The organism is Pseudoalteromonas luteoviolacea DSM 6061, assembly GCF_001625655.1.
Taxonomy (GTDB): Bacteria; Pseudomonadota; Gammaproteobacteria; order Enterobacterales; family Alteromonadaceae; genus Pseudoalteromonas; species Pseudoalteromonas luteoviolacea.
This window is the reverse complement of sequence record NZ_AUYB01000093.1, coordinates 1-115,343: the sequence shown is the minus strand read 5'-3', so window position 1 is coordinate 115,343 and position 115,343 is coordinate 1. Positions and strand designations below refer to the sequence as shown.

Here is a 115,343-nt window from a genome sequence, read left to right as displayed (position 1 = left end):
CTCCAGATCGTAAAAGCCTGTTAACGCTCAATTTGCAAGCTGGGCGCAGGCAACTCACACTGCATGACTTAGCGACTAAACAACAAACTTTATTAATTGACAATGCGCCACTGCTCAAGAAAGCAGTATGGCGCAATAACAATGAATTGTTGTTATTGAGTGATAGTTCTATCCGTTTACTAAATTTGCGCACAAGAGGGGAACATATTGTTTATGAGAACCAAGGCGCACTCATCAAAACTATAGAAAGTGATCACCAAGGTGGGCTTGCTGTCATTAAGAAGTCACAAGAGCGAGCAGAGCGTTTGTATATCGAGCGGTCTTTTTCTGGAGACGGTGCGGTGAGTAAAGTTATTGATACGCGTCCGGAAATTGCATCCATGATGTATGATCAACAGGAAGACGATTTGAAGTGGGTACGCATCTTAAAAGATGGGCACAACTCTATAGGCAGCTTCAATATCAAGACCAAGCACATCAATGTGTATTACCAAAGCGAGAATAGATTGGAGCTATTTGATGTGTCTAAGGATCATAAGTGGCTTTTATTCAAAGAAAACTCTCGTCTAGCGGTTTATTCGGTTGAATCGCACAAAGTCCATTATTTAACTGCCAGTTTCAATTCAAGTAGCGATGGAATTTTCTACGATAACCGTTATGTCCTATATGGTGTTCAAGTGAGTGGTGAGTGGGAAATACAGCGCTATGATTTAACAACAGGCAAGAGTGATATCTTCTTAAGTGGGTATCGTTCAATTCGCCCGGCCTCAAGTGGCTTTGTTGTAGCGCGAGAAGGCGGAGAATTATTTTTCTTGGAATCTCATTCTGGAATACCTGAAGCCTTAAGTCATCGCATAGGTTTGGAGCCCATCACGCGTTGGCACGTAAAAGACAATCGAATTGTATGGTCAACCTATGATCACTTAAAAAGTTACATACATCACTTTGACTTAAATACACGGCACTATCACGTGACGGAAGATTTTTTCCTTAGTTTGTACCCTAGAATATCGATAGACAGAAATGCACAGCGCGTAATATATCTGTCTGTACAGATAAATGATGCTGCATTGCAGCAAATTCACTTTAAATAATGATAGAACGTATATAGCTCTACATTCGAATCATTTCATACAATAAAGAATAAGATTATGAATATTTTAAAATTACTCGTATTTATAGCTTTTAGTGTTTTTCTCATTGGCCCTGAAATTAGTTCAGGTGAATCATTTCCTAAGCCGGGTCCTGAAAGTTGTCCTCTTTTGGGGAGTTGTGAAGATCCATCATCCGGTGGAATGTAACAATACTAACTCAAGATTCGCGGTTTAGTGGTCACATTAAGCCGCAACCTACCAAATAGGGTCCTAACCCATTTTAAGCCCAGTTATACACCCCTTTGAAAATACTATATAACGACATAGCTCTCTGTTTTACTTGTTTTTACTCTTCTTAACTTTCTGATTTTTATGCTTATTTAATTAGTTATACAAAAGCAATGCATTGGTTGTTGGAGATTTTGCATTATTTTTATAGTTTAGACAGCGCAACGAGGTCAGGGCATTAGGTAAGTTTATTTTGCACTTGAAAACGTGTGTATGAGAGAGCTAGTTAGAATTTGATTCAGCCAGGATGCAGAATCAGCCAGGAAGCAGAATCAGCCAGGAAGCAGAATCAGCCAGGAAGCAGAATCAGCCAGGAAGCAGAATCAGCCAGGAAGCTAAATCAGCCAGGATGCTGGAGCAGCTAGGATGCAATGTCAGTCAAAGTAGTAAAAGAATAAGCCAGAGAGCGTATAAACAGTGGTAAGTTAATTTGTTCAAAAAGGTATCGTAGTTCCTTTTTACTAAAAACATTTAACTGCGCGTCAAGTTTTGAGATGTTAGTTGTTTAACTAGCATGGATATAAAAACCATAACAAATGGTTAGAAGTATCTTTCAAGGAGGGCCGCCACGTATCGTCAACATTCCAGAGTGTGTTGCGAATACGACCGCAAGGAGTGCGGTACTGGCTTCCTTCTTTCTTTTTGTAACGTTTATTCGGACGTTTCATTGTTCTGAGTTTCCTTTCATTGATCGCAATACAGCGTTTGATTCGCCAAAAAATTCTCAAAATACTGTTATATCAGTATGATTTAAATATAGAATCCTGTTTTGTATCTGACGTGATACAAAACCACCACATTTGGTTACCCTTGACCAGTGTATTCTCAGTTATTGTCATTTACGCACTTACAATCAATGACAACAGGATCCTATTATGAAAAAACACCTACTAGCGGTTTTAGTCAGCCATATTGTGGCAACAGCAGCTTGCGCTCAGTCTAGTTATTGGGAAAGCTCTGATAAAAGCCGCAGCCTTGAAGGAAATCATAAACTTTATACTTTAAGTGAGTCAGCATTTAGGCATGCACTCAATGTTGAGGGGCAGCGAGTTTTAGAGGTTATGTTGCCACTGCCGTCGGGAGAGATGGTGACATTCTTATTATCACCTTCTCAAGTAATGGCGCCTGAGCTTGCGACTAGGTATCCCAATATTAGGACTTTCACAGGTGTTGAAAAAGGTAACCCGTCCCATCGTGGTCATTTTAACGTAGATGAACAGGGCTTTTATGGCATGTTTAGCTACCAAGGCGAGCACATATACATTGATCCCAAAAAGCATACGGATAACACATACTCTGTATACACGCGCCAGGGGCAAAAGAAGCCTGTGGGTGAGATGCGCCAACATTCTCCTCGTAGACATGGGGCGAAAAGCTCATTGCATTACCAAGAGCGTGATTTATTAAAGGCTGATTTGCCAAATTCAGAGATAGTATATCGATTGGCGGTGGCCACAACTGGGGAGTATGCAAAATACCATGGAGGCACGAAACAAAGTGTGATGTCAGCACTGGTCACTATGGTAAATCGACTTAATGACGTTTATAGCCGTGATATGGCCATTCGCTTTGAGTTAGTTGCGGGCAGTGACAAACTCATTTTTCTCGACGCCAGCAGCGATCCATTTGATAACACCGATGCGGATATTGACAAAATCAGTGCGGTTATCAATGAGCATATAGGCCTTGAAAATTACGATGTCGGTCATCTTGTTGGCACTGGCGGGGGCGGCCTAGCTGGTTTTGAGGTGGTATGTACAGAGCTAAAAGCTGAAGGTGTTACAGGCAGCGAGCAGCCTGACAACGATGCATTTCATGTCGATTATGTTGCCCATGAAATCGGGCATCAACTAGGTGCCGAACACACTTTTAATGGTACAGCTGGGGCTTGTACAGGTAATAGGGTAGGTACCAGTGCTTATGAGCCGGGCAGCGGGTCCACCATCATGGGTTATGCAGGCATTTGTGATGAACAGGATCTTCAAGCGAATTCTGACCCCTATTTTCACGCCCACTCTCTGGAGCAAATGATGGCCTTCACACGAGAAAAGGCAGGCAAAAGTTGTGGAACTCATACGGCAAGAACAAATCAACGCCCACAGTCTGATGCAGGACAAGACTATACGATTCCGGCCAGAACACCTTTTAAATTAATTGGTAGTGCGAGCGATGCTGATGGCGATTCACTCAGTTATAGTTGGCAACAGTACAATGTTGGCAGTGCATCGGACAGCAAACAAAGCGACAGTGTTGACGAGGGTGGACGTCCACTATTCCGCGCGTTTAACCCCACTGAGTCTGCTGAGCGAACGCTGCCAAAAATGGCTGATGTTTTAAGTGGATCACTGAGTTACGGCGAGGCGTATGCAACAAGTAATCGTTCGCTTGATTTCCGTTTATTGGTTAGAGATGGTAAGGGCGGTGTCTCTGAAGATGATATGCGTATTTCGGTTGTCGCAAATGATGCAGGGTTTGCAGTTAAATTACCCGACGCCAGCTCTCAGTGGCGCACAAGCCAGCAGATTGTGAGCTGGCACACTGCGGACAGTGAAAAGGCGCCTATAAATTGTGCTCAAGTGGACATTTTATTGTCAGATGATGGCGGTACAAAATTTGCCACGACTCTAGCCAATAAAGTGGCAAATAACGGACAGTTTGAAGTGGCTTTACCTAAAATCTCTACAGATAAAGCAAGGGTGATGGTACGTTGCAGTGACAACATTTTCTTTGCCGTTAACAGTGGTAATTTTTCGATAGCCAATGAGTCTGGCGCTGTCGTAAAGCCAAAAGTAACTGGACAAAAACCATTGTCAATTGCAGAAGATAAATCACTCACAGTGCAAGTAAGCGACTTAACCATGGCAACAGCCCAAAGTGTTGACGCGATTCAAATTGCTGGTGGTAGTAACTACACTGTACAAGGGACTACGATTACACCTAAGGCAAATTATCATGGTGTATTAGAGGCACAGGTCATTGCAAAACGTGGTGAGATGCAAAGCGATCCATTTATGTTGAGTATTACAGTGACGCCTGTAAATGATACGCCTGTGGCAGAAAATGATTCTTTGAGTGTTGAATATGGTGCGCAGCAAGCCCAAATTAAAGTACTTGATAACGACAGTGATCCAGACGGTGATGCGTTAAAAATTAAAGCAGTGGATTATACCGGTAAAGGCACTGTAACGTTTGAAGATCAGGTTATCAAATACTCAGCTCCGACAGCGTTTTCTGGACAAGAACAGATAACCTATACGGTGTCTGATGCACAGGGGGCGACTGCGACTGCCCAAGTTAGTGTGACGGTAAAAGCGAAGACTAAAACCCCAGATCCAGCACCTACGCCAACACCAGATAACAATACAGATAACTCTTCTGACAGTGGTTCGCTTTGGTCTTTATTAGGCGTATTGCTGCTGGGCCTAAGGCGTCAACGGAGCAAGTGAGTATGAAGGCGCAAAAGCTAAAATATACAACCATTGCTGCCGGATTAGTTTGGCTAGGTGGGTGTGCAGAGTTGTCAAACAACAGGGCAAGTGATCAAGCAGAAGAAGTTGAGTTGCAGGCTCTGCTTGCGCAAGCCAAATCTGAGAAAGACTATCGGTTTTTGGTATTTGCGAGTAGACGCTTGGTTATTCCTGGGTTTGAAGAGCAAAAAGCCGAACAACTTAAAGCCCAATGTGGTGTTCGGTATTGGAGGAGTGAGGGGGATGTGTTGTATCCCTCGCAAGCTCGAAGTAGTCGCGTTGCAAAATACCAATTTGCCAGTGACTACAATCAAGTGATTTATACACTGTGTAGACAAGTAAACTAAACAGGGGGCCTTAGTCCCCCATTTCCTTTGCAGACAACTTTGGATGGAATAGAATATTTGTTGTATCTTAGTGAGTGTTATGCAAAAAATTTTATTAATTGACGATGATCGAGAATTAACGGCCTTAATAAGCCAATTCCTAGAGCAAAATGGCTTTATGGTAGATGTGCTAAACGATGGCCGTCGCGCTGCAGAGTATGTATTTAAGGTGCAGCCTGATCTGATTATTCTTGATTTAATGCTGCCGGGCACTGACGGCCTGACTATTTGTCGTGAAATTCGTCCTCACTTTAGCGGTGCGATTATCATGCTGACAGCGCTGGTGGATGATATTGACGAAGTAACAGGGCTTGAAGTGGGCGCTGATGACTATCTTTGCAAGCCGCTAAAACCCAGAGTTTTGTTGGCCCATATACGTGCGCAATTGCGCCGTCAGTCAAGTTTACAAGAGCAACATAAAGACATTCGAACAGTGTGTGATGGCAGCCTTCAGTTAGACTGGCGTAATCGCACTGTCAGTTACCTTAATACAGAAGTCACACTCTCAAGTGCAGAGTTTGAGTTACTTTGGGTGCTCGCTCAATCAGCGGGAAGTATCATTTCCCGCGATAGTTTACATCGTAAGATTTTCAATCTTGAGTATGACGCAATGGATCGGTCAATCGATCTAAGAATTTCGCGACTGCGCAAAAAATTGGGTGATGATCCTAAGCAGCCTCAGGTCATAAAAACCATACGGAACAAAGGGTATCTCATTGCAGATTAACGGTAAATTGATTACAACCTGGGTAGGAGTGATGGTGCTAATCAACATGCTATCTGCAAAATGGTTGATGGAAGATGTGTACTTTGAAGTCCAAGAAGCGTCGTTGGCTCAATACGAACGTTTTCTTAACCAGCTTGCTGATGACATAGATGAGCACATACAAAATACCGATGTTCGACCCGTGGACGAGGCTTTGCAAAGCTTCGTCGGACTATCGGATAGCCCTGTGCTTTCTTTACCTATAAATCAATTTGAAGACGATCCATTTTTGCTAGAACAGCTATCCTCTTTGCTGCCAGACCAAACTTTTGTGGATGCACAAACCGCCAGCATCTATTTGATGCAAGCCAATGGGCAGATCTTGATGATTGGTCCGGTTATACATAATAGTTTGCTAAGTTGGTTCGCGGATTGGTTTTTGTGGCTGATGGCTTGTTTTATTAATGGTGTTGGGATCACTGTATTGCTGATCACGATGTATCGAGCGCACCTCTCTTTGAGAGCTCAGCTTGCAGCCGTATTACCTGTCGATATTGAAAAAGCGCAAAGTACAGAAGCACAGCTAAGCGAGTTATATGGTTATTTAGCCACAAATGAACAGCAGAGTATGGAGCAATTAAATCTCCAGCGTGATCTTTTGCATGGTGTAGCCCATGAGTTTAGAAGCCCTATGGCGCGTATTCAGTTTGCTCTAGATATGCTTGAAGATGCCGACCTTAACGCCCAAGCTGAACTTAAAAATACCATACAAAGCGCGCTGGTGGGGTTGGATGAATTGGTCAAAGAGCTGCTGTACTACGCCAAACTAAAAGACGGTAGCACCGCTATGCAGTGGCAGTCGATTTCATGCAAAGAGTTACTGCAAGATGCCATTGCGCAAGTCTCTGGATTTTATCCAGGTATCACATATCGCGCTGTATGCGATGACGTGAGTATTGTTGCCGATTACAACCTGCTGCGTCGTGCGTTGATCAATATTATTCGCAATGCAGGGCGATTTGCCCAGCAAAAGTGTATTGTGACAATACAAGTTGATGAACAACATACGCTTTTCTATATCGAAGATGATGGTATAGGTATTCCTCCCGGTAAGCGGGAGCGTATTTTTGAACCTTTTACACGTTTGGATCCAAGTCGTTCTAGAGATTCTGGCGGGTGTGGATTAGGTCTGGCCATTGCGCATTCTATCGCACAGTTGCATGAAGGTAATATCAAGGTTATTGACGGGCTTGCTGACCTCGGAGGCGCTTGTTTTTGTTTGAAAATTAAATCTCGTGAAAATTAGCCCAACCTTTAGATTGGGCTCGAATGACGCTAGTTGGGCTTTCGTCGCGTATTAGGCTTACGCGGCTGGTTGGTGCGCGGGCTATCACTGGCTTTTGTTCTTGAGTTGGGTTTACCCGAATTTTGCGAGTTTGGGCTACGCTTAGGTTTATTCCCATGCTTAGTGCGTTGTCCTGAGCGGCTTTTATTACTACTACTTGCTTTATCTGCTTGCTTTGTAGCGGCATTCTCAGTTTGTTCAGGGGATGTTTTTGGCTTCTTTTTCTTTGGCTTTTTCGGTTTGATTGGTCGAGTATCCAGTGGCTTTTCTGGAACGGGGTTTTGCGGCACGAATCCAGGCTCTTCAGCGCGAGGAATAAGTGCACCAATAAAGCGCTCAATACCATAAAGATCATCCGCATCTGCTGCTGTAACAAAAGACACTGCAACCCCTTCGCTTCCTGCTCTGCCCGTACGGCCAATTCTGTGCACGTAATCTTCATAGGTATTAGGTAGGTCGTAATTCACGACATAGGGCAGCTCATTGATATCTAGGCCTCTGGCGACAATGTCTGTTGCCACTAGGACGTTGACTTCCCCTGATTTAAAGCCGTTGAGTGCTTTAACTCTGGCGCCTTGTGATTTATTACCATGAATAGCGGCTGCGCTAATGTGATTTTTTTCTAGTAAAGTAACGAGGCGATTTGCGCCATGTTTAGTGCGACAAAAAACTAATACCTGCTGCCATTTCTTTGCGAGTAAAAAGTGGCATAGCAATTTGCTTTTTTGCGCTTTGTCCAATGCGTAAGCGCTCTGAATGACTGTTTTGGCCGTAGTATTTTCGGCAGCAACCGAGATTTCCACTGGTGAGGAAAATAACCCTTGCGCCAACTCTCTGATTGGCTCAGAAAAAGTTGCAGAAAACAGTAAGTTCTGACGTTTTTTAGGCAGTAATCTAATAATTTTCTTTAAATCATGGATAAAGCCCATATCTAGCATGCGATCTGCTTCATCGAGCACCAATGCAGACAACTCAGTAAACTTGACCGCATTTTGCTGATATAGATCCAGCAGCCTACCAGGCGTTGCTATGAGAATATCGACCCCTTTGCGCAACTGCATCATTTGTGGGTTGATCTTCACGCCTCCATAGACAACCGTGCTGCGGATGCGAGTCCCAGCACTATATGTTTCGACACTTTCAGCAATTTGAATTGCAAGTTCTCGTGTTGGGGCAAGTACTAACACGCGCGCTTGATTAGCATGGGGCTGTTGTGAGCTGAGTAGCTTTTCTATCAGTGGCAGAGTAAACGCCGCCGTTTTTCCAGTTCCTGTCTGTGCCGCAGCCATGACATCTTGGCCGTTCAATACGGCTGGGATTGCCTGCTGTTGAATTGGTGTAGGTGTACTGTACCCTTTAGTCTCAAGCGTGTTCAGAAGTACTTGGGATAACCCAAGTTGAGAAAAGTTCATGCATACTCTCTTTGTACTGAGGTGATAAGGGATGACCTTTACCTCGTCTATGATTGGCGATATTGCCTTGGATACGCGATCATAGCAGAGTTCATCGGGTCTGCCGAATTTAATCCATCAGCATATTAATTATGGTAAGACACCAATCGGACAGACCGAAAGCCATTTTTGACCCAGTCGCAGGTTTTATATGGTGGTCTATACTTGCCCAATAGCGTGCTTATGAAGGGATTGATCATGGACATCACACAGCGGAGAGTGGCGCTTGGTATGCAGCTCAGTGTATTAATTGCGGGCAGCCTTTTTACAGGGTCACTGGTGTATATGCTGCATCAAGAGCAGCAATCCTCAATCATGCAAGAGTTCAATAAAGAATATTTCCTACGCGTTGACTCTTTCAAAGAAACAGTGATGAATAACCTCTCTGCTTTGCAGAGTTTGGCGGTGCTTTTTAAGGTACGGCCGAATGCGAGCAAGGCGCAGTTTCAACACATTGCATCCAGTATTTTAGCAACCAAAGTTGGCGTTCAAGCTTTGCAATGGGTTCCTCAGGTTGCGCACACACATCGAGCTGGTTTTGAACAAGAAAACCGCCAAAATTATGTGCATTTCGCTATTACCGAGCGCATTGCAGGGCAAATGCAAGCCGCACACAATCGTGCACAGTACTATCCTATTCAGTATATTGAACCCCTATTTGGGAATGAAGCGGCACTGGGGTTTGATTTATTTTCAGATCAAGTTCGGCGAGAGATAATCACGACCTCTCGAGATCTGGCATTGCCACTTGTGACTGCGAGCATTACTTTGGTGCAAGATCCTCAAAAACAAAAGGCGTTTATTGCACTGAGACCAATCTACGATAATTTGTCACTCACCGTTGCAGATAAACGGGCGAATATTCGTGGGTTTGTGATGGGGGTGTTTAAATTGAACGATTTAGTTGCACATTCAAAGTTAGGTAAAAATGAAGGTGATATTGAGTTTGTTATTGAAGACGTCACCGACAGTATGCAAAAACAAATTTTGTATCACAATCAACTCAATTCACAGGGCCAACAGCAGTCTTGGTTAGATGTTTGGGGAAGGAATTGGGTGATCAGCGCGTCGCCCTCATATAACTTTGTACAAAGCCGAACGTCAGCGACTCCAATGGTTGTTTTGTTCATCGGGATGCTGATGACATTACTGATGTTTTTCTATGTTCGCCTGTTGTATCGTCGCCAAATCGCGATTCAGCAAGCGGTTAGGATTAAAACGAGAGAGTTAGATAAAGCGAATGCGAAGCTTCTAACAATGACCCAAGTAGATGGCCTGACAGACGTATCGAACCGTCGCCATTTTGATATGCAATTGCAGAAAGAGTGGCGCCGTGCGGTGCGTGTAGGTAGCCCCATTAGTTTAGTAGTAATTGATATCGATTTTTTTAAAGAATATAACGATTTTTATGGACATGTAGCGGGAGATCGTTGTTTGTGTTTAGTGGCAAAAGCACTCAGTCAATTGGCACAGCGAGCCTGTGACGTCTTTGCGCGTATTGGCGGTGAAGAGTTTATATTTATTTTGCCAGACACTGAGCAAGTAGATGCGTTTTGTGAAAAGTGCCTGACTACGGTGGTCGCGTTGGAGATTCTTCATGAGAAGTCCAGTGTGGGCCCATTTGTTACGGTTAGCGTTGGGGCAAGTTCAATGAGACCGGATAGTGAGAGTGACAGCGCTCAATTGCTCGAGACAGCCGATCAAGCGATGTACCGTGCGAAAGAAGTTGGCAGAAATACATTTACAGTGAAAACGTTAGTTCGAAAAACCGATGATACCGCATGTACAAATCAGGCAGGCTGACGTTAGGCAGCACTGCTTGATTTGATATTTAACTAAGCCATGGAAGACTGTTGTTCAGATTTTATCTCAGTACTAGTTGAGTCTGTTGTTTGATTGATTAGATGATGAAGTATCAATAAATTACATATAAACCAAATGTCCTTAATGACAAATTGACCAGTTCCTGTAAGCAGTGTTGAAACGCTGAGTGCTCCAGGAGTTGTGATTAGAAAAGTTTGTGTCATCACAAACACTGCGCCACATGCAAGTGCAGATATAACAAATAGCGGTTTATGGCGTAAAAATATTGCTGCGCCGAGCAAAGCGGTGAAGAATATATCGTAAATGCCGATTAGATTTGAAGCCATTTGCACCGAGAATAAATCGTATAGCCAAGACATAAACGGTGAGTTACTAACCAATGGTTCTATGCCCTTAGCTTCTAACTCCAAAAACTTCATGCCGCCAATCCAAAGTAATACGACGGCCACTGGAAAAAAGTTAAACCAAAGGTGAGCCCTAGTGCTGAATTTTTCTCTTGCAAACAAATAAACAGCGATCGGTAACAAGGCGAAGTATTTGATAATCCCTTGCCCAGACCCAATTACAGGAAAGCCGCCATGAGACTGTATCCATCGAGACTCTGAAAACAGAGTGACTAAAAACAATAAAGCAATTGCTGTAAGGCCCCACATTGAGGCGTTTTTAAAAGCGGGTTGCCTAGAGACAAGTAAAGCACTGATAATCACAATGAACCCGCCTAGCAACTGCGCCGCTAGCACGTCTGAAATAGCCGAATCTAGGTAATAAAACTTTAATGCGGTTTGCACATATCGATCATTCCCACCTAGCATCATGGACAACGCAAAGATAAACAGGCTAAATGCTGTCAACCCGGTCACCAAATTAATTAGTGTTTTATGTTGCATGTGAACTCCTAGAAAATTGATTATCGTTAAAGACCGATGGTCCTAGATATATATTTCAATTTTTTCTCAAATATTAGGTGGTGAGTTTAATAATGACCGTTACTTCATTTTTATTTATCGATTGATAATTGTTCTAAATCAGCCGCTTTTGCAGATTTTTTTGGTTCTTTTGGGTTGGCTTTTTTGCTGCTCACACCACTTAGTATTACTTGCTGTGATAACCTACCGCCTTTAGGAATATTCCATTCTAGATAGTTCGTTTTTGGGTATTGCTTATTTCTATTGTTCGAGTCACGTCTTCGTGATTCCGATTTAAAGTCAAAGAAAGGGTTTATTAATAATGTTGAAACACTGTATTGAGCGGATCACTCAATATGCGCTTGTTATTTTGTTTAGCGTGTTTTCGCAAACGATTGCAGCACAAGAGTATAGAGTACTAGAGCGCGACGTAGCATCGTCTATAGTTTTCGATGGACAAGATGATTATGCGGAATTAGTGAGCGAGAAAAATATTGACGTCTCTGGAAGCTTTACAATTGAAGCTTGGGTTAAAGTTGACCAAGTGACGCATTTTGCACGCTTGCTAGATTTTTTCAACCAAACAGGTCAAGACAATATTATTTTTGCCACATCAATTGCTAAGACAGGCAAACCACGATTCAGCGTATACCGCGACGGTCACGAGACCGTGGTTGACTCTCCCAAAGCGATACCTATTGGCTATTGGACTCATTTGGCTGCAACCTTTGAACACGATACAAGCACGGCCAAACTTTATATTAATGGTGAATTGGTTGCGACTAACAACAACATGAACTTGCCTAGTACGAAACCGCGCCGCCATCGTTACATTGGTCGAAGTGCTTGGAGTGGAGATGCGTTACTTCAAGGTGCTATTCATGATTTTAGAATATGGAATACCGCGCGTACTCAAAAACAGCTCAGAGCAAATAATCGAGCAGTCTTAAGTGCGATCACGCCACACTTAATTGCCAATTACCCATTAAATGAGAAAGATATTATGGGTGGTAGCGTGATAGACCATGCGACCGGTGGCGATTATATGCATTTGCATGGTGCACGAGCTGGCACAACTCGTACCACATCTGCGGATTACCCATTTACTGTGCCTCAGTTAAGTGTACCGCAAGATTACCGTGCAGTGACGGTCTCGGGCTTGCCAAAAGGTGTAAGTATAAAGGGTAATGCATTGCTGCCTAAGAAAAATAAAAATGGCACATATATGCAAGTGGTTGATTTGAAAGCATTACAAAATGATGCGCTGCTACTTAATATTCCACAGGGTTTTTTTGGTAAATTCGCGCTACAAGTAGAAGTCCATGCTGGCAGTGTTCAGCCTTACTCTGTAAAACCTGTACAACGCTATGATTTTGTATATGTGGTGCCGCCAAAAGCCGATGATTTGCTATTTGCGAAAAGCGGCAGTATTGATTTTGGCGAACCTATTGAGCAAGTGACTCATCACAGTGATATTTATTGGGGCATCAATAAACGGGGCGTTGTATTCAGTCGTTCTAAAAATACAGACTGGAAGGTGGATACCGATGTCGATCAAGGGATGCACTTTGTCAGTATTGGCAGCGACAAAGAGGGTGGCATTTGGGCCGGCACAGAAGATGGTAGAGTGTATTTTCGCGATCGCTTCGATTCTCCTTGGCAGCAAGTGGATGGTTTCTTTCCGCAATTGGCGGTTCAGCCAAATGGTTATGTTTGGGCAGCAGCGACCGGCCAAAATGGTGAAGTGTATGTGAGAAATGGTCTCAAAGGTGAAATCAAACTGCATGGTAAAAAATCATCCGGAGATTGGCTAACTCAAGATGGCTTTATGAAAAAGCTCGCTGTTGGCGCGGATGGTCAGGTATGGGGCATCGATAACGCTGGGTATGTGAAAAATCGTTTTGGTATTTCTGCACCTTGGTACTTTACGCCTTCCGATGCATTTGATCCGAAACAAGCAAAAGGGTATGACAGCAACGCGCCATTTGATCCAACCACAGATGTCTTTGGCGACACCAGTAAAGCTGTGCCAGTTAACGATCCAAATTATATTCCGAGTTATGGCGGTGAGGGGGAGTTGAGTGCAAAAGCTAAAGAGATCGCGGTTGATAACGATGGGCGTATTTGGGTCGTTACCGAGAAAAATGACCGCTATGTAAGAGGCAGTGCTGATCAACCGTGGTATTTGGTAAAAGGTAAGTATCGTGATATCAAAAGTAGTTTTGGTGTTGGTAAAGCGGTACCTTTGAATGTGATCGTTAATCCAAAAGTCGCTCAAGATGCGACGGTTACTATCTCAGGTTTACCTCATGATGTCGTGTTATTGGACAAAAACAATAAGTACTTGATTCAAGGTGGTAGTATTGATCTTAATGCCAGTGACGCAATAGGGTTGAAACTGGATGTCAGCAATGCCCACCATGATTTTTACGTCAATGTTGAATTAACAGCGAGTTATGATGGCAACTTTGTTTCATCTCAGCAAAAGATCTTTATTAATGATGCTGAGTTGGAGCGTAGCGTCAGCGGCGGTACCGTTTTTCAAGTAGCGGATAGCCGAAAAAATTATACGGTTGAGCGAGTAGGTAATTCGCTGGTCCTTACTTATCGCTATGATCAAACTCGTGTAACGCGTTTATTGATGACCGATGTTGACTATATTCGCTTTACAGACAATGTTGTAGCGATTGCGGATTACTATAAAACATATCAATTGCCAGCAGCTGTCAATACTAGCCCAGGCAATGTGGTATTGATTGCAGGAGTGCCAGCCGGAGCGGTCGTGAATAATTCAGTGGCCATGGGCAACGGTGTATTTGCACTGATTGCAGATGAAATCCAGTCAGGCGTCTTTTCGATTGACTTTCCTACAGTAGAAGTGGACAAAGCCGTTGAACTCAAAGTTGGTGTTACCGCGGAGACGTCGATTAGTAAAGAGTTGATTGGTGGCGCACGTATTAACGGTTATGCAAACGCCAAAGCCTATGCTGAGGCGGATGCTGAACTGTCTTTTTCAGTTGGTCCAGACGGTGTAAACGCCGAAGCGCGAAGCTATATCGGCGCGGGTGCTGTGGCAACCGCTGGTGGCTCTGTGGAAGTCGATGGTGTTGGTTCTGCCTCGCAGGAGTATGGTGTAGAGGTGACGGTAGACGCTGAAATTGAAGCACAATTAACCATAGATAAGACGCAGATTTCTCAGCATGTTAAGTTAGGTACGCAAGCAACTGTTTCAGCGACGAGTACGTTAGAAGTTGAAGTGGACTTTGTACCTGGCACAAGTGCGACTACCGAAGGCACTGCGGCATTGTCAGCCTATGCTAATGTCGAAGGTGACAGCAAATTATGCTACGGCGATGGGTGTTATGGTCTTTCTGGTTCAGCAGGTGCTGAAGCGGGGATCATGGCCACCGCTTCAGGTTATGCCAGCGGCTCGTTAGCAGGTGTAGGCGGCAATGCCGAAGGCGGAGTTGAAGCAGGTCTGGGTGTTGGTATCAATGCTGGGGCCACTGCGGGCTACGAAGATGGAGAGCTTACCGTTGGGGTTTCTGGAGAATTGGCTGTATTGATTGGCTTAGATGTGGACGTGAATGTGGTTATTGATACTAACTCAGTGGCTGATACCGCAGATCTGGTTGGCAATGGCGTAATTGGTGGGCTAGAAGCCGTTAACTCAAATATGCTAACTGTCAATCAAGCTGTAACCCAGTACTACGTGCCAGCAATCCGCTTTGTACAGACCAATATGTTACCGCTTGATCAGGCTATGAATCTGTATGGGGTTTCTGCTCAAGATGCGGTGTTTAGTGGCATTATCAGTGTAGATGATGCGGTAAATAATTATGGAGCAAAGGCGGGTGACTTTGCGGGCACTGCATTTGATACGGCCAAAGATAAAGCAGAAGATACGGCAAAAGATGCCTACAATGGCGCCAAGCACTTCATTTGTCATATATTTTGCTAATCACTCGTACACCAGATGAAAAACGCGGCTCTAAAGCCGCGTTTTTCATAAGTGCGTGTTTTTTGGCAAATCTAAACTGGGTGGATACTTGTTGAGTAGTTTGGTGAGTGCAGTTAATGTCGTGCTATTGGTTTTAATGCGCATACGTTCTAGGTACTTTTCAATCGTGTTGGGCACCAAAAATAAGCGCTCAGCTATTTCATTGACTGTTTTCCCGTTGACGAGCTGTTGCGCGATATCAAGCTCTCTGAGTGTAAACTTATCATAGTAAATCGCGCTTATTTCAATGCATTGCTGTTGTTCTATGGCTCTTTCAAATGCACTTTTTATGAGCTGTGAAAGTAGCTCAATTTCGACGGGTAAATCGACAAAGTTTAATGACTCACACACATGCCTGCCTTTTTGGGGAAGCAGTGTTTCGCGAGATTCAATGATAACAGGTATGATGGGGCTGTTTTGGTTTGAGAGCTGTTGGATTAGCTTAGCGTAGCGCAATATAGAATCATTTAGTTGCAGTATAACGCAAGCGGGTAAAGTCAGGTCCGCTTGCTCAAAAAATGTTTGGCTATTTTTAAAGTGTTGTATTGACCAATCTTGGCTATCAAGCCACTGTCTAACATCAAAATCGAGTGCATCTGAGATAGTAAAAATGGTTTTATGGGGCATTGTTTGGCTGCTTAGTATGTTTGTCTTCATGAAACTTGGCCAATATCGCCTGATACTCCCCAGATTGCTTTATTTTGGCGAGCCCATCATTAAAAATACTCTGCAATCGCATAGATGTTGGCTGGTTTTTCAAAAAGAGTAGGTGTAGTGTGCCTGTTAAAAGTGGTTTGGGCAGATAATTGAGCGCGCCTTTTTCATTGCGGTAATTTTGCTCTAGTAAGTACATTCCCGGTAATAAGCCAATGGGAAATAGGTCAATTCTGCCTTTTAAAAGCATGGAAAAGTTTTGTTCATCCCGGGTCATGATATTTACATCAAGCTCACCTGACTTAGCCAGTCGCCAAAACTCATCGGTGTAACTGTAGCCGCGAGTCGCCCCTATACGATAATTTTCTAGTTCTTCTAAAGTATTCCAAACCGGTATGGGATTGCTTTTGTTAAAAAAGAAAACTGCAGACTCTTCATACAGCGCAGTGCTACATGAGAAATACTCCTGCCTTGATTCAGTGCAATACCAGTAAGCAGATGCATCATAGAGGCCTTTTTTAGCTTCCATAAAGCTGCGAGCCCAAGGCATAAATTGAAAATCGACTCGAATATTATGTTGGGCGAAGGCTGCGCGAATGACCTGGGGGATCAGTCCTTGCCCTTTTAATTTTTCACCTGAATAAGGTGGGTAATTACCAATGGCGATGGTGAGCGTTTGAGCATAGGCTTGTCCGGCAAAAAGCAGAGTGCAGACAAGAAATATAAGTATAGGGAGGGGGTGTTTTGGAGTCATAAAAATCATTACTGCTCAGTGCTCTATTTCGAAACAGGCATAGTACTCAATGCCTCGGTTAATTCTTGCTGTGTGAATGGTTTGGTGAGATAGCCGTCTGCCCCGAGCTCCAAACACTTTTGTTGAGTTGCCTCAAATGCATCGGCAGACAACATAATAATGTAGGGTTGTGTATCGAGTGACATAGTATTAATGAGTGCAAGAACTTCATAACCGTTCATTTTAGGCATATTGATATCGAGTAAGATCAAATCAAATGGCGGGCTTTTGCTAATGACTTGCAATGCTTCATAGCCATCGGAAGCTTTTTCAATGTCTGGACATATTGAAGAGAGCATCTTAGTAGTGATTACTTGATTAAGAGCATTGTCGTCCACAATCAACGTGCGTGAAATCGACAGCTCAGGCAAAGGTTCACTGACTTTTTCTTGCTCGGCGCTTGGGGTTTGTGCTTGAACTGCGGCCATCGAAATAGTGACCTGAGTACCCACATCTACTTCTGAATTAAAGCTTAAATCATAATTGAGTAACTCGCAGAGCTGACTGACAACTTCGAGTCCTAAACCACTGCCACTGACCATGCTTTCATAAGATGTGTCTTCTTGTGTGTAAGCGTTGAAAATAGCATCGACATCTTTGATGCCTACGCCTGTATCTATAACCGAAATAGTGCACTCTTCACGCTCAAATTTTGCTTGCACCTTGACTGAACCAGTCTTAGTGTACTTGATTGCATTACTAACCAAGTTGCTGAGTACTTGGGTTAGGCGCACTTTGTCTGTCTTAACAAACATACCTGTAACGTTGTCTGTTTCCACTTCAAGCGCTAACTGTTTATCGTCAGCTGCCGCGCTGTACAATTCGTGGATATGACTAAATACACTTGCTAAGTCAACGACCTCAATGCTGGTGGATAACTTTTCAGCATCTAGCTTTGCCAGTGTCAAAATATCATTTAGCAAGGACTGTAATTGTTCACCGCAACTTAAAATTGTGCTGATATCTTGCGCTATTTTGTCATTTACAACTGCGCTTTTGAGCGTGCCGGCTATCCCCAAAATACCAAACAATGGGGTTCTAATTTCATGGGACATACGAGCAAAAAATTGTTCTCGTGCCTCGAGCGCTTCAATTGCGCGTCGCTCGCTTTCTTTTATTTCGGTGATATCGGTGTGAGATCCAACCATACGAACAGGTTTGTCATTTTCATCACGTATTATCAGGCCACGGCATCTTATCCAAATAGTCTTACCTGTGGCATGTGTGTAGCGTACGATTTGGTCATAGGGGTAGGTTGGATCGGCTTTGTGTTTTTCAAAGTTTTCCATTGCAAGTTTCAAGTCATCTTGATTGATAATATCTTGCCATTCACTGACCAAATGTTGCTTGGTATTTGGGTCGTACCCTAAGGTTTGCCAAAGCTTGGGACTCATCCACTCTTGTGCTGGGTTTTCTAAGTCCCAGTACCAAAAGCCATCCAGAGAGCATTCAACCAAAAAGTTAAAAATCTCAGGGCTTTTTTGTATATGAGCGTACAGTTCCTTTTCAAGTCTGTGCACTAGACTCCTCCAATGGCAATTCAATTTAATAGCACGGTGCACGTTAAGTATAGTCATAACATACTTTTACTGCGTCAATATTGCACGATTTATATCCAATTTAGTAACAAGTAAACTGAGAGAAATACATCCACTGGGAAATAAACGTGACGTATATGTGGGCGCTTCGTGAGATGAAAAACGACATTAGCAAGAAAAAAAGTATAAATGCCATATTAATATCATTTTTCTCTTGTATATTTTTCACTGTTAACGTATGCTGGCCAACTTGCTTATTTTACTCACATAAATAGGCAGTGTTTATGTCTTACCTTGATCCAGTCAGTCATAGTTTTAAAGTTAGCGCCTTAATGCGTCTGTCTTGAAATTATCTAATTTTCAATCATGCTTTGGCATGATCCCGTAGAGTACTAAACAACGGTACATCTATTGTGCAGACCTTAATAAGGCATCATGTAAAAAATCAATATCGATATGCGTTGTTCGCAATAAGATATTAAAGTTAATTTATGAGCGTTTTATTATGTCTTACTTATACCAAGGACAGCAGGTGGCAATCACTTTGCCAGTCCAATCAATTTCTATGAATAAGTGCCGCATGGCGGTGAAACACCAAGATGGCCTAAGCTACATTGCATTTGCAAATACAGCAGACGCAAAAGGGTTTTTAAACTGGTTAGGTAAAGCTAACTAATCTTGGTTGCGCTGATGCGGCAACCAGCATCAGCCGTTAATGTCTGTAAGTGAGCTAGTAGCGCCGCTTCAGGCATAAATCCTATATGGTATGTGGCCAAATTGCCGTTGCTATCCAGCAGGAAAACTTGCGGCGTACTTTTGCTTTCGAGCGAATTAGCCAACGAGTTAGGCAGTGTGACCGTCGCGAATTTTGTTTGATAGCGAGCCATTGCCCTTTCGAGCTGGCGTTTTTCAGCGCCAGTTGCCATCATCATAACCGAAAACCGTCGACACTCAATTGGCTGAGCATTAAACAAACTCTCTAATAGTTTGTGTTGCTTTTTGCACCAGCCACAATTTGGCTGCACCAGCATCAATGCCAGCACCTGACCTTGATAGTATGCCATCGTCTTTGGTGCGTACTTATTAAGGGCCGTGAGTTCTAATTGATAAAAAGGACTAGCGGCATGCGTAAAAAATGATGCCACTAGCAAAGGGAGCCAAAGCAACGGCTGTTTAAAAGTCATAGTCGAAGCCCAAGAAGGCTTGCCTGCCTCTCAGTGGCGCGTAAATATAGGTAACATCATATCCGCCCTCGTTGTCGAACATGATGGGGGTGTCTTCATCTTCTGCTTGGTTGTAGTCTAGGGCGTTAGTGATACCAAAATATAATTCAAATTGCTTATTGATAGCGTAAGCAACCTTAAAGTCGAGCAACCCATAACTGCCAACATTGGTTTGTTTGGCCTGAGTTGCTTGTTGGTCGTTGTATCCTTCATACCCATAGTCAGTCAGATCTCGGCTGGGTACATGTAGGTAGTTTGCACTGAGGTCCCATGCATCGAGCTCGTAGCTTAGGTTGACGCTTGCTCTTTGTTCGGTTGGCGCGATACCAAATGAGGATTTAAATACATCGTTATATTGGTAGGATTCAATGCTGCCGCCAAGCTGCAGTGAAGACGTCAATTGATAGCTCACGGCCAGGTCCCATGCCAATACATCGGCTCGTTCAGTTAACTGCCCAAGTACAGGGGTGCCAGATTGGTTGTGTGTCAAAGATGCTAAATTGTCCACTTGAGTATAAGCAATAGATAACGTGGCATTGATCTTATCTGCTGTGTGATTCAGCGAGTAATTGTAGCCAAGTGAACGTTCTACATCATGTACATCAACAAGGTAACCTTTCTCAGCGTCTAATATCCCATGATCACTTTCAAAAAAGGACAATGGCGCACGATAGCCTTGTCCCACCGAAAAGCGAGATGTCCAGTTATCATGGTGAAACCAGCGTATATCTAGGCGCGGTGAGATTAATGTCTCATCAATTTCGTCGTCAACCGCCTGATTCGCGATAAAATCAGCATTGATCTGATCAAAGCGTATTGCAAAAGCTAACTCAAAATCGATAGAGGGGGTGTATGTATCTTGAATAAATAACCCAGAAACAGAGTAGTCGAAGCTATCGGACATATATAGCGGATTATTAGCAAGTGCCTCTGTATGGCTGCGCATTTTTTCATCGCGATGATCGAAGCCCATTGTTATCAAATGTTGATTGTTGAGGGTGTAGTAGAGCTTGGCTGATGCAAATTGCATATCATCCTTTGCGTAGTAATCAATGCTCTCGTAAAATGAATCCTGTATATGCTCTACATTGGCATAACTGACATCCAGTGCAAGGTTACTATCTAGGCTATGTAAAACTGTGAAGAGCCACTCCTCACGTTGTGTGTCAACCCACTCGGCGGTTTCCCAAGGGTGACCTATGTAACGATTGCGCACATCATTGTCGACAAAGAGACTATCAGCTTCACCTTTGTTGACGCTTGCCAATGTTTCTGCGATGGAGCTGGTCGTATCGCCAATTACCGGTCCACCAAACACTTCAGACTGACTGCGGCCATATCGCGCTTTTAGCGTTGTGTCTAAAGACAGGTCATGAGTAAGTGTCACAGCTAACGAATCATTATCAAGAAGTGGTGACTCACTTACCCCGTTTTTATCTCCGTCGAATTGCGCACGACTATCATGTTGAGCGATTACACTGACAGTACTTTTGTCATCCTCACTGATCCCCATCGCGACCATAGAAATCTTGCGGTAGTCCAAGTTACCAAAAGCCACATCTAGTTCCGCTCCGCTTTTAGTGGGCTTTTGTGAAACCAAATTAACGGTGCCACCGATGGCCTCTGGTGCAGTGAGTGATGCCCCAGCGCCACGCGCAATTTCAATGGTGCCTATGCCAGCGGTTGCAACACTGTCCATGCCATAAAACCCAGACAGCATTGTATGTAATGGCACACCATCAACGAGTATGTTGGTGTGCTCGCCTTTCATACCATTGATCATGATACGTTTAGCACCGCACATTGAACATTCGTTTGAGACTCTAATGCCCAACGCTTTATCAATGGCTTCACTTAGATTGGCAGCCTGCATGTTTTTAAGTTGCTCTGAGTCAATCAATTCGGTTTTAGCAATGCTGTCTTTAAGAATGCCACGCGCTTGCAGGCGCGACTGTACACCTTGAACTTCAATGTGTTCTAAATTTTGTTTTTCATTTTTGCTGGCGTAGATTTGGGGCGCTGCAAATATTGCTGTCGCGATTAAGGCTTTGGATACATATTGGCTAGAATGATTCACGTCAATCTTTATTAGTGATAATGATTATTATTAATATTATCGCGTTATGCTTCTGAACTTCAAGTAATAAATTATTTAAATATTTGGATTAAATATTGCGTGAGTAATTGGTGTTGAATAGGGTCTATTAATAAAGGACCATTAAAATAAACGTAATTTGCTGCCCTGATAATTGGCGCCATGACTTGATTGGACCTAAATTTACAGAGTGGATGTGACAAAAAGGTGAATAAATGAACTTTCTAGCTGGGCTCACAATACGACAGAGGCTATCTGTTGGGTACGGCGCGATTTTGTGCCTAATGATCTTGCTGACTAGCATTGGGATTAAAGACGTCAATTTTATCGATGATACCCTTGCACAGATGACCGATGTCAACTCAGTTAAACAGCGCTATGCCATTAATTTTAGAGGCAGTGTGCATGATACAGCCATTGCTATAAGGGATGTGGCGATTACCAATTCCACTGCTGAGCTAAGAGAGTTTGAACAAGAGATTGCGCAACTACAACGTTTTTATGTCGAAGCAGAAAACAGCATGGCGCAAATGAAATCACAAGGCGTGCCATTTAATGACAAAGAAAGGCGCATTTTAAAAAGCATTGAAGATATTAAAGTCACAACCCGACCGTTAGTTGACAACATCATTGCACTTAAACGGGACGGGCAAGAGGTTGATGACATCGTATTACAACAAGCTCGCCCTGCTTTTATTACTTGGCTTGCACGTATCAATGAGTTTATTGATTATCAAGAGGAAGCCAACCAATTAGCTACGCCAGAGGCGCGTGATGTGGCGGGTGGTTTTGCTCAGTTTATGATAGCGGCCACTTTGTTGGCAATTGCAGTCAGTGTGTTTATAGGACTCATGATTGCAAAGAGTATCAGAGAGGCATTAGGTGGCGAGGTACGTCAAGCTGAGCGCGCTTTATCCGCCATATCTCAGGGCGATCTAACTCAGCACATGGCCACCGACTACCCCAATAGCATGTTGGCAAAACTCTTTGAAATGAAGCTGCAATTAACTGAAATCGTGTCCAATGTGGTTGGTGGCGCATCCGATTTAGCTGAACAGGCCAAAGTAGTGTCTTCTGGTTCTGATGATATTTATGCCGCAGCGCAACAACAAGCGACGCTGACGCAACAAACTGTAGCGCGGTTGGAGCACTTGCGAAGCAGTATTGATCATGTGAGTGAGCTTACAACAAAAACAGAAGAAAACTCAGAGTCCACAGTACAATTTGCAGATAAAGGACGGGATGCAATCGCAGCCAGTGCAGCTGAAATCGTACGCATTGCTGATACAGTTAACGCAACGGTGGCGCAAATTAAAAAGCTTGAAGCGAACACTGAACAAATCGGTGGTATTGCCAATGTGATAAGTGGCATTTCAGAGCAGACCAACCTGTTAGCGTTAAACGCGGCAATTGAAGCGGCACGAGCCGGTGAATCTGGCCGAGGGTTTGCCGTAGTTGCCGACGAAGTAAGGCAGCTTGCCAAGCGAACTGGCGAAGCAACGGCACAAATTGAAGCTATGATTGGCGAAATTCAAAAAGAAACGTCTGCTTCTGTAGAGGCCATGGAGCAAACACAGCCGCAAGTAGAGAATGGTAAAGCATTGATCCAAGAAGCCACTGAGCTATTGCAGAGCATTGACGCACAAGCCAGTGATTCACTGCACCGCGTGCGTGAAGTGGTGCAAGCGAGTGCAGAACAGGTCAGCGCCATTTCAGAAGTATCTGATGCAATGGGTTCTATCTCAGCGATGTCAGACAATGCCATTGAAGTGACTGAAACCAACCGGAATGCAACCCAAAAACTAGATGCACTCTCTGCGGGTATGCATAGCGCGATCAGCTTTTTTAAGGTTCGATAATTATATGTCACTGATTTTGAAACGCATTTGGTAAATTAAAAGGCTGTGTGCTAGATCTTAAGGAGCGTAAAAGAAATAAAGTTCTGAATAAAGCCATCAAAAGCAAGATTGCGAGGGGTGTAAAATTCATGTTTCAGCTAGTGTATATCAGTAAAGCAAAAAAGCGCCATACAGAATTAGAACTAGCCAAAATGATGAGTAAATTTCGCCAGCGTAATGTTGCAAATGGTATCACGGGCCTTTTACTTTATGATGGTAAAGGGACTTTTATTCAGCTGCTGGAAGGTAAAAAAGAGGAAGTTCGAGCTCTATTTGAGGTGATCTCAAAAGACCCACGTCATGAGCGTATTAATAAGTTGCATGAACAGGCAGTTCCTGAGCGGGTGTTTTCGCACTGGAAAATGGGCTTTAGGTGTTTTGATAGTTCAAAGCTCTGTAATGAAGAAGGGTTTTCGGAGTTTTTAAGTCAGGAAGATAACTACGCATTTTTGCAAAGTCACCCCGATTTTTCGGTGCAGTTACTTTGCTACTTTAAAACCTGTTGAGTTAGAAGCGGCTTTTAGCATTTACACTCAATAAAATAAGGCGTCGTGTGTATGAATCATCTCAGTATTGCCAAGCGCATCTACTTGATGGCGACTGTGCAACTTGCAATGTTATTGCTTGTGAGCGCAATCGCTTTAGTGCAAATGGCCAAGATCGGATATGAACTGATAGATATTGCCGAGGAAGATATTCCACTGAATAATTTTCTGACGCAAATAACCGAACACCAGTTAGAGCAAGCAATCCTATTTGAGCGGTTGCTGTTATATAAATCATTGGCTGATAGCGGTACACAAGGTTATGACACTAAAGTGGTGCAGTTATCCCAAAAGTTAATGACCTCAATGGCCAAAGTTGAAAAAGAAATCGACGATACTACCGCTTTTGCAGCGCAGGCTATCACTATGGCGCACTCTGAAGAAGCTGCCAGTAAGTTTCGCGAAGTTGAAGGTGAGCTCCAAGTCATCACCAAGCATTATGCTCAGGCCAGTATGGATCTAAAGCAACTATTGAATCAGCTCCCCAGTCAGTCTATTTTAGAGCTGATGCCGTTGGCAAAGAAAATCGAAGCAGAGGAAGATCAGCTTAAAGACGAACTGATTGCAGTCCTTGCTGAAGTGCAGGAGTTCACTCAAAAAGCCACTTTAAAGGCTGAAAAAGACGAAATCCTAGCCATTAAATTGATATCGATTTCAGCCATTGCTGCTTTATTGGTGGCCCTTGGTGCTGCGTTTATGATAAGTCGCTCCATTACCACACCCATTGATGAACTTATCGTTCGTTTGAAATCCGTAGCCAGCGGTGATGGTGATTTAACCGTGATGTTGGATGAGTCTGCGAAGGATGAAACCGGTATAATGGCACGAGAATTTAATAAGTTTATTAGTGGCTTACGTTCTACGATTGTGAGTACCAACGATGTGGTGCGCAGTTTGGGTGACTCTTCAGAGCTGGCTATGAATGTAATGCGCCAAACAGAAAAAAGTGTCACGGAGCAAAAAAACCAAACCGAAATGGTGGCTGCTGCGGTGTATGAAATGACTACCACCACCCAAGACATGTCAAAAAGTACGGCTCATGCAGCCGAGGCGACAGCCAAGGTGCGTGAAAAGGTCCAAACGGGTAAACAAATTGCAACCCAGACCAATAAAATTATTGAGAATTTAGTTTCTGAGTTAAATCTGGCATCAGATGATATTGCTGAGCTGGTGGAAGAAACTAACAATATCAGCTCAGTACTAGAGGCCATTCAAAGTATTTCTGAACAGACCAACTTGTTGGCACTTAATGCTGCAATAGAGGCCGCGCGCGCTGGTGAAAGTGGTCGAGGTTTCGCGGTGGTTGCAGACGAAGTTAGAACGCTAGCAACACGCACTCAATCATCAACCGCAGATATTCAAGACTTACTTGATCGCTTAAAAACAGAAGCCAATAAAGTCGTCAACAGCATGGAAAAAGGGAAGGTGAGTGCGCACAATTGTTTTGAGAAGAGCGAGAAGACCCAGACCATGCTTGATGAAGCATCGGGCGCAATCGAGCAAATTAATGACCTAAACACGCAAATTGCGACCGCGACCGAGCAACAATCTATGGTGGCCGTAGATATTGATAAAAACATCAATAATATTAATGAATTGGCGAAGGAGACGGCACAGGGAGCAAGTGAAACAGCCGATGCCAATCAGAACATTGCAAAAAGGATAATTGATTTACATACCAACTTTAATCGCTTTGTGACCTGATATTTATATCGAGAATGCGGGCTGAGGTGTCAAACTTGTAAACCCGGCCTGTAACTTATTCATTGATAATATTAATAAAATTAAAATTATTGAGGTGTTTATCGGTTTGTCATTTTATGTTCACCAATGGCTTTTTATAGTGAAGTACTGAGCAACGGGAGCATAACAATGACAGAGAACAAGGGTGTACACATTGCACTGGTATGTGCAATTTGCTTGATATTAGATCAAGGTACGAAATGGTGGGCCAGTGATTATCTGGTCCCATGGCAGATGACCAGCTACTGGGGTGATATTGTCAGAATCGGCTATACCGAGAACTTAGGGGTATTCCTGAGTTTTGGAGCAGATTTTACCCCCCTACAAAGAACGTTGTTTTTTGTTATTGCGATAGGCGTTTTTCTCTCAGCGTTAATGGGTTATATGCTGAAGTCACATGATTTGACCAAGTTACAAGTGACTTCTTTATCTCTAATTTTTGCTGGTGGGTTGGGGAACCTGATTGATCGGGTCTTAAATCAAGGTGCCGTTATCGATTTTATTAATGTCGGTGTAGGGTCGTTACGTACGGGGATTTTCAATATTGCTGATGTGGCGATTATGATAGGTGCTGTTATCATTATTTTGGCAACGCCAATGAATGCTCAAAAATCTGCCACCTAGGTTGTTTTGATATTTCTACTCAAGCATGTCGGAAATATCCAATTTTTTAGTCAATGCCTGTTTTAAGCTCTTTAACAGTTTTAAATAAGGAGCTTTTTTATGATTTCTCAATCACAGCTATTAACCCAATATCCATATATTCATACCGCACTGGGCGGATTGAGTGCGCAAGCTGAGCAATGCCTGCCTGCGTCGACAGTGCATTTAATCCGGTTGTATGTTTCGCAAATCAACGGCTGTCAGTACTGTAAAATTATGCACGAAGAAGCGTTGAAAGATACCACCAGTCAGGAGCAGTTTACGCATTTTCATAAGGCGATATTCGAGCCTAATTTAGCATCACTTTCTGAATTTGAACGGAGCGTATTGCAGCTAGCTCGGCAAGTAACTGAAGTGAAACTTCTGACACCTCTTAGCAATGAAATACTCGATGAAAAGCAGCGCCTAGCGGTTGTGGCTGTAGCTTTGCAAATAAACAGTTGGAATCGTCTCGCTGTGGGATTGGGTTTTTAGTGTCGGTGGGCATTTTTTACTTGAATTGCGAGCTGTGACAAGTCAGCAATATTACTGTGATCCACTTGTCTAACTGGTAATTGTTCGATTGTTTGCCAGTTTTGAGAGGTTGGATCAATATAACTAAGGCTTGCTTCACCGATCTGCCAGTTATCATCAAGGAGTAAATTTAATTTGGTGTTATGTGTGGTTTTGCAGGTTGGTGGAATACCAATACTAGGTTGATGGCCAAATAAGTCCAACACGATATAGCAATTATCGGCTGCGCGCTGATAGTGAAACTCGCCATAGAGATTGGAGATGATATCTCGCTCGGAGGCTGACGGTATAAATACCTTACCTCGGCCTGAAATGGTTTTATCTCGAGCATAAACTAATAAAGATATATTAAAGTGCACGTGATTTAGCGATTTATCTCCCAACAGAAAGTTGGCAAGAAATAGGCCTGGAATCCCTGGTTGCGTGTGCAGCATAAGCGTGCCTATATTACCGATTTACTTAAATTGCTCAAAGCTGCGCACTGCATGCAATGCCAGCCCCTAGGATTCAATCTAGTATCTGATTTGCATGCGCGCTATTACACGTTATTACAGGAGAAGTGCGGTGATAGGGCGATTTGCTAACTTGAATAATAAACCACAAACCCAATCGGCGCTGCAAACCCCGCGAGTACTAAAATTCCTCTTGGACCCCAGACACCCTTTTTGCCTTTCACCATAAAAAGTGCAGAAAGCGCCAAGTAAATTAAAAGCACAGCGTAAAAATCCGAAAACCACATCCAAGCTGCACGCGCTTCATTCAGGTGTAAAAAATTTAGTTGGCGTAGTAAAAGTCGAGGTTTGACTTGCTCTACCAATACCGTATTGGCCTGTGGGTTTAAATATAGGGTAGTGTCTTTCAAAAATAGTTTGTAAGTGTTTTTGTCTTGCCAAAAACGCGCTTTGACAGGCGTCGTCAAGGCCAGTTTTTGCAGCAGTTGAGATTCAAACTCCGGCGTTTCAATACGCTCTACATCAAGTGTAATTTGATGGGAGACTCTTGAAACTTGGTAGTTCGAGTTAAACTGATGAATGTGATTAAGCGCGATACCAGAAATGGCAAAAACCAAAGTCATGCCAATACAAAAATAGCCGATATCGCGATGTAAATTGCGATTGAGTTTAAACCAAGACATACTCAATTTTAGTCCTCGATAGTCACAGCAACAGGGGTAAATAAGTGCAATGTTTCTGGGCTATCTACGGGTTCTAATTGCTGGGCTTTGCGCCGTGCATTGGTTTGTTCCAGTGACAGTGGAATGAGTTTGACAGTGCCTGTGGCATAGGCGGTTTTACCTTGCGCAGTCATTGGAAACACCATGTCGCCATCGCGTACTTTGACCATCAGGGTTTGAAACTTTTTGTCACTGGCTATTTGCATCCAGCAGCCGCGCTTTTGGCAAACTCGAGTGACGGTACCTGCTATAGTCGCTGACTCTGTTGTATATCTTTGTGCATCACTCAGCAGCGTGGAAATGGGCACTAATTTAGATTTATCTGCGCCTCCATTGAAAGTTTTACTGTATGCGTTTGAACTTAATGTCATTATTGTTAGTAAAGTAACTGATATTAATGCTGCTTTCATAATTTTACCCCTTCCTATGAATCAAATCTCAAGGCGTTTTACGTTACGCTAGAATGCGTGTGGTTGTAAATTACTCACACTATTTTCTTGGTTAGTATGTCCCGATTTATTTATAACTATAAGTTATTTGCTTATTGCGTTGGGCGCTTAGTTTAATTATTCTAATCGCGCATTTCAAATGCGATTCATAATTATTATCATTTAAATTAGGTGAATAAGGACATGAAACTCACTCTTTGTGCGCTATCTGTTGGCGTCTTTGGGGCACTTAACGCTACCACTACTCATGCGCAAACAACAAAACCAAATCAAATCGACGATGTAATTGAAGTTCACGGTCACAAATTATCTGTGATCAATAAAGATGCTGCGGGCTCTATAACCGCTATGGACAGTGAGGCTATGGCACGTCGCCAACAAGCCGAGCTGACGCAGATATTACGTGAGATCCCTAGTGTGGAACTTTCTGGTAGTGTGACACCATTGGCCGCTCAGCCCAGTATTCGAGGTCTGTATGGTGAACGCATTCACGTCTCGGTAGACAATGTAAAGCGTAAAATAGAGTCTGATGGAAATGAGAATTTATCTGCTATCAATAGCTTAGGCATAGACCCCAGTCAATTAAAGCAGGTGCAAGTACTGCGGGGTGCAGATTCTCTGACAGTAGGATCGGGGGCTATTGGCGGAAGTATCCGCTTAGTCACCAAAGATGCCAGTGATTATTTGAATGGTGAATCTGGGGTGGGCTCTCAAGTGATGGTAACGCATCAAAGTAACTCAAACAGCACGTTAATTTCAGGCTCTTTGTTTACGCTCAGTGATGATATGGACACAGTTTTACATGTGAGCCGCGTTACTTTTTCGGACATCGACGTTGTTGGATCGAATTTACAAGACACTGAAGAGCAAGAAATTAATGAAGTAGCAAAACTCGATAAGATCAAAAATGATTCTGAGCGCAAAAATGTCGCGTTAAAAAATACTTGGTTTATCAGCAAAGCCCACAGTGTACAGAGCAAAGTTGATTGGTCTGAGTCACGCTCAGACGACCAGCCTTACAACTTAAATGCCAGTTATGGACTGGCATATCCGGCATTGAGTCAAGATTTTAGTAATGACTACCTTGAGGTCACTACCACTTATGTATATCAACCTGATAATCGCTATATCGACTTCGATGCACAATTAGTGTATTCCGACAAAGACTATGCAAAGCAGACGTTTGGTTACATTATGCGCGGTGAACGAAAAATCGACTTTTCAGGAACAAAACAAGGCAGTACAAAGCGTTACGGGGCCAGACTTGCAAACCTGTTTGAATTAAGCGATGAATTTGATCATCAAATTGCTGTAGAACTCAATTATGACTACGAAGAGTTTAGCCAGTCAGAATTTTCGCCAGATGAGGGGATGAGTACAAAATACGGTGACAGCGATGCGCAAAATCTATCGTTTTCTGTTATCGATCAAGTTTCACTGTTTGACGATAAGTTGCTTGTGACGGCGGGCCTGCGACTAGATAGTTATAAGCGTAGCAGTGATATATACACCCAGTTTGACGATCATGATGATAGCGAGTTATCTAATGAATTGGGCCTGACATTCAAGATCAGCGACAATATCAATCTTTATGCCAAGTACAGTGAGGCTTTTCGCGCTCCGTCGGTACAAGAATTGTACAAAAAAGATGAATGGCGTTGTCACATTGGCGGTAAATTTTGCTATTACGAACCTCAACCAAACTTAAAGCCTGAGGAGTCCGAAAACTTAGAAGGTGGGTTTGGAGTATTTTGGGATGAAATGAGTTGGGGTGACAAATTTGAGCTAAAAGTCATTCATTTCGACAATGAAATCGTGAATTTTATCGACAATGTCCCGTTTATGTATTACTACGACGACAATGGCGATAAGCAGCAGGGTTCGCCTGGTCCTGAGCCCACAAATGGGGTACCTGTCGCAACGCATCGAGACTACAGCGCGAAGAACATAGGTAAGCTAGTAAGCCGAGGTTGGGAACTGGAAATGCATTATGAACTCGGTAAATTTGCCAGCTATGTGGGGTACTCAACCATAAACATGGATGCTTACGGCGTTCCAAACTTTTTCTTGGGGAGTGTTGAGACAAACAAGCAAGCATATTCAGAAGCCCCTGCCGATAAACTCAATGTGAGTTTGCAATATCACGTGTTTGATAACTTTGATTTTGGATTGCAAATGCTGGCTTATCGTTCGCAGAAGCGTTTGACCGACGTCTATTTAAGCAGGGGCTATGGTACCGACTCTTACCAGCTGTTTAATCTCACCACTAAGTATCAAGGAATTGGTAGCTTGTCTGGATTATTGGTTAGAGCGGGCATTGATAATCTGACCGATGAGCGATATGTGCGAGCACCTGCAGGAGAGGCCATAGACCCGAGTGAACTCGGTCGAAATTATAAACTGACTCTAAGTTATACATTCTGATAATAAATTTACCCGCATGCGTAATTCATTATGTGGGTAAATTACCTCCCAATTAAACATTAATGCAACAAATGACCACAAAAAATAAAATAATGCAAAGATAAATACATTTGAAAATGATAATTGTTTCTATTAGGATCTGCGCGTATTTTTTATTCAGGACCTAACAATGAAGTTGAAATTTTTATCAGTGACAATTGCCGCGTTGTTGGCAACCGGGTGCGGATCAAGTGGCTCAGACAGCAATTCGGCGCCAACATTTTCAAGTCAAAGCTACGAAGTTTCTTTACAAGAAGACAGCACGCAAAGCTTGACCGTATCAGCGACTGATAAAGAGCAGCAGTCATTGACCTATGCCTTGTCGAATGCACCAGCTCATGGGATTGTTGAAGTAAATGCACAGAGCGGTGCCATTAAATATACACCTGAAGCAAACTATCATGGCGTTGACAGCTTTAAAGTATCGGTGAGTGATGGTCAAAGTACCGCTCAAACAACTATCAATGTGACGGTCAGCCCAGTAAATGATCTGCCTGTAATAGAACAGGATAAGCTGCAAGTACTTGGCGGAGAGACCAAAGTAGGTCAGTTAAATGCAACTGATATCGACGGCGACAGCCTTACATATAGTGTTAAAACCGCACCGCAAAATGGTGCGTTGTTCGTTGATGCACAAACTGGTGCAGTGACCTATACACCAGAAAAACTATCAGTTGCAACCGACAGCGTCGTGGTTGTGGTAACAGATGCACAGGGTGGCAGTGTCGAGAAAAATTTAGAAATTACGCTGGGCCTAACCAGTAATACAGATCGTGCATATTATTATTTTGCTAGTGACGACTCTCATTTAAGCAAAGCTGAAGTGCAGGCAAAAAACCTGAGTAGTGATTTGAACAAGGGCAATGTCTATTCAAATATTGCCCAAGGGTATGCGACTGCCGGCTTAGAAAATGAGGTGACAAAATTACTGTCAGAAGACATCATTACGCAGCCTCAAGACTTGGCGTGGGCGAAGCTGTATGTGGCAAATGCCTATATTGAACAAGGCAAGCTAGATCATGCCAATACTTTGAGGCAGTCTGCCAATCAGCTATATACCGAGTACATGGCATCAAAAGGCATTACTAACTTTTACAGTGAGGATCAAAGCTTTTACTCAGAGCTGGCTAACTCTTACCTGCGCTCCGAGCAACAAGAATTAGCTGACCAAGCTTATAATATCTTAGACATTGCTTTTTCTTCTGTTATTGCGGGTAACTCAACGGCTGCCATGCGTACCTACTTTTCATTTTCAGATCATGCCGGTGAACTCGTTAAAACATGGCAAAGTAGTTTAAGCAATACTGACAAACAAGCTGCAAATGCGCAGCTTGAAAGGCTTTACCGCTACGCATTGCAAATGCCAATCAGCCATGCAAGAAACGACTTAAATGGCAATGAAGGCAAACCTTACCATTCGATATTACAAGTGGCTTTAGGTTATGTCATTGATCATTACACCAATCTCAACGAGTTTGATAAAGCAAAGCCAATTTTGGCAAAAATGTTGTCGTTGTATGGCATTGTTGGGTATGACGAGCACCACGTATTAGACATTGATCAGTATGCTGATGTCACAATGGACGAATATCCATTCGGTTTGATTGATGCAATTCCGCGCTTTGTTTTACTTTATCCAGAAAAAGACGTGAACCTGTTGTTGGGCAAGTTTGAAACCACAGACTGGAAGTATGGATGGGCCAAAGATCAAGCAGACGGTGCAGTGTTGTTAGCTAAAGTAAGAAACGGCGAAGACAAATTGGCAGTGTTAGCTGAGTTGCTAAAAAACGAAGAAGGGCGTGATAAGCGAGCCTTATTTGTTGATTTAATCTCTTACAACATTAATACCCCTGGGGCAGCAATTTATATTAAAGAGCAAGGCTTGTACCCTGAGGCGGCTGCTTACTTAAAAGCGGGATTAGACATCTTGAGCAGTGATGAGTATCTGCAGGCAAACAAACATATTGTCTCGTTTACAACAGGTGCCACAGGCTGTGAAACAATCATCGATCAATACCTAAGCATTGCTGAATTGACCGCGGATCAACAGTACAAAACTGCTGCACAGTCAGCTTTTATAGCCTGCCATAAAATCGCTTCTGGTTTATATGCGACAGATACTAGCATTGAACTGGATGAGCGCATTGCCGCAAAAATTAACCTGCTGCCATATTATGGTGAATTTGAGCTAGCAGAGGAACAAGCTGAGATACTTAAGTTACTAGATGCAGAAATTGCCCAAACTCAAGATGATGAAGCAAGCAAGTACATGCTGCGTGTTGCAAGAGCGCTTGCAGCCGGTAAACAGCTGACGACAAGCTTATCTTACTTTGAGCAAGCTGTTGCACTAATTAAAAAGTTTGATACCACCTTAGATGCGAGTGTGCGCTTTACCTTAACCTATGACGCATTTGATTATCTTCAAGCGAATGGTTCTGAAATTGGTTATTTAGGGGAGCTTGAGCGGTTGGCGGGCAAGCATGCAGATTATCCAGCGGCTATCCAAAAAGCGCGCAGTGTGTGGACAGACTTAATCAATTCACATATTGATGATCTTGAGGAGGTTCTAGAGCAACAGCGCATAATTGCACTGACAAACCTCTCTTCGCAGCTACTGCGTTTAGCTCAACCTGAACGTGCAATTGAGCTAGCTGGGCACACATTGCTTGGAGAGGTAGAGCGCGACAGTATTCTCACTGCAGTTGCACTTTACTATGCAAGTGAAGATGCATTTACTCATTCTTCTATTGCACATGTTGATACCGACGGTGATGGGCTAGTGAATTTCTTCGCAGAACATGCGACTGAAGCAATGATTGTTGCATCTGGTCTTGTGCTTGACACTGACAGTGATAACGATGGCGTCGAAGATTCGCAAGATACCTACCCATTAGACAGTAAGCGCCAATAATGAAGGTATTGACACCAGCAAGGGTTAGCAATGTATTGCTGCCCTTTATCTCATGCATGGCATTTGCCCAGAATGAGCCACTGCAAAGTTCAGATCTGTCTGAGCAAGTGGGTACGGATACAGAAACACTGATAGAAGAAAGCCGCTATATTGATTGCGATAACGAGTCAAAGCGATGCCGACGCGACTATATTGAGCAAATTGAAGTACGCGGTGACCGGCCTAACCCTATCTCAATCTCGAGTGAAGGCGCTTATACCCTAGACAGTCAGTTACTGAGAGACTATCGAACGGGTAATGGTAACCTCACCGACATACTTGGGATATTACCTGGTGTCCAGTACTCAGAGGCGATGCTTGGTGCAGAACAACTGAGCAATATTCGTCCGGCTGAAGTTTCATTATCAGGTGCCAGTGGTCGTGAATCCGGTTATTTTATTGATGGAATAAACAATAACTCATTACTTGGCAATGAACAGAATAACGCCAATCGTAACTATCTTCAGGATGTCATAGGGCACAGTCAAGAAACGTTTGTGAACCTAGATCTGGTAGACACTATTGAAGTGTTTGATAGCAATATCCCCGCACGTTATGGCCAGTTTAGTGGTGGTGTAGTGGACGCTGATACGGTCAAAGCAGGAGACGAGTTGCAATTTGGTCTTTCCTACAGAGGTACCAATAAGTCTGCGGTTGAGTACGAACGATTTTACTCGCCTTGGTTTAGCGGTAAGGATGTGCTGAGCGAACCTGACTTCAAAAAGCAAAATATCGGTGCTTATGTCAAAGCGCCGATAAACGCTGATACTGGTTTGGTTGCCCAATTTAATTTGCTGGAGTCACAAGAGTCTCTATTCCAATTAGGGCGACTACGATTGCAAAAGCAGACTAATTACAATGGCTTTATCAAACTCGACCATGCACTAACCGCCAATGATGACCTTACAGTTAGCGCCAGTTATGCTCCGTTTAAAGGTCAGTATTTTAGTGAGAATGCGTTAAATAGTGATTATACGGTTGATGGGGGCGGCTATAACTTTAATGTTAAGTGGTCAGCACTGCGCAGTTGGGGGGCAATGGACTCACAATTGAGTTGGCGAGCAAGCGAAAACAATAAGGATACGGCGCCATATTGGTTTGCATGGGCGAGCTTACCCGGTAAATCCTGGGGAGGTGAACTTGGTTATGAGTCAAGTATTGAGGGGGGTTATGGTGACATTGAAAAGTCACAGCGCACGCTGTCTTTTAGCCAAGACTTTGAATTTGATTATGGCGCTTTACTAGGTAGTACACTGAGTTGGCAAGCTGGCTTTGAACTTAAGCAACAATACGCGCGATTCAACCGATTGGAAGAGGCCATCATTTATAATGGCTCAGTTATTCGCCCCAGTGTCAATTGCTCAGGTTACACAATTGACTGTGTTGAAACACAGTACAAGGTGCCCGTGTCTGCGCTTGAAGCACAGCTCGGTCGTGCACTCGATTTAACCAAGCCTGAGGATATCCTGCTTTTAAATAATAATGTTTTACAGAGCGGGCAGTTTTTTGCGCAGCGGGAAGTCAATCCCAAAGGAGATGCCAGTGCACGTATCAATAACTTGAGTGCCTATCTAGAAAGCCAGTGGCAGTGGCAAGACCTAACTATCACGCTAGGCGGGCGCTATGACTACAATAACTTTGTTAAAAATCATAATTTTGCACCACGTTTTCGCGGCAATTGGTCGGTATTTTCTGAGCGAGGGCAATGGGTTTTCGGTGCAAATAGATACTACAGTCAAGACCAGCTTGATTACAAACTCAACGAAGCCAAACAGCCTAGCCATTTCGAGCTGAGGCACTTGCAGCAAGGTCGCTTATCACAGTGGGTTTCGTCTAAGGTATCACGTGGTTTTGTTTATCAATATAGCAATATCCGAACGCCTTATACCGATGAGTTAATATTGGCTTATCGCCATCAATTATTGGGTGGAACACTGGAACTCAAATGGTTGAATCGCTTTGGGCGAGATGGGATTAACCGAGTAAAAGGTTACAACGAAATTGGTCAAGCGACCCTATTTGCAGGTAATGAAGGCGCGTATCGATATGAAAGGCTGAGCGCATCCTGGATGGCAAGGTTTGACAATCAACATGTTGAAATTAATTTATCAAAAGTCAGCAATGAGGTAGCTCCTGCTTCGTTTGATGGGGACCCTGCCGTGAAGTTGGGTGGCAATAAAATTGTGGCGAATGACGCTTTTGAGAGCGATGAACTGGCGTTTCTTGCAATAGATGAGATGAACTTGAACGGAGATCTCGACACAAAATACTACCTAATGAGCCTCAAAGATATCGAGTTTCAAAAACAGGACTTTAATCGCCCTCTTATCGCAAATATCAGTTGGGGCGGTCATTTTGGTAGTTGGCAATTGTCCATGACAGCGCGTTATAGCGGTGCTCAGGATGTATTGTACAAAGCGCCTTACACGCGAAGTATTAGCAGTGCAGCGGGTATTTGTGAGACTTGCAGTCCCGCACAAAAAGCATATTCAGTGTATTTCGAGCGACGTCGCGCAAGTGTTACAACGGTCAATAGCAACATCAAATATAAACTGTTAAATACTCAGCAGTATCAACTCAATCTCAGTTTAGAGATTGAAAACTTATTTAATCAACGTACCTATACCATTGCGCCTTTGTCTACTGGATTAGAAGTAGGTAGACGCTTTTGGTTAGGGGTAAAACTAGATCTTTAGAGGAAAAGAATATGTCAATTTCAATTGTAGGCGTCGCGGTGATCGCTCAGCTTTGCTACCAACCAAGCGAAGATCTTCATAGGATAAAGTTTGAACGTTTTGGCGAGCTTGGTACTGCGTTTAGTGAGGCAAGAAAAGAAAAAAAGCCTGTATGTATTGAGGTTAGTAAGCATGAAGTGGCTCAACTCGAGGCCAAGCAATTGCTACTCGCAGAGCCTAAAGCACTTAACTCAAAATAACCCCCTTATTAAATTATAAGCGATGCGCTTAGAGCGCATCGCGGTCACTTTTAAGTCACCTATGTTTCAAGTTGTTCTATTTTTTATTTTATTTTCATTTTCATACACAGCCTTGGCTGAGGTTGACCTCAAGGCATTACGCAGTACATATAGTCAAGCACCAACGTGGCCTAAACCCGAGCTCAGTGCAGGGGTAGCGCATCGTGAAATTGGGCTGTTATCTGATCCTGTGCACCCACCATCTAACCCATTTAGTAAAACAAAAGCAGAGTTAGGACGAAGACTTTTTTTTGACCCAAAGCTGTCTCGTTCTGGGCAGATTGCGTGTGCTAGTTGCCATGACCGCGACCTAGGCTGGGCAGATGGCAGGACAGTGTCATTTGGCCACAATCGACGAGCAGGTAAACGCAATGCTCCTAGCGTTGAAAATGCCGCTTTTTGGCACACATTATTTTGGGATGGTCGTGCGCAAAGCCTAGAGCAACAAGCTTTAATGCCTATTCAAGACCCGCTCGAAATGAATATGACACTGCCAGAGTTAGTTGCACGATTGAACGCGGATCCCAGTTATCAAACTGCATTCAAACAAGTGTTTGGAATGAAAACTATCAGTGCAAAACAAGTAGCAAAGGCCTTAGCGACTTATCAGCGTACCATCGTATCGAGGCGTTCAGATTTTGATTACTTCTTACTGGCTAGAACACAGTCAAACCCACGGATTCAGCAAGCATATAACCAAAAGCTCAGTGATCAGGCGCTGTGGGGCTTACACTTATTTAGGACTAAGGCACGGTGTATGAACTGTCATAATGGCTCACTTTTTAGTGATAACGGCTTTCATAATATTGGATTAACCTACTATAAACGCGAGTATGAAGACTTGGGGCGCTATTTAGTGACAGGAAAGGCGAGCGATGTGGGTAAGTTTAAAACGCCTAGTTTACGAGGCGTAATGAACAGTAAACCATGGATGCACAATGGGTTACTGGCTGATATGGAAGGTGTCATGGCGGTATATAATGCTGGTGGCTTTCGCTTTCAAGGTGACTCAGCCGACCCACTTGCACCAGTTACTTCACCGTTGCTACAACCTCTCTCGTTAAGCCAAGCGGAGCAGCAGGCGTTAGTGGCCTTCATGGAAGCGCTCACGCCATATCCGAGTGGTGGCGTAATCCGCTAGTTTTAGCTATTGGTGATCGGTGGCTGTGATGGTCGAGTTAGTAAATAAGCTAATACTGACACTTCGATGATGGCCACTATGACAAGAACATACCAGGGAGCTTGGCTGAAGCACAGCAAGATATAACCAATTAACATCCCAATACCCGCACCCCATTTACCTTTTGGTGGCACCACTTGATGTTCTCGCCACGCGACTAGAGATGGCCCAAATTTGGGATGGGTTAGTAACCAGTTTTCAAATTTTGGTGATGAGCGAGAAAAGCAGGCTAGCGCAAGAATAAAGAAAATCGTGGTTGGCATCACTGGCAGAGCCATACCGACAAAACCAAGGCCGACAAAAATGATCCCCGCGGCATGTAGCCAGAAACAGCGATTAAATAGCTTTTTCATGTTGTGCTGTTTCTCCTGATTAAAGTGTGCTTAGCGCCTGCGGTGTATAATAAATTGGATAAAAAAAACGACTTACTACAGCATAAAACGCTGAGTCATTTTAACAGCTGTTGCTTTTCCATTATAGACGAAATGTGCAGTAATTTATTCTCAGAGAGTGGCTTGAGAAGAGTTTGCCATGCAAATATGGAGAATTTGCATGGCAATATGAAGAACTAGAAGTAGTAACCGATGTTAATATTGAAGCGACGTTCTACATTATCACTTTGACCCGCAATGGTGCCGCCAACAAATGGCTGATTTTTAGCGTGAACTAAGTCGATATATGAGAAAATAGGACCTGCTGTGACGGCCACGCCAGTGACATTCATCCAAGTGTTTGCAGAGTCATCTGATTTATTATAAATAGTGCCAAAATCGTTATATATCTGCAAATGAGTAACCGGGCCATAATTGATGGACCAATTGTAAGCGATATTGGCGCTCGACATAGTTGCCTCTGTTGGCATCGTGTCATAAGTGGCATTGGCTGCCACAGCAATTCTATCTACATCAGTGAGCTGGTAATCATATTGGCCATGCTGGAATTGTAAGTTCCAATTGCCAATATTACTGTTTACGTGCACTGCCCATGCTTGGTAATCACCTCTGCTATATTGGCCATCGTGTAAGCCGCCGGTGAGCGCTGAAACTCCCAACGCAGTTGAACCTGCAAAGTGCTCAAGGTGGTAATGGTAACGTGCTACAAAGGTGTTTTGTTCGCCAAGTTCTGCTTTTGGAGCATCGTAAATGCCTTCACTTTCATCTCGGATACCAACGATATCAATTGAGTAGCGGTCTTTGCGGTCTTCCACATAGCCATCGACGCCACCCAGCTCATCATTTTTAAAAAAGCCTAGGTCCAGCTGCCAGTTGTTTGCAACTTGGCGTTTCATGACAATACCCATGTCATAATCATCTTCGAGACCGACAAAATAATTTGGGCTCATAAAGAAGCTATGTGAATTATATGGGTCATTACCAAATGGTACTTGTGTTAAACCAAGCTGTGCCTGCCAATTTGATGTGATATCGTAATCAAGGTAGGCATATTTCACGACACTCATATAGTCAAAAAAGCGGATTTCAGCGTTTAAACCAATGTCCGCAACCTCACCTGAGAAGTTAAAGCGAAAGACGTCGAAATCAAAGTCACCACCTCGGTTTTTAGTGTCTTCATCGTACGAATTAGTTGAGTAATTAACTCGAATAGCACCACCCACTGTAATACCTGATTCTGGCTTTTGCTTTTCTGCTTCCCCTGCATGCTGTAATTCAATCTGTTCGATTTTTTGTTGTAATTGAGCTAGCTGCTGTTTTAGTGCTGATAGTTCATCAGTAGTAGAAAGTGCGTTGGTTGACGTAAATATAAATGGAGTGCACAGTGCGAAAGCATGCCTAGTACTTCTTGACATTAGTTTGATTATCCGAGGGGTGAGGTTTAACAAAGGCGCAAGCCTAACGCACAAAATTTATGTCTGCAAATTGACTGAGTTTGCAACTTTTGGATGTTTGTAAGTGGCTTGTATCTATGTGGTAACAAGCATCAATATTTGTCAGATTGTTGCTTAGAATTTGTTATTTTTGGAACCGTCCAAACGTGCTTTTATTAAACTATTTTTACAAATATAGCTAATAAAAACAATGAGTTAACTTTTAGCCTGTAAAAAAACATAACTTCAGAGAAAAAGTTTGCTCTCAGGTAAAAAAATCTGCATTTTCAGCAATCTTTTTTGGTTTGATAAGGCCGTAGGCACCTTTTTAGAAGTAATAACCAAAGTTAAGGTTAAATCTGCGCTCAGTATCATCACTGTCTCCGGCGATGGACCCGCCTACAAAGGGTTGATTTTTTGCATTTACAAAGTCCAAGTAAGAGAAAAAGGCACCAGCAGACATGGATACCCCGGTCACGTTCATCCAAGTGTCGTTGGTGTTATCTGATTTATCGTAAATAATGCCAAAGTCGTTGTAGAATTGGAGTGAGTTTATTGGGCCCAGTTTAACTTTCATGCTGTATGCGATGTTGATGTTCGACATGGTCGCTTGTGCTGCAATCGAGTCATAAAATGCATAAGCTCCCACCGCAATACGGTCAACGTTTGCAATATTATAATCATACTCGCCATGTTGCAGTTGGAAATTCCAAGGCCCAATATTAGAGTTTAGATGTACAGCCCACGCATGATAATCTCCTGCTTTTGAAACCCCATTGTGCAGATCGCCCATAAGAGCAGAGACGCCAAGTTCAGTGGTACCGCTCTTATGTTTAAAATGATAACCATAGCGGCCAGAAAAGGTATTGTATTCGCCAAGAGCTTGGTTGGGGTCGTCGTAGATACCATCACCAGCGTTTCTGAAACCTACAATATCGTAGGAGTAACGATCACTGCGGTCTTCTACATATCCGTCAACACCGCCGAGTTCATCGTTTTTAAAAAAACCTAGGTCCAGTTGCCAGTTGTCAGCTAGCTTGCGCTTAAATAACACACCCATGTCATGATCATCTTCTAGCCCGACATAGTAAGTAGTGCCAAAAAACCAGCTATGAGAATTATACGGCCAATTCCCAAAAGGTACTTTGGTGAGCCCCACTTGCGCCTGCCAATCTTTGGCAAAATCATAATATAAGTAGGCGTATTTGACTGCGGTCATATAGTCAAAGTAACGCCACTCTGCATTTAAACCAAAACCGCCGATGTTGCCAGAAAAGTTGATTCGAAACACATCTAGTTCAAAGTCACCACCACGGTTTTTGTTGTCATCATCATAAGACGTATGACTAAAAGTTGTCCGTACAGCACCACCTACTTTAACACTTGGTTTTAGTGCGTTTTCCTTTGCTTGAGCTCGTTGCTTAGCTTCTTTCTGTTTGGTCTGTTCAAGCTGAGTGATGCGCTTTTGTAATTTGAGAAGTTGTTGCTTTAACTCAGCTATCTCTTCATCAGATGCCAAAGCGGGTGACGTGCCAGCTTGTATCAATAGTGCCATGGCTAAACATGCTTTGCTGTTGCGTGACATTAGGGGTGTCCGTATGGGTCGCTACTTTGGCTAAGCGTAGTTGAGAATTTATGAGTTTGCACACTGCGCCAATTTTTCATTGAAGTGGAATTTTTTAATCTTTTTGTATAGTTGAAGATCTACAACTATATTTTTTGAATGCTCACAGGAAGTTTCGCTATGAATATTTCGCAAAAGTTACGTTTCGCATTCATTACCGCCATTGTTGTTCCTCTCGTCATTATTGCCGCCATTGTGATCAGTCAAACTCGACAGTTAGCCATCGAGAAGTTTGTCGAAATGAGCAGTCGCGAAGCGCAGCAAATCGACAATGGGATCAGTATGTTTTTTGATGAAGTAGCGAAAAACGTGTCCTATCTATCTGGCCATCCTGATGTGCAAAATGGTGGCTCTGGAGTGTCGGTGTACATTGATAACCCCAGTGCAAAGCAAATGGCGCCAGACTCAGGAACAACGGTAGAGCAACGATTGTTTGAGTTATACAGCCAATTTGGCGATTCTCACCCTGGCATTTCTTATATTTATTTTGGCAATCCTGAAGGGGGCTATATTCAATGGCCAAAAGGGCAGGTGAGTGCGCAGTACGACCCAAGAGTAAGACCTTGGTATACGACAGGAAAAAATGCAAATGGACAAACATCTCTGACCGATGCCTACTATTGGGAACCGGATGATACAGCCATCATTTCAACGGTAAAAGCGGTACAGTCTCGCAATGGCCAATTTATTGGTGTACAGGGGATGGACGTTTCTTTGAAAGGACTTACTGACATTATCAAGAGCATCAAATTAGGAGAAACTGGCTATTTAATGTTGGAGGAAGATACTGGCACCATTTTGGTTAACGCAAAACACCCAGACTATACCTTTAAGCACATAGATGAAGTGGAAAACGGATTGTATCGCGAGCTAAATCGCAGCCCAGATGGACTATTTGAAATCACCATCGACGGAATCGATTACTTCTCCAACATTTATACTTCCAAAACATTGGGCTGGAAGTTTATTGCTTTTGTTGAGCAGCAAGAAGTCATGAGTACGGCTAATAATATGATGTGGACTTTAATAGTGATAAGCCTCATTTTGGTCGCCATTTTCATTGTATTAGCAACGTATATTGCAAGTTTACTTTCTGGTCCAATCGTTAATGTGAGCGATGGGTTAACTGCTATTTCTCAGGGCGGTGGTGATTTGACCAAGCGCCTCGACATCAATACGCAAGACGAAACTGGTAAACTTGCTGAGAGTTTTAACCAGTTTTTAAATTTAATAGCCCAGCTAGTACAGCAAATTAATCACTGTGCGCAACAAGTTAATCAAACTGCATTGACGACGGCTGGACAAGCCGATGAATTAACTGGCTCTACAAGCGCACAGCAACAAGCCTTGGAAATGGCGGCTACAGCCATAAACGAAATGGCTGCCACGGCCAATGAAGTAGCCTCTAGTTGTGCCAATGCCGCTGAGTTAGCGACACAAACACAGCATGCGTCGGAGCTGGGGCAAACCGTGATCACCGAAACAGTACATAGCGTTGCCGATTTATCCGATGTGATTAATCGTGCGACTACTGACATCACAAAGCTAGACAGTGAAAGTGAAAACATCATGTCTATTTTGAGCGTCATTCGAGGTATTGCGGAGCAAACCAATTTGTTAGCTTTGAATGCGGCAATTGAAGCGGCGCGCGCAGGCGAGCATGGACGTGGGTTTGCGGTCGTAGCAGATGAAGTAAGAGCCTTGTCACAGCGCACTTCTGAGTCAACTGAAGAGATAGCTTCACAGCTCGATAAGCTGCGTAAAATGACCGAGGGTGTATCTACAGACATGAAGAATAGTCTGACTAGGACAGAAAAAACCGTTGAATTGACCCACTCTGCGCAAAATCAGTTTATTGAAATCACGCAGTCTATTCAAAATATCAGCGATTTAAATACGCAAATTGCCACAGCTGCAGAAGAGCAGCAGCATGTGGCTGAAGATATAAATCGTAATGTCGTTGAAATTAAAAATGCGGCGGACAGTGTCAGTATGATAGCCAGTGATACCTGCGACAATGGTGAAAAGATGACAGGGCTATCACATCAGCTCACCGAGCTGGTGGGTAAATTTAAAGTTTAGTCATACAAATTGTAAATACTTGCCGCTATTTTGAACAAAATTGTTGAAGATCATTCATACTGCGTAATTGTGGTTTACTCGGTGAAAGTGGGTCGGTAATGTAAGGATAGTTAAAGACAATTTATAGGTGGATCATGGAATTTTCCGAATCGGTAAAATTAGCGAGAACCGAGTCTGGGCTAGAATATTTTGAAGTGAATAGCCCATTATGCCAAGCCAAGATCTTTCTTCAAGGCGCGCAGCTTACAGAGTTTATTCCCACCGGTAAAACGGATTTAATGTGGGTGTCTGCAGATGAAGATTATCAAGAGGGTAAATCAGTAAGAGGTGGCGTCCCAATCTGTTGGCCATGGTTTGGTACGCACGAAAATCCCGACTGGCCAGCTCATGGGGTGGCTAGAAAAGTGGTATGGCGTGCTGAGAAAGTGATAGAAACAGCAGAAGCAATCCGTATTTCACTCTCATTGCCTATGATGATGATTGATGAGGCTTATTGGTCTCATGAATCGAAATTAGAGGTCGAATTTGTATTGAGTGATGCCGTGGAAATAAGGTTGACTAATACCAATTTAGGTAAGGAACCTTTTTCATTGACTCAGGCGCTCCATACTTATTTACCGACGCCAGATATCAAATCGACGAAAGTAGATGGCTTGCAAGGAGCTAAATTCATCGAGTTTGGTGAAGGGCCATTCAATCAAGATAGTATTGTAGAGTTTGCACGTGAAACCGACATGGTTTACACACAAGCTGGGCCTGTTCAAACCATTCATACACCAGATGGCATCATTGAAGTGTCTAGAGAAAACTCGGCATCCTGTGTGTTATGGAACCCATGGATTGAAAAATCGAAACGTTTGAGCAACTTCCAAAATGAAGAGTATTTGACCATGCTGTGTTTGGAAGCGGCTAATGTGCTAGAGGATATTGCGACAGTAGAGCCAGGTCAAAGTCATACCTTAATGACCAAGATCCGCTGGGTGTAGCCTTTCGAATTAACCGCGTTTGGCGTATCCTAACGCAACTTTAAAGTTGGGATATGCGCGCGGTATTAATCATGACCGTATTGATCATTGATGACAATCTAGAAGTGCGACTCAGTATCGCATATTTTCTTGAAGATCAGGGCTTTGATGTTATTGAAGCCGACTCTCCTGATATTGCTAAACAACTCTTAAGCGTCAAAGCAGTATCGCTTATCTTACTCGACATGAACTTTTCAAGAGACACTACTTCGGGTGCAGAGGGCTTGTGCTTTTTACGTTGGTTAAAAATGCGAAAAGATGCGCCTGCGGTTATTTGCCTTACTGGGTGGGGAAGCGTTGCGCTTGCTGTGCAAGCATTGCAGCTAGGTGCCAGTGACTTTATTGAAAAACCATGGCAAAACGATGCACTTCTGGCATCTATCCAACAGCAGTTAAAATTAAGCCAGCGTCAACAGTTGCACATTGAGCTGGCGGCTAAGCAAGCGCAACCAAAATCACAAGACCAAGGGGCTCAAAAATACACTTGGCAATCTCATGTCATGAACGAGCTTGAAGCAAGATTACAACGTATTGCACAAACAGATGCTTCGATACTCTTGTGTGGCGAAAGTGGAGTGGGGAAAAGCCATGTGGTTAAGTGGCTGCATGAAAAGTCTCGCAGAGTTGATGGTCCCTTGGTAAGCGTTAACGTGGGCGCATTGTCTGAGAGCTTGTTTGAAAGTGAGCTTTTTGGTCACAAAAAAGGCGCATTCACGGATGCGAAGGCCGATCGGGTGGGTCGATTTGAAATGGCAGGTGGTGGGACATTATTTTTAGATGAAATTGCGACGTTGTCATTACCATTACAAGCCAAGCTTCTGCGTGTACTTGAATCAGGGGAATATGAGGTATTGGGTAGTAGTAAGACACAACGTAGTGATGCGCGGTTGATCTGCGCAACCAATGCGGATCTTACTCAATTGGTTGAGCAAGGAGAGTTTCGCAATGATTTGCTGTATCGCATCAATACCTTTGTTTTTGAGCTCCCAGCGCTTCGTCAACGCAAAGACGATATTGTGCCATTTGCCAAATACCTGCTAGCAAGTCATGCCAGACGCTATCAGATGGCAAGTAAACCTCTCAGTGATGATGTTTGCGCGGCATTACTTCACTATCCGTGGCCTGGAAATATTCGTGAACTGAGTCATGTGATGGAAAGGGCATTATTGATGAGTGACGAAGCACATATTACTTTGAATGATTGTCAGCTTCGCTTGGCAAGACCCAATGCAGCGCAAACAGTAGCGGCAAGTGCACCTTACCCAACAGATCAGACGTTAGCGGATTTAGAAAAATCTGCGATCGAACAGGTTTTGTCCGAAGAAAAAGGGGTGGTTAGTAATGCTGCTAAGAGGCTTGGTGTTAGTAAGTCTTCACTATATAGGCGTATTGAAAAGTATGGGCTAAAAAGTGAGGGCTAATTTAGAGCACCAATTCAGCCTATATTTGCTGCTTTTAAATCTGGTGATTACTGGGTTGGTTTTTATTGTAGCGTCGCTGGTATTACACGCTTCATACCTGTCTATTGTTTTGAGCCTTGTTACTTTTATCTCGTTTCACAGTATTGCAAAATGGCAAGTTAACCGAGTTATGGGTCTATTTAGACGTGTGAATATTCAACTTGAAGCCATGCAGCAGGGCGATTTTAATCATCAACTAAAGCCCCATTTTAAATTTGGTGACGCGGCTGAATTGGAAGCTCGCTTAGTGTCGTTGAGTGAACGTTTGCATCGGGATAAGACACAGTATAATCGCCAATCATTTGTACTCTACCAACTTATTGATAAGCTACCTAGCCCGATTTGGATCTTTGATGAAGTGGGTAAACTCAGCTATGCGAACGCTGCTTTTGAACTGATTTATCAACAACCTTGGCAAAGTATTAAAGGCCATACAGCAGCTGAATTAGATTTGGAAGAATACCAAGGAGAGTGGCGTTTTGGGACTGAGCAAAGACGCATTCATTGGGCATTACACAGCAGTGAGTTTTACGAGCAGGGGCGTCGCCATCGCTTAATTATCGCGACGGATATTCGCAAAGTGTTAAGACATCGAGAGTTGGCGGCTTGGCAACGATTAATACGTGTCATTGGCCATGAAATACATAACTCCCTTGCACCTGTGAGTTCGCTTGCACAAAGCTTACAGTCAAAAGTGACTCAACCGCGAGATAGCAATGCATTAGCGGTTATTGAGCAACGTTGTACACATATTCAAAAGTTTGTGAGCCGTTATAGCCAATTATCTAAACCGCTAGAGTTACATAGAGAAAAGTTGGTGTTGTCCGATCTCTTGATGTCTATCAAAAAGTTATTTAGCGAAATGTACGAAGATCAGCACATCGACTTAGAGTGTTCAGTGCGATATTGCAAGTGTGATCCTCAGTTGCTAGAGCAGGTGCTGATAAACTTACTTAAAAACGCATTTGAGGCTAATAAAGCGCATCAACCAGTTGGGAATCATGTTGGGATCAATGCATTTTATCAGGCGTCTCATGTGGTTATTGTTGTGACTGATCAAGGCGGAGGATTCGCTAACTTAGATAATGCGATGACCCCTTTTTACTCTACTAAGTCGGATGGTCAGGGAATTGGTATCACATTAAGCCGGCATATTATTGAACAGCATGGCGGTTATCTATCAGTAAGCAATGGTTTACAGGGGGCAGAAATAAAAATCACCCTACCCAATTGATAATAATTCTCATTACTATATAATTCAATTCCTATCTAAGTGTGGTAATGCACCTATGTGCATGCCGTGATATGGCTTGGCTAACACAGCGAGGAGTGCATTATGTTAGTTTTATATCCATTTGTGGCTTTTTTGTTCATGACTTTTGTATTAAAACATATGCAATTGCCCAGCAACACAAAGCGATGGCTGAGCCGTGCAAGCGTTTGGGGGGTTGCTGCTGCAATGGCATTAGCCAAGTTTACACTCGGCCTTAGCGCGTTATTTTCTATGGTTGCATTTATTGTTGTGGGTGCGATTTTGACGTTATTTACCTCTCTAGGCGCGATGGCCCGCCACGATTAGCGCTTCCTTGAACACGAATTTTGGCTTAAGGTTTATATCCAAGGTAATCGTGCAAAGGATAACCAATGCAAAAAGGCATGCTACTGCTTTTCGTCGCTGGGCTGTGGCTCGGCTCGTCTAGTGCTTTCGCTGCAGAGTGGCTTACAGTTTCAAGTCCGAACTTTAGAGTTCATTTTCAATCACAACACCAAACATGGGCCACGAAAACTGCCACTGAACTAGAGCGAGTTAGAGCGCAAGTGTTTGATCAGCAAGGTCGAGCCCTAGACGTGGTTATTGATGCCGTTATTCTAGACCCATTTAATTTGCCCAATGGTTACGCGCTACCTAGCTCAGATAATCCGTTAATGGCATTGTATGTGACCCCGCCCCAATCAGATATGGAAATTGCCCACCATCAAAGTTGGCTACAGTTACTGGTCCTTCATGAATATATCCATTTAGTCCATTTATCTCAGCCCAGTCGGCACGGTAAAAAGCAGTGGCTAAGAGGTTTAAGCGACAGCTATGATCTTGCTGTCGCTGCGCTACCTCGCTGGGTTGCAGAAGGGTATGCCACGCTACAAGAGTCTAAGCTGACTGGGAAAGGCCGGTTATTTGATAACTACAGTGAAGCTTTATTGCGCGCTTATGCGCGCCAAGGCGCTTTATTACCCTATGCCGCATTGAATTTTGGCGATGGCAGTTATCGTGCCAATGCAATGGCATACTTGCTGGGCGCAAGGTTCATGGCGTGGCTAGAAAAAGAGTTTGGTGAGCACACGTTAGATGCAGTATGGACACGTATTATGGCGGTTGAATCACGAGATTTCGAATTGGCGTTCAGTGGTATATTTGGTCAAACTGCTAGGCAATTGTATCGTCGCTTTATCGCTCAATACACCTATCATGCCATGCAACAAGCATTGACATATAAGCCATCAAACAGTCGTGAGTTTATGCGGTTTCATTTTGCTGCACGTGATATCGAGTTCTCACCAAGTTTACGTCAATTTGCGGCAGTTGAAACCAATCAGCAGCGCGAAACAGTTCTAAATATCTATAGCAGTGCCGAAAATAGTGCGGCACTGAGCAAGTTTAAGGCACGGCAAAAAGCGTTGTTAGAGCGAGACCCGAAGGATATTGCAGATAGGCAACCGGACTCCTTCATCCGTGAGGTGATAGCAACCTTTATACCTACAAACTTTTCAGGCATTTATTATCCGCAGTGGGCCGATGAAGAGACACTTTACTTCGTGGCGCGAAACAAAGGCCAATTGGGTAACCATGTCACTGATCTATATCGCTGGCATATTCCAAGCGATCGTTTAACACGCATATCGAAAGGTTTAGGCATACGTCGATTTACTTTATTAAATCAAAATGAAATCATTGCCGAGCGTGTGCACAATGGCTTTTCTCAAATGATACGTTTTGATATGCAAAGACACGCATTGACGAGTGTATTTGACGATGACCTCAATACTGTTTTCGATTATCCCACAGTGGACAGTAGTAAGCGTTTTTTCGCTTATCTAAAACAAACACCAGCGCTGGGGTGGCAGCTTTATATTAATGATCTGACTGCCGGATTCGGCACTGGAAGTGTGATTGTACCTCTACCAGAACAGGCTCAGTATGTTACTGCGCCGAGGTGGCAAGCTGGCGAGCAAAAATTATATTTCGTTGCTGGAACACAAGGTGAGTTAGGATTGTATCAATATGATCTATCTGACCAAACTACAAGGCAACTTAGCTTAGGGCAGCATGTATTTGAGGAAGTTGCAGGCAATTTAGACGGGCAGTTACTGTTTTTGGAAAGTACTCCTTACGGGGCCAAGCTCTCATCATTCACACTACCAATTGAGATGCATTCAGCAGTCTTAGCTACAGACACTGGTTTCCAAGTTTAGATGACTATGTTGAGAAACATACCAATGAGCAATGGCAAATTGCACCATATCAAGCTCGCAAGCAAAACTGGGCCTTCACTGTTGCTACTCACCTAGCGACAGCCAGTGAGCATAGCATGGGAGTTGGCATTGCTGGGTCTGATATATTGAAAAGCTTTAGCTGGCAGGTAGGTGCTAATATTAGTCCCGACAATGACTTTTTTCGTGGCGGATATGCCGATATTCAATACATGGGCAGCACTTTTGAGGTGAGAAATGCATTGCGAATATTTGATATCAATATGGCTCGCCAATCTAGCGGGCGGATTGCAAACCTAGCCAGTTTTAAAGGTTGGTCAAATACCTTGGAAGTGGCCACAACACATGAAAGTGATCGGTGGACTTTGCGGCCCTATGCTGGATGGTTTGTTGAGGAGCTGCAAGCTCATTCTGGCAATCAAAGTTATTGGTTGGGAAATAAATTAGCCTTTCACCATGACCAGCAAGCATTTGCGTTTGGTTTTAGTGTCGATGCTGCCCGTATTTGGGGTGACAATCATGGCCATGATTTTAATATAGGGGGTTATACTAAGCTTTGGCATTGGCCTATATTTTTGCAGTCCAGCAACCGTTACCGTAACACAACTAAAATGCAATTGGGTGGATATCACGTCAATAGTCTTTACGGCGAGACTGGTGCGAGCACGCTCCAAAGTGCTGAACTTCCTTTTGCTTATGCCACAGGTAGGCATTACCTAAGTTTTGAATTTGCCACCAGTTGGAAATTGGGGATGCCGCGTTTTTATATAAAAAACCACCAGTTAGACGGCGATAATATCGCCCAAAGTTGGGGGGCAAAGTGGCAGCTTGATTTGACCCGAAAAGTGTTAGGTAGCGCCGCACAGTTTGCCCCTGCCGGGGTCTCTAATTTACGTTTGGATGTAGGTTTGAGTAAAGTGCTCAATGATGACTTTGAAGATGAATGGCGTGCTTGGTTGGGACTCTGGCATGCATTGTAAATAATAAGAGTCTATAAAAAGGCGGGTGACCCCGCCTTACAATTGGTTGGTTTGTTTATACTAAATTAGTTACTCAGTGTAGTTGGCTATGAGTTTTACATTAGAGTATGCGCTATAACCGCGCAGCATTACCCAGTATTTACCAGCTCCACCAGTGATGGTGCAAGACTCATCATTACCCCAGCGATATGGGCGGCAGTCATATGTTGACGTAGTTGGTTTACTGCCTTTTCTGACATAAAGATCAGCATCACCAGAACCACCAGATATACTCACAGTTACATTAGATGCACCTGCTGGTAAGTCTAAGTAATAAAAAGCCGTAGCCAAACGATCGCCACTTAAGCCATCCTTCGCCACACCATTGATGAGTTTAGCTGGGTCAAGGTTCGGATCAACTAACTGTACTTGTTTTGTTGATGTTGAAGAAGCACCACTTGTGTCTGTTACAGTCAATGAAACATTGTAAGAGCCATAAGCAGAATAGTTATGGCTCACATTAGCACCAAAGCCATTGGTTGATCCGTCACCGTAGCTCCACTCATATTGGCTAATGGCACCGTTTGGTGAGCTTGATGCGCTGCCATCAAAGCTACAACTTAACGCGTTACAATCGAGAGAGAATTGTGCAACAGGCATTGGATCGCTGTTATTGTCCCCATCTGGGATTTGATTGTTGAAGTGAGATGACACCTTTGGCCAGATCAGGCTAACCTTTGCACCTTTGTTATGACATCCACCTAAATGATGCAATGCGATAACTTTATTACTTGCAGCTGCAAGTACCGGTGAACCAGAAGAGCCACCAATAGTGTCACAGTAGTAACCTAAATCAGTACCAGTTCCTCTGCCGTTGGCATTGGCGTTATTGACTGAGCACAATCCACTGCTGTCGCGATCAGATTCAATTGAGAGCTCTTTGGGGTTGCCAGATCCATGCTGAGGGATATAAATGCGTTCACCTTGTGTTGCATCGCGTACATCTAGGCCAAAGTATCCAAATGGCTGTGCTTTTGCAAAGTCATTGATGGTGAAAAGCGTGTAATCAAGGGTGTAGTCCGTTGAAAGGAAATCTTTACCAGTCACTTTGACAACTGTCTCAAGGGTTGAGCCGTTGCAGGACGTATGTTGATAGTTAAACCATACTTCGGTATTTGCTAATTCTGAAGCGCTTTCCACACAGTGATTATTGGTAAACATACGGTTATCTGGGCCAACACGCCAGCCAGTACAAAGGCCGCTACCGTTCATTAATAGACGAGCAACAGGGCGGCTGCGTTCAAACTCTGTAGAGTGTGTACTTGCCCAACACTGCACATCTTTTCTTTCCATTGCGCCACAGGTTGAACTGATCCCGATATCTGTCGCTTCAGCCATTTGTGGCTCATTCTCAGTACCGTGGTCATAGTAATCGATAATCGCGTTTTGCATAATAGTGTTGTCACTGCCAGGTGTGTACTCTACAACTGCTGTATCAGCAGAAATAGACATGGCAGAGAAACTAGTAACACCATCGTCACCTTGACTCAGTGTTGCTGCGCGCATGTTTTGCTCAGTGTATTCATAGCGCTCGTTGCCGTCTTCTGAGCGTACAACTAATTTCCCGCCGCCAGCTAAATTGATGTTTTTAAAATGCAGTTTTAAGTAACTTGCGTTGGGGTGGGTGACTTTTTGTGTGATGACATTGGTCGCATTGTCACCGGAAAAGGCCGCAACAGCATGTGGCTGAATTTCAAGATTTAACTCAGCACGCTTACCAATCGTGGCCATGCTTGCTTTACTGGTGTATTGCATCATTTGGGTTTCTGTTAGCGCAGTCGTTTGCGCCACGCTACTTGCTGATGCGAGTGCAAGTGCAGATAGTAAAAAACGAGTTTTCATTTATGTTCCTTGTTAGTGTGGTTGTTGAATAAAAATTAAACATCCACGAAACAAAATAATCCTATAAATCCCAATTGTAAAGAAATTGATAATCAAATATTTTTATTTTGTGTTTTTTGAAAGCTGCTCAGGGATCGCATTTCGCTTTGCTTGAAAAAGAGAGCGCTTTTCTGGGTCGGAAGATCTCTCTATGGCGAGCGTAAGTAAGCGCTCAGTTTTTTCTATGTCCCCTTTTGTGTAATAAATACGTGCCAGTTCAAAATAGGGTTCAGGAATATAGGGTGTTTCCAATATAACTTCTTTTAATTCCCTTATTGCCTTGTTGTAATTGCCTTTTTTGATTGATCTTTGGGCTAGTTGAATCTTGTCAAATGGGGTCTCAGCGCTATTTTCTAAACTTGCTTCAAGTAGCTCGACCAACTGGGGGTTGGTTTGTGTTTTAGCCAGAGACAAATAGTTTACGAGTAAATTTTGGCTTGTAAGAGCATGTGTATTGGCATATTCAAATATCGTGAGTGCAACTGCTGGCAGACCGCTTCTGCGATGTAAAACAGCTGAAATATTGATTAGCTCTGGATCATATGGGGCATAATGTAATGCTTTTGTTAACATGCTGAAGCTTTGGTTATAATCTTCCGCGAGCAGAGCATCGACGGACTTATTTGCATAATATTTGGCAACTAGGTCTTGGTATGTGGCTGTATCAATATAAAAACTATCTTGAGCGGGAAAGTAGTCGACTACAGTGCCAGCACGGATTATTTCAAATTTATCTGAGCTGTTGGGAGATTTCGGCGCTAATAGTTTGGTGCGAAAATGGTTAGACACTAAAATTGTATTGTTGTTTTTACGAAAAACAGGAATGGTACCGACCTCTCTGAATGTCGTTTCAACCTGAGCTAAATTCGCATAAGCTTGAGTCAATATTGCCAAAGAGATGCAATTACCTTCGTTTCGTTGCAAAGACTCTTGGGCCGTCAGTGTGTCGCCATCGTAAGTAAAACTATCCAAGCGGTGCTCAAGGTACTTAAATACTGCTTTATCTGGTCGAATTCCCCGTTTTAACTCATTGTCATAATAAGCTAAAAAGTTATCTTGTTCATGTTTAGGTAAAGCGAATATGTCAGCTTCAGCAATGGTTGCTTGAGGTTCAAATGTAGCATGGCTAAAAAGATGAGTAACTTTCAAAATGACTTTTTCAGCCGGTGTCTGCGTGCTTGCGCAAGCGCCTAATAGTGCAAAAAGAGGTACTAAAACCAGATTTTTCATCATGTAACAAGTTCCTTCAAGATCACAGCTCTAGCCCTAGTTATGTCATTAATTCAATGGACTATCAATAAAATAACAATAAATGACCTGGGGTTTGAAAGTTTTAAGAAACCATTCTAGCTTTAGCTAACTTTGTATTTTTAAGGGCGTTATCCACATTGTTTCAATTCCGGAATCGACACATTATTTTTGCAAAATAGGGTCATGCACTGTTAGTTTTTGTTTGTATCTTATTGAAAATATTGTTTTTAATTTTTGGTACGCTTTTCGCTAAGTGTTTTGAATATCGTATTTGATATCAGAGTTTTATGAAGAGTGAAAATTGTATGGATATTACTGTGTCACCATCTCACAAATCACGGTGGGCTAAGTATCGTTGGTTTTTAATTGGCAGTATATGTTTGATTGCTAGTAGTGTGTTGTTTGTTATGACTTCTAAGGCTTCCACGGTGGTTGAGCAGCACTCGCTTAGCCTTGATAAGGTCATGATTGGGCCTCTGACCGTGTCTATTGAGGCGTTTGGTAAATTACAAAGCGCCCGCCAGCAGACGCTTACGACCTTGAGTTCGGGGGTTGTGACTCATGTAGCCGCCAGAGCGGGTCAAGCTGTTACTCGTGGAGATGTGATTGTCACTCTAAAAAATGACGATTTAATCCTTGAGCGAGCAAAGTTGCAGCAGCAACTTGGAGAAATAAAGGTTCATCTCGAGCAACAAAAAATATTGCAGCGTCGTGAGCTACTGGCTGAGCAAGCAGCATTAAGAGAGGTTGAAGGCGATTTAGCGTCTTTGCAATTTCGCTATCAGGCACAATCTGATCTTGCTCAGCAAGGTGTGATCTCAAAATATGCATTTTTTCAGACTCAAGCAAGTCGAGACAGTGCCACTGAGCAGCTCGCCCATGCGAAAAAGCGCATAGCACAACTGCACCAGTTGCATCGTAACGAATTGGCAATGACAGGCAACAAAATAGCTCTCAAAGAGCAAGAGTTAACAGCATTGCGGAACAAAATAGCGGCACTCACTGTGCGTGCTCCCAATGATGGTGTCGTTGAACACATGCCTTTAGGGCTTGGGGAAAGTGTGCAAAGTGGTGGATATATTGCGACCATAGGAGATCAGAGAGATTTAACTGCAGCGCTGCAAGTAGCGCAAGGAGATGTGCAAAAAGTTCAACTTGGCCAAAGTGTCAAAGTTAAAATTGGCGATGACATGGTTGCTGCCAAAGTAACTCGTATCGATCCTGTCGTTAACAATCACAGTGTTTTAGTTGAAGCGAAATTGCCATCAGAGCTGCCAAGCGCTGCAAGACCAAAATTAAACATTGAAGCGTCCATTATCATCGAACACCTGCACAATGTGGTATATATTCGTCGCCCTGCAAATCGACTAACGATAGAAAGTGGGCTGATTTATAAAGTGTTAGATCAGGGAAAAACAGAGTTGGTAGCAGCCACATTTGGAATTGAAGCTGGTCGCCATATGGTTGTTGAAGAGGGCCTCAGCGTTGGTCAGACAGTGATTATTTCTGATCTCCATAACCTTGCTCAGCAAGGCTCGAGCGTTGTAATTGAATAGGAGGGGACATGAAGCCAATCATTGAAATGAAAAACATCGGAAAGGTATTTGAAACATCTGACTTGCAAACTCATGCATTGAGAAACATTAATATGTCCATTGAGCAAGGAGAGTTTATCTCTATTTCCGGGCCTTCTGGATGTGGTAAGTCCACTTTATTGTCAATTATGGGGTTAATAGACACAGCCACTTCAGGTAACTACTTTTTGGCGGGGCAACAAGTTGACTCACTCTCATTTGACCAAAGCGCTGAACTTAGAAATAAGCACATAGGGTTTATTTTTCAATCTTTTAACTTGGTCGAATCAATGAGTGTTTTCGAAAATACGGCATTACCCTTGCGCTACAGGGAGCCTAAACCTAGTGCTGATAGTGTGAAAGAAGGGGTCCTAAGTTGCTTAGAGCAAGTGGGGTTGTCTCACCGTTTGACACATCGACCCAGTCAGCTTTCTGGTGGTCAGCAGCAGCGTGTCGCGATTGCCCGTGCGCTTGTAACACAGCCCAGCATCCTATTGATTGATGAAGCAACTGGCAATCTAGATTCCAAAAGCGGTGATGCGGTCATGTCGATTATTGGTGAGTTGCACCAACAAGGGACGACGATTTGTATGGTTACTCATGATCCTAGATACGCAAATATGGCCTCAAGACAGATAAAGCTGTTCGATGGTGAATTATTAGGTACTGCGCAAAAGTCATCTATGCCTTTACCAGTACATCCATTGACGTTTTAACTGCTCATATCTCGGCATTCGAGTGTTGTGTGCTGTCTATCTCGACAACATCAGTGCTCGAAGTGCACAGCACTCAAGGAATTTATGATGTTGAAAGAACATATCAGCGCGGTTAAGGCACTGTTATCTAGAACTCGATTTTCGATTATTTTTGTTATTTTACTGACCATGGCTCTGGCTGGTGGACTCGTCGTAAGTCTAATTCACTGGCATGCAATCGCCCCCTTACCATACAAGCATGCAGATAGACTCGTTTGGTTGCATGGTGAAATGCTTGATAGACGAGGTGAGGTGATCATGGATAAGGCACTTTCTAATATTGCAGCCCAGTATATTGCCAGCCATGACTCACAACTCGGTCTCGTGGCGCCGATATTTTATGGTGAGGGTCTGTTCACTTCACATCAAGAGCAGCCCAAGATTAATGTGACTTATACCCACCCAAATTTTTTTACGCTATTTGGCTTAAATTTGCTTGCTGGACAGTATTTCAACGCACAGCCAACTGAGAATAAAGGGCTGCGGGAAGTCGTGGTTAGTGCGTGTTTTGCAAATCGCTATATGCACAATCGATCACAGGGGGCATTTGCTGCCTCTAACATCCTTTTTCAATCGATCGAATTGGATACTGAAAATTATCGTGTTGTTGGTGTTGTCGAATGCAGCAACGCAGAACCTCAGCTAAGTGCTGCCAATCATCAGACCGACATTTTTATGGACTTCGGTGCAACGATTAATTATGACCAACCACTTCTAGAACACCTATCAGTCAGGTATGAAACGTTTGTCGTTGGCCGACTCGAGGAAGGTAAAAATATCAAACCGGTAGCCCCTGAGTTGGTAGCCCATCTTAACCAGAAGTTTTCACAAGGGCTGGTTAGTTTTAACCATGGGAAAGATAAGCTGCTGACCTTTACATATTCCCCTTTGCACAATCGGCTTAAAGGGCTACTAAAAAGTACCAGTAACTGGCTATTGTTAGGGGGCGTGGCATTTTTACTGATCACATTAGTCAATTTGTTTGTCTTTTACTTGCTGGACTTTAAAAAACAACAGAGCGAATTAGCGTTAAAGGTGACATTGGGTGCCAAACTCAAGACTTTGCGTGGCGCACACTTTATTCAATTGGGTGTGTTGTTCTTGATATCTGCATTGGGAGCAACTCTGGTCGCAGAGCTCTCTGTTCATATGATAAAGCAGGTTGCCGCTAAGTCATTTGCACATATGGGGTGGTTAGATATCAGCTGGTGGCAGCATAGCTTAATGGTTGTCAGCGCACTTACATTGTCATTTGTGTTTGCCCAGTTAGGATTTTCGCAATTGTCGTTCCGACACTTACACTCTCAGATGCACGGGGGCAGTAAAGGACAAACGAAGCAATTACCACAATGGCTGACAGTCAATGTGTTGATCATTCAGCTCTGTTTAGGAACCGTTGTTTTGTGCTTAGCTATATGGTCATCTATCTTTTTTATCGAGCGGCTATTAACCCCGACGGGTATAGATCACGCTGACGTCATGTTCATTGAACGTCAACAGCGTTCTTGGAGTCGAGAGGCGGAGCAGATTGATTCACGCAAGCAGGTATATTTAGCCAATGAACGCGCACTAATATCGCATCCGAAAGTCGCATCGGTTGCACTGAGTGCCATCACCCCTTTTAATACTAGCTACGTGGCCAGCATTGGAAAGTCACCGCAAAGTGTCGACCAAATTACAATTAACTCTCAGTTAGTTGGGGCGGGTTACTTTGAATTGCTTACTCAGCGTGTGGTCGCGGGGCGCGTATTCACTGAACAGGACAGCGAACTTCGCAATGTGTTGATTATTAATCGCAAAGCTGCGTTATTAATGGGGATAGATGAGCATGATATCGGTATAACTTTATATCCAGGGAAACAGTCGCCTATCACTTTAATTGGCATTGTGGAAAATACGTTTACGCACACCACGGGCTCTTTGCCAATACTGTATTTTCCTCACGATTATTATGAAACCAATATCTTAGTGAAGTTTAAGTCAGGCCAATCGATGAGTAAATCAGAGGTGGTTAAAATACTAAAGCAGCAAGAGACTACGCAAAACGTACAAGAATTAACGACCTTATCTGCATTGATTAATGAGTTAAACAAAACAGCCATCCTGAGTTTGGTTGGTGGCATAGGTCTGTCTATTTTAATTGTTGCGCAAGTGGTCGTGGGGTTATTTGGCTTATTGGGAAATCTTGCATATAGCCAGCGAGCCATATTATTGATTAAGCAGCAAGTGGGTGCCAAACATCGCCAATTAATGCGGGAGCAAGTACTGCTCAGACTTGGGCATTTTGCGGTGGCCTTGGTGATTGCAACAAGTGTAATTCTGGTCATTGCAAATGTTGTGTCTGTGTCGTTGTCTATTTTGCTGTTTAGTTACACATTGTCGGTGATTTTAGTCTTTAGTCTGCTGTTTTTTATAGATTTATACCATGTCTATAAGCAGTTGAAAAAAGATTGAAGAGTTGTAACAGATTCTTACAAATGTCACACCCAGCATGGCCTAAATCTTGTTAAGATAGCAGTAGGAAATTATCAATAGGTGCGGTCATGCAAGCAAAGACACTAAAATGGATAGTACCCTTCGTTGCGTTGGGTATCGGTATCGCAGGATTTATGGGTATAAATGCTGTTGCAAAAAGTGATGATGAATCAGACGTTGTAGACACAAGGCCTATCGTCGAAGTGGAAGCATTAAGAGCTCAAGATCATCAAGTTGTGATCAATAGTTATGGTGAAGTTCAACCTCTTGAGCAAACGATGTTGTCAGTACAAGTTTCTGGTGAAATTGAGTATTGGCATCCAAATTTCGTTGCAGGTGGTGTTATCAATAAAGGAGATATCCTCCTTAAGATTGAAAAAGATAATTATCAAGCGGCAGTGTTACAAGCAGAGGCCGCGCTTTCCAGTGCTCAAGCGCAACTAATCGAAGAGCAAGCGTTGGCTGACGTTGCTGCGGATGAAGCAAAGCGCTTTCCAAGCAAAAAGCACACAGATTTATTCCTTCGTAAACCACAATTGCTCAGCGCGAAAGCCGCGGTTAAATCTGCCAAAGCAGCACTTAGCAGAGCACAGCGAGATTTAGACAATTGTGAGGTGGTGGCACCATTTAATGCGTTGGTCGTATCCAGAGACGTGGGATTGGGTCAATTCGTGAATACAGGTGCCTCTGTGGCGAGGTTAAATAACATTGAGCAGGCCGAAATAATCATTCCAATTGCGGGGTTCGATTCTATTTTTCTACCAGAAAATGTGTCGGGTATTGAAGCGACCTTGTCGCAAAAAGGCATCAATGGGTTTACTCGCCAAGCATACATTCATCGAGATCTGGGCGTGGTAGATCAGCAAACGCGCATGAACAACTTGGTAGTTCGCATTGACGACCCTTATGGTTTGACTAGCAATGCACCAGCCATAAAGTTTGGTACCTACGTACAGGTACAATTTGCTGGTACAACACTTAAACAGATTTATCGCCTGCCACAAGAATTAGTTAACAACCAAACGGTGTGGTTAATCAATTCGGATGCGGAGCTGGAACCCCGAGAAGTGCAAGTCATTCGCGAAGAAGGTGCGTACTATTTAGTAGGTGAGGGTCTCTCGAATAGTGACACTGTCGTTGTTACATTGCCTGAATATCCACAGCGAGGCATGGCGGTTAAAGTCGCAGGTAGCGAGCAAGGTCAGGGAGATACTGACAACGTGGGAAAGCTGTAACAGCAGGGAATGACTATGACTGAACAAATCAAAACTTCCCAAAAAGGGTTAATTGCGTACTTCGCACACAACCCGGTCGCCGCTAACCTCATGATGGTCTTTATCTTGATCATGGGCATTGTGAGTTACATGACAATCCAACGGCAGATGTTTCCGAGTATTGAACTCAACTTTGTCAGTATTAATGCTAATTATCCAGGTGCTTCCCCTCAAGAAATTGAAGAAAGTATCCTGATCAAAATTGAAGAAGCGCTTAAGGACGTCACTGAGGTTGACAAAGGTGTTTATCGAGCTCGTCGCGGCAGCGGCAGTGTGCAGCTAGAGATAGACACAGATGCGGATTTAAGTGATGTGGTTGATAAAGTACGTACCCGGGTTGATGGTATCGCGACTTTCCCAGCAGCAATGGAGCCTGTCAGGGTTCAGCAGGTTGAATTTCGTCAAGACGTGATTCAGATGGCATTGGCTGCGGATATCCCTTTGGCACAGCTCAAGCCGCTCGCGAAAGAAGTAGAAGATGAATTATTGCAACTTAGCAACGTTTCTCTTGTTGAGCGCAGTACGCCAGCATATGAAATTGGGATAGAAATTGATCCGGACACATTACGCCGTTATGGATTAACGATTGAAGATGTCAGCAACTCTATTCGTCGTTACTCTGCGAACATGTCCGCAGGTCAAATCAGAACGGATGCAGGCATTATCTCGGTACGAGTTGAAAATCAAAAGTATCGAGGCGATGAGTTCAAGCGTATTCCTGTGAAAGTGGGAGATAATGGCGCGAAAGTATATCTGCAAGACGTTGCAACCATTAAAGATGAGTTTGTTGAGGGAGAGTTCTACTTCAAACAAAACGGCGTTAATGCCGCGTTTATTTCGGTTAAAGCGACCAAAGAACAAAACATGGTGCCCATTGCCAAAACGGTTCATGCATACATCGAAGAAAAAAATAAAACCTTGCCAGCGGGTGTGTCTTTATCACCCATTGTTGATATGACTTACTATCTTGATGCACGTCTAGAAATGATGAAAAAGAATATGCTTCAAGGGGCGTTATTAGTCGCCATTATGTTGTCAATATTCTTGCGTTTTAAGCTTGCGCTGTGGGTTATGATTGGTTTACCTGTGTGCTTCCTTGGCGCCATAATGTTGATGCCGGTATTTGGTATCAGCATTAATATCGTATCTCTCTTTGCATTTATTATGGTACTGGGGATTGTTGTTGATGACGCCATTGTTATTGGGGAAGCCTCCTACACGGAAATTGAACGCAGTGGTCCGAGCGTTGATAGTGTGGTTCGCGGCGCTAAGCGTGTAGCGACTCCAGCAACCTTTGGGGTATTGACCACGATGGCCGTTTTCGCGCCTATGGTAATGTCGAGTGGCCCACAAGGCGCTTTCTTTAAGTCGATTTCTATTGTGGTGATTCTGTGCCTGATATTCAGTTTGATCGAGTCAAAATGGATCTTGCCGGCACACTTGGCGCACACAAAGTTTAAGCCAATGCGTGAAGGCAGCTGGCGCGCTAAGTTTAACAAGCGCTTCTTTGCATTCGTGAATGGTCCTTACCGCAGCACTGTGGAAAAGTGTGTGGAATGGCGCTGGGCAGTATTTTCTGGCTTTATTGCCTTATTCCTTATCAGCATGTCATTGATCACGTCTAGCCAAGTGCGTTTTATCCCACTTCCTAAAGTGCCTCATGACTATCCAATGGTCAAAATATTACTCAATGATAATGTTTCTGATGAGCAGACTTTGGCTGCGGTTACGCAAGTTGAAAAGATGATGCTAGAAGTGGATCGCGAGATCGAGCAAGAATATGGGCAAAAAATGCTAAAAGATATTCTTGTTTGGAATGAAGGTCGCAGTGAAGGTTCAGTGCTTGCGGTATTAGTTGATGAAGATCTTCGTCCATTTGATGCATTTGAGTTATCACGCAGATGGCGTGAAAATATGCCGACTATTGCAGGTGTTAAGTCATTACTTGTTATTGATGATGTGAATGATCAGGGTAATGGTGATGGTGAATTTGGTTACCTACTTTACGGTCCAGATATTGATACCTTGAATGCCGCGGGGAGACAATTTATCTCTATGCTGCAACAGGAAAAAGGCTTATTTGATATCAGCTCAACCATCGATCCACCGAGCAAAGAAGTACAGTTATCATTAAAACCTGTGGCGTACGAACTTGGCCTGACATTATCAGGTATTGCAAGCCAAATTGGAGATAGCTTTTATGGCGGTGAAGCGCAACGAGTGATCCGAGATGGTGAAGAAATTCGTGTGATGGTGAGGTATCCAGAGCTGGATAGGGAAGCCGTTGCTTCTTTGAAGTATGCTTTGGTGAAAACGCCTGTAGGACGAGAAGTGGTATTGGGCGACGTCGTTGAGTTTACTGAAAAGCCAGGTGTAAGTTACATCCGTCGAGAAGGTGGATATCGCACAGTGTACGTATACGGTAGCATCGACGAGCAAGCAATTGAGCCTTCTGCCGTGGTTAAAAATATTAAAGAGAATCTATTACCTAAACTGTATGAGCAATACCCAGGGGTTAAGTCTGAGTTAGGTGGCTCGGTAGAAGAAACTCAAGCTCAAGCAGATGAGCAAGTCATGTTCTTTATTGCCGGTATGATGATTGTTTATATCCTTTTGGCCGTACCACTGAAGAGTTATTCTCAGCCATTAATTATTATGTCGGTTATTCCATTTAGCTTGATTGGCGCTGTTTGGGGTCACTGGTTGAATGGTTTAGACATGAGCATGATGTCGACCTTTGGCCTAATTGCTGCTGCCGGGGTTGTAATTAATGACTCGCTGGTCATGACTGACTATGTTAACCAAGTTCGTAAAGAAGGTGTTAGGCTGAAAGATGCCGTGATTGAAGCAGGGTGTGCACGATTTAGAGCGATTACCTTAACGTCAATCACGACATTTGCAGGGGTCACACCGATTATCTTCGAAACCAGCTTGCAAGCTAAATTTGTGATACCTATGGCAATATCCCTAGGTTTCGCGGTGTTGTTTGCAACTATGATCACGTTGATTTTAGTGCCTTGCTTGTACATTATCTTGGTTGATGTAAAGAGTACATTTGGCAAGTTTGGACGCAGGCTGATGCGCCGAGATAGAAATATGGACGAGGACGGTTCAGCGAGTAACGCATAAATACCGCAGCATATGTTTAAAAAACCCAGCACAGTAGCTGGGTTTTTTGTTTTAAACGACAAAATTAGGGTAAGAGGGTAAGCTCTCTTGTTTTAAAGTGTGATGTTATAAAGTATTGTCTTGCCAAAGCGTCTGATTAAGACAGTAACGAACTATGGATCCTATTTATTGCAGGCGCAAAGCTGTGCATGAAACCTGCGCTGTACGTAATGCAAGGCTGTGATAGACTGGTACCATAATAATAATTCAGGAACAGATACATGACCAAAGCGCTTACCCCACCGGTGGCAAAAAAAGTACCCCATCAAATGGAGATACACGGGCATCAAAGGACAGATAACTATTACTGGATGCGCGATGATAAACGTCAAAACGAAGAAGTTCTGGCCCACTTAAAAGCAGAGAATGAGTACTGCGAAGCAGTAATGAAACCTCATACTGCACTACAAAGTAAGCTATTCGAAGAAATGAAAGGGCGTATCGTTAAAGATGATTCCTCCGTTCCCGTTAAAGATGGGCACTATTGGTATACCAATGAGGTGAGTGGTGAGGAAGAATATGGTCGCCACTATCGCGCGCTCAATGAAAAAATGGAAAACAAAGAGTTGCTACTCGATGTGAATGAGCTCGCAAAAGGTCATGAGTTTTATGAATTGGCGGAGTTGATTGTCAGTCCGGATGACGCGCTATTGGCGTATTGCGAAGACATTGATGGTCGTCGCATTTACACCGCACGCTTTAAAGATATTGCAACCGGCAAGTTATTAGATGATATGCTGCTCGAAACTGAAGGTCAAATCGTTTGGGGCAATGACAATAAATCGGTTTTTTACGTCAAAAAAGATTTACAAACATTACTGGGGTTTCAGGTTTATCGACATATATTGGGCACACCTCAAAGTGAAGATGTGTTGGTATATGAAGAGCAAGATCGCCAATTTTATATGGGGTTGGGTAAAAGCCGAGATGAGAGTGAAATTTTTATTTATCTCTCAGCAACTGAAACAAGTGACGTTTTATATTTAGATGCTAACCAGCCTCTTGGCGAGTTTAAGCGCTTACTTGCGCGTCAAGAAGGGCATGAATACGGTCTTGAAAAGTTTGGTGATTACTATTATTTGCTCTCAAATAGCGACGCGAAAAACTTCCGTTTAGTTCGTGCAAGTGCTGATGCGATAAATGATCCAAGCAAATGGGAAGAAGTGATAGCCCATCGGGAGCACGTATTACTAGAAGGGTTGGAATTGTTTGATAGTCACTTTGTGATTACAGAGAGGGAAAAAGGTCAGATCCGCTTTGTCATTCACGACTATCACGGAGCGAGCTATCAGTTGGGCTTTGAAGATGAGTGTTACTATGCAGGTGTTGCATACAACCCTGAATCGAGTGCCACATCGGTGCGAATTTCTTACTCTAGCCTTACGACGCCAAGCAGTATTTTTGAGTGTGATTTAGCGACAGGGAAAAAGACGCTAAAGAAACAAATGAAGGTACTTGGTGACTTTAACCCGTCTGATTACGCTTCTGAGCGAGTTCATATTAGGGCGCGTGACGGAGAGGAAATCCCAGCATCAATCGTATATCGCAAATCGCTTTTCAATAAAGATGGTACCAACCCATTACTGCAATATGGCTATGGTGCATATGGCTACACAATAGACCCTATTTTTTCTAGTTCCACATTAAGTTTGTTGGATAGAGGCTTTGTATATGTGATCGCACATATTCGAGGGTCCGAAATGTTAGGCCGTCGATGGTATGAACACGGAAAGAAAGCACACAAAGAAAATAGCTTTAATGACTTTGTTGATGTGACTCGTGCATTGGTCGATATGCAATATGGGGCCGCAGACAAGATATTTGCATCAGGTGGCAGTGCAGGAGGTCTTCTAATGGGGGCTGTAATAAATCAAGCTCCTGAGCTTTATCTTGGTATTGGCTGTCACGTCCCATTTTTAGACGTGTTGACGACTATGTTGGACGAAACGATACCACTGACAACGAACGAGTATGATGAGTGGGGCAATCCGAATGAAAAAGAGTATTACGATGTCATATTATCGTATTCTCCCTATGACAACCTAGAAGCGAAGGACTATCCTAATATTCTAGTGACAACTGGGCTACATGATTCCCAAGTCCAGTATTGGGAACCAATGAAATGGGTCGCTAAGCTGAGAGAATTTAAAACAGATGAAAATCTCTTGGTATTAAAAACTGATATGGACTCGGGTCATGGTGGCGCGTCGGGCAGGTTCAAAAGTTTGCACGAGAAAGCACTAGAGATGGCATTTTTTATTTCTTTGCTTCCTGAAGCGACAAGCTGACTCATTAATTACCGCGGTGCGAGAGCACCGCATTGACGGTATTAGAGAGGGTGGCATGTTTACGGTACATGGGCAATGGCAAATCGATATCACTCCCCCCAATGTTTTTGTGAATTTAGTCGGGGCGTTTAATTGTGAAGGAATGACAGCGTTAGAACAAGAAGCGCGTCAAAAATGGCTCAATTACAACCCTGGTCAATTGTATGGTGCAGTGATTAACTTGAGTCAATTTGAAATGACAACCAGCGACAGCATTGAGGCGCTAAAGGACTATTTTTCTGATATGGAAAAGAGAGGTTATCGTCGTATTGACTACATAGGCATTGATGCCCTATCTAGAAAAATCATCAATGAATTGTGGTCACAAAGCGACATCCAAGTGCAACTTTACCTTGATGTCGCCGCTTACCTTAGTCAGCACCCTAGCCATCGTGGGGCGGCTGAGTGGTTAACCGAATAAAGCTGTTAGCCTAAATATGCCTTCAGCATCCACACGAGCTTTTCTTGCTCAGTGATATAATCACTCATCAACGATGCGGTGCCTTCATCTTCGGCATCAGAAGCTTGCGCTAAAATACTGCGCTGAGCTTTGATGAGTAAAGTGAAACCATCTAGTAAAATAGCCACCGCTTCAGGTCCATTTTGCACCCCTTTTGCTTCGTTGATTTCACTGATAGCAAGGTAGTCACTAAATGCATGAAGGGGAGTCCCTTCAATCGTTAGAATACGCTCTGCTAACTCATCCACTTTGAGTAGCAACTGATTGTAAATCTCTTCAAACTTTACATGTAGTTCAAAAAACTCTCTACCTTTAATATTCCAGTGAAAACTACGGGCATTCATATATTGAATTTGATAGCTGCTCAATAAAGTATTTAATGACTCTACCAATTGCTGACTTTTTTGTGCGTCTAATCCAATGCTATTACTCATGTCTTTTTCCACCCTAGGTTCAGTTGACGGCTTAAGCCGCAGAAATTTGTGTCGTTAATGGGCTATTGAAGTTGCAGCCCGTATTAACTCTATGACACCTAGTTTGGCCCAAGTTCAGTAACTTGGCTATCAATGAAAAGCGATTAGTATCATCGAAAAAGGTGTTTGCACTAGCTTAAAGTTTGCCAATTTGTCTGATTACTCGACCTATGCTTGATCCATCGCAAGGGGTTAAAAGAGGGGATTATTTGTACATAACGAACTTGATTTAGGTCAATTTTTATACGCTTTATGGCGCCATAATGAATGGGCAAAACGTTCTATTCATTCCCAACCTTTATCTTTTAGGACGTTAGTTTAATCAAGGAGAGCACTATGAAAGGTAAAACAGAGTCACAGCATAGAGGCGAACTTACCGTAGTTGTCATTGCGTTAGTTGCTTTTGTCGTCGGTTTAGTTGGTCACCTCGCAGGAGCAAGCTATGCTAATTCAGACGCGTTTGGTTACTTAGCTGCACCCGTGCCACTAATTATGGGTATCATCGCTTTAGTTGCATATAAATTAGCACAAAGAGCTGACAAGTGAGCTATTCATCACGATGTAGGATCTCAATGATATAGTCCATCACCGTGCGTGAGTAAATTAAAGTGGTGTGGCTGAGGTGAAATATCTTGTGCTCAGCCATACCTTTGAGCTTGGTTTCATCAAGTAGTACGGTACCATCAGAGCGGCTGCCTTTTTGCAACAATGGCATCAAACCAATGGGCAGATCACCCGCAATACTATATAAACGCGCATGAAAAGGCCACGTATTGGTTTCACTCAATAGGTATTCAACGCTGTTTTTTAAAAGCCTATCAAACCCTTTGTCATGCATATGCTTGGCAATTGCACTCCCTTTATGAGGCGTACCAAGCGTGATGACCTTTTTAACATGTTGACTTTGCGGTGATGCATAAGTGAGGTAGTCTCTAGCGACCAACCCTCCCATAGAGTGACACACCAATGCCGTGGGTTGGCCGTCAACAAATGCATCTATTTTTTGAAAGATGGTATGTTTGTCTGGGTCAAGTGTATTGTAGGTTAGGTTGAGAATATCGCAGCCTGTCTTCTCTAAGCGCTTACAAAGCGGTTGCATCACAAAACCCGACATATATAACCCGTGCAATACGACGATCCGCTTTATTCTCATTGGCTTCCCTACTTTAGTTGTTGTGGTGTGATCTGCACACTATGTTCAGAATTACTTAGCCATATTTCGCCATCTTGAATGGTGGCTGTCAAATCCATTGAGCGAGCAAATAACTCTGTCATTTGGGAAGTTGCACTATACGGTAAGCTAAATACAGACAAATTGCCGTATTGATTCGCTGCAGACTGATTTTTTTTCCACCAGATTTCTTGCGTATTTTCACCGTAGGTATACAAAACAACCTGCTTGGCGCGAACAGCGGCTTTTTTGAGTCGCTTTTCGTCTGGCAAGCCAATATCAACCCATAATTCAACGTCGTCAGTTAGGTTTTTTTGCCATGCTGCTGGCTCATCATCTACACATAAGCCCTTGGTAAACGTGAGCTCTTCGTTATATTGCAGTATATAAGCAAGTAAACGCACCATTAAGCGCTGTTCATTTTCCGATGGGTGCTGTGCAATAGTTAGAGACTTGTCAGTATAAACATGTCTATCCATGTCGCTGATATTTAAATGTGCTTTTAAGATTGTCGATTTTAGTGCCATGATAGTGCGCAGAGAGTTTTTAAAGCATCAGTATATCAAGATTTATCTATCTGGTGCGTTTTACGTTAAAATAGCCACAGATTTTAGTTTTGGAGAGATTTTTTATGGCCATCCAATGGTTTCCTGGGCATATGAACAAAGCGCGTAATGAGATCAAAGAGATCATGCCGCAGATGGATGTCATTATCGAAGTGCTTGATGCACGTATCCCATATAGCAGTGAAAACCCGATGGTAACGCAGCTGCGAGGTGACAAGCCGGTCATCAAAATCTTGAATAAAGCAGATCTTGCAGACCCCGAGATGACTAAAGCTTGGATGGAGTATTTTGAGCAAGAAGATGGAGTTAAAACACTGTCGTTTGGTCATGATAAGGCGGCTGAGGTGCATCGCATAAATACGCTGTGTAAAAAGCTAGCGCCACATAAAGTGGGTCAAGACAAACAATTGAAAGCCATGATTATGGGGATCCCAAATGTTGGCAAGTCGACACTGATCAACATTTTAGCGGGCCGTATTGTGGCTAAAACGGGTAATGAACCTGCGGTAACTAAAGCGCAGCAACGTATTCGCTTAGAAGATGGCATCATGCTGTATGACACGCCGGGCATGTTGTGGCCAAAAGTGGAAAATGAAAACTCCGGCTATCGACTGGCAGCAACAGGCGCGATACGTGATACAGCGATTAATTATGAAGAAGTTGCCAGTTATACTGCTGAGTATTTATTGAAAGCATACCCAGAGTTGCTAAAAAGCCGCTACAAGATAGATGAATTACCAGAGTGCGATTGGACCTTTATTGAAATGGCAGGCCGTAAACGCGGCTGTATCCGTGGAGGGAATCAGGTTGATACGCATAAAATGTCGGAAATTCTCATTAACGAATTGCGTGATGCAATCCTTGGCAGGGTGACAATGGAAACCCCGCAAATGCGCGAAGATGAAGAGCAAATGGTGGCAGAATTGCGTGCTGCCGCTGAAGCAAAAAAAGCAGCTCGAGAAGAAGAAAAGCGCCAGCGACGTGCCCGCGCAAGGAAAAACCGCCGCTAATTAAGCGGCTTCTGCAAGCACCGTGCGATTTCTGCCGGTGCTTTTCGCACGATACAAAGCAGCATCGGCTCGTTTTAGTAAGCCATCCTCCGACTCATCAACATGGTATTGTGCAATGCCAATACTTGCGGTGACCTTTACCTCGCACGGGCTTTTATTCAGTTCATCGTGGATCTGCTGTGCTAACTCATAGCCATTGTCTAGTGTGGTTTTGGGTAGTAGGATGACAAACTCTTCTCCGCCCCATCTACAAGTAACACCACGGGATTTCACTACACTTTTGCAAACCTGAGCGACCTGCGCCAATACTTTGTCTCCGGCCAAGTGCCCATGCTCATCATTAACTTGTTTAAAGTGATCTACATCCAGAATCAGCATGGTTAAAGGCGTAAATTGCGTACGCGCTTTATGCAAAGCTTTTTGCAGCAAGGGTTCAAATGCTTGACGGTTATGGGTATTGGTCAGTTTGTCGAAAGTGGCCATTTTTTCAAGACGTTTTTGGTAGTGATTGAATGTCAGCTGCGCGCTTGCAAGTATTACTGCGGTGATCACTACACCCATGAACAAATTGATGTACAAAGTATCTGAAAAAGACTTATCTTGAGTAAGTGTTTGCTCTACGACTAAATACCAACCAAACTGTTCTAAATACCGTGAGTTGATAAAGATTGTTTTTTTATCCTGTTCTAATCTTAACTTGTAGTTGTTTTGATTGAGCAGTTTAGTGCTGTGTATGCCAAATTTATCGGTTAGTGTGGCGTCGGTAAACGTCGAGTCATTGTAAAACAATAAACGTCCTTTATGGTCAATAAAATAGACCTTACGATCGTAAGTATGTTGGTATTTATCGATTAATCGCTTTAGGTGATCTAGCTTTACACCGACACCCGTTACCCCTAGCACCTGACCTTTGTGCTGAATCTTATGGTTCACAAAGACCACGGCTTGATGGTCATCGCGGGGGTCTAAATCGACATTCAAAGTATATGGGTTGGGGCTCTCTAAAGTTTCTTGATACCACTGGTCTTGTGTACTCTGTGTATCGAGATCAGAAGTTTCGCCATCGTACCGGTAATATTTCTGATCGTCGCTGGTAACTAAAAAACCAGTGACGGCACCAAACTCTCGGCGAGTTTGTCGTAAATACTCAAACAACAATTGTTTGTTTTCTTTGTTATCAATCAGCCATGCATGTAAAAAAGTGTTGTGCGCCATTTGAGCAGAAATAATAATCGGTGCTTGCAGCTGTTTTTGCAGATCAGTGTGAATGAGGTGACTGGTTAGGGGCAGTGCATCGTTTTCGATCCCATTGAACAAGGATTGCTTAGCAATGATTAGACTAAACCAACTGGTAAAAATAAAACCAGTTAGCAGCAGTATCGTTAAAATTAAATTATAGCGATAGCGAGTTTTGGTCATAGCAAGGTGCAAGTAATAAAAGGCACGAAACTCTAACAAGGGTACAAATAGGAAGCTATTACACTAGATTACAATTGGGTACAAAGAGGCAATAAAAAAGGCCCTAATAGGGCCTTTTAGGTTCATATCTACCGTCACCGATATGAGCAATGTAGCAAGTAAAATAGTAAGTCGGTTGCTAGTGAATCACCTTAAGGGGCGTTAAAGTTCATCACTGACAACCTAAAGCTGTTTGCGTGCGCAACACGTGTTTCGGGGTCGAGAAACAAATTTGAGTACGTCAACAAAGTGAGTGCTTATCTGCTTTGTTGCGATTGATTATCAGTTAGATTTGAGTGGGTGTCAATACTTATTTGAAAATAATTCTCATTTGTATCATTGGGGGGTTTATTGCCCTAAGCAATATTGAAGTTTAACTGGGTTGCCGATTAAAACTGGAATTTTACCAATAAAAAAGCCCGCTTAAGCGGGCTTTTAATGATCATATCTACCGTCACCGATATGAGCAATGTAGCAAGTAAAAATTAGTAAGTGGGTTGAGTATGCTTTACTTTAAGGGGCGTTAGAGCAAAGCATCTGCAACCTATGCATTTTACGTGTGCATCACGTGTTTCAGGGTCTTGAAACAATTTAGCGTACTTAACAAAATAAGCCGTCAACTCACTTTGTTGAGATTGATTATCAATTGTATTTTGATCTAAGTCAATATCTTTTTGGAAATAATTCTCATTTGTATTTTTGTGTTGTGCACAGTTGGGTTGTAATTGTTAATTAACAGCTTGGATTGGACGTTTTATGAAATCTCAGTGCTTATCAAAAGTCAAAAAAGTATGGATGCAGAAATAGAAAAGCCCGCGGGTCGAGCGGGCTTTTAGTGTCATATCTACCGTCACTGATATGAGCAATGTAGCAAGTAAAATAGTCGGTTGTTTGCTTGATAATTTAGGGGCGTAAAATACCTAGCTTTAACCTAGCGTATAACGTTCGCTCAACGTGTTTCAGGGTCGAGAAACAAAATAGAGTACTTCAACAAAATAAACCGTCACTTACTTTGTTGAGATTGATTATCAATAACATTAAGCTTGGTGTCAATATCTTTTTGAAAATAATTCTCATTTAATTTTTATTCGTCATAAAGTGGACCGAAGTGCTACTTAAAATTTTGTCGAGCATGGTCGCTTCCTAAACTTTATTTCATGTGTATTTCGGCGTATAACAGTTACATAAAAATAACAAAAGAGGTGGTTTAATGCTCAGTACATTGGGGCTTATTGTGGCATTGTCAGGGCTGATTTGGCTGACTCTGCGCGGTATGAATTTGTTTATTTCAGCGCCTTTGTGCGCGCTTGTTGTGGCATTAAGTAGCCATTTGTCTCTGTTTAACGATACGTCTGGACAAGATTTTGTGTCCTTGTATATGTCGGGTTTTAGTGGATTTATACAAGCTTGGTTTTTTATGTTTTTGCTCGGTTCTTTATTTGGCAAATTTATGGAGGATACGGGGGCCGCAGATGCAATTGCGCGATACATTACTGATAAAATAGGCATGAAACATGCGGTTTTTGCTATCGTATTGGCGTGTGCATTGCTGACTTATGGAGGGGTCAGTGTATTTATTGTCGCATTCTCTGTATACCCAATGGCACTTAGTTTATTTAAGGACGCCAATTTACCAAGACGCTTTATTCCCGCGGTGTTGGCGTTTGGTTCGGTGACATTTACCATGACTTCGGCTGGATCACCGGAAATTCAAAACTGGATCCCTATCAAGTATTTGGGGACATCACCTTATGCAGCATGGCAAGAAAGTTTAGTCGTGGCGCTATTTATGGCGGTATTAGGCTATTTTCTCTTGGTTAAAATGATAAAAAAAGCAGTCAATAATGGTGAGCAATTTGTTGCTAGAGACGGTGATCCAATTGAAGATAAGCGTCATTTACCTCATCCGATTACAGGTTTAATCCCCTTACTTGTGGTTTTACTTTTGTCGTTCTTTCTTCATGAACAATTGCAACAAAGCGCACTTATCGTAGCGCTATTAGGCGGGGTACTTGCTATCTGTGCCATTAACTTTAAGTATTTTAAAAATTTAACCCAGGCGATTAATTTAGGAACAACAGGTGCGCTCGTAGCTATTGGCAATACGGCTGCAGTGGTTGGGTTTGGTGCTGTTGCCAAAGGAACGCCAGCATTCCAAGAAGCAGTTGCACTAATGACTTCAATTCCGGGTAATGAACTAGTAGGTGCAGCCATCGCAATTAGCGTGATTGCCGCTTTGACAGGCTCAGCGTCTGGAGGCCAAGCAATCGCATTGCCTTTGGTTGCGCCTCATTATTTAGATTTGGGTGTAGATGCTAATCAATTGCATCGAGTTGTTGCCATAAGCTCGGGGGCACTCGACACACTGCCACATAATGGGTATGTGGTGACAACTGTTAGAGCCATTTGCGGTGAAAAGCATCAAGATGCTTATTGGCCTCTTGCTGTGTTGACGGTTTGTGTGCCGTTGTTGGGGGTCGCGTTGGTTTTAGGGCTATTTATTTGGTTTTAGGCGCAAGTGCACTTTGAACTTGTATCGAAGATTGACGAATTAGACTAAGTTAGAAGCGGTAAGCGGTACCAGAAGCAACTAAACAAATATAAAGGAGAGTGTTATGCGTTGCCATGAAATTGATTACGAAATCATTGGTGAGTCTATGCAGATGGTTGAAGTTGAGCTTGATCCCAATGAAACGGTGATAGCAGAGGCGGGTGCAATGAATTACATGCAAGACGGCATTAGTTTTGAGGCCAAAATGGGCGATGGCGCGGACGTCGATCAAGGGTTTATGAGTAAGCTATTCAGTGCTGGTAAGCGCTTGATCAGTGGTGAGTCCTTATTTATGACGCACTTTACTAATGAGGGCAGTGGTAAAAAGCGAGTTGCGTTTGCAGCACCATTTCCTGGCTCCATTTTGGCACTTGATATGTCTACGTTAGGTGAATCCGTGTATCTACAAAAAGACTCCTTTTTGTGTGCAGCGCTTGGTACCAAAGTCGACATCGCATTTCAGCGTAAACTGGGAGCAGGGTTCTTTGGTGGAGAGGGGTTTATCTTGGAGCATCTACAAGGTGATGGCATGGCATTTGCGCATGCTGGCGGTACGATTGTAGAAAAACAACTCAATGGTGAGACACTCAAAGTTGACACTGGTTGTGTTGTGGGCTTTAGCGAAGGCATTGAGTTTGATATTGAGCGTGTTAAAGGTCTCAAGAGTATGTTCTTTGGTGGTGAGGGGTTGTTTTTGGCGACTTTAAGTGGCCATGGCACTGTTTGGATCCAGAGCTTACCATTCTCTAGATTGGCAGATAGAGTCCTAGAGTGTGCACCAAAGCAAGGCGGTAGCCGTCAAGGTGAGGGCTCAGTCTTAGGCCAAGTCGGAGACATTATTGACGGCGATTAAGCCTTTATTTGGCTTATTTTGTCTAGTTCAACAATGCAATATGGCAATGAATGCGTTTTAATTGCAAATTGACTGCATTTTAATCGACTTCAAGGATGATGTTCGCCCAAAGAGGTGATATACTCCCGCCGAATAATTTTTCTACTTTAAATAGAGTAAAACAATGGCAGATTTATCGAAATACAGAAACATTGGTATTTTCGCGCACGTTGATGCGGGTAAAACTACCACCACTGAGCGTATTCTAAAGCTTACTGGTAAAATTCACAAAACTGGTGAGGTACACGACGGTGAGTCAACTACTGACTTCATGGAACAGGAAGCAGAGCGTGGTATTACTATCCAGTCAGCAGCTGTTACTTGTGAGTGGAAAGGCCACCGTTTAAACGTTATCGATACTCCTGGACACGTTGACTTCACAGTTGAAGTTTACCGTTCACTTAAAGTACTAGACGGCGGTATCGGTGTATTCTGTGGTTCTGGTGGTGTTGAGCCACAGTCAGAAACTAACTGGCGTTATGCGAACGAATCAGAAGTTGCACGTTGTATCTTCGTAAACAAACTAGACCGTATGGGTGCAGACTTCTACCGCGTAGTAGGTCAAGTAGAAAAAGTACTTGGCGCAAACCCACTAGTTATGACTCTTCCAATCGGTATCGAAGATCAGTTCACAGGTGTTGTTGACGTACTAGAAAAGAAAGCATACATCTGGGACGAGACTGGCCTACCAGAAAACTACGAAATCACTGACGTTCCAGCTGACATGGTTGAGAAAGTTGAAGAGTACCATGAGATGCTAGTTGAGTCTGCTGTAGAGCAAGACGACGACCTAATGGAAGCATACATGGAAGGTGAAACTCCTTCACTAGAGCAAATCAAAGCTTGTATCCGTAAAGGTACACGTGACCTTGCTTTCTTCCCAACTTTCTGTGGTTCTGCATTCAAGAACAAAGGTATGCAGCTAGTACTAGACGCAGTTGTAGACTACCTACCGTCTCCAACTGAAGTTGATCCTCAGCCTCTAACTGATCCTGAAACTGGTGAGCCTACTGGTGACGTTGCGACAGTTGACGCTGATGAGCCACTTAAAGCGCTTGCGTTCAAAATCATGGACGACCGTTTCGGTGCACTTACGTTCATCCGTATCTACGCTGGTCGCATGAAAAAAGGTGACACGATCCTTAACTCTGCAACTGGTAAAACTGAGCGTATCGGCCGTATGGTTGAGATGCAAGCAGACGAGCGTAACGAACTTACTGAAGCACAAGCGGGTGACATCATCGCAGTTGTAGGTATGAAGAACGTTCAAACTGGTCACACTCTATGTGATCCTAAGCACGAATGTACACTAGAAGCGATGATCTTCCCTGATCCGGTAATCTCTATCGCTGTTGCACCTAAAGATAAAGGTGGTAACGAGAAGATGGGTATTGCTATCGGTAAGATGGTTGCAGAAGATCCGTCATTCCAGGTTGAGACTGACGAAGATTCAGGTGAAACTATCCTTAAAGGTATGGGTGAACTTCACCTAGACATCAAGGTAGACATCCTTAAGCGTACTTACGGCGTTGAGCTAGTTGTTGGTCAGCCGCAGGTTGCTTACCGTGAAACTATCACGCAAGAAGTTGAAGACAGCTACACGCACAAGAAGCAGTCTGGTGGTTCTGGTCAGTTCGGTAAGATCGACTACCGCATCAAGCCTGGCGAAATTGGTTCTGGCTTCACGTTCTCATCTTCAGTTGTTGGTGGTAACGTACCTAAAGAATTCTGGCCTGCAGTTGAGAAAGGCTTCAAGTCAATGATGGAAGAAGGTGTTCTAGCTGGCTTCCCTGTACTTGACGTTGAAGTTGAGCTATTCGACGGTGGTTTCCACGCAGTTGACTCATCAGCAATCGCATTCGAAATCGCTGCTAAAGGTGCTTTCCGTCAGTCTATCCCTAAAGCGGGTGCACAACTTCTTGAGCCTATCATGAAAGTTGACGTATTCACGCCAGATGACAACGTAGGTGACGTAATCGGTGACCTTAACCGTCGTCGTGGTATGATCAAAGACCAAGAAGCTGGCGCAATGGGCGTTCGTATCAAGGGTGAAGTACCTCTATCTGAAATGTTCGGATACATTGGTCACCTACGTACTATCACGTCTGGTCGTGGTCAGTTCTCAATGGAATTCGCTCACTATGCACCATGTCCGCAAAACGTTGCTGACGCGGTAATCGCAGCTGAGAAAGAAAAGAAAGCTGCTAAGTAATTTATACTTAAGCTGACTTTTAGAAAAACCGCCGAAAGGCGGTTTTTTTATGTCTATACTTTATATGCCAAATTTTGCAATTCTGACGCTTCAAGTCATCACCTAACAAAACGTTTATGTTTAATTTCTTATTTTAAATAAATCATTATAAAGTTTGGATTTTATATTTGTTTTTAGTACCAAAATATGGTTTTACCATTTTTTATACTCTTTTATTTATAAATAATATTACTCAAAAATATCATTATTTTATAAGTTCATGAAATAATTAGCTTTGTTTCAATAAATGAAATTATTTGCAATTGTTAACCTGTTGTATTTGGTTAAAGATATTTTTTATGAATTTACATTTATTTACTTAATTGTTTAATTTTAAAGGGCTTTTATTTTGTTTTAGTGATTTATGCAAGAATTCATAAAAGTATTCGGATTCATTGCAATTGATATATTGTTGAAGAAAAAAAGACTTTCATGCTTGATTTAGGAACAGTGCGAATTTATCATATCCCGCTATTAGTATTACGTTGATGAGTTGAGTAAAATTCGGAGGTACTCATGAAGACAATCAATTTGCGAATTAACTGGTTTGTATATTCGATACAAATACTACTAACCGCATTATTCTATATATTATTTTCAAGTCTTGGAGTTTCGCAAGTAGCCAATTTAATCGTTGGTGCAAGTACACTGTTTATAGTTACCTCGCTGCTGCTTATCCAAATGAAGAAAAGATATGTACACATTGATAGAGCGGGCTTTAGTTATAAATACTTATCAAAAACGCATTACTTGCATCATGATGAAATCGCTGCGATTAAAGTGACAAAGCTCTTGGGTGCAAACATCTTATCTGTGGAGCTAAAGTCTAAAAAGAAAGTGATGTTCTTGTTTTGGTCTGTTGATATAGAAGATATACAGAAAGCGGCCAAACTATTTGACTGTGAATTAATCGGTGAAGTACCGTCGCAAGTGAAAGCATAAAAAAGCGCCTTTGGCGCTTTTTTACTATTAAAAACATTGGTTTATTATAATGCTATTAAAGGATATATAAGGCAGTATCCCGAACCATAAAAAATCAATCCTGCATAGTAAGCTTTCTTACCGTTAAAGTATGGTCACTCCCTTTAATTACGAGCCTTTTCTTATTCAAAATAGCGTATCACTGTCGCTGAATAGATTTATTGCATAGATCTCTATCGAGTTGATGATAATACTCAAATAGTGTTTGTTAATTGGCTGTTTTATATGGCAAAGCCTCTATCAGGCAATACTTTTCCTTAGGTCCTGTAAACTCACCTTTTCATTTTAATTTAGCCTGCCTTCTTGGTTAGGATTTAATACTTAATCTTGGCAGTACTACTCAGCTGTCGTACTGGACTCGGTTTAAGAGATATCCATGGAAGGTGACACCCGCCTCGGTGCATGCTTGGTACTGATGCCGTTTTATTCTCTAGGTCTCTTTGTGTTTTCAAGGTGAGCAACTAATTTGCCCATTGAGAAGTGTTAGGTACCTCAATGGAAGAGTGTGCAGACTGTTTTAGATGGTAATTGAGGATAAAGGAGTAAAGGTAAGAGATTAACTTTTTGAGCAAATTTAGATGACGTGATGCAGCTAAAAAAGAGCAACGGTGTTGCTCTTTTTCATGTCGAGCTATACGCTATTTTTCATTCAACCAAATTGCGACTTGTTTAGCAAAGTAAGTCAGAATGCCGTCAGCGCCTGCACGTTTAAATGCCAATAAAGACTCCATAACCGTCGGTTTTTCAGCTAGCCAACCGTTATCTATGGCGGCTTTATGCATGGCGTACTCACCACTGACTTGGTAAGCAAAGGTTGGTACACCAAATTCATCTTTTACTCTTCGTACGACGTCTAAATAAGGCATTCCTGGTTTTACCATAACCATGTCCGCGCCTTCTTGTAGGTCGAGTGCTACTTCGCGTAGCGCTTCATCTGAGTTAGCTGGGTCCATTTGGTAAGTCTTTTTATCAGCACCTTTTAGGTTACCTGCTGAACCTACTGCGTCTCTGAAAGGACCATAATAGCTTGAGGCGTATTTTGCTGAGTAGGCCATGATTCGAGTGTGGATATGTCCGGCTTCTTCAAGTGCATCTCGGATCGCACCGATGCGGCCATCCATCATATCAGAAGGGGCAACGACGTCAGCACCAGCTTCAGCATGCGATAGTGCCTGTTTTATTAAGACTTCGGTGGTAACATCATTAATAACATATCCATTTTCATCAATAATGCCATCTTGTCCATGCACAGTGAATGGGTCTAAGGCAATATCTGTGATCACACCAAGTTGCGGGCAAGCCTCTTTTAGTGCGCGGACAGTTCTTTGTGCGAGCCCTTCAGCGTTATACGCTTCTTCTGCCATAAGAGATTTTTTATCCGCTGGTGTTACTGGGAAAATAGCAATAGCTGGTACACCCAACTCTTGCAGTTGTGTCGCTTCTTCGATCAGCAAGTCAATTGAAAGGCGTTCAATACCTGGCATTGATGGTATCGCTTCACGGCGATTTTTTCCTTCCAAGACAAAGACAGGATAAATTAGATCAGCAACTGTTAGTGTGTTTTCACACATTAAACGTCGCGAGAAGTCATCACGACGCATGCGGCGCATGCGCGTATAAGGAAATAGATCTAGTCCTGATTGAGCCACGTTAAGTCTCCTGCTTATGTTGATATATACAAACACGATTTCGGCCTTGTTGCTTTGCCTCATAAAGTGCTTTATCGGCCAAATCGGTAAAAATAGTGGGGTTTTGAGTGTCTGTTGCTATTGCGCTATACACCCCTGCACTGGTAGTAAAGCGAATCGCTTGGTCGGCGATGTTTACCACGCACTGCTCAGTAGAGAGCCTAATTTGCTCAGCAATCTCTTGTGCGCCTTGTTGGCTGGTATTTGGTAATAGGATCACAAACTCTTCACCACCGTAGCGAAAAACCTCGTCATGTGGTCGCTTCAAATGTTGTTGGATGCTTTGTGCAAAGGCACAAATTGTATGGTCGCCAGCAAGATGTCCATAGACGTCATTAACTCGTTTGAAGTGATCAATATCGAGCATAATGACACTGAGCGTCGTTTGCTCTCGTCTAGAACGGCGTACTTCCATCATTAGGCGTTTATCAAAATAGCGACGATTTTTAACCTTCGTGAGTGGGTCTTCCATATTAAGCTTTTCGAGCTCACGGTTTTTCTCTTCTAATTCTCGTAATGTGACCTGCAGCTCAAATGTGCGCTCATCAATACTACTCTCAAGATCCTCTCTAGCTTGTTCCTGAATGATGAGCTTCTCTTTGAGCAGTGCATCTTCCGCTCGTGTCTTGGCCAGTTTATGTTCTTGCTGTTTAATATGTGCTTCGCGCTCTGCGATATATTGTTTGGCTAAGATATAACTGACATAGGTACATAAAAACAGGGAACATAAGTAAGTAACAGGGCGCTCTAACAATGCACCAGAAAGTAGTCCTAGTTCAAAGCCGAATTGATAACACAGAGAAATTAGCAATGCAGTATAAACGCTAGTCACGACGAGTTTATGGCTTAGCTTTGTAGTCTTTGCAAAAATTGTAATCGTGCAAAAATACAGAACCAATGATATCGCAAATACATAAGCGAGTTTCATTGCTAATGAAATAGGTAAGAGTGTGCAGGTGATGGTAACTAAGCTACCTATCAATAATAGATATTTGAGTATGCTATCGGTATTGCCCTGAGGAGACACAGGCAGTATCGCGCTGCGCTGTATCGGGATCAGTAAAAGCGTCGAAAGTAGCACCAAAATACTTTGGCCATATTGCTGCATCCATTGCCAGTCAGCATATAGATATCGATAACCAAAGCCATATAAATGTACTAACAATAACCAAACACTTGTCAGTAATAGCGTGCCATGCAGAAAGTATTTGCGGCGTGTGAAGCTATACATCATAAAGTTAGTGGCTATCATTGCAAGAATAAACCCGGCGAGTATGCCGTAGATGAGATTAAACTTACTTTTATATTTCAAGTACTCAACTGGATGCCACAAACTTAAAGGGATATTCAATGCACCATGATGACGTACATTTAAATACACGATAGTTTGATTTTTTCCAGGAATTTCCAGAGGGACTAACTGAGCTTCATGTTTAATTGGTCTCTGAACAAGTGGGCGGCTATCACCTAAATCTAAGGTAAGAATAGAATGGTTAGCCTGCATTATATAAGCTGTAATACTATCTAGCAGGTTATTGTTGATGCTCAGTAGCAGTGGAATTTCTACAAGGCTGTCATTTTTTAGTATAACTTTGAGCCAAACATGATCGTCTACTTCACCTAGGTTTAAAGCGCCAGCATCATGTTGTTGCCAGTTGGGATCACTTGCTAGTAAATCATTTATGTTGTTGTTTTTTGTGACCGTATAGCTGAAAGGAAGCGCAGCTTCGTGGCGGAATTGAGTGGGTAATGAAAAGGCATTGCTCACGCTGCTCTGTGCCTCAGTCTTAGCAGGAAATGCTGACCAACTGGTTAGTATTACTAACAACAGCAGCATCATTCTCATGCGTTGTGGTCCATTACTTGTGGTGAAAATAAGGCATTAAAGTTCTCGCTACTACAATTTGCGATTGCCTCTGAGGTGGTCTTTTTCAAGCTCGCGATCTGCCCTGCAACTTCATGGAGGTATGCAGGTTCGTTGCGTCTCGATTTTGGCTTAGGCTTAAGTGTACGGGGAAGTAAGTAAGGTGAGTCTGTTTCAATTAATAACCGATCATTGGGAATATACTCAATCAGCTCTCGGAGCTGTTGACCACGCCTTTCGTCACATACCCAACCTGTGACACCTATCATTAAGCCGTAATCCAAATAGTATTTGAGCGCTTGCTTATCACCGGTAAAGCAGTGCAAAACGCCATTCACATCGACTTCTGAGAGCAAGGCGCGTAAGCGCGTGTGGGCATCTCGCTCGTGTAAATATACTGGCATGGCGAGTTGTTCTGCTAATTGCAGCTGTGCTGCACACACCTGCTCTTGAATAGGGCGAGGAGAGAAGTCTCTATTAAAGTCTAGGCCACATTCACCAATGGCCACGACTTCTTTTAAACTTGCTAGTTCTTTAAGTTGAGAGAGCAAGTTGGCAGGTGCATCCTTTGCGTCATGTGGATGCACACCTGCGGTACTACAAAAACCATAGGATTTGGCCATTATTTGGCTATCAATGCTAGACTGAATATCACACCCTATGAGTAGCATATTTGCGACATTGGCATCTCTAGCTCTCTCTAGAACAGATTCTCTGTCTTTATCAAATTGAGAGCTGGTTAAGTTAACACCAGCGTCGATAATATTATGTTGCATTTACTGTAGTCTTTTTACTCTGATTGAGCGATTTGAACCAGTTTTGTTCATTAGGTATGAATTAAAAGAAGCTCGTTTTATGGTGACATTGTCGCCTACTTTAGCAAAAAATGAATCGCTGCCAAGCTGTTTCCAAACGTGTCCATTAGCGAGTGTGAATGTACGTACGCCACGAGCTGACTCTTTTAATTTGACCACTTCAATCGTCAAATTATCGATATCGGCTAGTTTCTCTTTTACTTTATTTTCGAGGCCAAATTTTTGCTCTGCTGATTGCGCAGGTACGCTTGTTGTTACTGGTGCAGTTACTTGTGTAGGGTTAGCTACGACTTGTTGTTGGCTGTTTGTAACAGCACTCTGGTTACCAGCACTCTGGTTACCAGCATTCTGGTTACCAGCCATCGCATCATCAAAACACACTAGACGTTTCAACGCATTTTGGATCGTCGTGCACGATTGCAAAGCAGCGATGTCAACGGTTTTGGCATTGGCCGAAACTGATAAACCAAGAGCAAGTACTGCGATAATTCTATTCATTATTGATTTCCTGTTGCTGTGACTTCTTACTATATATGCCAGCTAAAATTATTCCGATTTCGAATAAGAGCAGCATTGGCAAAGCCAACAGAGTTTGAGACAACACGTCTGGGGGAGTGAGGAACATTGCCACAACAAAAGCCCCGACGACAATATATGGACGCTTTTCTTTAAGGCCTTGTGTTGTGGCTACACCACTCCAGCACAATAGCATAATGGCCACCGGAATCTCGAAGGCCACTCCAAAAGCGAAAAATAGTTTTAAAATAAAGGCCAGATAACTGCTGATATCCGGTGACAAGGTCATCATAGATGGGCCAGCGGCTGTCAAAAAGCCAAGAATAATGGGCATAACAACATAGTAGCAAAATGCAATGCCTGCGTAGAAAAGGACGACGCTAGAAAGCAAGATAGGCATGAGCATGCGCTTTTCATGTTTGTACAGTCCCGGTGCTAAAAACCCCCAAACTTGGTGCAATATAAAGGGAATTGCAAGGAATAAAGAGATAAACAATGTGAGTTTAAAAGGCGCAAAGAAAGGCGCGGTCACATCAGTTGCGATCATGGTGGTATTTTCAGGTAAGCTTAAGACCAGTGGGTTTGCTACAAACGCATAAATATCATTGGCAAAATATACCAGAGCAAGAAAAATCACTAAGATGCTTGCTAGTGCTCTGATCAATCGATCTCTAAGTTCAATCAGGTGGCTAATAAAGCCACTCGTTGCCGTATCGGACATGAAAATTCCTGTTACTTCTTAGTGTTTAATCTTTTTTGGAAGGTGGAGCCGCGGATTTGTCCTGATAACTGTGACGAACCGATTGTGCAGCTTTTTTGAGTTCGTCAACGGACTCTTGTAGCTCGGGTGCCAAATTACTCATATCTTGTTGTTCTGCTTTTTTTAGATTTGAGTGTAATTCGTGAACCCTGAGTTCCTCATTTACTTCCGCTTTCACGGAGTTAGCAATTGATTTAAGGGTTTTTATCCAACGACTCACCGTTCTTATCGCAACCGGTAGGCGTTCAGGCCCTAAAACAATTAAGCCGACTATCAAGACGACAACTAGCTCCCACATGCCCATCTAATCACACCTTGTCTTTGTCAGTTTCAGTGTTCGTAGTGCTGCTTTTTTGTTGAGTCTGATTTTGAATTGATTCTTGAGGCTTATCTGACTCTTTAGAGTTATTTTCTTCATCTGACATGGCATTTTTAAAGCCTTTTACGGCATTACCCAGATCTCCACCAAGGCCACGCAATTTCTTTGTGCCAAAAAGTAATACTATGATTGCTAATACAATTAATAATTGCCAAATACTAATACCGCCGAATCCCATAGTTACTCCATTTATTCATGTTATTTGTAAGGTCTAACTCGATTATACGCCGAGTGCGTAAAATATCACCCTGTTTTACGCCATGCACTGATAAATATCAATAGCGCAACGATTGCACTAAAGAGACTGGCGCCATGCAGTTCAGCGATAAAACATAGGCCGGATATAATTGCCAAAGCTGAGGCGGCCATACCGAGTAAAATACTTTGCACTGTTTGTTTACTTAGGCCGTTAGATACCGCTTGAGGTCGTTGGTTTTGACGCTTCAAACTTTGGTAAATTAAGTCAGGCAGCTCTGGCATTTTCTCTGCCCAAAATGGCAAATTTTGATACATTTTCTTTGCCACAGCCAGCGGTCCTACTTGCTCTTGAACCCAGTGTTCTAAAAATGGCTTGGCGGTTTTCCATAGGTCAAGCTGTGGATATAGCTGACGGCCAAGGCCCTCAACATAGAGTAATGTCTTTTGCAATAACACAAGCTGAGGCTGAACTTCCATATTAAACCTTCTTGCAGTATTGAATAAGTTGACCAATACGTGACCAAACGAAATTTCTGCCAAAGGTTTGTTGAATATAGGTTCACAGACAGTCCGAATCGCAAACTCAAACTCTTCTACACAGGTGTCCGCGGGTACCCACCCAGAGTCAACGTGCAATTGTGCCACTTGGCGATAGTCTCGATTGAAAAAAGCAATGAAATTTTCTGCTAAATATCGCTTATCCTCGCGATTAAGTGTGCCAACAATACCGCAATCTATGCCAATGTATTTCGGATTATGAGGGGTCTCATAGGAGACAAATATATTTCCAGGGTGCATGTCAGCATGAAAAAAGCTATCGCGAAATACCTGAGTGAAAAAGACTTCAACGCCTCGTTCTGCGAGGAGTTTCATGTCAGTACCTTGTTCGATAAGAGTCTCGGTATCAGAGACGGGGATCCCGTAAATACGCTCCATGACCAGTACATTCTGGCGTGAATACTCACTATAAACTTCGGGGATATAGAGTGCCTCGGAGCCTTCAAAGTTCCTTCTAAGTTGAATGGCGTTAGCACCTTCTCGCATGAGGTCCAGTTCATCAAGTAGGGTTTTTCTGTACTCTCTCACCACTTCTACTGGACGTAGCCTACGTCCTTCACTCACTAGGCCAGCAAGTAACTTTGCAAATTGCTCCATTAAAGACAGATCTGCAAGGATTTGTTTTTCGATATCTGGACGAATGACTTTAATCACGACATCTTTTAAGCCATCTTCAGTGTGGAGTTTAGCGCTGTGAACCTGAGCAATTGATGCAGATGCCAAAGGCTGTTGGTCAAATTGTTCGAATAGCGCTGCGATATCATCTATTTCCAGCGCTTTTTCGATGAGTTTTTGCGCATCTGTGCCGCAAAATGGCTTAACATTGTCTTGCAACTCGGCCAGTTCTATTGCGATATCAGGTGGCAGTAAGTCTCGTCTGGTTGACAGCATTTGGCCAAACTTGACCCATACGGGTCCGAGCGTTTGTAGTGCAAGACGCAGTCTTGCCCCTGCCGATTTATCGGCATGTTTGTTGGGTAGCCAAAATAGTACTTTGCGTAGCAGCTTCGCATACCAAGGTTGCAATTGTTGTGGTAACAGCTCATCTAGGCCGTAATTGAGAAAGGTCTTACCTATTTGGTAGAGGCGAGCGATGGACAATTCCAGCTCCTTAATAGTTAATCGGTTAGTGCGTTGAAGCGTTGCTCAAGCGCAGTCAACTGCTGCGACAGCGCCCTTGTTTGGGATTTAAACTGCTCCAACTCCAGCGGGTGAACGGTGACGTTAAGCTCATCTTGGCATAGCTGTGTAAAGATTTGCTCAAAGGTCTCACAGTGTTTTTGAGCATGGGCCTTACTTTGTCCCAAACTGTTCACTAACTGTTGTGCCCCCGCATCGCCAAGATAGCGAGATAGGTGTTCAGCCCAATCAATTTTTAAGTTGGAGAAAGCTTTGCTGTAAGCCTGAGCGAGATGGATATCTCCCTCTAAGTCCAATTTATTTGCGCGAATAAGGCGTGTTAATTGGCTTGGATCTTTCAGCTCAGAAACTGTGTCTAAAGAAGTTGTGATGTGGCAATCGGCACTGTCCTGATAGTTGCCATATACAAAGCAATGCTCACCATTGTAATGAAATGCACAAGAGATCTTTAAGTCGGTGAGTGTAATCGCCAATACTCTGTGCTCGGCATCACGCAAATCTTGTTTTAGCACTGGCTCGAGTGTGATTAAACGATTTACAACTTGTTCAGCAACGGCTGTTAGCACAGATATCCACATAACTTTTATCCTTTATACTAGTACTTAAACCCTCTGTGCAGTGCAACAATGCCACCAGTAAAATTCTGATAGCTAGCTTGCTCAAACCCTGCAGTTTCCATCATGCCTTTCAGAGTTTCTTGGTCTGGGTGCATACGAATTGATTCCGCTAGGTAACGGTATGATTCGCTGTCATTTGCGACCAGCTTACCCATGGTTGGTAAAATATTGAAAGAGTAGAAGTCATAAAGCTTTGACAGTGCCTCGTTGTCCGTTTTAGAGAACTCTAAAATTAGTAAACGACCCCCAGGCTTAAGAACACGATACATCGAGCGTATCGCTTCGTCTTTATCTGTTACGTTACGCAAACCAAATGCGATCGTAATGACGTCAATACTATTGTCTGGGAAAGGCAGTGCTTGTGCGTTCATTTGCACGTATTCAATATTATTGACCAGACCAAGATCGCGCAGTTTGTCTCTGCCGACTTTTAGCATAGAGTCATTTATATCCCCCAAGATAACTTGGCCTGTGTCACCGACTAACTGGCTAAATTTAGCCGTTAAATCGCCTGTGCCTCCAGCAAGGTCAAGCACCCTATGGCCTTTACGAACACCAGAGCATGCAATTGTTTGACGCTTCCATAAACGGTGAATACCGAATGACATAAAGTCGTTCATGATGTCGTATTTGGCTGCGACAGAATGAAAAACATCTGCAACCAGTGACTCTTTTTGATTGGACTCGACAGTTTTATAACCAAAGTGTGTGGTATCTTGATTTTCTTCTTTCATGTTGGCCTTGCTGACACAGTTTAGATGCGCATAGTGTACTTGATAGGGATATGTTGGTGCAATTTATAGTGACAGCAATTAATCAAATATTTATTGATTTGGGTGCTATTAAATGGCACCTGAAATGTAACAATCTCTGCCTAAAGCCAGCGCTTTGTGTGCCGCAAAAGAGGCTTTACTTGCGAGCTCATTGAAGTCAGCCTCGGTTTGCCGCTTTGCAATACCAACAGCCAGTTGTAACTCAGGGAATTGTACATTACCGCGATTGCTGACAAATTTGAGCTTTTGAATGCCTTGGCGAATTTTCGCAGCGATGATTTGTGCGGTTTCAGGCTCAATGTCAGCAAGTAAAATAGTAAACTCTTGCTTGCCTGTGCGCCCAGGTATGCCACTTTCTACCACGTATTTTTTTATCTTATGTGCGATGCGTTGAAGTACGGCTTCGCCGATAACATCGCCATATTTAGCCGTAAACTCTTCCAAGTTATCAACTTGAATTGAAATGGCACACAAAGCTTTGTCCTGATCCAGCCATAAATCAGCTTTTTGACTTAAGTAATGGCGCTTGTATAACCCCGTATGCGGATCTATGAGGCGCTGTTTGCGAATATGGCTGAGAGCTTGTTTTTGCTCATTTTGCGTTTTGCTGGCTTTTTGTAGGCTGGCTTTGAAGCGTTGTTGTTGTTCTAGTAAACGTTCGGTATGCAACGCAAATTCAGCGAGTATTTGTTTGCTAGTTGCAGAGTCCTGATTGGTTATAGCATGACTGCAGTTTTTTATCTGCTGGCTAAATTGCTTGATACTTTGTTGTGAGCGAGCACTGGATACGGTCAACTCATCAATTACGTTGTCTACTTCTTTTAAGACCGCGAGCTCAGCCTGATGCTCTGCGTAAATAAACTCGAAATAGAGTTGCTCAATGTATACGTTATCAATGGTAATGCTATTGCGTAGATCTCTATCAAGACGCTCAACCAAATCCGGGTTACTGCGACTGATGTAGGTATAGGTGACCTGGTAGTTAAGAGGTGTGGGTGGAAGGTGATGCTGTTCCAAAAAATGGCAGACTTTCGTCATTTTTTCTTGCGCTAGCGCCATTGGATCATGAAACATCATGTACTTAATTACCAAATATTACAGTTAATCTTGAAGCGCTAGTATCCTTTGGCGTGGGTCATAATTTCATCCTAGTTGAAGTTTGGCTACATTAATCGCAATTGCGACAATTTAAAAGTAAAATTTGCGTTTTTAGGGTGGAAAATATATACATTTAATCTCATTAGGTGAATTTATCAACAACTTTACCTTTTGCACTTTGTCTTGCACCAGACTAGTCGCATGACTAAGATGCTTGGTCGATTAAATTTGCATCTTGATAACAGGCTTCGTTAAGGTGCAAACCACAGCGAAAGTTAAGGAACCCTGTAGTGTTAAATTCACTCCGAAAACCACTTAGTGCAATTGCATTAGCACTCTCATTGACAGCGTGTCAGATCACACCTTCTAATCCTAATGAGTCTTTCTCTCAACTTGCTGAGCAAGTCATGGATTTTCGTACCAAACACTATGCAGAAGGCCTCACAGACCTCAACGCCGAGTATCTATTGTCGAACTTAACACCTGAATATCTTGCGGCGCTAAATGAGCAGCGAATTCACTTTCTAGCGCGATTAGACAGCTTAGACAAGACAAAATTGAGTGAAGAGAATCAAATCAATTTGGCGATATTGCGTGCACAGATACAAAACCGCCTAGACCTCTACCAGTTTAAAGGACATTACGTGCCGCTATCTTCGGAATATGGTTTTCACAGCGCATTACGGTTTATGATCCAAAGACATGATTACAGTTCAAAGCTGGGATATCAGTTATACATTGCGCGTATGAAGCAATTGCCGAGATATTTTGAACAGAATATCTACTGGATGAAGCAGGGCTTGGATATTGGTCTTACACAGCCTAAGGTGGTTTTAAAGGGTTTTGAAGACAGCATTATGGCATTTGTTGCCCAAGGGAGTGACATTGAAAAGTCACCTTACTTTGCGCCATTTTTAAGTAACCAAGCCAATCTACCAGAACAAGAATTTGCGGAACTAAAAAATGAAGCTAAGCGAGTAATTGAAGCTTACGTCAATACCTCTTATCTTAAGTATCATGACTTTTTCGTTAATGAATACAGACCAAACGCCAGAGAGAATATTGCTTGGTCTAGCGTGCCGGATGGCGAAGCATTTTATATTAACCGTGCAAAGCATTTCACAACCACAGACATGACGCCTAAGGAAATTCACGAACTGGGTCTAAAAGAAGTGGCGCGTATTCGCTCGGAGATGGACAGAATTATCAAACAAGTAGGGTTTGAGGGGAGTTTTTCCGAATTCGTACATTTCTTACGTACCGATCCTCGTTTTTACGCAAAAACACCGCTTGAGCTACTTAAAGAGGCATCATTCATCGCTAAAAAGATGGATGCAAAATTGCCTCAGTTATTTCATACCCTACCGAGACTGCCTTATGGGGTAGCACCGGTGCCAGACAGTATTGCACCGAAATACACCACTGGTCGATATGTGGGCCCGAATAAAGATACCGATGCGGGATATTATTGGGTAAATACTTATGCATTGGATAAAAGGCCATTGTACGTTTTAGAGGCGCTGACGCTACATGAAGGGGTACCTGGGCATCACTTACAAATATCGCTGAACGCAGAGCTAGAGCATTTACCTGAATATAGACAACGAGCGTACATTTCAGCATTTGGAGAAGGCTGGGGCTTGTATGCTGAATACTTAGGTATTGAAGCGGGCTTCTATCAAGACCCTTATAGTGATTTTGGCAGATTGACATACGAAATGTGGCGTGCGGCCAGACTGGTTGTTGACACCGGTGTGCATATGTTTGGCTGGACACGTGAGCAAGTGATGCAGTTTATGCAAGACAACACCGCCTTATCATTACACAACGTTAAAACGGAAACTGACCGCTATATTTCATGGCCGGCGCAAGCACTTTCATACAAGGTGGGAGAATTAACCATTAAACGGTTGCGTGCGAAAGCTGAAAAACAATTAGGCGGGGCATTTGACTTACGAGAGTTCCATCATCAGATTCTCAAAAATGGTTCTGTACCGCTATTTATTCTAGAAGCGCAAATAGATAAGTACATTGCTCAAACTTTGCAAACTCAATAGTAGCGAATAATAAGGCCGCTTAATGCGGCCTTATTATTTAGTGCACAAAACTAATGATGAGCTGGTAAAAGTCATCTGTTGTGCGACAACTCTTAGCATTTAGAATGAGTTGTTCGCCAAGCTGCAGCGATTGCTTTTGAACCAGTAGCCGCTGCGACTGGTCTTCAATCTCAGCAATATCGGCAACATGCGCCAGACCTATGGTGCGTCGCACCAGTTCGGTTCCACAATATCCCATCGCATCTTGTAACACCTCTTGCAAAAATAACTCAATGTACCCAGGTGCTTTTAATGCGAGATCTCGGCCATGTTGCTGAGCCAGTGTATGCCATTGTTGTTCGAACTGTTGCAAGCAAGTGGAAATAGTATTGAGCAAATATGAATGCAGATCTCGACGTTTCGGTGCTTCTTTTACCCGGCCATTTTGGGCGCAGTAATTGAGTAACAAGTTTCCTATAAATGAGCCTAAATCGAAGCCTATTGGACCAAAAAAGCCAAATTCAGGGTCGATAAGTTTGGTCTTCTCCGAGCTTATAAAAATGCTCCCAGTATGTACATCTCCATGTAGCAGGGTCTGTGGGGACGAAAGGAATTTTGCTTTTAAGCGCGCAACGACACAAAGCAGGGCTGCATTTTGTCTAAGCTGTAAAACTTGTTCAGTCAAGGCGGCTGGGAAGTTATTACGCTCACATTCACGATAAGGGTCGTCAAAAAATAAGTCTTCTGTGATAGCGCATAGCTCAGGGTTGGTAAATGTTTGGGCAAGTGCTTTTTTATTTTGTGGATCGAGATAAAAATCAGAGTGATAAAAACTGGTAATAGCAAGGTAATTGGCAACATCATAACCTAAGTTATCAAAATTTCGACCTGCGATGAGTTCGTTTCGCAAGATAGCCATATCACCAAGGTCTTCAAGTACAGTGGCCGCTAGCTCACTGTCATGATGGAGCACCTTAGCTGTATGGTCTGGGCAAACCGCTCCATGCCTTTGCAGTACATGGGCTTCAATACGTGCTCTATCTAACGTTAATGGCCAGCTTTCTCCAACGCATCTCGCGTAGGGCAGTGCTTGCTTTAGAATGATGCTGTTATTGGCCTGATCTATAACTCTAAATACTAAATTCAGATTGCCATCACCAAATTCATAGCAGGATAGCTGCGCATCTTCAGAAAAGAACAGCCCAAGCGATTTGATATAATCGAGCGCAGTTTCATTATCAAAGGCGAGGTATTTGCTCACTGTCACTTACCTAATAGTTTTCATTTATTTTGGCATTCTATATTTTTAAGTGTTTAGATGTCTATACATCTTTGGATCTTTATGTAGAATGCGTAAGCATCATAATTTGCCTTATAAAAGTTAGTGAAAAATATGAAAGAGCTTATTGCTGCAAGCCTTAAATACCAAGGCGGTAAAGTCCAAGTGCTAGACCAATATTTACTGCCGCACCAAGAGGTGTGGCATACTTGTCAAGACGTTGCCAGCATGCAAAGCCTTATCAATAACTTACAAGTTCGAGGTGCGCCACTCATTGGACTTGCTGCAACTTTGCTGGTGGCATATTTAGCAGAACAAGGAGCTGAAAAGTCGCAACTATGTGAGGCAATCGATGCGCTAGAGGCGACACGTCCGACCGCCGTAAACCTAAAGCACTGTATGGATTGCCTGAGACAAGCACTACAGCAAAATCAATATGCAGGTGCTATTGTCCAAAGTGCTGAACGGCTTTTTGATGAAGATGTCGCGTTATGCCAGCGCATTGGCGAGCACGGTGTTGAATTGGTTGAAGCTGGAGACAATATTCTTACTCACTGCAACACTGGGGCATTGGCTACTGCAGGTATTGGCACTGCCTTAGGAGTGATTTATACGGCATCGAAGCAGCTCGCCAATATTCATGTTTGGGTCGATGAAACACGACCACTGTTGCAAGGTGGTCGATTAACTGCCTATGAATTAGCACGGTGGCAAATCCCCTATACTTTGCTGTGCGATAGCATGGCCGCTTCGCTGATGGCTGCAGGAAAAGTAGATAAAATTTTTGTGGGGGCAGACCGTATCGCGGCAAATGGAGATTTCGCCAATAAAGTGGGTACCTATAACTTAGCAGTTTTGGCGAAGTTCCATAACATTCCATTTTATGTAGTCGCACCTAAAACCACATTTGATGCAAATTGTGCGCAGGGGAGCGAAATTGAGATTGAGCAACGCAGCGCAACAGAAGTAACGGGGGTTAGCGGCAGTTTTGGTGAGTGTCAGTGGGCGCCCGAAAATGCGTCTGTGTTTAATCCAGCTTTCGATGTGACACCAGCGAGTTTGGTGACCGCTTGGGTGTTTGATAGTGGGGTCTATTACCGACCTGAGTTTAGAGCAATCTAAAAATCAATATAGAGAACGTTATACATGCCAGCGGTTTTACATTCTCTATCGCATGATTGATTGGTAGTTTTTTACCCTAACTATATGTAAAATTGGGTCAAAATCTAATGTAAAGGACCCTAGATTATGATACGACTACTCAGTGTCATAGTACTGATTGGCACGACTTTTAGTGCTGTCGCAACACAACAAACCCCTCCAGTCGAAACAACACCAATTCCTGTTGAGCATTTTAGTAAAGGCAGTGAATACACCAATGTAAAGCTGTCGCCAGGTGGTGAATACATTAGTTTCATCTCTAAAGTTGAAGGCAAAAATATTTTAGGCGTGTTACAAGTAAAGGATTACAGTCTACTGTCTGCGATTCGGTTTGAAAGTAACGCCCAAGTTGGTAATTACCATTGGGTGAATGATGAGCGCCTTGTCATTGAAAAGCAGTACGTAAAAGGCTGGACAGACCACCCAGACTATTATGGTGAACTATACAGTGTAAATGCAAATGGTAAATCTGGCCGCTATCTAGCAGGCTATCAAGGGGAAGGGCAAACAGGCACTCGGATCCAAAAAGGCACTGCATTATATGGCACCTCCTTTGTTTTAGATCCGCTCATTAATGATGAGCGGCACATGTTGATTTATACATACCCTTGGAATGGTTCAAAAGAACCGACAATGCAAATTTACAAAGTCAATGTGAAATCTGGCAAGCGCAATATGATTACACGAGCGCCAAAAAAGAACGCAGATTTTCTAACTGATCATGAAGGAAATGTCCGTTTTGCGACCGCAACAGATGACTTTGTTACCGGTGAAATATATCAAAAAATCAAAGGAAAAAGTGGCTGGCAAACGCTGGAGTTGAAGACGCCTTTACAGAATATGCGGTTGCATGCACTAGATGGCAGTGGCGATGGGCTTTATGTCACAGGCTCTGAAAATGGCGAGCCAGATGGTCTGTATAAGCTTTCCTTGTCGACGCAAGAGCTCTCCTTAATCTACAAAGATAATGACGTTTCACCGAGTAAAATATGGGTTGACCCGGTAAGTAAAAAGTTGTTCGCCATTGAACTCGATCCAGGTTATCCAACCTACGCGTTTACAGATGAAAAGGTACCACTAAGTACGAGTATTAAATCGCTCTTACAAAGTATAGACGGCCATCAACTTCGTCTTATAAGTTCAACTCGCAGTGGTGATAAACACTTGGTACTGGCGACGAACGATCGCAACCCAGGTGACTATTATCTATATGACCAAACAAAGAAAAAGCTACAATATTTGTTTTCTACTCGCATCTGGATAGATCCAGCCCGGATGGCAGAAACGAAACCGATTAAGTTTAAAAGTCGCGACGGACTTGACATTCATGGCTATTTAACATTGCCAAATAACAAACCGCATAAAAACTTACCTTTAGTGGTGATGCCGCACGGAGGCCCCCATGGCCCCAGAGATTACTGGGACTATGATACAGAGTCGCAGTTGCTCGCAAGTCGAGGCATGGCGGTGCTCAGAGTGAATTTTCGAGGCTCAGGTGGCTATGGGTTGAATTTCGAGTTTGCAGGACATCAAGAGTGGGGCCGAAAAATTCAGCATGATATTTTAGATGGCGTTGATTACGTTGTGGAAGCAGGGTACGCAAACGCTGAAAATATGTGCATTATGGGTTCCAGCTTTGGTGGCTATTCGGCGATGCAAAGTGCCATTATTGCGCCAGATAAGTTTCAATGTGCCATTGGTGTCGTCGGTATTTACGACTTACCCATGATGTTTGAAGAAGGTGACACGTCGAGAGTCAGTGCAGGCATTAAATATTTGAAAGTTGTTTTAGGTGAAGATGAAAAGGCTCTGGAACAATTTTCGCCGGCACGTAATGCGGATAAAATAAACGCACCAGTTTTGATCGTGCATGGTGGCGATGATGAACGAGCGCCTATCGAACATGCTGAGGCAATGATCAAAGCATTGAAAAAGGCCAATAAACCTTACCAATATTATTTGCTTGAAAATGAAGGGCATGGTTTTTATAAAGCGGAGCACCGCTTGGCTTACTATCAAACTGTATTGGCTTTTTTAGATAAACATTTAGAGCTTTAGTCCTCGCAGCCTAAATTTTGCATATGCGCCACTTATACATGGGTAGCGCATATGTAAAGACGTTAATCTAATAATGGGAATTGTGTGGCGATATTTGAACCCGTTTCCTTCGCCACCCAACCTTCTGTGTTATTGAATAAACGAATGGCTGTAAATTCAGGATCACTGCCCATATCAAACCAATGTGGTGTGTTATTTGGAACCGAAATCAAATCTCCTTGCTGACACAGCACTTGGAACACTTTATCTTGAATGTGCAGACAAAACAGGCCTTGCCCAGCCACAAAGAAGCGTACTTCATCTTCACTATGGGTATGCTCAAATAAAAACTTCTCTCTTAAACTTGCAGCGTTCGGATTACCTTTTTGCAAGGCGATAACATCCACTGTTTGGTATCCACCGAACTGTTTTAGACGAATAATGTCATTGTTGTAAGCGTGTAAAATTTCCGAGTCTAGTGCATTCGGTGCCAAGGCTGCTGTGGTTTGCCACTGCTCGAAATGTACCCCTACAGCCTCCAATTTCTCGGCAATTGCGTTGGGCTCATTGCTTTCAAAGAGCAGTTCTTCAGGTTGATTGTCACGGTATATATGTAGTTGACTCATTTATATTTTCTCACTATCAAACTGTTCAAAGCTTGCTATGGATGGATGATTTTGACTTTGTACTTGCTGGTCTCGCCATAGTTGTAGGGTATGTAACCCTGCGTGCTTAGCGGCATCTAACTCTTCGATGATGTCACTCAAAAAAAGGATCTCATGAGACTCAAAAGGTAATTGATCGACGATGTTTTGATAGGACGATGGGGATTTTTTAGGGCCTACTTTGGTATCGAAATAGCCCGAAAATAGCGGGCGAATATCACCAAAGTCCGAATGCGCAAACAATAATTGTTGTGCTTTGACAGATCCTGAGGAGTAGACGTAAAGTGCAGTGCCGGCTTGGTGTTGCTGTTGCAAATATTCGTAAGCATCTGAGTAGATATGTCCAGTAAAATCTCCTTGTTGGTAGCCAGTTTGCCATATCAGCCCTTGTAACTGCTTTAACGGAGTGATTTTTAAGTCTTCTTTGATCCAAGACTGTAAATTATCAATGATAGTGTCTATGCTCGCCGCAGGTTGAGCTATTTCTTGTCTCACAGCATCGAGTTGGGCTTGTACATGCGAGTCGTTTTCATTTTTACGCACAAAATCCGGTAAGTGCTCTGCGGCATAAGGAAACAATATATCTTTGACAAAAGATATGCGTGTAATGGTGCCTTCAATATCGGTTAAGATGGCTTTGATCATTTGGTCGACCCTTCTAATTTTATTCTTTCCAGCTCACAGGCAAATAAAAACTCTAGCCCTTCGATATGGCGACGAGTTTCGAACACGCTACGGCCCAACGCATATAAACCGTGACCACGAATCAACACACCATGACGGATAGGGTTTTTTTGGTGGTACTCTGCGACACGCTTTGCTAAAGCTGGAATGTCCTGATCATTGTCAAAAATTGCTATCGACAAGGTATCTAAGTGACTCTGAATTCCAGCCAGAGACTTTTGCATTTCATATCCGGTGACCTCAAAACGGTCGGAGGTGATAAAGCGAGAAAGTACAGTCGCGGCAACTGAATGAGTATGTAATATACAGCCTGAACTCGGCTGCAATTCATAAAGCTTGAGGTGCAATGCGGTTTCGGCAGAGGGCTTTCCCTCTCCAGATAAGATAGTACCGCTTTGGTCTAGTTCTAAAAACTGCTCTGGCGTTAACTGGCCTTTGTCATAGCCACTGGCCGTGACCACGAATCCATTATCTGTTTTAATGGAGAAATTACCGCCAGTTGCAGGAACCCAACCTTGTTGGCTTACCCAGCGACCAGCATCAATGAGCGCTTGTTTTGCTGCCTTTGTTTGCATGTTCGATCTACCTAAAAGGTTTGGACGGCTATACATCTATTTAAGGCAATGATAGCATCGCTTTAACGCCTATGCCATAACCAAAAGAGACACAGGATGGAAAGTAAATTACCGAGTGTTGGTACGAGTATTTTCAGCAAAATGACAGGTCTTGCTAATGCGCACAACGCCTTGAATTTATCTCAAGGATTCCCCGAATTTGATGCGCCTGACCGATTGAAATCTGCTTTGGCAGACTATACAACGGCCGGTCACAATCAATATGCGCCTTCGCCAGGTGTGGCGTCATTGCAGCAAGAGGTCGCCGCTCTGATTGCGCGTAAATACGACCAAGTGATTGATGCTCAAGCACAGGTGACCGTTACGGCTGGCGCAACAGAGGCCCTGTTTGTGGCAATTCAATCTCTGGTTAGGGAAGGGGATGAAATCATTGTGTTTGATCCGGCCTATGATTCTTATCGGCCCGCGGTGGAACTTGCTGGGGGCAAAACAATTCATATTCCGCTATACGCGCCAGACTATCAGATTAATTGGCAAGATGTTAGCGATAAGGTGACGGCAAAAACACGCGCTATCATTATCAATACGCCTCATAACCCCAGTGCGAAAATGCTGAAGCAGGCTGACTTTAAAGCGTTAAAAGCACTCGTTGAGGAGCATGATTTATATGTGATCAGTGATGAAGTTTACGAGCATATTACGTTTGATGAGCAGCCTCACCTTAGCGTTTTGCGTGATGCGGCGCTGTTACAGCGTAGTTTTGTGGTATCCAGTTTTGGCAAAACCTTTCACTGTACAGGGTGGAAAATGGGTTACTGTGTTGCACCACCAGAACTTGCACAAGAGTTTAGAAAGATCCACCAGTTTGTGAATTTCTCTAGCTTTACGCCAGCACAACTAGCGCTGGCAGACATGCTCAAATATGAACCGAACCATGTGGACGAGTTGGCGCCGTTTTATCAACAAAAGCGCGACCAATTAGTCGCAGCACTAAACTCGAGTCGATTTAAAATACTCCCCAGTGAGGGCACGTACTTTTTGCTCTTAGATTACAGCGCTATTTCTACCTTGAGTGACGTTGAGTTTTGTCAGCAGCTGGTTGAAGAACATGGGGTTGCCGCAATTCCGCTGAGTGTTTTTTATGAGTCACCGTGTGAAGATCGCGTGATACGACTGTGTTTTGCCAAGGAGTCAGCCACCCTCATAGCTGCGGCGGAGAAGCTATGTCGACTCTAACAGTGAGCCTGGTCCAATATGATATTCAATGGCTAAGTCCAGAGCATAACTTCAAAAAAATAGAGCGTTTAACGGCACAACTTCAACCTTGTGATTTATTGCTTTTGCCTGAAACCTTTGCCACCGGGTTTGCACTTAAGGAGCAAACGGCTGAATTTGCGGACCCCGCACTGACATTTATGCGCGCATTAGCTGCGCAGCATAACTGTGTTGTGGCTGGCTCCGTACTGGTATCAGAGGGTGACAAAAAAGCGAATCGCTTTTATTGGTGCTGGCCGCCAGCGTTAAACGAAGAAACTGGTCGTGTTGAATACTACGATAAACGCCACCTATTTTGTTTAGGCCATGAAGGGAACTATGTATCTGCAGGCCGCGACCGTAAGGTATTTGAAATCGGTGACTTTAAGATTTTGCCACAAGTTTGCTACGACCTGCGGTTTCCAGTATTTCAGCGCAATAGAAACGATTATGACGTGATGGTCAATGTCGCTAATTGGCCAGCTGCACGCCGCTTTGCTTGGGATACATTATTACGTGCAAGAGCTATTGAAAATCAATGCTATGTACTGGCCAATAATCGTATTGGTGAGGACGGATATGGTACTGCGCATAATGGTGGGACGGTTGCATTAGATTACCTCGGCCAGTCTTTGTTACAGGTGCCTGATGATCAAACTGGTGTGATAACGACGACTTTATCTAAAGAAGCATTGGTCCAGTTTAGGACGCAATTTCCAGCGCATTTGGATGCTGATGATTTTAACTTGGAGTGTTAGCAAAATACCTGAGGAGTAAAAGCTACTCCTCAGGGGGATCTTACATTACGGTGTGTTGTACTGGTGAACTAAGAGCTCTTGGTGATCTGATGAGAGTGCAGTACTCTGCGTAATGTCTTGATCGGGTAGCGTAAAGTAGCCCAGTAGTTGTCTCATTTCTGCGGCTTGTGTTGCCATTCGTTTGGCCGCCGCCATGGTTTCTTCTGTGATTGCTGAGTTTTCTTGAATGAGGTCGGTGAGTCTCTGAACGACAATATCGACCTCTTTTATCGCTTGTTGCTGAGTAATTGTTGAGCGGTTAATACTCACGATATTGTCATTGACATCAGCTACTGCCAAGACAATATGCTCGAGCTTTTGTCCAGAACTATTCGCCAGAGTTGTCCCTTGCTGAACTTTATCGTTGCTGTTGGCAATGATCTCTTTAATTTGCTTTGCTGAGGCAGCACTGCGACCAGCCAGCTCCCTTACTTCATTGGCAACAACGGCAAACCCGCGACCATTTTCCCCTGCTCTTGCGGCTTCGACCGCTGCATTGAGAGCCAGTAAATTGGTTTGAAATGCCAATTCATCAATCACCGAGACAATTTCATTAATGTCTTTACTGGCGGTGTTGACTTCATTTATGGCATTCACCGTATCTTTGGATAGGGTGCCGCCTTCTTTGGCAATGGATTGGGCATTACCTGATTTACTTACCGCGGTTTCGGATTGCTCCGCGACTAAAGTCAATTCTTCGAGCATATGGCCAGTACTGGCACTGGCTTGCTCCAAATTAGAAGCCTGTTCTTCAGTTCGGCGACTGATCTCCGTATTGCTTGCTGCGATTTCACCAGCGCTGTGAGTTACCAGATTTGCCGCACTTTGGATCCCCTCGATGACTTCAGTCAGTTTATGCGTCGTTGTGTTCACATCTTGTTGTAGTGTCGCGAACACACCAAGGTATTGTCCTTCAATAGACTCGCAGAGGTTGCCTTTGGCAATTGCGCTAAGGCTAGTGGTAACTGAATGAATCGCATTGGAAATGGTATCTATGGAGCTATTGACGTCGGTTTTAAGTTGCAGCAATTGACCTTGCAATGGCGAGTCTATTTTCTGTGAAAAATCGCCACAGCTCATGGCTGACATTACGCTTGCCAGCTCTTCTATCACGCGATTGAGGTTATTTACTGTATTGTTGATGTCACTTTTGAGTGTTGCCAACTGGCCCTGAAGCGGTGAGTTGATGGTTCTGTCGAACCGTCCGTGGCTGATGGCCATCATCACGGAAGAGATCTCACTCATGGCTTTGTCTAGGCTTTCTACTGATAAATTAATGCTGGACTTCAATTGTGCCAACTGGCCTTTAGCAGGTACGTTGATCGGGTGCTTAAAGTCGCCTTCACTTACCGCTGTCATGGTGCAACCAATTGCTTTGATAATGGCTTCGAGATTATCCATGCTGCGGTTGGTATCTACTTTTAACTGTTCAAGCTGACCAGATAATGGCAGTTCTATACGCTTTGAGAAGTCGCCACTGCGAATAGCCCCCATAGTATGGCTGAGCTCATCCACGGCTCCGCTAAGGCTGCGAACTGAATTATTTACGCTGTCTTTTAAGCGCGCCAAACTTCCTTTAGCGTCTACCTGCACTTGCTGTTTAAATTCACCCAGTTCGACACAGGTCATTACATTGATGATGTCATTCATCGTATCGTCAATGGAGGTAACTGAGCTATTTATGTTGTTTTTTAGCAAGTCTAATTCTCCGCTTAAGTTTGCGGTGATTTGTTGATTGAACTGTCCCTTAGCCATGGTTTGGATAACTAAGTTAATTTCTTTTAATGCCGTCTGCAGACTCGTAGAGCACTCGTTTGTGGCTTCTTTTAGGGTATTGAGCTCCCCTTTACAAGGTGCGCTAATACGGTCACAAAATTTGCCTTCAGCCATTTGATTCAGCACTCTGTTGGCCTCTGAAATTGACAGCTGCAATGCATCAAGTAGGGAGTTGAAAGCCTGTGCACTTTGTCCTATTTCGTCTTGAGAAGTGACTTCGGCGCGCAGTGAAAAGTCTCCTTGAGATTGTACATCTCGCATGGTGTTTACCAAATTATGGACAGGGCGCGTTAGCGTGCGAGAAAACCAAATGGCGATTAATACAATAAGTACGACACTGACCACCAATACAATAATCATAGTTTGACGTAGCGCGCTAACCGTAGAGAATGCTTCAGCTTCATCAATTTCGGCTAACAATGCCCAGCGTACATCAAACACATCCATATCGCTGTAAGCAGATAAGACCGGGTTGCCATTGTAGTCGGTGACTACCTTTTGGCCTTGCTGTCCCTGCATCGCAAGTTGAAATGCCTCGCTATTAATGGTGCCTTTTTCGGGGTTAGAAAAAGAAGCATGGACCGAGTGGTGAATGGGGTCTAAAAAAGAGTCAGACCGCATCAAGCCTTCGGGCCCGACTAAATAGGTTTCGCCGCTTTGTCCAAGGCCGTGGCGCTCCGTCATAATTTCATTGAGGGCATCTATAGAGAGCTGAAATATCAATGTAGCTTGTGAAACACCATCAAAGTCTAAGGTGATGGCTATAAAGCTGGCAGGGGCGTTGTAAGAAGGCAAATAGGGTTCATAATCGGCAAAAATAACTTCGTCTTGCTCTATCAAGGCACTGGTAAATGCATTGGCGATATTACTATTGGCAAATGGCCCATCTTTCAGTGAGGTTGCAAAGTCGACCTCTTTAAACACCGAGTAGACGATATTACCACTGTAATTATCTACGAGAAATATATCGTAAAGTTCGTAAACTTCTGCAATTTCGCGGAAAAAGTCATGATGTCGCTGATGAGAAATGTCATACATGTCCAAGTGACCGGTTTTCTTCAATGCTACTTTTTCACCCAATGGGTGTGGATTATTTGCCAAGTAACGAGTCTGAAGCTCGACACCTTGGGCAGAAAGTGGAGCTAACAGAGCAGATACCGAAATTGCGTTATTAGTTTGTTGTTCAAAGCGTGGTTGAAATTGCTGTTGATAAAATGCCTCTAAGCTCTGAACATCAGAATTTGTGGTCTGGAGCTCATCGAATGCATCTAGAAAGTCTTGACTAGCAGCCAATACGTAGGGGTTTATCGCCAAAGACTGTAATTTGTCTTCAACACTTTTAAAGTGCCTTTGCACGGCCCGTTTCTTGACCTTACTGACCGCGCCTAACTGTGAGTATACTTGATCGCTGATGGTATTGGATGCTTGTATCAGTGAGAATGCAATGATGGTTGTGGTTGGAATAAGGGCTACCAGTAAAAAAGCGGCCATGAGTTTTTTGGTTAAATCAAGCGATTTAAAGAACTGGCTGAGACTAGACATAGTGGTCTCCCTGATCCTAGTTTCCTTGGTTAAAAAGCGTGTTGCCTTGCTACATTGCTCTGTCCGCTTACTACTGCGCAGCCTCAACTACAGAATTCAGTAAAGCTAGGACTGAATAAAGGCGAATAATTGTGCAGATCTCACTCAAGTTTAGAACACATCTCAATAAGATCTAGCGGTCAAGTTTCATTTAACTGCACAAATAATATGGGAATTTGGGTTCCTGTAACGATTGAATTACAAGGTGTTTTTAAAGTCAGGAAGGGAAAGGTAGAGAACGAGTAAGTTTGATAATGGTTTAGTCGAATTAAACGATATATCCCAAAAAAAGAAGCAGCGAATGCTGCTTCTTAATTAATGCAAAAATGACACGCTATTAGTGTTTCCAGTGATAGCTGTGTGCTTTTTCTTCCATATACGCTTCTGTATCTGGATGCATCGGTGTTTTATTACCACCCTCGAAGAAGAAAGATTGACGTTTACGAGTGTAGTTACCGACTTCATTCATAGTTGCTGCATCGTACACACGGCCATTAAGGATTGTATAGGCCACTTTCTCTGACTCGCGGATATTGTTTAAAACGTCGCCGTCAATAATCACCAGATCAGCCAGTTTTCCTTTTTCAATAGTACCAATGTCATTGTCTAGTGCGAGATATTTAGCTCCATCAATAGTACCACTGCGCAGTGCTTCCCATGCACTGAAACCACCTTGTGCCATTGACCATAGCTCCCAATGCGCGCCCAAGCCTTCACGTTGGCCGTGTGCACCAATGTGCACTGTGACACCTTTGTCGCGTAACTGCTTTGCTGCCACTGCGGCATTAACATGGTTGTAGTGATGCTCAGGTGCTTTTTCACGACGGATAGACATTGGCTTCACAACATACTCAGGTACAAAGCTCATCAAGCGCTCATTTTCCCATACATTGGTCGTGTTGTAGAAGTAATCTTCACCTTTAATACCACCATATGCCACGTTAAATGTAGGCGTGAAGCCCGCATTTGTTTGACTCCACATTTGCGTCACATCGGAATAGATATGTGGGATCGGTAGTGCATGCTCAAGACCTGTGTGGCCATCGATGATCATGTTCATATTTTGTTGGAACTTAGAACCACCTTCTGGTACCACCATGATTTCCATTTGTTTCGCAGCTTCAAGTACCTGTTGACGTGTGTCGCGGCGAGGGTGGTTGTAGCTTTTCACTGAAATTGCGCCAGCATCTTTTAGACGCTTAACATGGAACTGAGCGTCTTCTAGGTTACTAATAGGTGTTTTATAGCCTGGAGCATTACCTGCATATAGGATACGACCCACAGAGTAAATACGTGGTGCGATGGTTAAGCCAGCACGCTGCAATTCAGCCATAGAGAACACTTCATTCGAATTGTTTGATGGATCGTGAATGGTTGTTACACCGAAGCTGACGTTAGAAAATTGATTCCAATTTTGCTCAGGCTGAAGTTGACGACTGCCGTAGCTACCGTGCGCGTGCGCATCAACTAAACCAGGGATTACGGTTTTACCTGTAATATCCATGACTTTCGCGGCACTTGGGATTTGTACATCATTGCGCGCACCCACTGCGATAATGCGGTTGTCTTCAATCAACACGACGCCATCTTCAAAGATCTCTTGTTGGTTGTCGGCATCACGCATAGTGACAACTTTTCCGCCTACCAATGCCAGTAGACCTTTTGGTTTGTCAGATGGTTGCTCAAAGCTCAGGTCGATGCCTTCCGCTGTCAGTTCATCTAAATTGTCAGATGCATTGTCAACGAATGAGAAGGTGTCAGTGAGTTTACGTTGATACAAGTTTGGACCGAATGCCCAAGTTAGCGCGCTGCTGTCGGCTTTCCAATTAAGGAATGCACCAGAGTACTTTGACACTTGTTTTACAGGAAATGCTTTACCGCCCTTATTGATAGACAGCGTTTTACCTGTGCTTGTGAAAGGCGCGACAAATGTATTGAAGTGCTCAATGAATGCGACATAGTTGCCATCTGGAGAAACGCGGTAGTCAAAGATATACTCGCCTTTAAAGTGGCTACGTTCTTCGTGTCCATTGAGATCTACACTCTTAAGCTCGCGGCTGGTTTCACTACTTGCGACAGAGAAATAAATACGTTTTGGATCTGCACCAAAGTGCGGGTTATCACCACTTTTAGCAACACGCTTGGCTTCGCCACCCTTGGCGTCAACCAAGTAAATACCAGGGTGCATTGACCAGTCGCCACTCAATAAATAGCCACCTGTCACTTTCTTGTATAATACTTGTTTGCCGTCAGGAGAGAAGCTCGGTGAAATATAATGACCGGGCTCTTCGCTGATGATGCGACCTTTACCGCCTTTAGCTGACACAATACGGATGCTACCTAGTTCTTGGTCGTCCCAAGTAGTATAAACAATGTACTTTCCGTCACGAGAGTAACTCGGATAGAACTCAAAGTGCTCATTTTGTTTTGTCACACGGCGTACTTCGCCAGACTCGATGTCTTTGATATAAAGGTGACCAAGCGCTTGGAATAAGGCCGTTTCCCCATCTGGAGAAATTTGTGACCAACGTGCAAGTTTAACTTTGAAGTTATCTGGCGCTACATCCACGGCAAATTTAAGTGCCGGAGTGATTTCTTTTTCGGCTATAACGCGAGTTGGGATCACTTGTGTTTGCTTGCTCTCAATATCAACCTTGTGGAATACACCACCAGACCAAAATACCAGTGCCTTGCCATCAGGCGTGTATGCAAATGCTGGCGTATTACCTTGTGCGCCATTAGCCTCTTGTAAATCGCGATCTAGACCTGAAAAGATTTGTGTTTCGATACCAGACTTTAGATCTTTGATATACAAAGCACTGATCATTGCCTTGCCATTGTCTTCACGTTTTACAAACGCCAGAGATTTACCGTCTGGACTTGGTGTTGGGCGAATTGCACCACCCGCACCACGGATAACCGTTTCTTCTTCACCTGTCGCAAGATCCCATGAACGGATCTCAAACACCGAAGTTAAAGCATTTTTGTTGTATTGCCAACGCACGCCTGGGGTTGCATCCACAGAATAATAGATTTTTTTGCCATCTTTAGAGAATGCTGGTTCTGCGACGTTTTTCTGTGATTTAGCACCGTGTAATCGGTCGCGAACAATCACACCCTTACCACCAGAGATGTGGTACATACGGATTGAACCACCAGGGATTGTACGGCCAGTTACTTGTCCTTGCTTCACAGCAATATATTGGCCGTCAGGTGACCAAGTCGGGTTATGTATTAAGTTGTGGGATTCATCGGAAACTTGTCTTAAGTTTTCACCATTTGCATCCATCACCCACAAGTTTTCTGCACCAGCTCGGTCAGAGATAAAAGCGATGTGTTTACCATCAGGAGAAAATTTCGGTTGGAAGTTCCAAGCGCGATCACTGGTTAAAGCTGTCGCTTTTCCGCCTGAAATCGGCATGACATATAAATCACCTAACATATCAAAAATAACATGTTTCCCATCCGGGCTAACGTCCAAGTTACTCCAAGTGGTCTCGTTAGTATCAATTGTGATGGTTTGCTTTTCGCCAGGAGGGTTTAGCACGTCCCAAGTAGCGGTGTCATTTTGAGCGCCTGCCGATGCTGCAATGGAAGGGGCACTTAACCCGATCAAAGCCGCACCAATCGCGATGGCGATAGGGGATTTAAATATTGCCATGGTGTATTCCTATGTGTTGTCTAAGTCAAGCTACAGTCTGTTGCTGCGTTTCGATTACTTGTCTTGTTGTGAGCTTATTCGATTTTTTCAGGGGTAGGATGGCGAAATTTTTTACGAAAGTCGACTAAATGACGATAAAACTGTCATCAAACACGGTAGTTTTGCCTACTTTAAATACAATGCCTACCTTATTGAGAAAAATATATAGCCAGCGTACCAGTTATATCAATTTGTAAAGGGTTGTTATATGCAAGCTGCTGTGAATTTAGGTGGATCCACAGCAGCTTGACAAGTACTTAGTTAACTTAGAGTTTGCTGCCTGACAAATTGTAAATAAGCCTCCAAACTCTTTTGCCATAGCGCCATTGCTTGAGTTAGGTCGTCATCACACTGTTTGCCGTCTAATAGGCGGCGTTCAATCTTTTTCAGTGCCAACCCATAGCGGTTGAAGCCCAATTGTAAAGCCGTGCTGGCCTGACGATGGAGTGATTTAATGCACTGTTGCTCATCTTCATTTAATAATTGTTGAATATGAATAAGTTTGTTTCGTGCAGACAATACAAACTCATTGTAAATTGAGGAGACTTCGTCTTCACTGAAGCCACTTTTCAGAGAGTTGACTGCGGTATCATCATATAAGGTATCGCACAGCTCAACACGCATATCCGGCTTTTGGGCTTTTTGAGAATCACTAATCGCTTGGCGCAGTTTTTCTTGTTTGATTGGCTTACCAACCACATCTTTAATGCCCAAAGAAAGATACTCTTTGATTTCTTCAGGACTCAAACTGGCCGTAAATGCGAGAAATGGTGTGCGTTTGTTTTTATGTTCAATAGTTTGCAACTGCCTCAGTACTTCTTGCCCGGTAAAATCGGGTAAGTTCATATCCAGTAGCACCACATCAAAAACGTGTTCTTTGAGGTGCGCTATGGCACTGGTACCATCATAGGCTAGCTTGATTTTGTGCTCATCAGTGGCCATGAATTCAATGGCAATTTTCCTGTTTAGATCAAGATCTTCTACTAAGAGTACTGATAAACCAGTTGGATATTCTGGGTTGTGATGGCGTTGTTCTACTAAACTTAATTCACCAACAGGTAAACTGACATCGAAACTAAACGAGCTACCTTTGCCAAGTTCGCTGAGTATTTCAAGCTGACTGCCTAACTTGCTCAGTAGACGAGCAGTAATTGCCAATCCAAGTCCCGTACCGCCTTTGGTTTTTCCTGCATTACTTTGGACGTAAGGTTCAGTCAGTTTGTCGATATCTTCTTCTTCAATGCCTGGCCCTGAGTCGATAACGCTGAATCGTACAATATGGGACATGTTGGCTTCTTCAAGTAATTCGACACAGAGTTTAACTTCCCCTTTGTCTGTAAACTTAATCGCATTGCCGACTAAATTAAGTAATATTTGTCTCAGTTTTTGCTGGTCACAGTAATAACAAACTTGATCGGGCAGGTCATACACCAAGGAGAATGTGAGCTTCTTTTGCTCTGCGAGAGGGCTCATTAGTAGGCAGAGATTATCCAACCAACTTTTTAGCTCCACATCCTCAGAAGATAAGACTTCATCGCTTTGATCCAAGCTCGCATAGTCGAGTACTTTATCAATGAGCAAGTTAAGAGATTCTGCGGAATTGATGATGGCTTCACAATAGGCTTTGCTGGACTGATCATGGCTTCGGTTTAAAACCAGTTGGGCACTGCCTAGAATGCCATTGAGCGGGGTTCGAATTTCATGGCTGATGGTAGACAAAAACAACCCTCGAATCTCTAAGTCCTTTTGTGCTTTTTCAGTTAAATTGTTTAAATTCAGCTCGCGGCGTTCATTACACAGCAGTGCCATTCCCGTAGCATAGAAAATAGGTGCCAGAACGCCATTGAAAAAGATGGCAATGGAAAACCAAGGATCTTCAAACAGGGTGACCGAGTCCACATGACCCATAAATACCGTTCGTCCGATAAAGGCTGTAAACACGAAGCCCAGCACGATTAAGTAAACAATGCTGCCATTGGGGTAGAGTGGCCTTGCATATCTAATAAAGTAATAGCTCAGTAAAATCGCTTCAACGATATGCTGTAAATCAGAAATCAGGATCCGCTGTCGTAGGCTGTCGTCAACAACTGCATAGTATATTAACGCAGAGAGTAAAAAGAGTGTGGCGAATAAATAAAGCCGAAACTCTAGGCCCCGCTGCCCCAGAAACTGACTGATGGCCCAACAATGTATGATGGAAGCAAGAAATAGCAACGTGTTTGCTATGCCAATGGTTTGCCACTGAGAGAGAAAGCTGTGTAATGCAAACATGGAAATAGCCGCGAACAGCACTAAGGGGTAAAATATATACAGCAATACGCCCGGCGTATTTTTGTTTGCACGCCAGGTCAAATAGTTGATGAGCGTCATCATCGCGGTCATCGCTGCACTGGCTACATACAGAGTTTTGTGGTCCAACATAAGGCTACGTTAACAATTAATAGACGTACCTAGGATAGAGCGAAGGTGAAAGTCAGTAAAGCTGAGGAACCAGAAAATCATGATACTTGCTAGGTATATAAGTCACTAAAAACAAAAAAGCATGCTAGAGCATGCTTTTTCACAGAATTGCGAAGAGTAGTGTACTTGACGTACTTATCGAATTTCGTCAGGAATATTCTGTTGTGCCCAAGACAAAAGCTCAATACGGTTACGGCATTTGGTTTTACGAAATGCACTGTATAAATGGGTTTTTACCGTATGCGGGCTGATGTTTAGGTCTTCAGCTATCTCTTTGTTTTTCGCACCTTTACTCATCAACGAGATAATCGCTTTCTCGCGTTTAGTGAGTTTCACAGGCTCGATGTCACCTTCGGTAAGCTTATGCAATGCGTCTTTGTTAAACTGCAACATGCGATTTAACGCATTACACATGATCTCACGGCGGTACCATAACTGGTCTTCCATCAAAAGACGAATGCCTTTCATTAACACATCAGCATTGTCTGTTGTATAGAATACACCACGAATACCGCTCAGTAACGCACGATTAGCCAATTCAGGGTTTTCATCTAAATTGAACAGCACAATATCACAACTGACTTTTAGGTTTACCAACTGCTCTTTGAGTTTACCCCATGCATCATTGACTGCTGTCTCAATAAAAAGCAACCGAGTATCTTCTGGTACTTCAGAGATATCAGTTCCTGTGATTACGTCTAACCCCTGTGTTTTCAGGAGTGGCTGTAAAACGTTTATTCCTATCGTGTTGATAGGCTCTTTATCTAGCAATAAAAATGCAGTACTGCTCATTTGAAAAACACTCTCATTCTGTCTGATTACGCAATGCTAACACGTGATTCAGACCTTTTGTATTAGAAATTTCATCAATAAAACAATGTTTACAGTACAAAGTGTGGCATGATTGACCATTTTGTAAACAGTATTTGATTGTGAAAAACTCAACTTGTTGATTAGTAGGAGAATTTATTTCTATTGAGTAATAGCTTAGTCAATTACATTTTTTAACAAAGAATAATTTAAGATACTACTTTTTTCCTACTTTGGTACGGAGGCCAACCCATTTCAAGCCCTGCTAAAACATGTAAGTGAATGTGGTATACAGTTTGTCCGCCATCATTATTGCAATTCATAACTACGCGGTAACCGTTTTCAGCAAATCCGTGCTCTTCTGCAAGTCTAGCTGCAACCAAGTGTAAATGCCCAACTAAGTGTGCATTTTCTTCATTTACGTCGTTTATTGTCGCGATTGGCTGTTTTGGAATAACCAATACATGAAAGGGCGCTTGTGGATTAATATCTTTAAAAGCAAGTGCCTTTTCATCTTCGTACACGATATCTGCAGGTATCTCGCGATTAATTATTTTCGTAAAAATCGTCTCTTGGCTCATTACTTTTTTCCTTATATACGTTAGTTTAGCTGTTCAGCATAGCGTGGACTTAACAAGATACAAGGGAAATTACAATTAGCATATATTCATAATTGTAACTAAATTTGGCACAAATACCTGCATTGACAAAGGTAGCAAGCAAATAAAGAGGAAATATGAAGAAAATTAGTATATTTGGAGTTTTAGTAGCACTTTTTAGTGGTATTTCTGTTTCAGGGGAAGTTAATTTCCCAGAAGAATTGCTTCCTTTGCAAGTAAACGGCAAGGAGATTGAGCATTCTTTTTTTAACAAAGTTCGCACTTTAGACTTACCCGCAGGTACGCATCGTATCAAAGTGAAATACTCTGACTTGTTCGAGTTAGATTATGACGAACATGAAGTAGTTGACTCAGATCCATTTTGGGTGGAAGTAGAATTACAAGATGAGGATTATCAGGTACGTTTCGAAGCGATTGATGACGTAGAGCAGGCTCGCCTGTTTGCTAAATCTCCAACCATTTGGTTTCAAGCAGAGCAAGGTCAAGCGGTAAGCACAAAACCTGTTACGCAGCAAACGTCAAAACCGATAACCCCTGTTAAAGTAGCGGTAACGCACAACTCTGCCTCACCAGTTACAAGTTCTAAACCAGCCCCTACCGCTGGTCAGCCCGATGCCGTAGCGATGTTAGAGTTTTGGTGGCAGCAAGCCAGCCCACAACAGCGAGCCGCATTTTTAGAAGCGATTAAAAAGGACGAGCGCTAAATCTAAGAAATATCGCTTGGACTTTGTATTTTGTCCAAGCGATTAGTTTAATTAATCCTTATTGGAAGATGGCATCTACCGTGCCCTGTGCTAGAGGGTGATAGCCCGGGCGAGCATTTTGATAAACACGATATGCCCAATCTCGCTTACCATGTTGCACAAGTGCTTTATATAGTGGCACGATTAACTTACGGCGACCAATCCCCGTTAGATGCTTATCCAGCGCCGGGTAAATGTCTTGATAGCCATTGCCAACCGCCAACATATACCATGCAAAAGCCAGCTCTGCATTGGTGGAGTTGGTGAGATTGAACGCCTTATCTAGTGCAGACATATTTTCGATGGATAAGTCTCTTGGTAGGTTGTTTAAAAAGTGTAACCACTCATGCACCGTCCAGTTTTTTGTCGGTAGGGTGTTGAGCTGTTTGGTGCCGTTTAACCAAGCTGTAGTCTGGGCATCTACTTGATTGAAAGCATCTGATGTCGGCGTGGGGGCATCGGCAGGCAGGCCAGGTTGATAGATCCATTCTTTGGCTTTATCAAGCGACACAATGCCTGGGTGTTTTTGTAGTAGATGTTTGTCGAGGTATTTAACAAACTCTGCAGTTGTTAGCGATTTAAACGCGTAAGCGTCGAAATAGCCTTTTACAAAGATATCAAATTTTTCGCGACCAAACTTTTCTTCTAAATAAATTAAAAATAGCTGCCCTTTGATATATGGCACTTTGCTAAACGCATCGTCTGGATCGCGGCCGTTGAGTTTTAAGTTCAAACGAGTGTCTGGCTCAGGAATATTGTTAAGTTGCGCGCGCAGCCCTGCTGCATCAAGTGCCTGCTCCATCACGGCGCGTTCACGACCAAATACTTCTTCCATAATGCGATTTTCAACATAGGATGTGAACCCCTCGTTGAGCCACAAGTCTTCCCAAGTTGCATTCGTCACTAAGTTGCCAGACCAAGAGTGTGCCAATTCGTGTGCGATCAAGTTCACTAGGCTCTTATCACCAGCTACAACGGTTGGGGTAATAAATGACAGACGTGGGTTTTCCATGCCGCCAAATGGAAAGCTTGGCGGAAGCATCAATAAGTCATATCGACCCCATGCATATTCACCGTACATCGCATTGGTTTTGTCGATCATCGCTTGAGTGTCGTTGAACTCTGCCACAGAAGCTTCAAGAATTTGCGGTTCAGCAAATATAGCGGTTTGGTGAGACATTTCTTTGTATTCTAAGTTACCTGCACCAATTGCGATTAAATAAGGTGGAATGGCCTGTGGCATATCAAACCAGTAGTCACCGTCTTTAACAAAGGCTTCTGAGTTATCAGCACTCATAACTGCACGTACGTCTTTTGGCGTCTGAATGCGTGCACTGTAAGTGGTACGCATAGCTGGAGTATCTTGGACTGGGATCCAGCTTCTTGCGTGAATAGCTTGAGACTGACTGTACATGAACGGGTGTGTTTTGCTGGCAGTCTGCACTGGTGTTAACCATTGTAATCCAGAAGCCTGCGGTAAACTGTTGTAATAAATACGGGCTTTAGTTGCCTGCTGTTTGAAATGAATGGTGAGTTTGGCGCCCTTTACTCCATTGCGTGGAGCTAGATTAAAATTAGCACGATGCCATTGACCGTTATTGCTTTGATACATTACGCGGTCTATTTCAAGGTCGCGGGTATCAAGCACAAGTGTACGCGCTTGCTTATTTTGCCATTGTAATGTGTGTTCGACGAACCCTTCAAGTTGCTTGTCTTCGAAGTCGATATCTAAATCAAGATGTAAGTGTGTACTGATTACATCATCAAGATTTGAATACGTGTGTTCATCGACGGCTTTTGCCGCCATAACTGTGTGAGAGAGGCCAGCAATTGCGAGGCCAAAAGTTAGGGCTGAGAGTTTCATTTTTATCCTTGCTCATGATTGAGAGTGGCTTCTGTTATACCACTTCCATGTACAAAAGCTACTCAGATGCGTTGGCGGTCGCAATCAGGTAAACTACCGCAATTAATCAGTATTCTTGATAGGCGCTACTTGTGCAGTCTTTGCAGTCATTACATACATTTGCTCTTCCCGCTAAATGCCAAAAACTAGTGCGTATTACTGCGCCAGAGCAATTGCACTCCATTGATTTTACTAATCCTTTTTTTATTTTAGGAGAAGGAAGTAACTGTGTTTTTCTAAATGATTTTAATGGCACAGTGATTCAAATGGAGAATCGCGGTATTGATATTACTGAGCTAGATGGCCACTATCTTGTACGTGTTGCGGCAGGAGAAAGCTGGCATTCATTGGTGATCAAACTACTGGATATGGGCATTGCAGGATTAGAGAACCTAGCCCTGATCCCCGGCACCGTTGGTGCCGCACCAGTACAAAATATAGGTGCATATGGGGTTGAGTTAGCCGATGTATTCTCCCATCTCTCGGGCTATAACTTAGATAAACAATCATTTGACACCATGGATAAGTCAGCATGTCAATTTGGTTACCGTGATTCTGTTTTCAAAGGAGCACTGTATGGGCGTTTTGTGATCACCGAAGTTGTGCTTAAATTACCAAAACAATGGCAACCTATGCTCGATTATGGTCCATTACGTGATTTGGCCTCGACGGAAGTGAGCGCAAAGCAAGTAGCGGAACGAGTAATTCAGATCCGGCGCAGCAAATTACCCGACCCTAAGCAATGTGCAAATGCTGGGAGCTTTTTTAAAAACCCAGTGGTCGGCCTTGGGCAGGTGAACTCACTGCGTGCGCATTATCCCGAAATGCCAATCTACCCAGTGAATGAGCACAAAGTAAAGCTGGCGGCTGGTTGGCTGATTGAACAGGCGGGGCTGAAAGGTCACCGTATTGGTGGTATCAGAGTATATGAAAAACAAGCTTTAGTGCTGGTCAATGATCAACAGGGCAATGGAGAAGAGCTATTGGCAATGATTGCGTATATTCAAAAGTCAGTTTTTGCGAAGTTTGCAGTTGAACTGAGTCCAGAAGTACGATTGATTGGTCGAGACGGGGAGCTTTCAAAAGGAGTCGAACATGGTTAAGGCGCCTGCGGGCAATAAACTTGCAATTTTAAGTGCGTTGAGCCGCGATCATTTTATATCCGGACAGGTACTTGGTGAGACGCTGGGGATCAGTCGTGCTGCAGTGTCTAAACATATCAAGTCGCTGCAGGAAATGGGGATCGATATCTTCAAAGTCACCGGGAAAGGGTATCGCCTAAACCATAGCTTACCTTTACTAAATCAAAATAAAATTCTGCCTGTTTGGCAAGCGCTGAGTGACAGTCCCTGTAATATCGAAGTGCAACCAATCATCGATTCCACCAACAGCGAGTTAATGCGCCGTATTCAATCCCCCGACAGCTATATTCGTTCTGGACAAGTGCTGGTGGCAGAGATGCAGCAGGCTGGACGTGGTAGGCGTGGTCGGCAATGGCAGTCTCCATTTGGTGCCAATTTGTATTACAGCTATTACTGGCGCTTTGATGAGGGGATGCAAGCCGCGATGGGCGTATCTATTGCTGTGGGCTTAGCGGTGTATGATACACTACAAGCATTGTATGACTTAGATGTGCAATTAAAGTGGCCTAACGACATTTACATCAACGAACAAAAGCTTGCGGGAATACTCGTTGAGCTGGATGGGCAAATGGAAGGCCCTTGCCATTTAGTGATTGGCATTGGCTTGAATGTAGCGATGCCAGCAGGCGCAGCAAAGCAGATTGATCAAGCTTGGACTGATCTGAGCCAGCATGTATCAAATATCGACAAAAACCAACTGGCGGTGGTTCTTACATTGTGTCTGCACAAGCGTCTGTCTATGTATCAAAGAAATGGCTTAGCTGACATGGTGGCACAATGGAATGAACTAAATGCATTTCGCAATCAAGTGGTGAGCTTGAGCACAGGCCAGCGACAGTGGCGTGGTGTTTGTGAAGGTATTGATGCCCAAGGTGGTATTGTGCTGCGCCAAGATGGTGAATGTAAATCGTATTATGGCGGTGAGATTTCACTGCGTAAGGAAGGGTAATGCGTTTACTGATTGATGTAGGTAATACCGCAGTAAAAGTCGCAACAGAGCGGCAGGGTCAAATATCTGTGATTTCTGAACCGACCATTCCCTGGCAGGATGTGAGCGAGGTATTAATAGCCCAAGTAGGTAAAAATGATGATCTCGAGCCAATATTACAGCAGGCAAAAAGCCGCAGCCTGCCGTATATGTTTGCTACTGTAACGGCAACGTTAGGCGATCTAGTTTGTGCTTATCCCGAGTTTAATAACTTAGGCATCGATCGTTGGTTAACTGTGGTTGCGAGCCATCATTTATTTCCGGGAAAAGCGTGTGTCATTGTGGATTCGGGGACAGCAACTAAAGTGGATGTGTTAACTGCATCAGGTCAGCACCAAGGTGGTTGGATTTTGCCTGGTTTGGATATGATGATAGATAGTTTAGTGGCCAATACTCAAAAGGTATTTAGTGATGAACACACCGAGTTTGCCACTTCATTTGGTAAAAATACTCCGAATGCTGTTAAAAATGCGGCACTATCAGCGACAGTCGCACTTGCACAACGAGCGATTGACGAAATAGAACAAAGTGTAGAAGCGCAGCAACTGCAACTTGTATTTGCGGGTGGTTACGGTGAGCTTATTCAGCAACACCTTGATAATTCGGGCATCTATTTTGATGATTTAGTGATGCAAGGGTTGATTTATTGGCGTAAATATCAGCAAAACGCCTAATTAATGAAAGCTTTGCTGTAAATATGAGCATTTAAACAATAAATTGTGATTTTTTTTAATATAACTGTTGCATAGTGCCAGCGGTTGCTCTAATATCTCGCCCCGTACTAAAGCAGTGCCGACTTAGCTCAGTTGGTAGAGCAACTGACTTGTAATCAGTAGGTCATCCGTTCGACTCGGATAGTCGGCACCATTTTTTCAAGATTTAGAACACGCTTTAGAAAAGAATTTTTATGTGGAGGGGTTCCCGAGCGGCCAAAGGGATCAGACTGTAAATCTGACGGCTCAGCCTTCGCTGGTTCGAATCCAGCTCCCTCCACCACTTTATTCTTGACGGTTCTGAGGTAGTTAAGAACAGGTTCCTAAAGCGGGCATCGTATAATGGCTATTACCTCAGCCTTCCAAGCTGATGATGCGGGTTCGATTCCCGCTGCCCGCTCCAGTTTCTGGTGTGCTGATATAGCTCAGTTGGTAGAGCGCACCCTTGGTAAGGGTGAGGTCGGCAGTTCAAATCTGCCTATCAGCACCAGTCTCCGGATCTTCCCAAATACTTCCTTTGATTTGTCACAAAAACATTTATAATTGTAAAGAATAAACATAGTCCCCGCGCGCGCGCGTGGATTATTTTTATATGTAATCTAGATACACAAAAACTTATAGGTTCCGTCATGGCAAAAGAAAAGTTTGAA

87 protein-coding genes and 4 tRNA genes (1 of these 91 running past the window's edge) are annotated in these 115,343 nt (G+C 43.2%); 51 read left to right on the top strand and 40 right to left on the bottom strand.

From position 1 onward, the window contains the following. The 5 genes from N475_RS07160 to N475_RS07140 form a co-directional block, all read left to right on the top strand. On the top strand, window positions 1-1,094 hold the 3' portion of the coding sequence (locus N475_RS07160) for a winged helix-turn-helix domain-containing protein (RefSeq protein WP_063357297.1). 1,009 nt of this gene lie to the left of the window's left edge; only the last 1,094 of its 2,103 coding nucleotides appear in the window; its start codon lies beyond the left edge, outside the window; it ends in the stop codon at window positions 1,092-1,094. Between the two features lie 1,163 nt (window positions 1,095-2,257). Continuing rightward, window positions 2,258-4,828 (top strand): reprolysin-like metallopeptidase, encoded by a 2,571-nt coding sequence (locus N475_RS07155; protein ID WP_063364954.1) that lies wholly within the window; start codon window positions 2,258-2,260, stop codon window positions 4,826-4,828. 2 nt (window positions 4,829-4,830) lie between these two features. Continuing rightward, window positions 4,831-5,196, top strand: coding sequence for a hypothetical protein (locus N475_RS07150; RefSeq protein ID WP_063357299.1), 366 nt, complete (start codon window positions 4,831-4,833; stop codon window positions 5,194-5,196). Window positions 5,197-5,275: 79 nt separating this feature from the next. Next, window positions 5,276-5,962: a response regulator gene (locus tag N475_RS07145; RefSeq protein WP_063364953.1), complete on the top strand. Its 687-nt coding sequence runs from the start codon at window positions 5,276-5,278 to the stop codon at window positions 5,960-5,962. Between the two features lie 46 nt (window positions 5,963-6,008). Next, window positions 6,009-7,247: a sensor histidine kinase gene (locus N475_RS07140; RefSeq protein WP_162269590.1), complete on the top strand. Its 1,239-nt coding sequence runs from the start codon at window positions 6,009-6,011 to the stop codon at window positions 7,245-7,247. Window positions 7,248-7,276: 29 nt separating this feature from the next. Here N475_RS07140 and N475_RS07135 read toward each other — a convergent pair whose 3' ends face one another. After that, complete coding sequence (locus tag N475_RS07135) at window positions 7,277-8,698, bottom strand: DEAD/DEAH box helicase (protein ID WP_063357302.1); 1,422 nt, start codon at window positions 8,696-8,698, stop codon at window positions 7,277-7,279. A gap of 237 nt (window positions 8,699-8,935) precedes the next feature. On the opposite strand from N475_RS07135, the gene N475_RS07130 reads away from it, so the two are divergent. Then, window positions 8,936-10,540 (top strand): diguanylate cyclase domain-containing protein, encoded by a 1,605-nt coding sequence (locus tag N475_RS07130; RefSeq protein WP_063364951.1) that lies wholly within the window; start codon window positions 8,936-8,938, stop codon window positions 10,538-10,540. Window positions 10,541-10,572: 32 nt separating this feature from the next. On the opposite strand, the gene N475_RS07125 is transcribed toward N475_RS07130, so the two are convergent. After that, window positions 10,573-11,448 carry a DUF417 family protein gene (locus N475_RS07125; protein WP_063357304.1) on the bottom strand — a complete coding sequence of 292 codons (876 nt, stop codon included), beginning with the start codon at window positions 11,446-11,448 and terminating at the stop codon, window positions 10,573-10,575. A gap of 340 nt (window positions 11,449-11,788) precedes the next feature. Between N475_RS07125 and N475_RS07120 the strand changes: the two genes are divergently transcribed. Next, window positions 11,789-15,427 (top strand): LamG-like jellyroll fold domain-containing protein, encoded by a 3,639-nt coding sequence (locus tag N475_RS07120; RefSeq protein WP_063364950.1) that lies wholly within the window; start codon window positions 11,789-11,791, stop codon window positions 15,425-15,427. A gap of 45 nt (window positions 15,428-15,472) precedes the next feature. Here the strand turns inward: N475_RS07120 and N475_RS07115 are convergent, their stop codons facing one another. The 3 genes from N475_RS07115 to N475_RS07105 are packed head-to-tail and all read right to left on the bottom strand — an operon-like array spanning window position 15,473 to window position 18,433. Then, window positions 15,473-16,093: a LuxR C-terminal-related transcriptional regulator gene (locus N475_RS07115; RefSeq protein WP_063364949.1), complete on the bottom strand. Its 621-nt coding sequence runs from the start codon at window positions 16,091-16,093 to the stop codon at window positions 15,473-15,475. Next, window positions 16,083-16,874: a substrate-binding periplasmic protein gene (locus N475_RS07110; RefSeq protein WP_162269589.1), complete on the bottom strand. Its 792-nt coding sequence runs from the start codon at window positions 16,872-16,874 to the stop codon at window positions 16,083-16,085. The genes N475_RS07115 and N475_RS07110 overlap by 11 nt, the downstream gene beginning before the upstream one ends. Window positions 16,875-16,897: 23 nt before the next feature. Further along, on the bottom strand, window positions 16,898-18,433 hold the full coding sequence (locus N475_RS07105) for a hybrid sensor histidine kinase/response regulator (protein ID WP_063357308.1): 1,536 nt from the start codon (window positions 18,431-18,433) through the stop codon (window positions 16,898-16,900). A 523-nt stretch (window positions 18,434-18,956) separates the two neighbouring features. Here N475_RS07105 and N475_RS25375 point away from each other — a divergent pair. After that, window positions 18,957-19,127, top strand: a complete 171-nt coding sequence (locus tag N475_RS25375; protein ID WP_155730899.1) for a hypothetical protein — start codon at window positions 18,957-18,959, stop codon at window positions 19,125-19,127. Here N475_RS25375 and N475_RS07100 read toward each other — a convergent pair. Together N475_RS07100 and N475_RS07095 are read right to left on the bottom strand one after the other, a co-directional pair. Then, a complete protein-coding gene (locus N475_RS07100; protein ID WP_063357309.1) occupies window positions 19,120-19,635 on the bottom strand; it encodes a TlpA family protein disulfide reductase in 516 nt (171 codons plus the stop codon). The genes N475_RS25375 and N475_RS07100 overlap by 8 nt on opposite strands. Continuing rightward, window positions 19,625-21,751, bottom strand: a complete 2,127-nt coding sequence (locus N475_RS07095; RefSeq protein ID WP_162269588.1) for a TonB-dependent receptor plug domain-containing protein — start codon at window positions 21,749-21,751, stop codon at window positions 19,625-19,627. Before N475_RS07095 ends, N475_RS07100 begins: the two co-directional genes overlap by 11 nt. A 233-nt stretch (window positions 21,752-21,984) precedes the next feature. Here N475_RS07095 and N475_RS07090 point away from each other — a divergent pair, with 233 nt between their 5' ends. From N475_RS07090 to N475_RS07070, 5 genes are all read left to right on the top strand, one after another. Beyond that, complete coding sequence (locus N475_RS07090; protein WP_063357310.1) at window positions 21,985-23,628, top strand: methyl-accepting chemotaxis protein; 1,644 nt, start codon at window positions 21,985-21,987, stop codon at window positions 23,626-23,628. 128 nt (window positions 23,629-23,756) lie between these two features. Then, window positions 23,757-24,173, top strand: a complete 417-nt coding sequence (locus N475_RS07085) for a BLUF domain-containing protein (protein ID WP_063357374.1) — start codon at window positions 23,757-23,759, stop codon at window positions 24,171-24,173. A 51-nt stretch (window positions 24,174-24,224) separates the two neighbouring features. Next, window positions 24,225-25,916, top strand: coding sequence for a methyl-accepting chemotaxis protein (locus tag N475_RS07080; protein WP_081232384.1), 1,692 nt, complete (start codon window positions 24,225-24,227; stop codon window positions 25,914-25,916). A gap of 168 nt (window positions 25,917-26,084) precedes the next feature. After that, window positions 26,085-26,579: a signal peptidase II gene (gene lspA, locus N475_RS07075; RefSeq protein ID WP_063364961.1), complete on the top strand. Its 495-nt coding sequence runs from the start codon at window positions 26,085-26,087 to the stop codon at window positions 26,577-26,579. A 99-nt stretch (window positions 26,580-26,678) separates the two neighbouring features. Continuing rightward, window positions 26,679-27,092 carry a carboxymuconolactone decarboxylase family protein gene (locus tag N475_RS07070; protein ID WP_063357311.1) on the top strand — a complete coding sequence of 138 codons (414 nt, stop codon included), beginning with the start codon at window positions 26,679-26,681 and terminating at the stop codon, window positions 27,090-27,092. Here the strand turns inward: N475_RS07070 and N475_RS07065 are convergent. The 3 genes from N475_RS07065 to N475_RS07055 all read right to left on the bottom strand — a co-directional run bounded on the left by N475_RS07065 (window position 27,089) and on the right by N475_RS07055 (window position 28,715). Next, on the bottom strand, window positions 27,089-27,565 hold the full coding sequence (locus tag N475_RS07065) for a DUF1842 domain-containing protein (RefSeq protein WP_063364947.1): 477 nt from the start codon (window positions 27,563-27,565) through the stop codon (window positions 27,089-27,091). The genes N475_RS07070 and N475_RS07065 overlap by 4 nt on opposite strands. Before the next feature lie 146 nt (window positions 27,566-27,711). Further along, window positions 27,712-28,266, bottom strand: a complete 555-nt coding sequence (locus N475_RS07060; protein ID WP_063364946.1) for a PepSY-associated TM helix domain-containing protein — start codon at window positions 28,264-28,266, stop codon at window positions 27,712-27,714. Between the two features lie 8 nt (window positions 28,267-28,274). Continuing rightward, window positions 28,275-28,715: a DUF4920 domain-containing protein gene (locus N475_RS07055; protein WP_063364945.1), complete on the bottom strand. Its 441-nt coding sequence runs from the start codon at window positions 28,713-28,715 to the stop codon at window positions 28,275-28,277. Between the two features lie 222 nt (window positions 28,716-28,937). On the opposite strand from N475_RS07055, the gene N475_RS07050 reads away from it, so the two are divergent. From N475_RS07050 to N475_RS07030, 5 genes are all read left to right on the top strand, one after another. Then, window positions 28,938-31,178: a TonB-dependent receptor domain-containing protein gene (locus tag N475_RS07050; RefSeq protein WP_063364944.1), complete on the top strand. Its 2,241-nt coding sequence runs from the start codon at window positions 28,938-28,940 to the stop codon at window positions 31,176-31,178. Window positions 31,179-31,347: 169 nt separating this feature from the next. Beyond that, the gene (locus N475_RS07045; protein WP_063357316.1) at window positions 31,348-34,128 is read left to right on the top strand and encodes a cadherin-like domain-containing protein; all 2,781 of its coding nucleotides are present in this window, start codon (window positions 31,348-31,350) and stop codon (window positions 34,126-34,128) included. Further along, window positions 34,128-36,863, top strand: coding sequence for a TonB-dependent receptor plug domain-containing protein (locus N475_RS07040; RefSeq protein WP_063364943.1), 2,736 nt, complete (start codon window positions 34,128-34,130; stop codon window positions 36,861-36,863). Before N475_RS07045 ends, N475_RS07040 begins: the two co-directional genes overlap by 1 nt. Window positions 36,864-36,874: 11 nt before the next feature. Beyond that, window positions 36,875-37,102, top strand: a complete 228-nt coding sequence (locus N475_RS07035; RefSeq protein WP_063357318.1) for a hypothetical protein — start codon at window positions 36,875-36,877, stop codon at window positions 37,100-37,102. Between the two features lie 22 nt (window positions 37,103-37,124). Further along, the gene (locus tag N475_RS07030; RefSeq protein ID WP_227008462.1) at window positions 37,125-38,282 is read left to right on the top strand and encodes a cytochrome c peroxidase; all 1,158 of its coding nucleotides are present in this window, start codon (window positions 37,125-37,127) and stop codon (window positions 38,280-38,282) included. A 2-nt stretch (window positions 38,283-38,284) separates the two neighbouring features. On the opposite strand, the gene N475_RS07025 is transcribed toward N475_RS07030, so the two are convergent. From N475_RS07025 to N475_RS07015, 3 genes are all read right to left on the bottom strand, one after another. Next, window positions 38,285-38,674: a YbaN family protein gene (locus N475_RS07025; RefSeq protein ID WP_063357319.1), complete on the bottom strand. Its 390-nt coding sequence runs from the start codon at window positions 38,672-38,674 to the stop codon at window positions 38,285-38,287. A 215-nt stretch (window positions 38,675-38,889) separates the two neighbouring features. Continuing rightward, window positions 38,890-40,128, bottom strand: coding sequence for a carbohydrate porin (locus N475_RS07020; protein WP_227008461.1), 1,239 nt, complete (start codon window positions 40,126-40,128; stop codon window positions 38,890-38,892). Window positions 40,129-40,474: 346 nt separating this feature from the next. Continuing rightward, the gene (locus N475_RS07015) at window positions 40,475-41,731 is read right to left on the bottom strand and encodes a hypothetical protein (RefSeq protein ID WP_063364942.1); all 1,257 of its coding nucleotides are present in this window, start codon (window positions 41,729-41,731) and stop codon (window positions 40,475-40,477) included. A gap of 159 nt (window positions 41,732-41,890) precedes the next feature. Between N475_RS07015 and N475_RS07010 the strand changes: the two genes are divergently transcribed. From N475_RS07010 to N475_RS06980, 7 genes are all read left to right on the top strand, one after another. Further along, window positions 41,891-43,852: a methyl-accepting chemotaxis protein gene (locus tag N475_RS07010; protein WP_063357321.1), complete on the top strand. Its 1,962-nt coding sequence runs from the start codon at window positions 41,891-41,893 to the stop codon at window positions 43,850-43,852. A 134-nt stretch (window positions 43,853-43,986) separates the two neighbouring features. Beyond that, window positions 43,987-44,838, top strand: a complete 852-nt coding sequence (locus N475_RS07005; RefSeq protein ID WP_063357322.1) for a D-hexose-6-phosphate mutarotase — start codon at window positions 43,987-43,989, stop codon at window positions 44,836-44,838. Window positions 44,839-44,891: 53 nt separating this feature from the next. Then, the gene (locus tag N475_RS07000; RefSeq protein WP_063364941.1) at window positions 44,892-46,298 is read left to right on the top strand and encodes a sigma-54-dependent transcriptional regulator; all 1,407 of its coding nucleotides are present in this window, start codon (window positions 44,892-44,894) and stop codon (window positions 46,296-46,298) included. Continuing rightward, a complete protein-coding gene (locus tag N475_RS06995) occupies window positions 46,288-47,571 on the top strand; it encodes a sensor histidine kinase (RefSeq protein ID WP_063357324.1) in 1,284 nt (427 codons plus the stop codon). The genes N475_RS07000 and N475_RS06995 overlap by 11 nt, the downstream gene beginning before the upstream one ends. Window positions 47,572-47,673: 102 nt before the next feature. Further along, on the top strand, window positions 47,674-47,916 hold the full coding sequence (locus N475_RS06990) for a hypothetical protein (RefSeq protein ID WP_063357325.1): 243 nt from the start codon (window positions 47,674-47,676) through the stop codon (window positions 47,914-47,916). Window positions 47,917-47,981: 65 nt separating this feature from the next. Continuing rightward, window positions 47,982-49,808, top strand: coding sequence for a TolB-like translocation protein (locus N475_RS06985; RefSeq protein WP_063364940.1), 1,827 nt, complete (start codon window positions 47,982-47,984; stop codon window positions 49,806-49,808). A 116-nt stretch (window positions 49,809-49,924) separates the two neighbouring features. Beyond that, a complete protein-coding gene (locus N475_RS06980; protein WP_063364939.1) occupies window positions 49,925-50,806 on the top strand; it encodes a hypothetical protein in 882 nt (293 codons plus the stop codon). Between the two features lie 69 nt (window positions 50,807-50,875). On the opposite strand, the gene N475_RS06975 is transcribed toward N475_RS06980, so the two are convergent. Together N475_RS06975 and N475_RS06970 are read right to left on the bottom strand one after the other, a co-directional pair. Continuing rightward, window positions 50,876-52,687 carry a PKD domain-containing protein gene (locus N475_RS06975; RefSeq protein WP_063357327.1) on the bottom strand — a complete coding sequence of 604 codons (1,812 nt, stop codon included), beginning with the start codon at window positions 52,685-52,687 and terminating at the stop codon, window positions 50,876-50,878. Between the two features lie 102 nt (window positions 52,688-52,789). After that, on the bottom strand, window positions 52,790-53,959 hold the full coding sequence (locus tag N475_RS06970) for a tetratricopeptide repeat protein (protein WP_081232383.1): 1,170 nt from the start codon (window positions 53,957-53,959) through the stop codon (window positions 52,790-52,792). 305 nt (window positions 53,960-54,264) lie between these two features. Here N475_RS06970 and N475_RS06965 point away from each other — a divergent pair, with 305 nt between their 5' ends. The 7 genes from N475_RS06965 to N475_RS06935 all read left to right on the top strand — a co-directional run bounded on the left by N475_RS06965 (window position 54,265) and on the right by N475_RS06935 (window position 65,971). Beyond that, window positions 54,265-55,533, top strand: coding sequence for an efflux RND transporter periplasmic adaptor subunit (locus N475_RS06965; protein WP_081232382.1), 1,269 nt, complete (start codon window positions 54,265-54,267; stop codon window positions 55,531-55,533). Window positions 55,534-55,541: 8 nt separating this feature from the next. Continuing rightward, window positions 55,542-56,267, top strand: coding sequence for an ABC transporter ATP-binding protein (locus tag N475_RS06960; RefSeq protein WP_185843623.1), 726 nt, complete (start codon window positions 55,542-55,544; stop codon window positions 56,265-56,267). 84 nt (window positions 56,268-56,351) lie between these two features. Beyond that, window positions 56,352-58,760, top strand: coding sequence for an ABC transporter permease (locus tag N475_RS06955; protein WP_081232381.1), 2,409 nt, complete (start codon window positions 56,352-56,354; stop codon window positions 58,758-58,760). A gap of 89 nt (window positions 58,761-58,849) precedes the next feature. Continuing rightward, complete coding sequence (locus N475_RS06950) at window positions 58,850-60,016, top strand: efflux RND transporter periplasmic adaptor subunit (RefSeq protein ID WP_063357330.1); 1,167 nt, start codon at window positions 58,850-58,852, stop codon at window positions 60,014-60,016. A 9-nt stretch (window positions 60,017-60,025) separates the two neighbouring features. Next, entirely contained in the window at window positions 60,026-63,184 is a 3,159-nt protein-coding gene (locus N475_RS06945; protein ID WP_405127433.1) for an efflux RND transporter permease subunit, read from the top strand. 260 nt (window positions 63,185-63,444) lie between these two features. Next, the gene (locus N475_RS06940) at window positions 63,445-65,511 is read left to right on the top strand and encodes a S9 family peptidase (protein ID WP_063364935.1); all 2,067 of its coding nucleotides are present in this window, start codon (window positions 63,445-63,447) and stop codon (window positions 65,509-65,511) included. A gap of 55 nt (window positions 65,512-65,566) precedes the next feature. Further along, a complete protein-coding gene (locus N475_RS06935) occupies window positions 65,567-65,971 on the top strand; it encodes a hypothetical protein (RefSeq protein ID WP_063357333.1) in 405 nt (134 codons plus the stop codon). Window positions 65,972-65,976: 5 nt separating this feature from the next. Here N475_RS06935 and N475_RS06930 read toward each other — a convergent pair whose 3' ends face one another. Then, window positions 65,977-66,444, bottom strand: coding sequence for a Dps family protein (locus N475_RS06930; protein WP_063357334.1), 468 nt, complete (start codon window positions 66,442-66,444; stop codon window positions 65,977-65,979). Window positions 66,445-66,819: 375 nt separating this feature from the next. Between N475_RS06930 and N475_RS06925 the strand changes: the two genes are divergently transcribed. Beyond that, complete coding sequence (locus N475_RS06925; protein WP_063357335.1) at window positions 66,820-67,029, top strand: hypothetical protein; 210 nt, start codon at window positions 66,820-66,822, stop codon at window positions 67,027-67,029. A gap of 1 nt (window position 67,030) precedes the next feature. Here N475_RS06925 and N475_RS06920 read toward each other — a convergent pair whose 3' ends face one another. Then, window positions 67,031-67,636, bottom strand: a complete 606-nt coding sequence (locus tag N475_RS06920; RefSeq protein ID WP_063357336.1) for a lipase family alpha/beta hydrolase — start codon at window positions 67,634-67,636, stop codon at window positions 67,031-67,033. A gap of 8 nt (window positions 67,637-67,644) precedes the next feature. Continuing rightward, complete coding sequence (locus N475_RS06915; RefSeq protein ID WP_063357337.1) at window positions 67,645-68,181, bottom strand: YaeQ family protein; 537 nt, start codon at window positions 68,179-68,181, stop codon at window positions 67,645-67,647. Window positions 68,182-68,285: 104 nt separating this feature from the next. On the opposite strand from N475_RS06915, the gene ylqF reads away from it, so the two are divergent. Continuing rightward, window positions 68,286-69,230 carry a ribosome biogenesis GTPase YlqF gene (ylqF, locus tag N475_RS06910; RefSeq protein WP_063357338.1) on the top strand — a complete coding sequence of 315 codons (945 nt, stop codon included), beginning with the start codon at window positions 68,286-68,288 and terminating at the stop codon, window positions 69,228-69,230. Here ylqF and N475_RS06905 read toward each other — a convergent pair whose 3' ends face one another. After that, window positions 69,231-70,649, bottom strand: a complete 1,419-nt coding sequence (locus tag N475_RS06905; protein ID WP_063357339.1) for a sensor domain-containing diguanylate cyclase — start codon at window positions 70,647-70,649, stop codon at window positions 69,231-69,233. Between the two features lie 1,249 nt (window positions 70,650-71,898). On the opposite strand from N475_RS06905, the gene N475_RS06900 reads away from it, so the two are divergent. The 4 genes from N475_RS06900 (at window position 71,899) to N475_RS06885 (ending at window position 77,324) form a co-directional block, all read left to right on the top strand. Further along, complete coding sequence (locus N475_RS06900; protein ID WP_063357340.1) at window positions 71,899-73,200, top strand: GntP family permease; 1,302 nt, start codon at window positions 71,899-71,901, stop codon at window positions 73,198-73,200. 103 nt (window positions 73,201-73,303) lie between these two features. Continuing rightward, window positions 73,304-74,092 (top strand): TIGR00266 family protein, encoded by a 789-nt coding sequence (locus N475_RS06895; protein WP_063364934.1) that lies wholly within the window; start codon window positions 73,304-73,306, stop codon window positions 74,090-74,092. 163 nt (window positions 74,093-74,255) lie between these two features. Beyond that, window positions 74,256-76,343: an elongation factor G gene (gene fusA, locus N475_RS06890; RefSeq protein WP_063364933.1), complete on the top strand. Its 2,088-nt coding sequence runs from the start codon at window positions 74,256-74,258 to the stop codon at window positions 76,341-76,343. A gap of 555 nt (window positions 76,344-76,898) precedes the next feature. Further along, the gene (locus N475_RS06885) at window positions 76,899-77,324 is read left to right on the top strand and encodes a hypothetical protein (RefSeq protein ID WP_063357343.1); all 426 of its coding nucleotides are present in this window, start codon (window positions 76,899-76,901) and stop codon (window positions 77,322-77,324) included. A 677-nt stretch (window positions 77,325-78,001) separates the two neighbouring features. Here N475_RS06885 and hemB read toward each other — a convergent pair. The 11 genes from hemB to N475_RS06830 all read right to left on the bottom strand — a co-directional run bounded on the left by hemB (window position 78,002) and on the right by N475_RS06830 (window position 87,748). Further along, the gene (gene hemB / locus N475_RS06880; protein ID WP_063357344.1) at window positions 78,002-79,012 is read right to left on the bottom strand and encodes a porphobilinogen synthase; all 1,011 of its coding nucleotides are present in this window, start codon (window positions 79,010-79,012) and stop codon (window positions 78,002-78,004) included. A 1-nt stretch (window position 79,013) separates the two neighbouring features. After that, entirely contained in the window at window positions 79,014-80,897 is a 1,884-nt protein-coding gene (locus N475_RS06875) for a sensor domain-containing diguanylate cyclase (RefSeq protein ID WP_063364932.1), read from the bottom strand. Beyond that, the gene (locus N475_RS06870) at window positions 80,894-81,691 is read right to left on the bottom strand and encodes a TatD family hydrolase (RefSeq protein ID WP_063364931.1); all 798 of its coding nucleotides are present in this window, start codon (window positions 81,689-81,691) and stop codon (window positions 80,894-80,896) included. The genes N475_RS06875 and N475_RS06870 overlap by 4 nt, the downstream gene beginning before the upstream one ends. Then, complete coding sequence (locus N475_RS06865) at window positions 81,692-82,228, bottom strand: hypothetical protein (protein WP_063364930.1); 537 nt, start codon at window positions 82,226-82,228, stop codon at window positions 81,692-81,694. Continuing rightward, complete coding sequence (gene tatC, locus N475_RS06860; RefSeq protein ID WP_063357348.1) at window positions 82,221-82,967, bottom strand: twin-arginine translocase subunit TatC; 747 nt, start codon at window positions 82,965-82,967, stop codon at window positions 82,221-82,223. The genes N475_RS06865 and tatC overlap by 8 nt, the downstream gene beginning before the upstream one ends. 25 nt (window positions 82,968-82,992) lie before the next feature. Further along, window positions 82,993-83,310: a Sec-independent protein translocase protein TatB gene (tatB, locus tag N475_RS06855; RefSeq protein ID WP_063357349.1), complete on the bottom strand. Its 318-nt coding sequence runs from the start codon at window positions 83,308-83,310 to the stop codon at window positions 82,993-82,995. A gap of 4 nt (window positions 83,311-83,314) precedes the next feature. Next, window positions 83,315-83,563, bottom strand: a complete 249-nt coding sequence (tatA, locus tag N475_RS06850; protein ID WP_063357350.1) for a Sec-independent protein translocase subunit TatA — start codon at window positions 83,561-83,563, stop codon at window positions 83,315-83,317. Between the two features lie 65 nt (window positions 83,564-83,628). Continuing rightward, window positions 83,629-85,242 carry a ubiquinone biosynthesis regulatory protein kinase UbiB gene (ubiB, locus tag N475_RS06845; RefSeq protein ID WP_063357351.1) on the bottom strand — a complete coding sequence of 538 codons (1,614 nt, stop codon included), beginning with the start codon at window positions 85,240-85,242 and terminating at the stop codon, window positions 83,629-83,631. A gap of 17 nt (window positions 85,243-85,259) precedes the next feature. Further along, window positions 85,260-85,859 (bottom strand): ubiquinone biosynthesis accessory factor UbiJ, encoded by a 600-nt coding sequence (locus N475_RS06840; RefSeq protein ID WP_063357352.1) that lies wholly within the window; start codon window positions 85,857-85,859, stop codon window positions 85,260-85,262. A 17-nt stretch (window positions 85,860-85,876) separates the two neighbouring features. Then, window positions 85,877-86,632, bottom strand: a complete 756-nt coding sequence (gene ubiE / locus N475_RS06835; RefSeq protein WP_063357353.1) for a bifunctional demethylmenaquinone methyltransferase/2-methoxy-6-polyprenyl-1,4-benzoquinol methylase UbiE — start codon at window positions 86,630-86,632, stop codon at window positions 85,877-85,879. A 108-nt stretch (window positions 86,633-86,740) separates the two neighbouring features. Further along, window positions 86,741-87,748: a GGDEF domain-containing protein gene (locus N475_RS06830; protein WP_063357354.1), complete on the bottom strand. Its 1,008-nt coding sequence runs from the start codon at window positions 87,746-87,748 to the stop codon at window positions 86,741-86,743. 311 nt (window positions 87,749-88,059) lie between these two features. Here N475_RS06830 and N475_RS06825 point away from each other — a divergent pair, with 311 nt between their 5' ends. Continuing rightward, the gene (locus N475_RS06825; protein WP_063357355.1) at window positions 88,060-89,826 is read left to right on the top strand and encodes a DUF885 domain-containing protein; all 1,767 of its coding nucleotides are present in this window, start codon (window positions 88,060-88,062) and stop codon (window positions 89,824-89,826) included. Between the two features lie 37 nt (window positions 89,827-89,863). Here N475_RS06825 and mtnK read toward each other — a convergent pair whose 3' ends face one another. Continuing rightward, window positions 89,864-91,066 carry an S-methyl-5-thioribose kinase gene (gene mtnK, locus N475_RS06820; protein ID WP_063364929.1) on the bottom strand — a complete coding sequence of 401 codons (1,203 nt, stop codon included), beginning with the start codon at window positions 91,064-91,066 and terminating at the stop codon, window positions 89,864-89,866. Window positions 91,067-91,198: 132 nt separating this feature from the next. Here mtnK and mtnA point away from each other — a divergent pair, with 132 nt between their 5' ends. Beyond that, window positions 91,199-92,206 carry an S-methyl-5-thioribose-1-phosphate isomerase gene (mtnA, locus tag N475_RS06815; protein WP_063357357.1) on the top strand — a complete coding sequence of 336 codons (1,008 nt, stop codon included), beginning with the start codon at window positions 91,199-91,201 and terminating at the stop codon, window positions 92,204-92,206. A 126-nt stretch (window positions 92,207-92,332) separates the two neighbouring features. Then, window positions 92,333-94,303: an alpha/beta hydrolase family protein gene (locus N475_RS06810; protein ID WP_063357358.1), complete on the top strand. Its 1,971-nt coding sequence runs from the start codon at window positions 92,333-92,335 to the stop codon at window positions 94,301-94,303. Window positions 94,304-94,365: 62 nt separating this feature from the next. Here the strand turns inward: N475_RS06810 and N475_RS06805 are convergent, their stop codons facing one another. From N475_RS06805 to N475_RS06795, 3 genes are read right to left on the bottom strand one after another with little or no spacing between them, the layout of a single operon-like run. Beyond that, entirely contained in the window at window positions 94,366-94,908 is a 543-nt protein-coding gene (locus N475_RS06805; RefSeq protein WP_063357359.1) for a 1,2-dihydroxy-3-keto-5-methylthiopentene dioxygenase, read from the bottom strand. Next, the gene (gene mtnC / locus N475_RS06800; protein WP_063357360.1) at window positions 94,909-95,592 is read right to left on the bottom strand and encodes an acireductone synthase; all 684 of its coding nucleotides are present in this window, start codon (window positions 95,590-95,592) and stop codon (window positions 94,909-94,911) included. Beyond that, the gene (locus tag N475_RS06795; RefSeq protein ID WP_063357361.1) at window positions 95,589-96,206 is read right to left on the bottom strand and encodes a methylthioribulose 1-phosphate dehydratase; all 618 of its coding nucleotides are present in this window, start codon (window positions 96,204-96,206) and stop codon (window positions 95,589-95,591) included. Before N475_RS06795 ends, mtnC begins: the two co-directional genes overlap by 4 nt. 96 nt (window positions 96,207-96,302) lie before the next feature. Here N475_RS06795 and N475_RS06790 point away from each other — a divergent pair, with 96 nt between their 5' ends. Then, the gene (locus N475_RS06790) at window positions 96,303-97,442 is read left to right on the top strand and encodes a methionine aminotransferase (RefSeq protein ID WP_063357362.1); all 1,140 of its coding nucleotides are present in this window, start codon (window positions 96,303-96,305) and stop codon (window positions 97,440-97,442) included. Next, window positions 97,430-98,218 carry a nitrilase-related carbon-nitrogen hydrolase gene (locus N475_RS06785; protein ID WP_063357363.1) on the top strand — a complete coding sequence of 263 codons (789 nt, stop codon included), beginning with the start codon at window positions 97,430-97,432 and terminating at the stop codon, window positions 98,216-98,218. The genes N475_RS06790 and N475_RS06785 overlap by 13 nt, the downstream gene beginning before the upstream one ends. A 45-nt stretch (window positions 98,219-98,263) precedes the next feature. Here N475_RS06785 and N475_RS06780 read toward each other — a convergent pair whose 3' ends face one another. The 5 genes from N475_RS06780 to N475_RS06760 all read right to left on the bottom strand — a co-directional run bounded on the left by N475_RS06780 (window position 98,264) and on the right by N475_RS06760 (window position 109,165). Further along, window positions 98,264-101,575 (bottom strand): methyl-accepting chemotaxis protein, encoded by a 3,312-nt coding sequence (locus N475_RS06780; protein WP_063364928.1) that lies wholly within the window; start codon window positions 101,573-101,575, stop codon window positions 98,264-98,266. Between the two features lie 376 nt (window positions 101,576-101,951). Next, complete coding sequence (locus N475_RS06775) at window positions 101,952-105,275, bottom strand: amidohydrolase family protein (protein ID WP_063357365.1); 3,324 nt, start codon at window positions 105,273-105,275, stop codon at window positions 101,952-101,954. Between the two features lie 300 nt (window positions 105,276-105,575). Beyond that, a complete protein-coding gene (locus N475_RS06770; protein ID WP_063364927.1) occupies window positions 105,576-107,735 on the bottom strand; it encodes an ATP-binding protein in 2,160 nt (719 codons plus the stop codon). Between the two features lie 174 nt (window positions 107,736-107,909). Beyond that, on the bottom strand, window positions 107,910-108,566 hold the full coding sequence (locus N475_RS06765; protein WP_039611367.1) for a helix-turn-helix transcriptional regulator: 657 nt from the start codon (window positions 108,564-108,566) through the stop codon (window positions 107,910-107,912). A 227-nt stretch (window positions 108,567-108,793) separates the two neighbouring features. Next, a complete protein-coding gene (locus N475_RS06760; RefSeq protein ID WP_063357367.1) occupies window positions 108,794-109,165 on the bottom strand; it encodes a histidine triad nucleotide-binding protein in 372 nt (123 codons plus the stop codon). A 155-nt stretch (window positions 109,166-109,320) separates the two neighbouring features. Between N475_RS06760 and N475_RS06755 the strand changes: the two genes are divergently transcribed. Continuing rightward, window positions 109,321-109,908, top strand: coding sequence for a DUF2057 domain-containing protein (locus N475_RS06755; RefSeq protein ID WP_063357368.1), 588 nt, complete (start codon window positions 109,321-109,323; stop codon window positions 109,906-109,908). Between the two features lie 58 nt (window positions 109,909-109,966). Here the strand turns inward: N475_RS06755 and N475_RS06750 are convergent, their stop codons facing one another. After that, window positions 109,967-111,811, bottom strand: coding sequence for a M1 family metallopeptidase (locus tag N475_RS06750; RefSeq protein WP_063364926.1), 1,845 nt, complete (start codon window positions 111,809-111,811; stop codon window positions 109,967-109,969). 131 nt (window positions 111,812-111,942) lie between these two features. On the opposite strand from N475_RS06750, the gene murB reads away from it, so the two are divergent. The 7 genes from murB to N475_RS06715 all read left to right on the top strand — a co-directional run bounded on the left by murB (window position 111,943) and on the right by N475_RS06715 (window position 115,183). Continuing rightward, a complete protein-coding gene (murB, locus tag N475_RS06745; protein WP_063364925.1) occupies window positions 111,943-112,953 on the top strand; it encodes a UDP-N-acetylmuramate dehydrogenase in 1,011 nt (336 codons plus the stop codon). Continuing rightward, the gene (gene birA, locus N475_RS06740; RefSeq protein ID WP_063364924.1) at window positions 112,946-113,941 is read left to right on the top strand and encodes a bifunctional biotin--[acetyl-CoA-carboxylase] ligase/biotin operon repressor BirA; all 996 of its coding nucleotides are present in this window, start codon (window positions 112,946-112,948) and stop codon (window positions 113,939-113,941) included. The genes murB and birA overlap by 8 nt, the downstream gene beginning before the upstream one ends. Next, on the top strand, window positions 113,941-114,654 hold the full coding sequence (locus tag N475_RS06735; RefSeq protein WP_063364923.1) for a type III pantothenate kinase: 714 nt from the start codon (window positions 113,941-113,943) through the stop codon (window positions 114,652-114,654). Before birA ends, N475_RS06735 begins: the two co-directional genes overlap by 1 nt. 117 nt (window positions 114,655-114,771) lie before the next feature. After that, window positions 114,772-114,847 (top strand) — tRNA-Thr (locus N475_RS06730). Window positions 114,848-114,891: 44 nt separating this feature from the next. After that, window positions 114,892-114,976: transfer RNA gene (locus tag N475_RS06725), tRNA-Tyr, on the top strand. A gap of 45 nt (window positions 114,977-115,021) precedes the next feature. Next, window positions 115,022-115,096, top strand: a tRNA-Gly gene (locus N475_RS06720). A gap of 11 nt (window positions 115,097-115,107) precedes the next feature. Further along, a tRNA-Thr gene (locus tag N475_RS06715) sits at window positions 115,108-115,183 on the top strand. Window positions 115,184-115,343 lie beyond the last annotated feature (160 nt).

Excerpts from the sequence above, each read along its gene's own strand:
- N475_RS06970 (WP_081232383.1), bottom strand. The coding sequence starts at position 53,959 with ATGATGAAAAATCTGGTTTTAGTACCTCTTTTTGCACTATTAGGCGCT.
- N475_RS06840 (WP_063357352.1), bottom strand. The coding sequence starts at position 85,859 with ATGTGGATATCTGTGCTAACAGCCGTTGCTGAACAAGTTGTAAATCGT.
- N475_RS06980 (WP_063364939.1), top strand. The coding sequence starts at position 49,925 with ATGGGAGTTGGCATTGCTGGGTCTGATATATTGAAAAGCTTTAGCTGG.
- N475_RS07025 (WP_063357319.1), bottom strand. The coding sequence starts at position 38,674 with ATGAAAAAGCTATTTAATCGCTGTTTCTGGCTACATGCCGCGGGGATC.
- N475_RS06905 (WP_063357339.1), bottom strand. The coding sequence starts at position 70,649 with ATGACCAAAACTCGCTATCGCTATAATTTAATTTTAACGATACTGCTG.
- N475_RS07040 (WP_063364943.1), top strand. The coding sequence starts at position 34,128 with ATGAAGGTATTGACACCAGCAAGGGTTAGCAATGTATTGCTGCCCTTT.
- N475_RS07140 (WP_162269590.1), top strand. The coding sequence starts at position 6,009 with ATGCTATCTGCAAAATGGTTGATGGAAGATGTGTACTTTGAAGTCCAA.
- N475_RS07010 (WP_063357321.1), top strand. The coding sequence starts at position 41,891 with ATGAATATTTCGCAAAAGTTACGTTTCGCATTCATTACCGCCATTGTT.
- N475_RS25375 (WP_155730899.1), top strand. The coding sequence starts at position 18,957 with ATGTCTTACTTATACCAAGGACAGCAGGTGGCAATCACTTTGCCAGTC.
- birA (WP_063364924.1), top strand. The coding sequence starts at position 112,946 with ATGGTTAAGGCGCCTGCGGGCAATAAACTTGCAATTTTAAGTGCGTTG.
- N475_RS06870 (WP_063364931.1), bottom strand. The coding sequence starts at position 81,691 with ATGCAACATAATATTATCGACGCTGGTGTTAACTTAACCAGCTCTCAA.
- N475_RS06795 (WP_063357361.1), bottom strand. The coding sequence starts at position 96,206 with ATGCAAACAAAGGCAGCAAAACAAGCGCTCATTGATGCTGGTCGCTGG.
- N475_RS06955 (WP_081232381.1), top strand. The coding sequence starts at position 56,352 with ATGATGTTGAAAGAACATATCAGCGCGGTTAAGGCACTGTTATCTAGA.
- N475_RS06770 (WP_063364927.1), bottom strand. The coding sequence starts at position 107,735 with ATGTTGGACCACAAAACTCTGTATGTAGCCAGTGCAGCGATGACCGCG.
- N475_RS06990 (WP_063357325.1), top strand. The coding sequence starts at position 47,674 with ATGTTAGTTTTATATCCATTTGTGGCTTTTTTGTTCATGACTTTTGTA.
- N475_RS06755 (WP_063357368.1), top strand. The coding sequence starts at position 109,321 with ATGAAGAAAATTAGTATATTTGGAGTTTTAGTAGCACTTTTTAGTGGT.
- N475_RS06920 (WP_063357336.1), bottom strand. The coding sequence starts at position 67,636 with ATGAGAATAAAGCGGATCGTCGTATTGCACGGGTTATATATGTCGGGT.
- N475_RS06830 (WP_063357354.1), bottom strand. The coding sequence starts at position 87,748 with ATGATGTTTCATGATCCAATGGCGCTAGCGCAAGAAAAAATGACGAAA.
- N475_RS07065 (WP_063364947.1), bottom strand. The coding sequence starts at position 27,565 with ATGCTGCACACGCAACCAGGGATTCCAGGCCTATTTCTTGCCAACTTT.
- N475_RS07035 (WP_063357318.1), top strand. The coding sequence starts at position 36,875 with ATGTCAATTTCAATTGTAGGCGTCGCGGTGATCGCTCAGCTTTGCTAC.
- N475_RS07005 (WP_063357322.1), top strand. The coding sequence starts at position 43,987 with ATGGAATTTTCCGAATCGGTAAAATTAGCGAGAACCGAGTCTGGGCTA.
- N475_RS06790 (WP_063357362.1), top strand. The coding sequence starts at position 96,303 with ATGGAAAGTAAATTACCGAGTGTTGGTACGAGTATTTTCAGCAAAATG.
- N475_RS06765 (WP_039611367.1), bottom strand. The coding sequence starts at position 108,566 with ATGAGCAGTACTGCATTTTTATTGCTAGATAAAGAGCCTATCAACACG.
- N475_RS07050 (WP_063364944.1), top strand. The coding sequence starts at position 28,938 with ATGAAACTCACTCTTTGTGCGCTATCTGTTGGCGTCTTTGGGGCACTT.
- N475_RS07120 (WP_063364950.1), top strand. The coding sequence starts at position 11,789 with ATGTTGAAACACTGTATTGAGCGGATCACTCAATATGCGCTTGTTATT.
- N475_RS06735 (WP_063364923.1), top strand. The coding sequence starts at position 113,941 with ATGCGTTTACTGATTGATGTAGGTAATACCGCAGTAAAAGTCGCAACA.
- N475_RS06925 (WP_063357335.1), top strand. The coding sequence starts at position 66,820 with ATGAAAGGTAAAACAGAGTCACAGCATAGAGGCGAACTTACCGTAGTT.
- N475_RS06975 (WP_063357327.1), bottom strand. The coding sequence starts at position 52,687 with ATGAAAACTCGTTTTTTACTATCTGCACTTGCACTCGCATCAGCAAGT.
- N475_RS06780 (WP_063364928.1), bottom strand. The coding sequence starts at position 101,575 with ATGTCTAGTCTCAGCCAGTTCTTTAAATCGCTTGATTTAACCAAAAAA.
- N475_RS07115 (WP_063364949.1), bottom strand. The coding sequence starts at position 16,093 with ATGCCCCATAAAACCATTTTTACTATCTCAGATGCACTCGATTTTGAT.
- N475_RS06885 (WP_063357343.1), top strand. The coding sequence starts at position 76,899 with ATGAAGACAATCAATTTGCGAATTAACTGGTTTGTATATTCGATACAA.
- lspA (WP_063364961.1), top strand. The coding sequence starts at position 26,085 with ATGACAGAGAACAAGGGTGTACACATTGCACTGGTATGTGCAATTTGC.
- mtnC (WP_063357360.1), bottom strand. The coding sequence starts at position 95,592 with ATGATCAAAGCCATCTTAACCGATATTGAAGGCACCATTACACGCATA.
- fusA (WP_063364933.1), top strand. The coding sequence starts at position 74,256 with ATGGCAGATTTATCGAAATACAGAAACATTGGTATTTTCGCGCACGTT.
- N475_RS06775 (WP_063357365.1), bottom strand. The coding sequence starts at position 105,275 with ATGGCAATATTTAAATCCCCTATCGCCATCGCGATTGGTGCGGCTTTG.
- N475_RS06810 (WP_063357358.1), top strand. The coding sequence starts at position 92,333 with ATGATACGACTACTCAGTGTCATAGTACTGATTGGCACGACTTTTAGT.
- N475_RS07135 (WP_063357302.1), bottom strand. The coding sequence starts at position 8,698 with ATGAACTTTTCTCAACTTGGGTTATCCCAAGTACTTCTGAACACGCTT.
- N475_RS06900 (WP_063357340.1), top strand. The coding sequence starts at position 71,899 with ATGCTCAGTACATTGGGGCTTATTGTGGCATTGTCAGGGCTGATTTGG.
- N475_RS06865 (WP_063364930.1), bottom strand. The coding sequence starts at position 82,228 with ATGAATAGAATTATCGCAGTACTTGCTCTTGGTTTATCAGTTTCGGCC.
- N475_RS07110 (WP_162269589.1), bottom strand. The coding sequence starts at position 16,874 with ATGACTCCAAAACACCCCCTCCCTATACTTATATTTCTTGTCTGCACT.
- N475_RS06935 (WP_063357333.1), top strand. The coding sequence starts at position 65,567 with ATGTTTACGGTACATGGGCAATGGCAAATCGATATCACTCCCCCCAAT.
- N475_RS06895 (WP_063364934.1), top strand. The coding sequence starts at position 73,304 with ATGCGTTGCCATGAAATTGATTACGAAATCATTGGTGAGTCTATGCAG.
- N475_RS07150 (WP_063357299.1), top strand. The coding sequence starts at position 4,831 with ATGAAGGCGCAAAAGCTAAAATATACAACCATTGCTGCCGGATTAGTT.
- N475_RS06930 (WP_063357334.1), bottom strand. The coding sequence starts at position 66,444 with ATGAGTAATAGCATTGGATTAGACGCACAAAAAAGTCAGCAATTGGTA.
- N475_RS06950 (WP_063357330.1), top strand. The coding sequence starts at position 58,850 with ATGCAAGCAAAGACACTAAAATGGATAGTACCCTTCGTTGCGTTGGGT.
- N475_RS06985 (WP_063364940.1), top strand. The coding sequence starts at position 47,982 with ATGCAAAAAGGCATGCTACTGCTTTTCGTCGCTGGGCTGTGGCTCGGC.
- N475_RS06785 (WP_063357363.1), top strand. The coding sequence starts at position 97,430 with ATGTCGACTCTAACAGTGAGCCTGGTCCAATATGATATTCAATGGCTA.
- tatB (WP_063357349.1), bottom strand. The coding sequence starts at position 83,310 with ATGGGCATGTGGGAGCTAGTTGTCGTCTTGATAGTCGGCTTAATTGTT.
- N475_RS06875 (WP_063364932.1), bottom strand. The coding sequence starts at position 80,897 with ATGAGAATGATGCTGCTGTTGTTAGTAATACTAACCAGTTGGTCAGCA.
- N475_RS07045 (WP_063357316.1), top strand. The coding sequence starts at position 31,348 with ATGAAGTTGAAATTTTTATCAGTGACAATTGCCGCGTTGTTGGCAACC.
- N475_RS07060 (WP_063364946.1), bottom strand. The coding sequence starts at position 28,266 with ATGTCTTGGTTTAAACTCAATCGCAATTTACATCGCGATATCGGCTAT.
- tatC (WP_063357348.1), bottom strand. The coding sequence starts at position 82,967 with ATGTCCGATACGGCAACGAGTGGCTTTATTAGCCACCTGATTGAACTT.
- N475_RS06960 (WP_185843623.1), top strand. The coding sequence starts at position 55,542 with ATGAAGCCAATCATTGAAATGAAAAACATCGGAAAGGTATTTGAAACA.
- ylqF (WP_063357338.1), top strand. The coding sequence starts at position 68,286 with ATGGCCATCCAATGGTTTCCTGGGCATATGAACAAAGCGCGTAATGAG.
- N475_RS06750 (WP_063364926.1), bottom strand. The coding sequence starts at position 111,811 with ATGAAACTCTCAGCCCTAACTTTTGGCCTCGCAATTGCTGGCCTCTCT.
- tatA (WP_063357350.1), bottom strand. The coding sequence starts at position 83,563 with ATGGGATTCGGCGGTATTAGTATTTGGCAATTATTAATTGTATTAGCA.
- N475_RS06760 (WP_063357367.1), bottom strand. The coding sequence starts at position 109,165 with ATGAGCCAAGAGACGATTTTTACGAAAATAATTAATCGCGAGATACCT.
- N475_RS07080 (WP_081232384.1), top strand. The coding sequence starts at position 24,225 with ATGAATCATCTCAGTATTGCCAAGCGCATCTACTTGATGGCGACTGTG.
- N475_RS06940 (WP_063364935.1), top strand. The coding sequence starts at position 63,445 with ATGACCAAAGCGCTTACCCCACCGGTGGCAAAAAAAGTACCCCATCAA.
- N475_RS07130 (WP_063364951.1), top strand. The coding sequence starts at position 8,936 with ATGGACATCACACAGCGGAGAGTGGCGCTTGGTATGCAGCTCAGTGTA.
- mtnA (WP_063357357.1), top strand. The coding sequence starts at position 91,199 with ATGAAAGAGCTTATTGCTGCAAGCCTTAAATACCAAGGCGGTAAAGTC.
- ubiE (WP_063357353.1), bottom strand. The coding sequence starts at position 86,632 with ATGAAAGAAGAAAATCAAGATACCACACACTTTGGTTATAAAACTGTC.
- N475_RS07020 (WP_227008461.1), bottom strand. The coding sequence starts at position 40,128 with ATGTCAAGAAGTACTAGGCATGCTTTCGCACTGTGCACTCCATTTATA.
- N475_RS07070 (WP_063357311.1), top strand. The coding sequence starts at position 26,679 with ATGATTTCTCAATCACAGCTATTAACCCAATATCCATATATTCATACC.
- N475_RS06965 (WP_081232382.1), top strand. The coding sequence starts at position 54,265 with ATGAAGAGTGAAAATTGTATGGATATTACTGTGTCACCATCTCACAAA.
- N475_RS07055 (WP_063364945.1), bottom strand. The coding sequence starts at position 28,715 with ATGAAAGCAGCATTAATATCAGTTACTTTACTAACAATAATGACATTA.
- N475_RS07125 (WP_063357304.1), bottom strand. The coding sequence starts at position 11,448 with ATGCAACATAAAACACTAATTAATTTGGTGACCGGGTTGACAGCATTT.
- N475_RS06945 (WP_405127433.1), top strand. The coding sequence starts at position 60,026 with ATGACTATGACTGAACAAATCAAAACTTCCCAAAAAGGGTTAATTGCG.
- N475_RS06805 (WP_063357359.1), bottom strand. The coding sequence starts at position 94,908 with ATGAGTCAACTACATATATACCGTGACAATCAACCTGAAGAACTGCTC.
- N475_RS07000 (WP_063364941.1), top strand. The coding sequence starts at position 44,892 with ATGCGCGCGGTATTAATCATGACCGTATTGATCATTGATGACAATCTA.
- N475_RS07090 (WP_063357310.1), top strand. The coding sequence starts at position 21,985 with ATGAACTTTCTAGCTGGGCTCACAATACGACAGAGGCTATCTGTTGGG.
- N475_RS07015 (WP_063364942.1), bottom strand. The coding sequence starts at position 41,731 with ATGTCACGCAACAGCAAAGCATGTTTAGCCATGGCACTATTGATACAA.
- N475_RS07085 (WP_063357374.1), top strand. The coding sequence starts at position 23,757 with ATGTTTCAGCTAGTGTATATCAGTAAAGCAAAAAAGCGCCATACAGAA.
- N475_RS07100 (WP_063357309.1), bottom strand. The coding sequence starts at position 19,635 with ATGACTTTTAAACAGCCGTTGCTTTGGCTCCCTTTGCTAGTGGCATCA.
- N475_RS07030 (WP_227008462.1), top strand. The coding sequence starts at position 37,125 with ATGCGCTTAGAGCGCATCGCGGTCACTTTTAAGTCACCTATGTTTCAA.
- N475_RS07155 (WP_063364954.1), top strand. The coding sequence starts at position 2,258 with ATGAAAAAACACCTACTAGCGGTTTTAGTCAGCCATATTGTGGCAACA.
- N475_RS06915 (WP_063357337.1), bottom strand. The coding sequence starts at position 68,181 with ATGGCACTAAAATCGACAATCTTAAAAGCACATTTAAATATCAGCGAC.
- N475_RS07145 (WP_063364953.1), top strand. The coding sequence starts at position 5,276 with ATGCAAAAAATTTTATTAATTGACGATGATCGAGAATTAACGGCCTTA.